Raw genomic sequence first — 113,792 nt, 5'->3', positions numbered from 1 at the left:
GCACGGAAAACTGCTCGCCGTACATTTCCTCGTTCTCCAGCTCGAAATGCTCGCCGAGGCCGGCGGCGATCGGGTGGCGCTGGTTGATCGTCCACAGCCGCTCGCGCTCGCCCGCCTCGCGCCATTTCAGCGCGCAGGGCGTGCCCATCAGCCGTTTGAAGATCTTGGAGAAATGGCCCGAATGCAGCACCAGCAGGCCCATGCCCTCCCAGACCCGTTTGGCGACGCGCTCGACCACGACGTCGGAAACCGCGCCGTGGTCCTTGTGGCCCCACCAGGTCAGGACGTCGGTCTCGGCAAGCCGGGCTTCGGAAAGACCGTGCTCCGGCTCCTGCAGCGTGGCCGTGGTCGCCGAAATCGCCGGGTCGCCGTTCAGCGCCTTGGCAATGGTCGTGTGCATGCCCTCGGGATAGATCTCGCGGACGATGGCATTGGTATTCTCATGGATGTTCTCACCCCAGACGACGGTGCGAATAGGCAAATTTCTGCTCCTTCATGCGATTAGCGGACCCGAACCGGTGGGAGACGGTCGGGTCCTGTTTGTTTGGTGGCTGGTCAGGCTGCGCCCTTGAAGGGAACCCTTTCGAGGGCGCGTCCGGATTGGTCGAAACGGTGAATGCGATCTCCGACCGGCGACACGCCCAGCCGCTGGCCGGGCTGGTGGCTCGATACGCCGGTCTCGCGAACGACGAGCGGCTCGTCCGAGCCGATGTCGAGATAGACAAAGCTATCCGAGCCAAGGATCTCCGAGTGGATAACGGTGCCGGTCCAGGCGGGTTCCCGATCTGCAAACTCGATATGTTCGGCCCGTACCCCGATCGTGTGGGCATTGTAGGGAGCCGCGAACGGCCCGGAGAGGAAATTCATCTTCGGCGAGCCGATGAAGCCGGCGACGAAGACGGAATTCGGGGTCTCGTAAAGTTCGATCGGCGTTCCGACCTGTTCGACGACGCCGTCGCGCAGCACGCAGATACGGTCGGCAAGCGTCATGGCCTCGACCTGATCATGGGTGACGTAGATCATCGTCGTGTCGTGCATGCTGCGGTGAAGCTTGGCGATCTCCAGGCGCGTGGCGACGCGCAGGGCCGCGTCCAGATTGGACAGGGGTTCGTCAAAGAGGAAGACCCTCGGGTCCCGAACGATGGCGCGGCCGATGGCGACGCGCTGGCGCTGGCCGCCCGAGAGCTGGCGCGGCAGGCGCTCCAGATAGGGCGAGAGCTGCAGCATGCCGGCCGCTTGCTCGACTCGCGCCTTGCATTCCTCCCTGGTGCGGCCGGAGAGCTTCATGCCGAAGGCCATGTTGTCGAAGACCGTCATATGCGGATAAAGCGCATAGGACTGGAAGACCATGGCGATGCCGCGCTTCGACGGGGAAAGACGATTGACGGGCTCGCCATCGAAGGAGAGCGTGCCTGAACTGATGTCCTCCAGCCCCGAGATCAGGCGCAGCAAGGTGGACTTGCCGCAACCGGACGGGCCGACGAAAACCATGAACTCGCCTCTGCGGATGTCCATTGTCACGCCCTTGATGACTTCGAACGCGCCGAAGCTCTTGCGGATATTGTCTAGTCTGATCTGTGCCATATCTCGCTTTCCTCAGCCTTTGACGCCGCCGGCGGTCAGCCCGGAAATGATCCGGCGTTGAAAAATAAGAACAAGGACGACGACGGGTACGGTGACGATGACCGATGCCGCCATGATGTTGCCCCAGGGGATCTCGAACTGGCTGCCGCCCGAAAGCAGGGCGATCGCCACCGGCACCGTCCGCTGAGCGTCCGACGAGGTGAACGTCAGGGCAAACAGGAATTCGTTCCAGGCCGTGATGAAGGCAAGCAGCCCGGTGGTGACAAGGGCCGGCCACATCAGCGGCATGAAGACTTTCGTGATGATGACCCAGGGTGACGCGCCGTCGACGATTGCAGCTTCCTCGATTTCGACCGGCAGATCCCGCATGAACGTGGTCAGTACCCAGACCGTGAAGGGCAGGGTGAAAATCATGTAGGAGAAGATCAGGGCGAACGGCGTGTTGAAGATGCCGATCCAGCGAATGAGTTCAAAGAGCCCTGCGAGCACCGCAATCTGCGGAAACATCGAAACCGAGAGGATGGTCAGCATCAGGAGCGCGCGACCCCGGAAATGCACGCGGGCAAGCGCGTAGGATGCGGTGACGGCAAGCAGCAGCGAAGCGGCAACCACGAGGCATGCGATGAACAGCGAATTGCCGAGGCTGCGGATGAAGCTGCCTGTCGTCAAAACGCCGCTATAATTTTCCAGCGAGATCGAGGTCGGCCAGTAGGTGACCTCGAAAAGGGCCGTGCCGGCTTTGAAGCTCGTGAGAATCGCGTAGTAGAAAGGGAAGACCGCGATGACGACGATGACCGCGACCAGAAGATAGAAGAGCGTATTCTTGGTGGCTGTAAGCAGCATCAGCGTTCGCCTCCGCCGAGATTGACGCGGCCGAGCCAGATGTAGAGCACGGTGACCGACGCGATGATGAGAAAGAGGACGGTAGAGGCGGTTGCGCCATAGGCGAACTTGTCGAAGTCGAAAAGGTTCTCGCGCGCCATGACCGACATGGTTTTGGTCTGGGCGTTGTTCGGCGTCAGCACGTAGATCAGGTCGAAGATGCGCATGGCATCGAGCATGCGGAAAATTACCGCGACCATGATGGCCGGGCGGATCAGCGGCAGGGTCAGACGCCAGAACACTTTGATGGGGTTGACGCCGTCGATCTTTGCGGCTTCGTAAATATCGGCCGGAACCATCTGCAGGGCGGCAAGGATCAGCAGTGCCATGAAGGGCGTCGTCTTCCAGACATCGACGATCAGAACGGCGATCATCGCGGTATTGGGATCTGCCGTCCACGCAATCTTCTGGCTGATGAGCCCGAGGCTCAGAAACATGTCGTTGAGGATGCCGAACTGGTCATTGAGCATCCAGGCCCACATTTTCGCCGAGACGATCGTCGGGATTGCCCAGGGAATAAGGATGGCGGCACGCACAATGCCGCGGCCGACGAATTGCGCGTTCAGCACAAGGGCAACGATAAGGCCGAGCGCGGTTTCGATCGTCACCGACAACAGCGTGAACTTCGCCGTGTTCCAGACCGCCCCCCACCATGCGGGATCGGCCAGCAATCCTCTGTAGATCGTGCGGCCGCTCTTCAGCGTGACCCAGGAGAGGTAATTGTCGAAACCGACGAACCGGGCATCGCCGAGGTTCGTCAGCGACGCATTGGTGAAGCTGAAATATATGGTGCGGAACAACGGCCAGCCGGCAACGATCGCCAGGATCAGCAGGGTCGGAGCCAGGAAGATCCAGGCGGAACGGACGCGTTCCGAGCGCAGATCCGAAGAGATCGCTTTGGTGCGCGCGCCTGTGCTCAGGTTTTGGGAAACTGCAACTTCACTCATGGAATATCCGCTTCATGAGACGATTGACGACGGCGTTATCGAAAGCGGCAGCCACGGTGGATTCCGTCGCTGCCGCTTCGATCTGTTACCAGCCGCTGCCTTGCAGCGTCGTCAGATCGGCTTCGAGAAGCTCAAGGTTTTCTTCGGCAGTACCGCTGCCGGAGAGAGTATTGTGGACGGCGGTCCAGAACTTGGCGGAAACTTCGTTATATTTGACCTTGGCAACGGCCGACGGGCGCGGCACGGCGTTTTCGAAGATCGGCTTCCAGTTCGGCATGAACGGCTGCGCGGCGGCAATGTCCTTGTCGTCGTAAAGCGCCGAGAGGGTCGGCAGGTTGGAAAGCTCGATGGCGCGCTGCTTCTGGCTGTCCTTCGACGTCAGGAACTTGACGAGTTCGATCGCCGCATCCGGGTTCTTCGAGTATTTCGAGACGGCGAGGTTCCAGCCGCCCAGCGTGGAGGAGGGCTTGTCGCCTTCTGCGGCAACGGGAAGCGTGGTCACGTCGAACTTGCCCTTGACCGGGCTGTCGGCGCCGTTGCCCAGCGCATAGGCATAGGGCCAGTTGCGCATGAAGACGGCGTTGCCGGTCTGCCAGACGCCGCGGGATTCTTCTTCCTGATAGGCAAGCACGCCGCTTGGCGAAATCGTGCCGACCCAGCCCTTGGCGCGATTGAGCGCTGCCGCGGCCTTCTCGTTGTTGATCGAAATCGTGCCGTCGGTCTCGATGATCTGGCCGCCGCCCGAGGACTTGACCCATTCAAGCGCATCGCAGGTCAGGCCCTCGTAGGCGTTGCCCTGGAAGACGTAGCCCCACAGGTCCTTCTGGCCGGCGGCGCGTTCCTTTTCCTGGATTTCCTTGGCGGTTGCCTCCATCTCGTCCCAGGTCTTCGGCGGCTGCTTGCCGTATTTCTCAAGCAGGTCCTTGCGGTAGAAGAGAGCCGGCGCGTCCGTATAGAGCGGCAACGCGACGAGGCGACCGTTGACGGTCTGGGAGGCGACGATTGCCGGGAAGAAGTCGCCAACGACATCCTTGGTGGCATCCTTCAGGTCGACGAACTGGTCGGCCAGCTGCGGCGCCCAGATGACGTCGGTCTGGTAGACATCGACATCCGTGTTGCCGGCTGCGAGCCACAGCCGGTACTGCGAAAACTGTTCCGTCGACGAGGACGGCATGGTCACGATCTTGACCTTGTTGCCGGTCGCCTTTTCGAAAACGTCGAGCTGCTTGCGGAATAGCTCAAGGTTCTTGCCGGTCGAACTTGCCGATATGCTGATCTCGGCGGCGTAGGACGGTACGGTCGCGCCAATGAGCGCGGCCGCGACGGCGGCCGCTGTGAAACAAAACTTCATTTTCTCCTCCCAAAGGACCAAATTGAAAACGATTTGGCTGATGAAAAACTGTCAGAAGCTCCATACCATGTCAAGGGAGAGCTTCGGATGGGATCTGCGCCTGTGCGTAAGCAAGGATTATTGTTTAAAATCAATGCGCACCGCGGATATAAGCAGCTCTATAACTGCGGATTTGCTTATCTTGGTCGGCGCCAAAATTGAAATCGATTTGAGAAAATATAGTCGACGGCTTAAAATGTGGAATTCGCGACGCCGATGGTATAGATGCCCGGCAGCGCAGGCGATGAAAGTTATTTCGGTCAATGAAACTCAAAGAATTCGCAAAACAACTTGGACTGTCCCCGACGACCGTCAGTCGTGCGCTCAGCGGCTATCCAGAGGTCAGCGAGGTGACGCGCGCCCGCGTCGTCCAGGAGGCGGTGCGGTTGGGCTACCGGCCGAACGTCAATGCGGTCAGGCTGAAAACGGGCCGCGTTGGCGCTATTGGCGTCGTCATGGGGCGCGCCGGCGAGTTTCATTTCGCGGAGTTCATGGCCGGAATGGCGGAACGTCTTATCACGGAAGACACCGATATTCTGGTCATACCGATGGCCAATCCCGAACATGATGCCGAGATGCAGCTCTACAGGCGGCTGGCGGAAAGTCAGCGGGTGGATGCGATCATCGTGCATTCGCCTCGTCCCAATGACCAGCGCATCGCCTTGCTGCACGAGCTGGGAATGCCGTTCCTCGTTCATGGCCGTTCGGACATCGACGTGCCGCATCCCTGGCTTGATATCGACAACGAGGGGGCGGTGCGCCGGGCGACGTCGCATCTGATCGATCTCGGTCATACAAGGATTGCGATGATCAACGGCCGCGAGGGCGCGACCTATGCGCTGCATCGCGATATCGGCTACCGCAGCGCCCTGCAGAGCCGCGGGATCGAAGTCGATCCGCAACTCATCGCCAACGGCAACTTCACCGATGAACTCGGCTTCCGCTTCGCGCGCTCATTTCTCGAACAACCGAAGCGGCCGACCGCGTTCGTCGCGGGATCGATGATGACGGCGCTCGGCATTTACCGGGCGGCGCGTTCCCTGGGGCTGCAGATCGGCAGGGATGTCTCGGTTATCGCTCACGATGACGTTTTTCCCTATCTGACGGCCGACAACATGGCCCCGTCGCTGTCGGCGACCCGGTCGTCGATGCGGGCCGCCGGCACGCGCTGCGCCGATCTCGTCCTGCAGCTCCTGGCCGGGCGCTCGCCGACGGAGATACATGAATTGTGGCCGGTAGAGCTTATCCTGCGCGAGTCCACCGGCCCGGTGCGCATGCCGCAGACGTGAGCGATGGCGGCGGAGCAGCCGTTCAGCCGCCCTGGAAGATCGCCATGAAGCGCGTTCGCGAGCGCAGTATGTGCTCGCGCATTGCGCTTTCGGCGCCTGCCGGGTCTCTTGCCCTGATAGCCCTGATGATCAATGCATGTTCGGCATTGGCTTCGCTTGTCGCGCGGGAATGAAAGTAGAGCCGGAAAAGATGCACATGCGTGTGCAGCCGGCCAAGTGTCTCGCGGATGAGCGCATTGCCGCTTCCAAGCGCAATCAGGTCATGAAACGCTCCGTCGCTCTGCGCAAACTGGCCGTAGGCCAGTCTGGCATCGTCATTGCGAACGGAGCGCATTTCGATATCGATTGCTTCGAGGGAAGCGATCGCCTCCTCGGACATGGCTTCAGCCGCCCTGGCGGCAGCGAAGGGCTCGACGAGCAGCCGCAGCTCGTAAAGCTGTTCCAGCCTCTTCTGGTTCAGTTGCGGCGCTGCGCTATAGCCGATCAGGTGCGTCTTGATGACGAGCCCCTGCGCCTCGAGGCGTGAAAGCGCTTCCCGGATCGGCGTCTGCGAAACCCCGAGTTCACGCACGAGACTGTCCACGGATACCCTTCCGCCCGGCGGAATTTTTAGAGACATCAACTGCGAATAGATCGCGTTGTAGACTTCGTCTCCGAGCCGGGGCGGCCGGCGAAGAAGACCCTGCTCACCCGTTCCCACACCTTTCAGTTCTCTTGTCATTCTAAAAATTGCTCCTTGACGCCCAAACTTCTTATCAGCATAGTCCGCCCATCGCAATCAGATATCCGATCGGATTTTATATTGTGGTTATTGTCCAGGCGAATGTGCTGAGACGTGTCGCGGAGGACGTGCTCCGGCGGGCGGGCGTCGGCGGCGAGCACCGGCGGCAGCAGATTGATCTGCTGATGGAGGCGGACCTGCGGGGCGTCTCTTCTCACGGTCTCTTGCGGCTTGAGCGCATCGTGCACAGGATCCGGAACGGCGTCAGCGATCCCGGCGCGACGGGGCGGCATGTCTGGCGGTCGCCGAGCTTCCTTGCCGTCGATGGAGAGCGTGGGCTGGGTCCTGTCGTCGCCAATCAGGCGCTTGAGGTTTTGAAGCCCCGTGCCCGCGAAAACGGCGTCGCACTCGCGGCGATCACCAATTCAAACCATGTCGGCATGCTCGGATGGTATGCAGAGCGCGTGGCGGAAGCAGGTTTTACGATCATTGCTCTTTCCACCAGCGAAGCGCTTGTCCACCCCTGGGGCGGCAGGATGGCCATGCTTGGGACAAATCCGATCGCCATCGGCATTCCGACCGGCGGCGCGCCTTTCATGATGGACACGGCGACCAGCGTCGTCTCCATGGGCGAGATCCACGATCATGCCAATCGCGGGCAACCAATCCCTCTCGGCTGGGCGATCGACAGCGCCGGCAACCCGACCACGGATGCGAATGCCGCAAAGCAGGGGGCAATCGGTCCCTTCGGGCAGGCCAAGGGTTACGCGCTGGGCCTGGCATTCGAGCTGATCGTCGGCAGTCTTTCCGGGGCAGCCCTCGGACGGGACGTTCGCGGAACCCTCGACGATACCAATGTCTGCAACAAGGGCGACGTCTTCATCGTCATCGACGGTCCAAGGCGCGATCTGCAGGATTATCTGGAGGCGATTCGCCATCTGCCTCCGGCGGAAGGCTTCGATGAGGTCCTCATCCCCGGCGAGCGTGGAAGAGCCTGTCGCGACAGGCGATTGAGCGAGGGAATCCCGATCGCCGACGAAGTCTGGAACCGCCTGCAGGCGCTCGCCTGCTGCGAAACGGCCTAGCAAAATCGGAGAGAAGGAATTTGTCGCTTTTTGGCACTTTGCGATCCACACGCAACCTGGTTTTCGGCGCAGGCCAACGGGCCGCGTTACCTGGTTATGCGGCAACGCTCGGCCGCAGGGCGCTTGTCGTGACCGACGAACGGTTCAGTGCGCAAGCTGATTTTCAGGCAATTGTCGATGGCTTGAGGAGGGCCGGCGTCGACGTCAAGGTCTTCGACCGGACGATCGCCGAGCTGCCGCTAGACTGCATAAACAGTGCGCTGGAAGCGGGAGCCGCTTTTGGCGCCGACATGGTGATCGGCATTGGCGGCGGCAGCTGCCTGGACGCGGCCAAGGTCGCAGCGCTGCTTCTGACGCATGGCGGGCGCGCTTCGGACTATTACGGCGAGTTCAAGGTTCCCGGTCCGGTCCTGCCGCTCCTGCTGCTGCCCACGACTGCCGGTACCGGCTCGGAGGTGACGCCCGTTGCCGTCATCACCGATCCTGACCGCGCCATCAAGGTCGGTATCGCAAGTCCGCATCTCATCTGCCACACGGCAATCTGCGATCCCGAGCTGACCTATTCCTGCCCGCCGGGCCTGACCGCGGTTTCAGGTGCGGATGCACTGACGCATGCAATCGAAGCCTTCACGACCGTCCGCCGCGAACCGACCGGCAGTATCGTCCACGAGCATGTGTTCCTCGGCAAGAATGCGCTCAGCGATCATTATGCCCTGCTGGCGATTTCACACATCTGCGCCAGCCTGAAGCGCGCCTATGACAACGGCCGGGATATCGAGGCGCGTCAACGCCTGATGTTCGGCGCAACCGCAGCCGGCCTTGCCTTCGGCGTCGCCGGAACCGCCGCTGCGCATGCCGTGCAGTATCCCGTCGGGGCGATGACGCATACCGCTCATGGTGCGGGCGTTGCCGTGATGATGCCCTATGTCATGGAGTTCAATCGAAACCACTGCGAAGCGGAGATCGGCGAGATCGGCCAGGCGATGGGGCTCGACATCGGCGGGCGCTCGGCCGAACAGCAGGCCGACGCCACCATCGATGCGGTGGCGGCACTTTTTGCCAGCATCGGCATTCCAGCGACGATCGCCGATCTCGGAATCGGCAAGGACCAGTTACCGCAGGTGGCCGAGCAGGCGATGGGAAGCGCCCGGCTCATCAAGAACAACCCCCGGCCCCTGGATCTTGCGTCCATGACAGTCCTCGTGGAAGCCGCCTTTGGCGGCAATCGCGATGCTCTGAGGGCTCATTCACGCTCAAGGAAGGCAAGCTGACCATGACCCTCATGGAGAAATTTCCCCCCCAGATCGGATTCGATCTGCGCCTGGTCCCGACGGACCTGTTCATCAACGGCAAATGGCGTAGCGGAGCGACAGGCAAGCGGCTCGATGTGATCGATCCCTCGACCGGTTCCGTCATCGCGGCCGTTGCCGACGCGTCGATCGACGATGCCGTGGATGCCGTATCGGCAGCACATGCGGCCGGGCCGTCCTGGGCGGCGACGGCGCCGCGCAGGCGTTCGGAAATTCTCAGGCGCTGTTTCGAGCTGATGATCGAGCGCAAGGAGATGCTTGCCGAACTGATCAGCCTGGAAAACGGCAAGACCCTGGCCGATGCCCATGGCGAGGTCGCCTATGCGGCCGAATTCTTTCGCTGGTTTTCGGAAGAGGCCGTGCGGCTCAACGGTGAAATCTCGACGGCGCCGTCAGGCGCCAACAAGATCATCGTCCAGCATCAGCCGATCGGTGTCGCTGTTCTCGTCACGCCCTGGAATTTTCCAGCCGCCATGGCGACGCGCAAGATTGCCCCGGCGCTTGCCGCCGGCTGCACCTGCGTCTTGAAGCCGGCGACCGAAACCCCGCTGACGGCCTATGCTCTGGCAGCCCTCTATGCCGAAGCCGGCGTGCCTGATGGCGTGGTCAACGTGATCACCACGCAACAATCGGGTCCGGTCGTCAGCAGGATGCTGCACGATCCGCGCGTGCGCAAACTCTCCTTCACCGGCTCCACGGAGGTCGGCCGCAAGCTGCTGCATGAGGCGGCCGATACCGTGATTTCCTGCTCGATGGAGCTTGGCGGCAACGCCCCCTTCATCGTCTTTGACGATGCCGACATCGATGCGGCGATCGAGGGGGCGATGGTTGCCAAGATGCGCAATGGCGGCGAGGCGTGCACGGCGGCAAACCGCTTCTACGTTCACGCCGATGTGGTCGATGAATTTTCCGCAAAACTTGCGGCGCGCATGGGCGCCATGACCGTGGGAGCCGGCTATGACAAGGCCACGCAGTGCGGTCCGGTCATCAATCGGAAAGCGCTCGAGCGCATCGGCGATCTCGTTGCCGAGGCTGCCGGACGCGGCGCCAAGCTGCTGACCGGCGGCAAGCTGCTGGAAAGGGATGGCTACTATTTCCCGCCAACCGTCATCCGCGATGTGACCGCCGACGCCAGGATCGTCCGCGAGGAGATCTTCGGGCCGATTGCCGCACTGACCACTTTCACGTCGGAGGAAGAGGTGATCGCCGCTGCGAACGATACCGAATATGGGCTGATTTCCTACGTCTACACCCGCGACCTCGCGCGCGGGCTCAGGGTTTCCGAAAGGCTCGAAGCCGGGATGGTCGGCCTGAATCGCGGCCTTGTATCCGATCCGGCCGCCCCTTTCGGCGGGGTCAAGCAGAGCGGCCTCGGGCGCGAAGGCGCCCACCACGGCATTCTGGAATTTTCGGAGACGAAATACATCGCCGTCACATGGTGACTGAAAGCATTGGGAGGAAATATTGAAGATCACAAAAATCGAACCGTTCCAGCTGGCGCTGGGCGATGGTCCAAATGCGTCGAAGAGTGCCTTCGTCCGTATTGAAACGGAGGACGGCGCATTCGGCATGGGCGAGGCCTCGCCCATGCAGGGCGGCTATGCTTCGCTCGTGGTCATCGCGCGCGACATGGCGCCGTTTCTGATCGGCAAGGATGTTCTTGATCACGTCGTCCTGCTCGACGACCTGTTTCATCGCTGTGTAAAGCTCGGACCGGAGGGGATCACGACCGCCGCCCTTGCCGCACTTGACATCGCGCTTTGGGACCTGAAGGGAAAGCTGTTCAACCAGCCCGTCTACAAATTGCTCGGCGGCGCCTGGAAAACCAGCCTTACCTGCTACTCCTCGATCGGCGGCAATGCGGCACGAACGGTCGACGAGGTGGTTCGCGTCGTTGAAAGGCGCGTGGCCAGGGAAAACCCCGCCGCCGTCAAGATCCGCTGGGATGGCGATCGCAGCCGCCAGGATGTCGATATTCCGGGCGATATCGCCAAGGCGAAAGCCGTGCGAAAGCTGCTCGGCGACGATTTCGTCCTCGGTTTCGATGCCAATAACGGCTACTCCGTCGGTGGCGCCATGCGCGTCGGCCGGGCCTTGGAGGATCTGGGCTACACCTGGTTCGAGGAGCCGGTGCAACATTACAATGTGCGCGCCATGGGCGAAGTGGCGCAACGGCTCGATATCACCGTGTCGGCCGGTGAGCAGACCTACACCTTGCAGGCGCTGCGCGATCTCATCGATGCCGGCGTGCGCATGGTCCAGCCCGACATCGTCAAGATGGGCGGCATAACCGGCATCATGAAATGCGCGGCTATCGCGCATGCCGCCGGCGTCGAGCTCGTCCCGCACCAGACGCAGCCGACAATCGGACATCTCGCCAACATTCACGTGCTCAGCACGATCATGCATTTGGCCAAGCCGGTGGAACTGGCGGACAACTGGGAGAGAGGAGCTTCCGTGTTCGTCAATCCATCGGAGCCAAAGAACGGCCGGTTCGAACTACCGCAGTCGCCCGGCCTCGGAATGGAATTCGATGCGGTCGAACTGGAGCGGCGCAAGATCGCAATCCAGCATTAGGCCGTCGCAACACTGTCCTTGGGAGGAAGGAAATGAGCGCATCACGCAGAGAGTTTCTGATTCAGTCCGGACTTGCCGTTACGACGGCTGCCGTGGCGTCCGCAATCGGCCTGGACCTGGCCGAGGCGGGCGATGGAGACACGATTTCCATCGCGCTGGCGTCCCGCGCGCCGGTTGGCCTCAATCCGCAGCAGACCGGCCTGAATGGCGGTGACAACTGGGCGATCAACCAGCTTTTCGATACGCTGGTCAAACCGCCGGAGGGGCGTTGGGCCGTCAAGCCGGACGAGTTCCTGCCGAGCATTGCCGAGAGCTGGGAATCGTCGGCGGATGCCAAGACCTGGACCTACAAGATCCGCAAGGGCGTCAAGTTTCACAAGAACTACGGCGAGGTCACGGCCGATGATGTCGTCTTCACCTTTCAGCGGCAGCTCGATCCGAAGCAGGTGACGGCCAACAAGGTGATCTATGCCAATATCGCCAGCTGCGAAGCCGTCGATCCCATGACCGTCCGCTTCACGTTGAAGAGCCCTGATCCGCTCTTCAACGGAAGCTGCGCCTCCACGCTCAGCGTCTCGATCATGTCGAAGAAAGCCTTCGAGGAAAAAGGCGAGGGGTTCAATACCGACGCGATCGGCACCGGTCCGTTTCAGCTTCAATCCTTTGACGCCAATGACGGCCTGCTTCTGACCGCCTTTGCGGAGCATTTCGACGGACCGCCGGCAACGCCGAACCTGCGTATCACCTTCATTGCCGATACGACGGCGCGGACGCTCGCCTTCGCTGCCGGGCAGGTGGACATGATCGAAGGCGTGCGCGCCCCGGGCTGGATCGAGACGATGAAGCAGCGTTCGTCGGATACGATCTTCGACGCGACGGCACCCGGTTCGCACAATACGTTGAACATCAACCTGACGCGCAAACCGCTCGACAATCTGAAAGTCCGCCAGGCGATCCGTTACGCTATCGACAATGCGGCGATTGCCGCTGCCTTCCAGGGCATCGCAAGCCCCATGGTGGGTGTCATCGCTTCGCAGTTTGCAGGTTCCGTAAAGGTCGAGGATCTGCCTCCTGAATTGCAATACAAGCCGGATCCGGCAAAAGCCAAGGCCCTGCTGGCCGAAGCGGGCTTTCCCGGCGGCGTCACAATTCCCTGTTATGTCAGCCAACGCGAAGACTATGCCTCGATCATGCTGATGATCCAGGAACAGCTGCGCACGGCGGGGATCACGCTCGATCTCAAGATCATCGATCACACGACGTTCCATTCCGACAATCGCCAGGACAAGAACGCACTTGCTCTCTACTCCTCAAGCTTCCCGCCGGTTCCGACGCTGACCCTTGCAACCCAGCTTGCCGCCTCCGCGGAGGTCAAGGCCGACGGCAAGGGTGGCGGCAACTACAGCCATTACGGCGTTGCCATCCCCGGCATCGATGCGCTTCTTGCCAAGGCACAGAACGAGCCCGATTTCGACAAGCGCATTGCCATCATTCAGGAGGCCGAGAAGAAGATACTGACGGACCTGCCGCTGCTCGGGATCATCGCATTGTCTTACGTGATCGCCAGGAACCCGCGTGTCGATATCGGGTACAAGGTCGAGTCGGGACCGGCCTATTGGTCGCTCGCAAAGGCCAAACGTATCGCTTGAGGCAAACTCGCCGCCGCGATCGCGATATCGTCAGCGGCTCATGAAGCCTTGGCTTCGAAACTGGGGGCGAAATCACCCAGCGATTTCGCCTTCAGGATCGCATCGCCGATATCCTGCTCCACGATCGCTTCAAGATCGGCGAAGCTGTCTATGACGTAGTAGATCGGTTGGAGGATATCGATCCGGTACGGCGTTCTGAGCACGGTCATGAGATCGAACGGCCGAAATTCGCAGGCAGTGCCTTCCATTGCCGCCTTTGCCTCGCTTGGCGATGAGACAATCCCTGCGCCGAAGCAGCGGCGGCCCTGCGGCGTATTGATAAGGCCGAATTCGACGGTAAACCAGAAGATGCGGAACAGATGCCATGAATAGCCTTTGCCGAGGCGCATTGCGGTTTTGCCGAAATGGCGGACGAAATTGGCGTAGCTCTGGTTGGTCAGCATCGGGCAATGGCCGAAGACCTCATGGAACAGGTCCGGTTCCTCGATATAGTCGATATGCTCGCGACGGCGCAGGAAGGTTGCGAGCGGGAACTTTCCTTGCGACAGAAGTTCGTAAAAGCGTGAGGGCGGGATGAGCGCGGGCACGCCTTCGACGCCGAAGCCGGTGGTTTCGTTCAGGCGTCTGTTCACATCTAGAAGCTGGGGCACCTTGTCGGGCCTGAGGCCCAGCATTTTGACGCCGTCCAGATATTCGCGGCAGGCCGTGTCGGCGAGCAGCTTCATCTGACGCTGGTAAAGCTCACCCCAGATCGCATCCTCTTCAGGAGTATAGTCGTATAGACCGTCCGGGCCGGGCAGTTTGGCGGTGTAGCTGCTTTCCTTGGTCATGGCCTGATCCTCCCGGAATGGCGTTTCTGCCATTATCCCCCGGATTTCGAGGATTTTCTTTTCTTTCGTGCTGGCTATTGCCATAGTGGTGGCAAATCTTCCCGAATTTGGCGCATGAAATGAAAGAACCCGGGAATTTTCGCCGCAAGCTTCTGCAGCTCATCCAGGCGGACGGCAGCCTTTCGCTGGCCGACCTGGCGGAAAAGGCCGGCATGTCGCAAAGCTCGGCCTGGCGGAAGCTCCAGGAACTGGAAGCCGACGGCGTTATCCGCAAGCGTGTGACGCTGCTCGATCCCGGAAAGCTCGATCTCAAGCTCTGCGTGATCGCCCATGTGACGCTGGAGGATCATCACGAAGAGGCGGTCGCGTCCTTCGCTTCTGTGGTGCTGGAGCGGCCGGAGATCATGGAGTGCTACGCCCTGTCGGGCGCTTTCGACTATATGCTGAAGATCCGGGCGAGGGACGTGGAAAGCTACGAAGCCTTCATGACCCGCTACCTCATGCGCAATCCCCATGTGCGTACGGTCGTATCGAGCTTTGTGCTGCGCGAGCTGAAATTCTCGACCGAACTGCCGATCTAGATGTTCGTTGCAAGCCCCGACGCTGGCATCACCGCGGGCCGTCGCCATGCCAATGCCCCGGCACGGGTACCGGAAAGCCTTCGAATGTCTTGAGCGTATCGAGGACGATCGACGTTTTCACATGCTGCACCGACTCGTGGGGCAGGAGAACGTCGTTGACGAATTTCGAGAGGTCGGCGAGCCCGCGGGTGGCCACTTTCAGGTGATAGTCCATTTCACCCGTCAGTGCATAGGCTTCGAGAACTTCCGGAAGGCCATTGATCAGCTGCGAAAACCGGCGGGCATTGTCCCTGTTGTGGGTCGCCAGCGTGACGGAAATGACCACGAGCATATCCAGCCCCAGCTTCCGTTGATCCAGATAGGCCCTGTAGCTGCGAATATATCCCTCTGCCTCCAGTCGCGTGCGCCGGCGCGAGCATTGCGAGGGGGAAAGCGCGATCCGCTCCCCCAGTTCGTTATTCGTCAACCGGCCGTCTTTTTGAAGTTCCTGGAGCAGGCGCAAATCCAGTTTGTCGAGCTGTTCATCCATTGCACAGAATCCCCAAAACACTCACGGATCGTGCATAGTCTCTTCCTGGAACATGAAGAATGCAAGAACTTTGCATGCGTTTTGGGCCACACTTTGCACTGGCGAAGTTCAATTCCCAGGAGGAGAAAATGGGTCCTTTTCCGCACGATGCGCCGCCTTCGGAAATTACGGCCGACAACCCGGCCGGTACCGACGGCTTCGAATTTGTTGAATTCGCCCATCCCGAGCCCGACAAGCTGCGCGAGCTCTTCACCCGCATGGGCTATGTCCCGGTCGCCAGGCACAAGACGAAAGACATCACCGTCTGGCGCCAGGGCGACATCAACTATGTCCTGAATGCGCAAGCCGGCAGCCATGCCGCGCGTTTCGTCGCGGCCCATGGTCCCTGTGCTCCATCGATGGCATGGCGTGTGGTCGATGCCGGACATGCCTTCGATCACGCCGTCTCGAAAGGCGCCGTTCCCTATGAGGGGGACGACAAGGCGCTCGACGTCCCGGCGATTGTCGGCATCGGCGGTTCGCTGCTTTACTTCGTCGATACCTATGGCGCAAAGGGATCGGCATACGATGCCGAGTTCGACTGGCTGGGCGAGCGCAACCCGCATCCTCAGGGCATCGGTTTCTACTATCTCGACCATCTCACCCACAACGTCTTCCGCGGCAACATGGACAAGTGGTGGGATTTCTACAGAAACCTGTTCAATTTCAAGCAGATCCACTTCTTCGATATCGATGGGCGCATCACCGGTCTGGTGAGCCGCGCCATCACCTCGCCCTGCGGCAAGATCCGCATTCCGCTGAATGAATCGAAGGACGACACGAGCCAGATCGAGGAATATCTGAAGAAATACGGAGGCGAGGGTATCCAGCATATCGCCGTTGGCACGGAAGATATTTACGAGGCCACCGACAGGCTCGCCGACAACGGTCTGCGCTTCATGCCGGGACCGCCGGAAACCTATTACGACATGTCCTATGAGCGCGTGAACGGTCATAGCGAACCTGTCGACCGCATGAAGAGGCACGGTATCCTGATCGATGGCGAAGGCGTGGTGAATGGCGGCATGACGAAAATCCTGCTCCAGATCTTCTCCAAGACCGTCATCGGCCCCATCTTCTTCGAATTCATCCAGCGCAAGGGCGACGAGGGCTTCGGGGAGGGCAATTTCCGCGCGCTCTTCGAGTCGATCGAAGCCGATCAAATCAAGCGTGGTGTCATCGGCACTGCGGCGGAGTAAACTCCGGGGGCCGCCCCGCGCCTTTGAAAGGCGCGCGGCGCCGTAGCATTTTCGGGGAGGAATTGCGCAATGGACCAGGCATCGATCCAGACGTCGGAGGCTGAAGCTGCGACGGCAAACAAGCTGAAATATATGCCGGGCTTCGGCAACGACTTCGAGACGGAGTCACTTCCCGGCGCTTTGCCCCAGGGCCAGAACAGCCCTCAGAAATGCAACTACGGTCTTTATGCCGAGCAGCTTTCCGGCTCGCCGTTCACTGCGCCGCGCGGGACGAACGAAAGATCCTGGCTCTATCGCATTCGCCCCAGCGTGCGCCACACCCGCCGCTTCACGAATATGTCCTATCCGCACTGGAAGACCGCGCCTTGCCTGGACGAGCATTCGCTTCCTCTGGGCCAGCTTCGCTGGAGCCCCATCCCCGCGCCGACCGAGACGCTGACGTTTCTGCAGGGGGTGCGGACAATGACGACGGCAGGCGATGTCACGACCCAGGTGGGGATGTCAGCACATGCTTACGCCTTCAACGAGGACATGGTCGACGATTATTTCTTCAACGCCGACGGCGAACTGCTGATCGTGCCGCAGCTTGGCGCCATCAGGGTGTTTACCGAAATGGGCATCATGGACGTGGAGCCCCTGGAAATCTGCCTCATACCCCGCGGCATGATGTTCAAGATTCTCAGAGGCGGCGAGCAGGCTGTCTGGCGCGGATATATATGCGAAAATTACGGTGCGAAATTCACGCTGCCGGACCGCGGTCCCATCGGCGCGAACTGCCTGGCAAACCCGCGCGACTTCAAGACACCTGTTGCCGCCTTCGAGGACAAGGAAAAGCCTTGCCGCGTCCATGTGAAGTGGTGCGGAAAATTCTACGTCACCGATATCGGCCACTCGCCGCTTGACGTCGTGGCCTGGCACGGCAACTACGCCCCGTTCAAATATGATCTGCGGACATTCTCTCCCGTCGGCGCGATCCGCTTCGATCATCCCGATCCGTCGATTTTTTCGGTCCTGACCGCCCCGACCGAGGATGCGGGTACGGCGAATGTCGATTTCGTGATCTTTCCGCCCCGCTGGCTGGTGGCCGAGCATACTTTCCGGCCGCCCTGGTACCACCGCAACATCATGAGCGAATTCATGGGGCTGATCCATGGCCGGTATGATGCCAAGGAAGAGGGCTTCGTCCCCGGCGGCATGAGCCTGCACAACATGATGCTTCCCCACGGGCCGGATGCGCTCGCCTTCGAAAAGGCATCCAATTCCGAACTCAAGCCTGTGAAGCTGGATGACACCATGGCCTTCATGTTCGAGACCCGCTACCCGCAGCAACTGACGAGATATGCCGCCGAGCTTGAAACGCTGCAGGATGATTACCTCGAGTGCTGGGACGGCCTGGAACGCAAGTTCGACGGAACCCCCGGCATCAAATGACGGAATGAACGGAAGGTCGTCCGACACCTCTGGCGCGGGAATGGGATATGAAACTTGCAACGTTAAAAGACTCCACGAGGGACGGCCGGCTCGTTGTCGTCTCCCGTGACCTTACCCGCTGTTGTGACGTCGCCCACATTGCCCGCACGTTGCAGGCGGCGCTGGACGACTGGGAGCGGGTGGCTCCAAGACTGGCGCAGGTTGCCGAAAGTATCGAAACCGGAGCCCAGCCGACGATCCGATTTCACGAGCACGACGCGGCATCGCCTTTGCCGCGGGCCTACCAATGGGCCGATGGCTCGGCTTATCTCAACCATGTTGAATTGGTGCGCAGGGCGCGGGGCGCCGAGATGCCGGCGAGCTTCTGGACCGATCCGCTGATGTATCAAGGCGGTTCGGACGGGTTCCTCGCGCCGCGAGACCCGATCCTGGCGGCTGACGAGACCTGTGGGATCGACATGGAGGGCGAGGTTGCCGTCATCACCGGCGACGTTGCCATGGGTTCCGGTGCGCAGGCAGGGCGCGATGCCATCCGTCTCGTGATGCTCGTCAACGACGTGTCGCTGCGAGGTCTCATACCGGACGAACTGGCAAAGGGATTTGGCTTCTTCCAGTCCAAGCCGGCATCGGCATTTTCTCCGGTCGCGGTGACGCTGGACGAGCTTGGAGCGTCGTGGCATGACGGCAAAGTGTCTCTGCCGCTGCTTGTGAGACTGAACGGCAGGGCATTCGGCAAGGCGAATGCCGGCATCGACATGACGTTCGATTTCGGCCAGCTCATCGCTCATGCCGCCAAAACCCGCAATCTGGCATCAGGGACGATCATCGGTTCGGGAACGGTTTCCAACAAGCTGGATGGCGGAGCGGGCAGGGCGATCGAAGACGGGGGAGACGGCTACTCGTGCATTGCCGAGATCCGCATGATCGAGACGATCGAAACCGGCTCGCCGAAGACGCCGTTCTTGAAGTTCGGGGATCAGGTGCGCATCGAGATGAAGGATCGCGCCGGCCGTTCGATCTTCGGAGCGATCGAGCAGACCGTCGAAAGATACCGGAAGGCAGAGAGCAGTGAATAATGTCGTTCTCTACGACTACTGGAGGTCATCGGCGAGTTATCGGGTCCGCATCGCGCTCAATCTCCTGGCGGTCGACTACAAGACGGTGTCCGTCAACCTGCTGGAGGGAGCGCACAGGACGCCGGAATATCTGGCGCTCAACCCGCAAGGGTTCGTGCCGACACTGGTGATCGACGGCAAAACTCTGACCCAGTCGCTGGCGATCGTCGAGCATCTGGCCGAGCTTCGGCCGGAATGCGGATTGCTGCCGGCCGATATAGACGATCGCCACAAAGTGCGCGCCCTCGCCTATGCGGTCGCAATGGACATTCATCCGATATGCAACATGCATGTCGTGGCGCATCTGACGAGCCTAACGGACAAGGCTGACGCCCGCGAGGCATGGATGAAGCATTTCATCACGGACGGGCTTCGCAGGCTGGAAGCGATGATCGGCGGCGTCGATGAAGCGTTCAGCTTCGGGGACCGGCCGACGATGGCCGACCTTTGTCTCGTTCCGCAGGTCTACAACGCCCGCCGCTGGGGCGTGGACATGACCGATTTCAGGCGCATCGTCGCAATCGACGGCAGATGCGCCGAACTGCCGGCCTTCCAGGCCGCCCATCCTGACCGCGTGAAACCTTAGCACAAGCCGGAAATCGCGACGTGAAAGGCAGGGCACTACTCGCGCCTGAGCCCGTTGCATGGGCAGAAGAGGAGCGCACGATATCGGCGGCGTGGTGATATACTGCACCCAGGAGGAGGTCTCGCGCCGGCCGTGGAGCGGTTTGCGCGACGGCTGAGGGCTTGGCCGCGGCATCCCGCCCCGGCCCAGGAAGGGAAGGAGACAACGCATGAACAATGTAGCGATCCACCCGATCGTGGATTCAGGATACCGGGCGACCGATGCGGCATTTGCCGGTGGTACGCTGGTGTGCGATTGCGCGAGCAATCCGGTGAAGGTCCGCGTCAAGGGCGACATTGCCCACAATCACGCCTGCGGCTGCACCAAATGCTGGAAGCCGAAGGGCGCAGTCTTTTCCGTGGTTGCCGTGGCGCCAACGGCCAATATCGAGGTTCTGGAGAACGGAAGCAAGCTGGCGGTCGTCGATGCGTCCGCACTGATCCAGCGCCATGCCTGCAAGGATTGCGGGGTCCATATGTACGGGCCTGTCGAGCGCGACCATGCCTTCCAGGGCCTGTCCTTCGTCCATCCCGAACGGTTCCAGGAGAAGGGCTGGGCAGCACCCGGCTTTGCCGCCTTCGTATCGTCGATCATCGAAAGTGGTTACGATCCGGGGAAGATGGGCGCCGTACGCTCGCGTCTCAAGGAAGTCGGGCTCGAACCTTACGATTGCCTTTCGCCCGGGCTGATGGATCTCATCGCCACCTGGACGGCGAAAAAGGCGGGGGTTCTTGCGGCCTGATCGGGCGCGATTTCGCCTGACGCCGCCGCGATCGGCGCGGCGGTGTTCCGGCGCGATAGAGCTTCCATGATCGTTCTGTCTCTGCCGCCAGCGGAAAATGCCTGGCATTCCCAGCCGAGCGCATCTTTCGCCGGACATGTTTCCCATGCCCCTAAGCGGCACATCCCTTGAGGAAAATATCCGCGCACATTCTCGCCCTTGCGGCGATCTCTTCGATATTGGGCGGCGGCAGCTGGCGCAGCATCGCGGCGCGTTGGGGCTCCATGACCATCATGCCGCGCAGCATGCCGCAGGCGGCGTGCGGGTCCTCGAGCGCGATCAGCCCGCGTTCCACCTGCCGGCGCAGCCAGTTTTCCATCGACGCGTTGGTGCGCATGATCGCCTTCTCGTAGAAGGAGGTGGCGAGTTCGGGAAAGCGATCGGATTCGCCGATGACCAGGCGGGTAATCGTGATCGTGTCCTGCGAAAGCGTCAGCATGCCATAGGCCATCAGCATGCGCTCCAGCCCCTGGCGGAGTTCGGCCGTCGCCAGGCTGCCGGGATCGAGCGCCAGCAGAAAACGTCCGGTGCGATCCGAGACCATTTCGGAAAACAGGTCCGCTTTCGTCGGAAACAGGCGATAGAGCGTCTTGGTCGAAACGCCGGCTTCCTGTGCGATCGCGGCGATGCTGACAGCGGCGTAGCCGTTCTCGTGAAACTGCTTGTTGGCCGCCTCGATCAGCACGCTGCGCGTATCCTCATCACAACGCACCTGCGGCCTGCCACGCGGCTTCTTCTCGATTTTGTGATTTTGGACCATTTTGATTTTCCAAATTCTTGTTGACTTCTCTTTTTTAGCTCATATTTTGGAAAACATCAAGTTTCCTAAATGAGCTTGAACCGGATTTCAAGGCCGCGGCCAAGACGACAGCGACCTTCCACCAGGAGAGAGACGATGTCCGTCAAGACACTGCATGCCCTGAACAGCAACGCTCCGGCCGATGGATCGACCGCCGCAACGCCGGCCGATGCCTCGCCCGCAACGCTCGACGCCGGCAAGACGCCGCGTGTCGCCGATCCCGCTGTCGCAGCTCCCGCCCCAGAGGCTTCTGTGCGCAGGCGCGGCGGCCGTTCCCTGCTGCTTGGGGCCGCCGCCATCGCCATCATCGCTGCAGCTGCCTACTACGGCCACAACTACTGGACGGTCGGCCGCTTCGAGGTTTCGACCGACGATGCCTATGTCAAGGCAGACAGCACGACGGTCGCACCGAAGGTATCGGGCTATCTTGCCGAAGTGCTTGTCAGCGACAACGAACCGGTCAAGGCCGGCCAGCCACTCGCCCGGATCGATGACCGCGATTTCCGCACGGCGCTCGATCAGGCAAAGGCCGATGTCGCCGCCGCGCAAGCGACCGTGAATGCCAAACAGGCTTCGCTCGATATTCAGCAGTCGACCATCGCGGCCGCTCGCGCCACGCTCGATGTCGACAAGGCCAACGAGACCTTCGCCGAGCAGAACAACAAGCGCTACACCAACCTCGCCACCAGCGGTTACGCGCCGGTCCAGACGGCCCAGCAGGCGGCTTCCGCGATTGCGGCCGCTCAGGCGACGATCGTTCGCGACACGGCGGCCCTCGACGCCGCCACCAAGCAGGTCGATCTTCTGAACGCCGAGCTTGCCCAGGCCAAGGCGACGCTTGCCCATGACGAGGCGGTCGCGCGGCAGGCCGAGCTCAATCTCTCCTATGCGACCATCGTTGCGCCGGTCGACGGCACCGTCGGCAACCGCACGCTGCGTGTCGGCCAGTATGTCCAGGCCGGCACCCAGCTGATGGCCGTGGTACCGACGACGGCCGCCTACATCGTCGCCAACTACAAGGAAACGCAGCTGACCGATGTGCATGCCGGCCAGCCTGTCGCCATCGAGGTCGATATGTTCCCGGGCCGCACCTATCACGGCCATGTCGACAGTCTGTCGCCGGCCAGTGGCCAGGAATTTGCGCTGCTGCCGCCCGACAATGCCACCGGCAACTTTACCAAGGTCGTCCAGCGCATTCCGGTGAAGATCGTTCTTGACGGCGATGCGGCCGAAAAGGGCGATCTGCGCCCCGGCATGTCCGTTCAGCCGAGCATCGACACCAAGGCCGATGCCGCCAGCAATTGAGCGAAAGGGCAGGAGATCGTGTCATGTCCGCTATCGCAGCAACATCAGGCGCCATACCGCAGCCGCGTGCCAGCGCCAGCACCAGGGATTGGATCGCCGTTCTCGCCGGCATGATCGGCGCCTTCATGGCGATCCTCAATATTCAGATCACCAATGCCTCGCTTCTGGATATCGAGGGCGGCATCGGCACGGGCGTCGATAACGGCGCCTGGATTTCCACGTCCTACCTGATCGGCGAGATCGTCGTCATTCCGCTGACGGCCTATTTCAGCAACGTCTTCTCCTTCCGCCGCTACATCCTCGTCAATTCCATCCTGTTCCCGCTTTTCTCGATGGCCTGCGCCTTCGCGCACGATCTCGGCACGATGATCCTGCTGCGCGGCCTGCAGGGCTTTGCCGGCGGCGTGCTCATCCCCATGGCCTTCACCATGGTGCTGACCAAGCTGCCGAAGAACCAGCAGCCGCTCGGCCTTGCCATCTTCGCTCTCTCGGTCACGTTCGCCCCGGCCATCGGCCCGACGATCGGCGGTTATCTGACGGAAAATTACGGCTGGCAGACGATCTTCTTCATCAACACAATCCCGAGCCTCGTCATGGCTGCGGCCCTTGCGCTGACGCTCGACAAGCAGCCGATGCAGCTCCGCCTTCTGAAGGAAGGCGACTGGGCCGGCATCATCACCATGGCGATCGGCCTGTCGGCGCTGCAGACCGTGCTTGAAGAGGGCAACAAGGACGACTGGTTCTCCTCGCCTTTCATCGTCAAGCTCAGCATCGTCGCCTTCGTCTTCCTCGCCGCCTTCATCTGGATCGAGCTGACGGTGAAGAAGCCGCTGGTCAAGCTGCGGCTGCTGACACAGCGCAACTTCGGCATCGGGGTGCTGGTCAACGTACTGGTTGGTGTCGCACTCTTCGGTACGGTCTACATCCTGCCGCAATATCTCGGACAGGTGCAGCGCTACAATGCCGAGCAAATCGGCAACGTATTGGCCTGGACGGGTCTGCCGCAACTCCTGCTCATTCCGCTTGTGCCAGTGCTGATGAAGCGTTTCGACGCCCGCTATATCGGCTTTCTCGGCATCTCGATCTTCGCGATCAGCTGCTTCATGAACATCGCCCTTTCGGCCAACAATGCCGGCGACCAGTTCTGGATCCCGAATATCGTGCGTGCCATCGGCCAGGCCCTGGTGCTGACGCCGATCACCGCGATCACCACGGCTGGCATCGCACCGGCAGACGCCGCGGCTGCCTCCGGCCTTACCAATATGCTGCGCAACCTCGGCGGCGCAGTCGGTACCGCTTCGCTCGGCACAATCCTCACGAAGCGCGAGCAGTTCCATTCGAACATCATCGGCCAGTCGATCACGCTGACCCGGGACGAGGTGCGCGACCGCCTGACCCAGCTCACCGGCTATTTCACCCAGCACGGCGTCACCGATCCTGCGGTTGCCTCGCAAAAGGCGGTCGTGGCTCTCGGCCAGATCGTGAAGAAGCAGGCCCTCATCATGGGCTTCAGCGATACGTTTGCCGTGATCGGCGTGGTGCTGGCGTTGGCAGCTCTTGCCCTGCTTTTCACCAGGAAGCCGCAGGCCGGCGGTGGTGCGGGCGCTCACTAACATTCCGGATCGAAGTGAAAACAGGAATACAGGCGCCTGGAGCCTGTATTCCTTTACGTTTTCAACGCGTCACGCAGTCTTCAGAAGCGGCAGCAGCTGCGTACCCTGCCGCTTGATTTCCGAGAGATAGGGCGTGTCCGACAGCACGAAATGTGTGATGCCAAGCGCCTGATATTTGCGCAGCGAGCGGGCGACATCTTCGGCGGAACCGACCAGCCAGGTCGTGCCCGCACCACCCCCACCGAATTTACCGGGCGTGGTATAGAGATTGTCATCGAGCACTTCGCCGCGCTGGTGCAGATCGAACAGGCGTTGCTGGCCGACGGCAACGGCGCGCTTATGATCATGCCAGCCTTCACCGCTGCTGGCCGCCATTTCGGCAACCTTGGCTTCGGCATCGGCCCAGGCCTGTTCTGTCGTGTCACGCACCAGCGTCGTAATTCTCAATCCGAATTGAAGCGGCGGCAGATCGCGGTCGAGGTCGCGGCTCAGCCGTTTGAGGCGATCGACGCGCTCGCGCACGCCATCCAGCGGCTCTCCCCAGAAGAGCTGCACGTCGGCTTCGGTAGCCGAGACGCGCTCGGCCGCTTCCGATGCGCCGCCGAAATAAAGCTTGGGGTGCAGGCGATCGCCACGAGCTGCGATGCGCGGCAGGACGGTGGATTCGACGACCCCGAAATGCTCGCCTGCAAAGGTGACGTTTTCCTCGGTCCACAGCCTGCGCACCAGCCGCATGAACTCCTTGGTGCGTGCATAGCGGTGCGCCTGATCGCCCTCGCTGTCGCCATAGGCAGCGAGATTGTCCTTGCCGGAGACGATGTTGACCCGCACGCGTCCGCCGGTGAGATGATCGAGGGAGGCCGCCGCCGAAGTAAAATTCGCGGGTCGCCAGTAGCCGGGCCGGATCGCGATCAGCGGCTCGAAGCGCGTCGTCCGCGCCGCAAGCGCGGTCGCCACAGTAAAGGTGTCCGGGCGGCCCCAGCCGGTGCCGATGAGCGCGCCTTTCCAGCCATGTTCTTCGAGCGCCCTGGCATGGCTCGTCAGCGTCTCCAGGCTGTTGTGGTTTTCGACGGCGGAATCGCCGCGATGGCCGGGTTTGACGGCATTGGGGATGTACCAGAGGAATTCCGGATTGCTGCTCATGCGATGCGCCTGCGGTTGTCTGTGATCGGATTGTCAGGGATGGGACGGCCGGGTCTTCCAGCGGACCCGGCCACTCCATATCTCTTTCGGCGGATTACCCGACCGCCCGGGTCGCTTCGTCCCGCCGGGCCTTGAGCGCCAGGCCATTCGGCGGGCGACGGAGGCCGAGATTTTCGCGCAGTGTCGTGCCCTCGTATTCCTCGCGGAAAAGGCCCCGCTTGCGCAGGATCGGCACGACCTGATCGACAAAGTCCGTCAGCCCTGTCGGCAGGATCGGCGGCATGATATTGAAGGCGTCGGCCGCACCATTGTCGAACCATTCCTGCATCGCATCCGCCACCTGTTCCGGCGTACCGACCACCGTGCGGTGGCCGCGGGCGGTGGCGACCGCCAGGTAGAATTCGCGCAACGTCATGTTGTTGCGCGAGACCAGATCGGTAACAAGCTTGAGGCGGCTCTTGTTGAGCTCGGTATTGTCCGGCAGCGGCGGCGCCGGGTCGTCCAGCGAATAGCCGGAGAGATCGACGCCCTTGTAGTGGCGTTGCAGGATATTCCAGGCGACGGAGGGGTGAACGAGCGACTGGATATAGTCGTAATTCGCCTTGGCTTCCGCCTCCGTGCCGCCAAGAACCGGGAAGATGCCGGGGCTGATCAGCAGGTCGTCCGGGCTGCGGCCGTAGCGGGCAAGACGTCCCTTGACGTCGGAGTAAAATTCCTGAGCGTCTTCCAGTGTCTGGTTGGCGGTAAAGATCATCTCGGCGGTGCGCGCTGCCAGTTCGCGCCCCGGCTCCGAGGCGCCGGCCTGCACGATGACGGGATAGCCCTGGACCGGACGCCCGACATTCAAGGGGCCGCTGACGGTGAAGAACTGTCCCTTGTGGTTGACCTGATGCACCTTGTCGGGGTCGAGGTAGACGCCGCTTTCCTTGTCGCGGATGAAGGCGTCGTCCTCGTAGGAATCCCAAAGGCCCTTCACCAGATCGACAAATTCCTCGGCGCGGGCATAACGGTCGGCATGGGCCGGATGACCGGGGATCGAGAAATTCCGGGAGACGTCGGCACCCGTGGTCACGACGTTCCAGGCCGCGCGCCCCTTGGAAATATAGTCGAGCGAGGCGAATTTGCGGGCAAGCAGATAGGGATCTTCATAGGTGGTCGACGCGGTCGCGACAAAGCCGATACGGCTTGTTACCTGCGAGAGCGCCGCCCATAGCGTGACCGGCTCGAAATGGGCGCCTTGCGCCGTGCGGCGCAGCGCTTCCGGATCTTTGGCCCGTTCCCAGCCGGCCGGACTGTCGGCAACGAAGACGAGATCGAACTTGCCGCGTTCGGCGGTCTGCGCAAGTTCGCGATAGTGATCGATGTTGAGGCCGGCATCGGCCTGGGCATCCGGGTGGCGCCAGGCGGCGACATGATGGCCCGTAGCCATGATGAACGCGCCAAGCCGTATCTGTCTTTTTCGACTAGCCATGATGACGATCTCCGTTGGTTTCAGGCGGCGTGGCGGCCGGGGGCATCGACCCCGAGCCGGCTCAGAAGACGGGTCCGGATCTGCGCGAAACGCGGATCGCCGTGATCGCGCGGTACCGGCAGGTCGACGCGCAGATCCTCCGCGAACCGTCCCTCGTCGAGCACCAGGATCCGGTCGGCGAGCGAGATGGCCTCATCGACGTCATGGGTGACGAGCAGAACGGCGGGACGGTGTTTCGCGCAAAGGTCCCGCAGGAGGTCATGCATCTTCAGCCGGGTCAGCGCGTCGAGCGCACCGAAGGGTTCGTCGGCCAGCAGCAGCGCCGGCTCCCGCACCAGCGAGCGGGCAAGCGCCACCCGCTGCTGTTCGCCGCCGGAAAGCTGGTTCGGCCAGGCGGCTTCCCGTCCCTCGAGACCGACTTCGGCGAGTGCTTTGCGTCCGGCTTCCTGTTCGGTTTTACCGGGCAGGCCGAGCGTGACGTTTTGAATGACCGTGCGCCAGGGCAGGAGGCGGGCGTCCTGAAAGACGACCGAAAGCCTCTCCGGTGTCTCGAGCGTACCGGTCCCCTCGACATCGTGGTCGAGGCCGGCAAGGGCTTTCAGGAAGGTGCTCTTGCCCGATCCGCTTTTTCCGAGCAGGGCCACGAATTCGCCTTCACCGATATCGAGTTCCACGCCGTCCAGGATCGTCTTCGTTGCAAAACGCCGCACGAGATTTTCGACGTGGACGGCAGGCTTCAGTTGGCCAGAGTGCGGCGCCATGACAGGACCCTCCGTTCGATGAGGCGGACGAGGCCGTCCGAGACGAGGCCGAGCAGCACGTAGACCACGAGGCCGACGAGGATGACGTCGGTCTGGCCGTAGGTGCGGGCCAGATCGATCATGTAACCGAGGCCGCTGGTGGAGTTGATCTGTTCGACCACGACCAGCGACACCCAGCAGAGCGTGACGGCAAAGCGCAGGCCGAGGAGGAAGCCGGGCAGGGCGCCGGGCAGCACGACCTGGAAGATGAAGTCCTTCTGGCTCATGCGCAGCGTCTCGGCGAGCTCGACATAACGGCTGTCGATGCTGCGCAAGGCATTATGCGTGTGGATGTAGATGGGGATGATGACGGCAAGCACGATCGTCGTGACCTTCATGCCTTCACCGATCCCGAACCACAGGATGAAAAGCGGGATCAGCGCCAGCGTCGGGATGGCGCGTTTGATCTGGATCGGCCCGTCGATCAGGGCCTCACCGATGCGGGACAGGCCGGCGACGACCGCCAGAGCCGTGCCGATGACGAGACCGATGCTGAGCCCAAGCAGCGCGCGTGTCGCGGACGTGACGAAATTGTCCTGCAGCCGGCCCTCGGCGATCAGCCGTCCGAAGGCCTCGACGACCGTCCAGGGCGCCGAAAGAATGCGCGGGTCGATCCATCCGAATGCCGATCCGGCAACCCAGGCCAATACCAGCAGGGCCGGGCCGATCTGCAGCCCGAAGGGTATCTCGCGTCCGGGGCCGAGCCTGCGACGGGCGCGGGAAGCTACTGGCCTTGCGGCGGTCGTCACGCCGGCGCCCGATCGCCGCGATATCGACGATGTCTTGACGTTATCTGCATCCCAGGTGGTTGCCATGTTGCGATCTCCTCTCTTCGCGATGGGACCCGTGCGCTCACTGGCTTCTTGTCAGGGCGCCGGCGGCGATTTTTTCAAAGCGATTGTCGAAGATCTGTTCGACGTCGAAGGGCTTGTAGCCAAGCTCGTCGGCCAACAGGTTGATCGTTTCCTGATGGCGCTTCTTCACATCCGCCCAGCTGTCGGGGATGACCTGGGTGCCTGCGAGCCTGGTGAGAAATTCGGCATCCTCGCGGCTCAGGCCCTGCTGACCGATGTAATATTCCTTGATCCAGATCTCGGGATTCCGATCGATCCATTCCGTTGCGCGTGCCCAGAGGCGGACATATTCGGCAAGGGCTGCTGCTTTGGCGGGATCGTCGAGCACCCATTGCGGCGCATAGAGATGGGAGGGATCGTCACGCAGGCCGTGCTCGACGAGGTTTGCGCCGTCGGAGCCGTACTGGCTGATATAGCGGCGGATATTGACGCCGCCGAGCGGCGCAATATCGACCTGCTTGCTGGCGAGCGCCTTTGGATAGACATCGCCGGTGCTCGGCAGTTCGACCAGCGTGGCGTCCTTCTTTGTTAGCCCCGCGGCGTGAAGCGCGCGAAGCACGAGCGTGCCCTGGGCCTGGCCGGGGCTGAAGGCGATGCGCTTGCCGCGGAAATCCGCGAGCGACTTGACCTCGACACCGGGTGCGATGCCGAAGCGGTAAATCGGATTGGCAATCGGGTCCCTGCGTTCGCGATAGGCGATATTGCGGACGGGAAGATTGTTCCAGGTGGCGAAGATCGACGGGATTTCGGCCACGGAGCCGACATCGAGTGCATGCGCGCGAAACGCTTCGGAGGTCTGCGGGCCGCCGCTGAGATTGGCCCATTTGACCTCGAAGGTGAGTTCCTTGATGAGGCCCGAGACCTCAAGAGCCTTCTGCGTTACCGGATCGCCGATCGTCAGTACTGTCCCCGATGGCACCTTGTCGAGCAGCGGTGCGCTCGTCCCGGCCGCTGCCACGGTGCTGAACATGCCGAGGGAGATGAGGCCGAGCACAGCCGTTCCCAATGTCTTTGCCAATGTCATCGTCGATGTTTCCCGTTTGAGGTTGCATTGTCAGGAAGCGATGACAGGAAGGGTGTCGAATTCTCTATAAAATCTATAGACTATTTATTTCTTTCGTTTGCCGGTTCATGAAAAATCCTACCAATTGTGCCGGCGCGACCGGCTCGCGTCTTGCCGGTTGAGGGCATGGTGACTTCCCGTATGGGTGAGAACACGCGCCCTGACATGTGATGTGATCGTGGCCGGAGCAGTGAAACCGATACGATGCCGAAGCCATTTCGTTGCAGGATATTACCGTCGGGTCGTCTCTTAACTTTCGGGAAACCCTGTTTTGCTTCTGGATGTGTGTGAAATTCTCACACTGCGAGACTGGGTTACATTCCTTTACGTTCCGCTGTTAAAGTCACATCCGAAAGATCTGCTGAAGCGACTTGACGGTTGGGCTGATGATGCTTGGTGCCGAGATCCTTGCATTCCTGGAGGCGTGCCCGATGGCGGTGCTCGTTCTCGACGCCGCCGGCCACGTTATTCTTGCCAATCCCGAAGCCAGGCGTTTCCTCCGCCTCGAAGACCGGTTTGACGGCGCCGATATTGCCGAACTCATTCCGGAATGGCCGTTGCTCCCAGGCTTCTCCACCACCGTCATCCACGATCGTTCCGGCCATCGCCGGCCATGCCGCCTGCGGGTGATGAACTGGCCGGCCGGCGCGCAGACGGTCACGGCTGCCTTCCTCGAGCCCGTCGATGACGAGCGTCCGGCAGGTTACGCGGCGAGAGAGGCCAATCTGCGCCTGCGTTATGTCATCGAGATGCTGCCGGAAGCGGTCTGCGTGTTCGATGCCAACGACCGCTATGTGCTCTGGAACCAGAAATATGCCGAGCTTTATGCCGACATAGCCGAGCATCTCAGGCCCGGCGTCGCCTTCGAGGACATTTTGAGGACCAGTCTCGCCGGAGACGGGATGCGCGAGCTCGTCGACGACAAGGAAGCGTGGCTTACCGCCCGCATGCAGAAATTCCGCCAGCCGGTTTCGCAAGAGGAACAGCAATTGCGGGACGGCCGGTGGTTGCGCCACGACGACAGGCGCACGCCCGACGGCGGCGCGATCGGCATGCGCATCGACATTACCGGCCTCAAGCAGCGGGAAGACTGGCTTCGCCAGCTCTTCGACGCCAATCCCATGCCCATGCTTTTGTGCGATGGCGACAGCCTCGCCATTCTTCAGGCCAACCGGGCGGCTGTCGATTTCTACGGTTTCGAAGCTGCAGCACTGCTGTCGAAGCGAGCATGCGACATGCATGCCGATGGCGAACTTCGGGCATTCGAGAGGGCACTGCTTCGCCTCGACGACGACCGTGATGCGCGCACGATCTGGCGGCAGACCACGCGGGACGGATCGGAGCGCCACGTGCTGATCTATGTGCGTGAGCTTCACGAGGGCGCCGAGCATCGGCTGCTGCTGACGGTAGCCGATGTCAGCGACAGAGTTCTTGCCGAGGCTGAAGCCAATCGTTTGGCACATCACGACATTCTCACCGGCCTGCCGAACAGGATGCAATTCTACAAGGCGCTCGAAAAGTCACTTGCATCGAAGGAGCGGGAAAAGGTCATCATCTGCTGCCTGGACCTGGACGGGTTCAAGCCCGTCAACGACACGTTCGGCCATGCCGCCGGTGATGAAGTGCTGAAAAATGTCGCTGCCCGGCTGCTGATGCATGCACGCGGCCATCTCGTCGCTCGCCTTGGGGGCGATGAATTCGCAATCCTCATGGCGGGAGAGGGGGCCGAGGCGACTGATCTTGCCGAGCGCTGCATCGGCGCCTTCGAGCAGCCTTTTGTCATCAACGGGCTTGCCATCCGCCTTGGCGTCAGCATCGGCATTGCCACGTCTGAAGGAGCCGACGGCGAAGCGCTCATGCAGGAGGCCGACCGGGCGCTCTATCGCGCCAAGGCCGATGGTCGCAACACCTGGCGCATGGCATCCCGGGATCTGCCTGTGCCGAAGCGGGCCAAGGCCTGACTGCCCGTCAGCGCTCTTCCTGCCTTGCGCCAAGCAGCCAGTCGCGAAGCGTCCTTGCCTCGCGTGAGAGCCCCTTTGCCTCGATGAGCCAGTAGGCCTTGTCTGTGTCGCAGGGCCGCTCGAAGAGGGAAATGAGCGAACCTGCCGCGATCTCCTCCGCAATCAGTGCGGTCGGGCAAAGGCCGACACCCTGGCCGCCGATCAATGAGCCGATCATCAGATTGAAGTCGGCAAAGACCGGCCCGGCCTTCGGCGCGGAACGGATGCCGGCGCCGTCGAACCAGCGCGCCCAGGCATCGGTCGTCTCGTCGTGCAGGATTTCGCAGGCAAGCAGGTCGGCAGGCTTGTGAAAGGGACCGTGCCGGGCGAGGAATTCCGCCGAACAGGTTGGCCTGGTCTCGGCGTCCAGGAGCTTGATGGCGCCGGAGCCCGGCCGCACGCCGTGGCAGATCAGGAGATCGGCACCTGCCGCTTCCGGCGTCTTGGCATCGAGCGCGTAGACGATGTTGATCCTGATATCCGGATAAGCGGTTCTCAGCCTCGGCAGCTGCGGGATGAGCCATCGCACGGCCATGGAGGGAATGCATGCAACGCTGACGGGGCGGCTGTTTGCCTCAAGCCGCAACTGCCCGGCGGCGACCTCGATATGCCCCAGCGCGTGCGTGACGGCCGCGCCGAATTCCCGGCCTGCGGCTGTCAGCGTCACGCCCCGGCTATGCCGCCGAAACAGGGGGATGCGGAGCCAATTCTCCATTGCCCTCACATGCTGGCTGATGCCGGCAGGCTTCAGGTTCAGCTCGGCAGCCGCTTTGACGAAGCTTTCGTGGCGCGCGGCCGCTTCGAATGCCCGCAAGGATGCGAGGGGAAGGTTTCTCATGCCGGGATGACTAAGCCAGACTTGCCCATAGAGCAAGAATCATCTCGGTTGCCCAAAGGCGCAGCCTCGCTAAGAGTGCCTGCCGATTTAGCGCGTGTCACAGGGCGAGCACCCGAAGATCGCCAGCGGAGCGGAATATCAGGATGTCGAAGCAGCCGGTCGTGCCCATTCCTTCAGACGCAGCCGAACGGCGGTCGGTACCGCCCGTGGTCGTCTATCCCGTCGAAACGCTGCCTTCCGCCGATCTCGGACTGCTGGAGGCTGCCCGCCAAACGCTGACGAAGGTCGGCGAGGTAATCGTGCCGCCGCGCGAGGCGGCCAGCTTCCACGTTCCGCAGGGGCATTTCTTCCGTATCGTCAGCATCGACGGACCGCAAGTCGGCGATCTCAATCTGTGGAATGCGGCCGATCTCACTGAGCGGTTTTTCAGCGGCAAGACACGGGCCTTGCACGCGACCCATGTCGGTGTCGGCGATCGTCTCTGGAGCACGCTGCCATATCTGCGCCCCATGGCGACCATCACCTATGACAGTCTCGGCTGGTATGGATGGGATGATGACGGCGCCGGCGTCCATGACGTCATCGGCACGCGGTGCGACCCCTATACGAACCGGCTGCTGAAGGGTACGGATTACCATCACTGCTGCCATTCAAACCTGACGCGGGCGCTCGCTGCCGAGAGCGGCCTGCCGCTGGAGCAGGCCGAAATGCATGTGCATGATGTGCTCAACGTCTTCATGTGCACCGGCTTCACCAGGGACACGCACCAGTATTTCATGAAGGCCAGCCCCGTCAGGCCTGGAGATTTCATCGAATTCTTTGCGGAGATCGATCTCCTCGGCGCCCTGTCGGCCTGCCCGGGCGGTGATTGCGGGGCAAGCCATTCCAGCGATGCGGCCGCCTGCTATCCATTGAAGGTCGAGATATGGAAGCCCGATCCCGCGACGCTCGCCAGCTGGACGCCGCCGGAACCAAATCCCTATCCGAAAACGCATCGCTGAAACGCCGGGCCGCGCCGGCCCTTCAAAGGCGCGCTCAGAGGATCAGGATTGCCCTGAAATCATTGACATTGGTACCGGTCGGGCCGGTTTCGAAGAGGTCTCCGATCGCCTTGAAGCCGGAATAGCTGTCATTGCCGTCGAGAAGGCGGCGTGGATCGAAGCCGGCGGCGCGCAGCCGTTTGACGGTGCCGCCATCGGCAAACGCTCCGGCATTGTTTTCCGAACCGTCGATGCCGTCGGTGTCGGCGGCGAGCGCATGGATGGCGCCGTCACCGTCGATCGCCTGTGCCAGCGCGAGCGCGAATTCCCCGTTGCGGCCGCCCCGGCCTCCCTTGGCGCGCAGCGTCACCGTCGTCTCGCCGCCGGAGAGGATGACGGCCGGTTTCTTGAACGGCCTGTCGCGACCGGCGACCTCGCGGGCGATGGCCGCATGCACCAGTGCCACGTCGCGCGATTCTCCCTCGATGGAATCGGACAGGATCGCCGGCGTGATGCCCTGCGACCGTGCGAGGTCGGCCGCGGCTTCGAGCGATACGCCGGCCGAGGCGATGATGTGGTGCGCATGGCGGGCAAAGACCGGATCGTCCGGCCGCGGCGCATCGGCTCTCGGAGAGTTCAGATGATCGATCGCCGCCTGCGGCAGCTTCAGGCTGTACTGCCGGATGATCTGAAGCGCATCGTGGCGGGTCGAGCCGTCGGGAACGGTCGGACCCGATGCGACATGGGCTGGATTGTCGCCGGGAATGTCGGAGACGATCAGGCTGACCACACGGGCCCTTGTCGCAGCCGCCAGCCGCCCGCCCTTGATGGTCGACAGGTGCTTGCGCACCACGTTCATGGCCGAGATCGGTGCGCCGGAGGCAAGCAGCAGCTCGTTGAGCAGGATCTCGTCCTGCAGCGTCAGCCCTTCCGGCGGCGAGGGCAGCAGCGCCGAACCGCCGCCGCAGATCAGCGCGATGACGAGGTCGTCCTCGCGCAAGCCCGAGACGGTTTCCATCAGCCGCCTGGAGGCGGCAAGGCCGGCTGCATCGGGAACCGGATGAGCGGCCTCGATGATCTCGATCCGATTGGTTTCGCAGCCATAGCCGTAGCGGGTGACGACCACGCCTTCGAGCGGCCCGTCCCACACGCTTTCGAGAGCACGCGCCATCTGCGCGGCTCCCTTGCCGGCGCCGATCACGATCGTTCTGCCCTTTGGTCTTTCCGGCAGATGCGCGGCAATACCGGTCAGCGGATCGGCGGCGCGAACGGCTGCGGAAAACAGACTGGCCAGGAAATCGCGGGGTGAGGACAGGGTCATGATGATCTCTCTGGAGATACGGGCGCAAGGATGGCTTCCGCGTCCCTAGGCATGACTGTCGACATATCGCTTGTCAATGCAGGAGCCGCTCCTATCCGTTCGGTGTGATTGATAATCGTCCGGAGGCAGCTATCTATTGGCATGAAAAGCAACAATCATTTGGAGAATTTGCAATGGTCAGCGAACAGCAGTTGATCTCGAAGATCACCTGGCGGCTCATGCCATTCCTCGGAATCCTTTACCTCATTGCCTATATCGATCGTCAGAATGTCAGTTTTGCCAAGCTGGAAATGGTCGGTGCGCTCGGCATGAGCGAATATGCCTATGGCCTTGGCGCCTCGCTCTTTTTCATCGGCTATTTCCTATTTGAAGTGCCGAGCAACCTCTTCCTCGACAGGTTTGGCGCGCGAGTCTGGTTTGCGCGCATTCTCGTCTCGTGGGGCATCGTCACCATCCTGCTTTCCTACACGCAGAACGCGACGATGTTTTATATCCTGCGCTTCCTTCTCGGCGTCTGCGAAGCGGGTTTCTTTCCAGGCGTCCTCTATCTTTTGACGCTCTGGTTCCCCTCGGATTATCGCGGCCGCATGGTCGGCCTCTTCATGATCTTCAGTGCGCTTGCCAATGCTGTCGGCGCGCCCGTCGGCGGCATGCTGCTCGATCTCGACGGTTTCCTCGGCCACGCCGGCTGGCAGTGGGTTTTCCTGGCGACAGGCATTCCAGCCGTCATCGCCGGTGTCATCACCTACCTCTATCTCTACGACCGGCCCGAAAATGCGAGCATCCTCAGCGGCGAGGAGAAGAGCTGGCTGGCAGAGCGGCTCGCGTCAGAGAATTCCGGCATGGACCACAATGCCGAAAACGGCTTCAAGGCGCTGATCGACCCCCGCGTCCTGCTGATGGCGCTCTGCTACATCGCCTTTCCGCTTGCCGCCTATGGCCTCAGCTACTGGCTGCCGACCATCGTAAAGGCTTTCGGCGTCAGCAACAGCGTCAACGGCTTCCTCAATATCATTCCGTGGATGCTGGTGGCGCTCGCCCTCTGGGCGGTGCCGGCTGCTGCCGACAAGGTGAAGGCGAAGACGCCCTATATCGTCATTCCCGCCTTCATCGGCGCGGCCTGCCTGCTGCTCTCGGCGCTCGTTCCGAACCATGTGCTGCAGTTCATCTTTCTCTGCATCGCCGCAGCCGGCATCTTTGCCCCGCAGCCGGTCTTCTGGAGCCTTCCGTCGCGCTTCCTGAAGGGAGCGGGCGCTGCGGCCGGCTTTGCCGCCATCAACTCCGTCGGCAATCTCGGCGGCTTCGTCGCCCAGAACGTCGTACCCTGGATCAAGGACGAAACCGGAAGCACGATCGCGCCGATGTTCTTCCTGGCGATCTGCCTTGCCGCCGGCGCGCTGCTGGTCTTCGCCGTGGCCTTGATGATGGCGCGCAGGGAGCATGACGCCGTGCCACGCAGCGCCTGAAGATCGTAAAATGCCAAACCCCGGCACATGGGTGCCGGGGAAATGCTGTGGGCGGGCGTGCTTAGGAGGAAATTTCCTCGAGCTTGCGTCCTCCGGTTTCGATCATCTGCGTTGCCGCAAGCGCGCCGATCACGGCGACGATCCCGAACATGATGAAGACCGACTTGATGCCCTGTGCGCCGACCATGTAGCCGACCGTCGCAGGACCGACCGCCGAGGCGATGCGCAGCCAGGACGTGGCAAGGCCCGTGCCGACTGCGCGCATGCGCGTCGGGTAGATTTCCGGCGTATAGAGGTAGAGCACGGCGTTGATCGAGCCCACGACGCCATAGGCGAGCGTCGCCAGCAGAATGAGCGACCAGAGGCTGCTTGCGCCACCTGCGGCGAGTGCTGCGAGCAGAACGGCGCCGACAAGGAACGAGACGACGGCCCAGGTGCGCCGCCCGATGCTGTCGATGCAGAAGGCGCAGGCAAGCAGAATGATGACCTGCGCGACATTGGTCATCGAGGCGGCCCTCAGCGCACTGCCGAGTTCCAGCGAATAGACCGTGTGATAGAGCGTCGGCATCCAGTTGTTCAGGCTGTTGGCCACGAAGAACGAGCTTGCCCAGAGGATCCACGCGATGATGGTGCGCATGCGGAAAGTGGGCGAGAGCAGTTCGCGCCAGCGGCTGCGCGGCCGCGGTGCAGCGGCCTGGCTTTGACTGCCGAGCGCCAGTGTCGCTTCGTTATAGGCGCGGTCGTCGAAGGAATAGCCGGGATCCTTGCGCCTTGCGCTGTCCTCGGCCTGGCGGATCACCTTTTCGGCTTCGTCGAACCGTCCCTGACCGATCAGCCAGCGCGGTGATTCCGGCAGGCGGTAAAGCAGGTAGGCGATCAGCAGCCCCGGGATGCCGCCGATCAGGAAGAGGGACTTCCAGCCGAAAACCGGCACGATCAACGTGCCGAGCTGGCCCGTCACCATCAGCCCGACGGGGAAGATCAATTCGTAGAGCATGAAGTTGCGTCCACGTCCCTTGGCGCGCAGGAGCTCGCTGACATAGGCGGCCGCAACGGGCATTTCCCCGCCGACCCCGATACCCTGGATCAGGCGGCAAATGAACAGCATCTGGAAATTGCCGGCCATGATGCAGGCAAGGCTCATCACCGACATCAGCGCGGTGGCGGATGCGGCCATGTGAACGCGACCGAGCGTTTCGGCAAGGCGGCTGAAGAGGAGGGCTCCGATGAGCTGGCCGATGTAGCTTGCCGCGATCATCCAGCCGATCTGAGCCGGCGTCAGCGCCCAGAGTTTGATCAGGATCGGCAGGACAAAGGCGAGCGAAAGCGCATCGAAGGCATCGAGAAACGTTGCGCTGCCCATGATGATCCGCGCCCGGCGATGCCAGGGTGTAAACGGGACCGCTTCGAAACGGGCCGTCAGAGCCGCGGCGCGGCCGGCCAGCCGCATCTGCTGCGAACCGTCTTGCGAAACCTCGCCCGCAGCAGGGCCGGCAACCAGTATGCTATTGTTATCGTGCATATCATCCTCCCAGATCAGCACGGTTAAACGGGCTGGCGGCTCCCCCTGCCGCCAGCTTCACCCTAATGGGCGGCAGCTTCAACCATCTTGCCGATCGCCGCGGCGATGACATCGCTGCATTCGATCGGCGTCAGGTGCCGGGCGCCCGGCAGGATCGTCAGGGACGCGCCGGGGATTGCCTCGGCGAGCTGGCGCGCGCTTTCGACCGGCGTGGCATAGTCCTCCTCGCCGACAATGACCGCGACCGGGAAATCGAAGCCGGGAAGGGCGCTGCGGAGATCGGCATCGCCGAGCATGATGCAGGTCGCTTCATAGGCATCGAGATCGTTGCGGACGAAGATTTCCATCATCTCCTGGATCTTGCGCGGGTTTTCCGCCCTGAACCGCTCGCCGAACCAGCGGGTCGCCTGGAAAGCGGCCATCGAGGCAAGGCCTTCGGCCCGCGCTTTGGCAGCACGCGCCCGCCATTCCTCGGGCGCCTTTTCCCCGTACCAGGCCGTCGTATCGATGAGGACCATGGCCGAGACCCGTTTTGCGTGGCGCGCGGCAAAAGCCTGTGTGATGCAGCCGCCCATCGAGCAGCCCGCAACGACCACCTCGTCCCAGCCGATCTTGTCCAGAACCTCGGCGGCATCGTCGGCAAAGCGCTCGATCGCCCGGGAAAGGGGGCCGCGGCTGCTCCAGCCGTGCCCGCGGCAATCGATGCAGATAATCTCGGCCTGCCCCTTCAGGGCGGAGACGACGTCCGTCCAGACGCTGCCGTCAAGAGCGAGCGAATGGATCAGCAACAGGCGCGGCTTTCCCGGCGTGCCGTATCGCCGGTAGGCGATGGTTGCCTCATCCGAGACGGTTACGAACTCGTAGCGACCGTCCATCTCAAGGGGTTCTTGCTGCAACATTGCGCTGTTCCGATCAGCCGGCCATGGCCAGTTCGTTTTCGCCGACCAGCGGCACGTTCCAGGCGTCGTAGCCGTAGAGCCATGTCGTGTCGTCGTTGCCGCCCGACATCCACGTATTGGCGCTGGAGATCGCCTGGATACGCGAGGTGCGGGGCTTGCGGTTTGCCTCGTAGCGGCGGAAGGCGCCTTCGATGTCGTCATTGTCGGCAGCCTCGAGGCAGCGCGCCAGAATGGCGGCGTCCTCGATGGAGGTTGCCGCACCCTGGGCCATGTACGGCGTCATCGGATGGCAGGCGTCGCCCAAGAGCACGACACGGCCGTCGCTCCAGCGCGGCAGCGGTTCGCGTTCGAGAATTGCCCATTTGTGGCAATCCGGGCAGGCGTTGAGCACCATCTGCACTTCCGGATGGAAGCCTTCGTAGGCGGCTCTCAATTCCTTGACGTCGCCCTTTGCCGACCAGGATTCGGCGGTCATCCAGTCGGCCGACTCGGGAACGCTGGTGACGAAATAGAGCGAGCTGCGGTCGGCTGCCGTGTAATAGATGACGATATGCCGGTCGAGGCCCCACCACTTGGTTCTGGAGGGGGCGATCGTGCCGCCGTTCATCAGGCTGGCGTCGAAGACCGCGCGATAGGCGATGCGGCCTTTGTGGAGCGGCGCATCGGGACCGACGATGAGGTCGCGCACCAGCGAGTGAACGCCGTCTGCGGCGACGACCGCGTCCGCTTCGACCTTGGTGCCATCGGCAAAAGAAAGGCTGACGCCGCCGTTTTTCTGATCGAGGCCGACGAGTTTCTTGCCGAGATGCACGATCTCAGGCGGCAGCACGGAATAAAGCGCCTCATGCAGATCGGCGCGATGCATGCACAGGAACGGCGCGCCATAAAGGCTTTCCGGCATCGGCAGTTCACGCTTGAGTTCGCCGGTGTCCCAGACGCGGTTGAGGTGGGAATAGGGTTCGAAGGCGATCTTCTTGAGGCGGTCGAGCACGCCGATGCCGCGCAGCACGTGCGACGAATTCGGAAGCATCTGGATTCCGGCGCCGACGCGGGCGAATTTCGGCGCCTGTTCGTAAACCTGGACGTCGATACCGACCTTGCGCAGCGTCGCCGCGGCGGCGAGCCCGCCCATGCCGGCGCCAATGATTGCGATCTTCGGTTTGCTCTTGGCCATGTCGTCTCCTCCTTGGGTCGGTCAAGTTGGGAGGAGCCTAGAGACGTGACATGACCATGTAAAATATTTATATTGTTCAACACTTAAACTCAAAAAGTTCTAGGACGCTGGATGGAACTCAGGCATCTCAGATATTTCGTGGCTGTAGCCGAGGAGGGGAGTTTCAATCGCGCCGCCGAGCGGCTGCATATCCAGCAGCCACCTCTGGGGCAGCAGATTCGCGATCTCGAATATGAGCTTGGCGTGCAACTGTTCGATCGATCGCCGCGCAGGGTCGCCCTGAACGGCTCGGGCGAGCTTTTTCTCGAGGAGGCACGCGATATTCTGAGGCGGGCACAATTGGCGGTCGACAACGTGCGGCGCTTCAGTCAGGGCGAAAGCGGCCGTCTGTCTGTCGGCTTTACGAGTTCGGCCTCTCTGCATGTGCTCGCGCCGCAATTCCTCCAGCAGTTTCGCCGGGCCTTTCCGCTTGCCGAGATCGTGGTCGAGGAAAGCGAAACCTACGAGCTGATTCTGGCCCTGCAGCAGCAGCGCATCGATGTCGCGCTGCTGCATATCGATGCGAAGCGGTTTCCCGAATTGACGGCGCGGGCTCTTTCCGAAGAGGACATGCTGGTCGCGGTGCCGCGCAACCACCCCTATGCGGATGCGGACGGCGAGCCCCTGACGCTCGGCATGCTCGACGGCGTCGATATGGTCGTCTATCGGCGCACGGATGGGCCTGGGATCTTCGAGCGCCTGACGGAAACTTTCCGCGCCGCCGGCGTCGCACCGAGGATCGTCGACGAAGTCTCTCGAATTATCGCCGCCATCAACCTTGTGGCCGGTGGGCGTGGCCTGACCGTCGTGCCCGCGTCGATGCGGGTCCTGCACCGGGAATCGGTCGTCTATCGGGCGCTGGTGCCTGGGGAACTGCCGCCCCTGCCGCTTTACGTCGCCCACCGCGCCGATGCGCGGCTTGCCCTCATCAGGAATTTTGTCGATCTGACGGAGAAGATCGCCTCAAGCTCATCCGGAAACGGCGGGTCCGGGCACGCAGGCTAACGGCGTTCTACGCCGGTTCATCCTGCAGCGATCGGTTGACGAGCGCCATGAGATCGTCCTTCGCGCCGGGAGCAGCGGCGATCACCGGGCCGCCGGTCAGAAGCGTGCCCTTGCCGGGGAAGGCTTCGGTCCAGCCGCCTGCCTCACGGATCATCAGGAGCCCGGCCATGCAGTCCCAGGCGTTGATATGCGGCTCGTAATAACCGGCGAGCCGGCCGCAGGCGACCTGCGCCAGCATAAGCGCGCCGGAGCCGTTGCGGATGAACATGCCGCCCGCTTCCAGCAGCAGGTGGACGAAGACCGATACCTGTTTCAGCGGAATGCGAAAATTGGCGCCGATACCGAGAAGCCCGGTGCCTATGCTGGTGGCCCCGTCAACGCTGATCGCCCTGCCGTTCAGAAAGGCGCCTTCACCTTTTTTCGCGACAAAAACATCGCCCGATGTCGGCTGGCAGATAAGGCCGAGTACGGTTTCGTCGCCTTTCATGACGGCGATCGAAATGCACCACTGGTCGATGCCGTGCACGAAGCAGCTCGTGCCATCGATGGGATCGACGACCCAGAGATAGCCGGACGGACCCTCGGCCAATCCCTCCTCCTCGCCGAGAACGCCGTCATCGGGAAAGGCGGCAGCGATGCGATCGCGGATCATCGCCTCCACGGCCTTGTCGGCCTGGCTCACCACATCCTGGCCGTTCAGCTTGTGGCCTGTTTCCAGCGAGGCGAGATCGGAGAAAAAGGAAAGCGCCTTTCCCGCCGCGTCGAGGATTACGTCCCTGGCAAGAACGAAGCGGGCATCATCAGGAAATTCGCAATGCATGGGAAACTTTCGAAAGGGAATCAGGGCCTGAAGCTCTGGCGGATGACGAGCTCCGGAATGACGCGTTCATAGCCCGGCGGCAAGTCCGGATTTGCGAGGCGCCGTTCCATCAGCTCGACGGCTCGCATTGCCATGACGAGCGGGTCCTGGCGGAAAGTGGTCAGCTGATAGCTGAGCCAGGACGCTTCGGGAACGTCGTCGAAACCGATGATGGCGACATCTTCGGGAATCCTGAGCTTCACCACCTGCCGCACATGATCCATGAGGCCGAAGGCGATCTGGTCGTTGGCGCAATAGACCGCGTCCGGGTGCACGGCGTTCGAGAACAGGGCGCGGCCTGCGGCAATTCCGCTCTCGTAATCCGAATCCGCTCCGCGGCCGATAAAGACTTCGGCACCGAGCCCTTCGGCCGTCGACAGAAAGGCGCTTTCGCGCTCGATGATGCTCGGTGTGCCGGTGTTGGAACCGGCAACCGCCAGCCGCCGCCGCCCGGCCTCGAAGAACACGGTCGCCGCCTTGCGCGAGGCTTCCGAGTTGCCGGCGCGCACATGATCTGCATCCGGTTCGGAACGGCCGATGACGATGAGCGGCTGACCGTTACGCTGGGCAAGCTCAAAGAAGCTCGCCGGGGGCGAGCCCGACAGAATGATGATCGCCTCGGCACGATGGCCGATCAGCATCTTCTGGGCAGCCAGCAGTTCATCCTCGGTCTGGCCGGTGTTGATGAGGATCGGAATGCTGCCGCGCTGGATCAGGAATTTGGCAAGCGCTGCGGCGAGATGGGCGCGAAATCCGATCTCCGGCTTGGTGGCGACGATGCCGACGAGGCGGCTCTGATTGGCAAGCACGCCGCGGGCAAGATCGTTGACATGGTAGCCGAGCTCCTGGGCTGCGCGCAGCACCTTCTCGCGCGTCGCGGGCGCAACGCTGGCCCCTGGCGTGAATGTTCGCGATACCGCCGAGCGGGAAACGCCGGCAAGCTGCGCCACCTGCTCGGCGCTCACGAAACGCATGCGCTCCTTCTTCGGCGCCTTCCCGCCGTTCGCAGGACCATCACTCATCGGCTTTCCCTCAATACCCTACATCCGCCTGCCAAAACGATGCGACGAACCGCGCCGGAGATCGGTACAGGACGGGTCGCGGAAGGATGGATGATGCGATCTGGCAATCCCCCGCAGCACATGTACAGGGAGGCAATGGCAGCAAGTTGACATTGGTCGGGCCGCGGCGCTGACCACTATTTGTCGTTTCAGGAACCGGTCCATTTCTCCGCCCGTTGCACAGGTGCAATCATGTCGCACAGCCGTGCAATTGCCCGAGCCGAGAAGTAGCGGCGGTTCTTTGCAGCCGCATGACAGATGGCGGATTTTTCCGGCTGGGCGGAGCGAGCCGTAACCGACGTCGCCGGTGGCTTCCGTCTATTCGGGTGGAGCGAGGCCGAGATTGCGGCTGCAATCCCGGCCGAAAGGGGCGAAAGGCAGCGGCGATGACCAAGGATCAGGCCAGCGCCGCCTCAATGCATTACGGATTCTCCAGATCCGCTAGTCGCAGACCCGTACGGTTTCCGTGTGATAGCCGCCGTCATAGCGGTTGCGGACGTCGCGGTCCTCATACCAGCATCTCGGGGGCGGCGGGCCGGCATCATAGTAGCGAGGGCCATCGACGTAGCGCGGACCGCTGTTGACGATTGTGCCGCCGATCAGGCCGCCGACCACACCCGCCGCAAGGCCGCCGGCAATGGCACGCCCAGTATTGTCGTGGTGATGATGGTCGCGTGCCGCAGCAGGCTGGACAGCCGAGCCCATTAGGGCCGTCGCGATCAACAGACCGCTAACAATTCTCTTCATGACATTCTCCTTAGTGGCAGATCGCCCCTATAGGAGATAAATGCCTCAGAACGGCGTTTGTTCGTCGAAATCTTGCGCCTTTTGAGGCAAGGCAGCTCAAAAGGCGGCGGCGAGGGTTCCATTTTGCGCGTTTTTACAGCGGAAAAGCGAAATTCGTCGTGGACTATGCGCAACGGCAACCGAGGGTGTCAGGTCGCCGATTCCGTCACCGTCTCTTCCCGCACGTCCTCGGGAATATCGTCGAAGGACGCGTAGTTGAGGTTATAGAGCTTCGAATAGAGCTTGCCGTTTTTCATCAGCTGCTGGTGATTGCCGCTTTCGACGATCTCGCCATTCTGCAGCACGATGATGCGATCGGCTTCGCGGATCGTCGCCAGCCGGTGGGCGATGACGAGGCCGGTGCGGTTTTCGAGCAGCTTCACCAGCGCCTTCTGGATCAGCATCTCGGTATAGCTGTCGATATTGGCGGTTGCTTCGTCGAGGACGAGGATCTTGGCGTCCGCCACCAGAGCCCGGGCGAAGGAGAGAAGCTGGCGCTGGCCGAGCGAAAGATTGCCGCCACGCTCACCAAGCATGCTGTCATAGGCTTGGGGCAGACGCATGATGAAATCATGCGCGCCGACCGCCTTGGCGGCTTCGATCACCTGTTCGCGCGTGGCCTCCGTCTTGTGGTAGCGGATGTTTTCGAAGACGGTGCCGGTGAAGAGGAAAGGTTCCTGCAGCACCATGGCGATCTGCTGGCCGAGAGAATCCTGCGTGAGTTCGCGCACGTCATGGCCGCCGACCATGACCTGTCCCTGCTGCACTTCGTAGAAGCGGTGGATCAGCGACATGCAGCTCGATTTGCCCGAGCCGGTCGGGCCGACAAGGGCGACCGTCTCGCCCGGATTGACCCGGAAGCTCACATGCTTGAGCACCGGATGCTTGGGATTGTAGCCGAACACGACATCGCGGAATTCGACGGAGCCGTCCATGTCGGGTGACAATATCTTGGCATCCGGAGCATCCTGGATTTCGACCGGCACGTCGAGCACGTCGGTCAGCCGCTGGCCGGACGCCATGGCGCGCTGCATGACCGAATATTGCAGCGTCAGCGAGCGGATAGGGTCGAAGAAGCGCTGGATGTAGAAGAGGAAGGCGACGAGAACGCCGACGTCCAGCGCCTGGTTCAGCACACGCGCGCCGCCGACAACGATGACGAGCGCCATGGCGATACCGGTCAGCGTATCGACGATCGGCACCATGATCTGCGCGTAGCGCGCTGCCGTCAGATGCGTCAGCAGGTTGGCATGCGCCTTGTCGTCGTAGAGCGTGAAGTTGACCTCCTGCCGGTCCATGCTCTGGACGGCGCGCACGCCGTGGATCGCTTCGGCAAGCGCGCCGTTTGCCACCGAATTCGTCTCATGGGCGGCCATGAAGGACTTGCGGGCAAGCGGCAGCCAGAACAGGCGCACCACGAAGAGCACCGGCAGCACGGAAAGCGTCAGCAAACCGAGCTTGAAGTCGAGATAAAGCATCACGAAGACGATGCCGAAGAGCAGGAAGATATCGCCCACCGACAGCACGCAGGTTTCCAGGAATTCCTGCATCGAGTTGACGTCGCCCTGCAGGCGCGACATCAGCCGGCCGACCTCGGTCTTGTCCATGAAGGAGAGCGAAACGCGCTGGAGATGTGAGAACATCGCCTTGCGGATATCGAAGAGCACGTTTTCCGCCACACCGCCGACCAGCGTTTCCTGCCAGTAGCTGGCGCCATAGTTGATGAGGATGGCGACGAGGAAGGCGAGGATCGCCCAGGTCAGTGCCGAGCCGCTCTCGTTCGCCTGCATGCCATGGTCGATGGCGTAGCGGATGATCAGCGGAATGAGAAGCTGCATGCCGGTAAAGACCAGAACCGAGATCACCGACAGGATGACGTCGCGCCGGTAGGGATGCACGAAGGCCCAGATGCGCTTGACGATGTTGGAATCGAAGACCTTGCCGAAGATCTCTTCTTCGACGCGCTGCGATCCGACGACTGCCCTCGGCGGGCGTCTGCCATCCTCGCGAACGTCCGGACGCTCGGTTTCCAGTTCCTCGGCCATCGTGTTTCCTCCTGCGCCGGTTTCTTACGCGCTCAAAGCGTCGTCGCCCGGTCGCACCTGCAAATCGTAAAGCGCCTTGTATCGCCCGCCGAGCGCCAGCAGCGCCTCATGCGTGCCCTGTTCGACGATGCGGCCGTCCTCGATGAAGAAGATCTTGTCGGCATGCATCAGCGAGCTCAGGCGGTGGGCGACGATGATCGTCACGCGATCGGCGGCATAGCGGCGCATGGCGCTGCGGATGCGCTGCTCGGTCGCCGCGTCGATCGCCGCCGTCGAATCGTCGAAGACCATGACGGCGGGCTTGAGCATCAGCGCGCGGGCGATCGAAAGCCTCTGGCGCTGGCCGCCCGAAAGCGAGACGCCGCGTTCGCCGACGACCGTGCCGTAGCCGGTCGGCAGGCCGAGAACGTAGTTATGGAGCTGCGCGCTTTCGCTGGCGCGTTCGATGCGGCTTTCCTTGGCCCAGGGATCGCCATAGGCGATGTTGTTTTCGATCGTCGTGGTGAACAGGAAGGAATCCTGCTGCACGACGGCAACGGAGCGGCGCAGCGACTGCAGCGTCGTCTTGCGGATATCCTGCCCGTCAATGGTGATCCTGCCCGCCGTTGCATCGTAGAATCTCGGGATCAGGTGCGCGAGCGTCGACTTGCCGCTGCCGGGGGGGCCGACGATGCCGATCGTCTCGCCGCGCTTTGCCTCGAAGCTGATGTCGTGCAGGACCTCGTGCATCGGGGAGGCCGGATAGGCGAAGCTGACATTCTCGAAGCGAAGCGTGCCGTCCGTGATCGTCAATTCCTTGGCATCGGGTGCGTCGCGCACGGCGATTTCAAGGTCCAGCAGTTCGAAGAGGCGTGTGCCGCAGGTCGAGGCGCGGGCAAAGGCGTTGACCATCAGACCGAGCTGGCGCACGGGCATCTGCAGAATGGTCATGAAGGTCAGGAACGAGGCGAGCGTACCGACGGTGATCTCGCCGGAATGCACTTTGCCGCCGCCGACCCATAGAACCAGACCCATCGCCGCGAAGAAGGAGAAGGTCATGGCGCTGGTGTTGACGACGCGGATGCCGACGCGCTGATGGGCAAGCTCCAGCGCATTCTTCGAGGCCGCTTCGAATTTCGAAAGCTCGTGTTCCTGCGCGGCGAAGGCGCGGACGACACGAATGCCGCCGAGGTTTTCCTCCATGATGCGCGTCAGCACCGACAGCCGCTGCTGCAGGTCGAGCCATGTGGCGCGCAGGCGAAGCTGCGTGACCGAAGAGCGCCAGCCGACGAAAGGTACGAAGGAGAGCGCCAGCAGGCCGAGCACGACATCCGTCGACAGCAGCATATAGGCGCCGATACCGATCAGCATGGAAAGCAGGAAGACGCGCACGAGTGCGGTCGAAAAATACATGCGCACCCCTTCCAGATCGAGCAGGCCGACGGTGATGAGGTCGCCCGAATGCACGCTGTCGTGGAAGGAAAAGGAAAGGCGCTGGATCTTTTCGTAGCACGCAAGGCGCAATTCGTAGCCCATATGGTGGCCGACCGCCTCGCTGTAATAGTTCTGGATCATCGTGAAGATGCCGCGCAGGATGCTGGCGCCCAAAAGCAGCAGCGCCGTCGTCAGGAGCGCATCCTGCGCCTGCTGGCCGATCGTGCCGCCATGCAGCGCCACCTGCGTATGGTCGACCGCCTGGCCGAGCAGGCGAGGGATCAGGAGCTGGAAGGTGGAGGCGATCAGCGTCGCGCTGATGGCGAGGCCTGCCTGCCAGGGATGGCGGAAGGCCATGACGGTGATGCGGAACAGCGTAAAGAGGCCCTTGCCCCACCCTGCCGCGGTTGCAAGCGCCATCGAAGCCGAAGGCTTCGTCGCGCGTATGGACGCATCGCTGCTCACGGTATTTTTTCCAATAGATGTGTGCTCGGACCAAGTGGCCCGGAAAGACGGCAAATCCATGAAGGGATTGATAGCGCACCCACATTTGCCGATTCCGGCAGGGGGTTCAAGTAAAGAATTCACCAGTCGGTTATTTTTACGTGAGCCTTCCTCGCTTTGGACGGTAGCGTTACCGTACGCGGCCGCCGCCCACACGCAGGAGGCGTATTTTTCTGCCTGAAAACGAAAGCCCCGCAGCGGCGCGTCGCCAGTGGAAATCCGCGTCCGGCGCATGTATGGTCCCCTCGCCAACCAGCAGAAGAGGGCGTTCGATGTCATCCACGGTCCGGATTGCAAATCAGTTTCTCACTGTCGACGTTTCCTCGCTCGGCGCCGAGATGCAGGCGCTGACGTCGAACGACGGGCGCTCCTGGGTCTGGAACGGCGATGCCGCCTTTTGGACCGGCCGTTCGCCGATCCTGTTTCCGATGGTCGGCAAGGCGCCGAACGACACGTTGAAGGTCGGCGGCCACAGCGCGCCGATGGCCCAGCACGGTTTTGCCCGCCGCAGCGAATTCGTCCTGGCGTCCTCTTCAGAAACAAGCTGCCGCTACGAGCTTGCCGCATCCGAAACGACGAAGGCGGTCTACCCCTTCGATTTTCTGCTGGCGGTTATCCATAGCGTCGAAGGCCGGGCTCTGACCGTTGCCGCCGAAGTCACCAACCGCGACATCAGGCCGATGCCTTTCGGCCTCGGCTTCCATTCCGCTTTCCTCTGGCCGCTGCCGGGCGCTGCAGACAAGCCGCACAGCGTCACGCTCGACAACGGCGCCGAGCCGGCGCTCGTGCGGCTGGAAGGCGGCCTGATCTCGCCGAAGAAGCTGGCATCGCCCTTCAAGGCGGGCAGCCTGGTGCTTGACCATTCGATGTTCGAGCAGGATGCGATGATCTTCCCGGAAGGTGCCGGCCCCGGCTTGCGTTATGGGGCCGAAGGCGGCCCAGCCATACATTTCAGCTTCGAGAACCTGCCCAATCTGGCGCTCTGGACCAGGCCCGGTGCGCCCTTCCTCTGTGTCGAACCCTGGCACGGAACGGCTGCCGAAAACGGCGGTCCGGACGATCTGGAGGGCCGCCCCTATACGAAGGTGCTTGCCCCGGGGGAAACGGCGCGCTTTTCCTTCACCGTCGAGATTCTCGCATAGGCCGGATTCGTTTTCCGTTTTGAATCAGCGCGTTGAGCGGGTGGCAAAATAAACTTCTTGCCACCTCCTGTTTTTCGCGCTTTCATACACGACTAGTTTAATAGACTATGGGCTGGAACGAGAGTGCCCCTTCCAGCCAACGGTTCCGGACGGAACCCGATTTAGTGGCGAACGTTTTGCGTGGCCGCGTGAACCTGCCCAACGCATGGCCTCAGACGTCCTGCGTTGAAACCTCGATCGAGACACATGCGGATGAGCCGCAAGGGAGTTGAGATGACGGTTCAGGGACTCTTTTCCGGGAAGGCGAATGCGGCCGCGCAGATTTCCGCCGTGCCGCGCATTGCAATCGTTGGTCGTGGCTTTTCCGGCATGATGATGGCGGTGGCGCTGATGCGCACGGTGCGTGCGCCGTTCCACCTCCAGCTTTTCGATCCGAACTCCACGGTCAATGGTGGCCAGGCATTGGCGTCGGCACGGTCCTCGACCATTCTCAATACGCGTGTGCGCGACCTTTCCGTTTCGCTCGGCGATCCCGACGATTTCAACGACTGGCTCTGTAGCAACGCCGAATTCCGCGCCGCCGTGCCGGCCGCAATCCCGGGCTTCCGGCAGATCTTCGTCCCCCGGGAAATCTTCAGCGACTACGTCTACCAGCGCTTTTCCGAAGCGCTTGCCGCCCGCCGGGACATCACCGTGCAGGTCTGTCATGATCCGGTCGTCGCAATCCGCAGGAGCCACGGCAGCCGGTTCCTGCTTGAGAGCGCCAATCCGTCCAATCCGCTTTTCGACACCGTGATCCTGGCGACCGGCTACGGCTTGCCTCGACCCGAGGCCGAGGAGCAGGAGATCCCGCCGGTCAGGGCGCAGCGCCTCGTCGCCCGGCCGCATACGGTGCTGCTCGGCAGCGGCATCCGCGTCGTGGACCAGCTGCTGCAGCTTCGCGACGCCGGTTATGCCGGACAGGTAACGATCGTTTCGCGGCACGGTTTCCTGCCGCAGAGTCACACGCCGAATTCCGCCGATCCGGTCTTCCCCGCCGAAGCGCTGCCGCAGAGCCTGCCCGAGATCGTCAGGTTCATCCGCCAGGCCTGCCGCGAGGCGGAAGAGGAGGGGCGAAGCTGGCAGTCGGTCATGAACGGTCTTCGCAGGCACGCCCGTTCGCTCTGGCGGTCGCTGCCCGCCCGCGAGAAGCGTCAATTCAACCGGCATCTGCGGGCGATCTATGACAGTCATCGCAACCGCCTGCCGGAAACCATGTATCTGCGCCTCAAGCGGGAACTTGCCGAGGGCCGTACGGTGCTCAGGCGCGGCCGCGCCGGGCGCAGGGGTTTGAGCGGCCTGTTCTTCACGCCCGCCGGTTCGTCGGGCGAGGAGGTCATCCACGCCGAACGCATCATCGATTGCCGCTGCCACGCGCCTGATCTATCGGCCCCTTTGATTCAGAGCTTGATTGCGGCACGTCTCGCCATGCCTGACGAGCTTGCGCTTGGGCTGGCGGTCAACGCCCGGGGCGAACCGTTCCTGGACGACGGTTCGGCAATCGACGGGCTTTTTGCGGTCGGGCCGCTCGGCCTCGGCAGCCTGCCCGACATCGATCTCGTGCCTGAGATCGTCACGCAGGCCTATGCGGCGGCGGAACGGATCGCGGAACGCTTCTATCCGCAGAGCAAGGCCGTCTGAGGAAATTCCCGGCCGTTCTGGAACCATCGGCGCGAGCCGGCGTTATATTGCGCTGGTAAATCGTTTGAGGGGCAGATGGAAGCCGTGGATCGATATGATACGTCTCTTCGGGACGAGGGGCGTTTCCGGGTGCTCGTCGATGCCGTTGCCGACCATGCGATCTATATGCTGAGCCCTGAAGGTCATGTGGCGAGCTGGAACCCCGGCGCCCAGCGTTTCAAAGGGTATCGCGCTTCCGAAATCCTCGGCAAGCATTTCTCCTGTTTCTATCTCGAGGCCGACAGGGAAGCCGGTCTGCCCGCGCGGGCGCTTGCAATTGCCGCGACGGAAGGACGCTTCGAGGGGCAGGGCTGGTGCCAGCGCAAGGACGGTACGCGCTTCTGGGCACATGTCATCATCGATCCGATCCGTCATACGTCCGGCGAGCTGATCGGCTTTGCCAAGATCACTCGCGACCTGACGGAACGCAGGGCGGCGGAGAATGCGCTGAAGCGCAGGGAAGAGCAGTTTCGTCTTCTCGTTCAGGGCGTCTCCGACTATGCGATCTACATGCTCGACCCGGAAGGCAATGTGGCGAGCTGGAATTCCGGTGCCGAACGCATCAAGGGTTACAGCTCGCAAGAGATTATCGGCCGGCATTTCTCCACGTTCTACACCGATGAGGACCGTCTTGGCGGATTGCCTGAGCGTGCGCTGGCCACTGCCAGCCGCGACGGACGGTTCGAAAAGGAAGGTTGGCGTGTGCGCAAGGACGGTTCACGCTTCTGGGCAAGCGTCGTGATTGACGCGATCAGGGACGATTTCGGCGAGATCATCGGCTTTGCCAAGATTACCCGCGACATTACCGAGAAGCTGGAAACGCAGCGTGCGCTGGAGCGAACCCGCGAAGAGCTTTTCCAGGCGCAGAAGATGGAGGCGATCGGCCAACTGACCGGCGGGATCGCGCACGATTTCAACAATCTGCTGATGGCGGTGCTGGGCAGTCTCGAAATCCTCAAGAAGCGCATGCCGCAGGATCCCGCTCTGTCGCCGCTTGTCGACAATGCCATGCTCGGGGCGCAGCGCGGCGCGGCGCTCACCCAGCGCATGCTCGCCTTTTCCCGCCGTCAGGAACTGCAGGTGGAAAGGATCGATGTTTCCGATCTTCTGCGCGGCATGATGGACATGGTCTCGCGGTCGCTTGGCCCGATCGCGACGCTTGAAACCGAGTTTCCCGAGAACCTGCCCATGATCGCGACCGACCCGAACCAGCTGGAAACGGCGGTTCTCAACCTTGTCGTCAATGCCCGCGACGCCATGCCTGGCGGCGGGCTTATCAGGATCAAAGCCTCCGAAGAGATGGTGCCTGACGGCAGCACCTTGCCGGCCGGCCATTACGTGCGCGTCGCCGTCGCCGACGAGGGCGAAGGCATGGACGAAGAGACGCTGAAGCAAGCGGCGACCCCATTCTTCACGACCAAGGGCGTCGGCAAGGGAACCGGCCTCGGCCTTTCCATGGTGCAGGGTCTCGCCGGCCAGTCCGGCGGCAGGCTCGTGCTCAAGAGCCGGCTTGGGCAAGGCACCACCGCCGAGCTGTGGTTTCCGGTCACGCAGGCCGAAAAACCGGCCGAACCGCCGGACCCGCCTATGCCCGAACCCGTCACCGGCCTGCGGCCGTTGCGCATCCTTGCCGTCGATGACGACGGACTGGTTCTGATGAACACGGCGCTGATGCTGGAAGATCTCGGCCATACCGTGTTCGAGGCGACAGCCGGCGCCGATGCGCTCGACATCCTCCGCCGGGAAAAGGTCGATCTCGTTATCTCCGACCACGCCATGCCCCGCATGACCGGCTCCCAGCTTGCAGCCGCGATCCGCAGCGAATGGCCGGACATACCGATCATCCTGGCGACCGGCTTTGCCGAGATTCCGGAAGGCGCCGATATCATCGACGTACCGCGGCTCGGCAAACCCTTTTCGCAAGTCCAGCTTGCCGAAGCGATTGGCCGGGTCGTGGTTTGACGCCTGTCCCGGCAACAGGGTGCGGTTTGAGATTGTGATCAATGGCGGGGCCGGGGGCGCCGCGACCGCTTACCGTCCCCGGCGCGCCTTGACCTCGTTTCTCACAATATAGGCGAGCAGCCCTGCCACCATGATTGCCAGCACATACCAGGTGATCGCATAGACGAGGTGGTTGTTCGGGAAGTCCAGGACCGTCAGCCCGCCCACAGGCAGGCCGCCGGCATTGGCGGTCGCGTCCGCGTCGATGAAGAAGGGCGCGGCCTCCGCAATTCCGCGCTTGCCGGCAATGGCTGCGACATCGCGCGAATACCAACGGTCGGCAGCCGGATCGTTGGAGCGCAGCAGCATGCCCTTCGGCTCGCTCATGCGCATCAGCCCGGTGACATTGGCCGCTCCGACGATTTCGCTGTCCGGTCGCGAGGCCGGGTCGCGGCGGTCTGGCGGCACGAAGCCACGGTTGACGAGGATCGCGCTGCCGTCCGCGAGCCGGAGCGGCGTCAGCACCCAATAACCGGCGCCAAGCGCCGTCGATGCCGTGACCAGCGTTTCCTTGTCGTTTTCGAACGTGCCGGATGCCGTCACCCGCCGGTATTCGTCATCGGCGGCGTTGACCTTGCTCCAGTCCGCCTGCGCGGGCGGAGCGACGGGTTCGGCGTGGACGCGCGCATCGACGCGGGCGATCAGATCGAGCTTCCAGGAAAGACGATGGACCTGCCACGTGCCGAGGGCAATCAGCAGGGCGACGAGCGCCAGCAGGCCAAGGCCGAGGATGGCAAGTGTGACGGCCGAACGCGGCTTGTCCTGTTGCTCGGAAGAGGTGTCGGTCATGGAACCGTAACGGGCGGCGTCGCCGCCGCCCGTCCTTTTGCCGTTACGGCATGTTCTTCATCATTTCGGGGCTCATCGGCATCATGTTCGTATTCAGATGATACATGACCCAGAGCGAGCCCGAGAGCGCGATCGCCACGATGATGATCGTGAAGATCAGCGCCATGATCGTCCAGCCGCCTTCCGACTTCGTGTTCATGTGCAGGAAGTAGATCATGTGGACGACGATCTGCACGGCGCCGAGCGCCATGACCACGATGGCGGTGGCGGTCGGGCTTGCGAACACGTCTGCCATGACCAGCCAGAAGGGAATGGCAGTCAGGATGACCGACAGGACAAAGCCCGTCATGTAGCTCTTGAACGTGCCGTGGCCGGCCTGATGCCCGTGGCTGTGGCCGTGGTGAGCCTCGTGGGCATCCTCATGTGCGGGTGCTTGCGAACTCATCCAAGAACTCCCATCAGGTATACGAAGGAAAAGACGCCGATCCAGACGACGTCGAGGAAGTGCCAGAACATCGAAAGGCACATCAGGCGGCGGCGGTTGGCCTCGATCAGGCCGTGCATGGACACCTGCACCATCAGCGTGACCAGCCAGATGATGCCGAAGGTCACGTGCAGACCGTGCGTGCCGACCAGCGTGAAGAAGGACGACAGGAAGGCGCTGCGCTGCGGGCCGGCACCCTCGCGGATAAGGTGGACGAACTCGTAGAGTTCGAGGCCGATGAAGGCCGCGCCGAAGAGGCCGGTGATCGCCAGCCAGAACAGCGTTTCCGCCTTTGCGTTCCGTTCCATCTGCAGCATCGCAAAACCATAGGTGATGGAAGAGAGCAGCAGCATCGAGGTGTTGATCGCCACCATCGGCAGATCGAAGAGATCGGCCGGCGACGGGCCTGCCGCATAGCTGCGACCGAGCACGGCATGGGTGGCAAAGAGCACCGAGAAGATCAGGCAGTCGCTCATCAGATAGAGCCAGAAGCCGAGATTGGTGCTGTTCTCGGGGTGATGATCTTCCGTGAGATAGAATTCAGGCTTTTCGGCCGTGTCGATAGAATGATCGCTCATGGTCTCTTACACCTGCTCGGCAAGAAGCTTGGTGCGCTTGCCTTCCGTTTCGGTGACTTCATCGGCGGGGATGTAGAAGTCGCGCTTGTAGTTGAACGTATGGCCGATCGCCACGACGAACATGGCGACGGCGGAGAGAACGACCAGCCACCACATGTACCAGATCAGGCCGAAGGCGAGTGCCACGCTGATGGCGGACAGGATCGCGCCTGTGCCCGTGTTCTTCGGCATATGGATCGGCTTGAAGCCGCCGAGCGGACGCTCGTAGCCGCGGTTCTTCATGTCGTACCAGCTGTCGTGATCGTGAACGACCGGCGTGAAGGCGAAGTTATAGTCCGGCGGCGGCGAAGACGTCGACCATTCCAGGGTGCGGCCGTCCCACGGATCGCCGCTGTCGTCGCGCAGTTCCTCGCGCTTGCGGAAGGAGACGACGATCTGGATCAGGAAGGAGGCAATGCCGATCGCGATCAGGCCGACGCCGAAAGCGGCGATGATGAACCAGATCTGCAGCGACGGATCGTCGAACTGGCTCATGCGGCGGGTGACACCCATCAGGCCGAGCACGTAGAGCGGCATGAAGGCGAACCAGAAGCCGATCTGCCAGAACCAGAAGCTCATCTTGCCCCAGAAGGGGTCGAGCTTGAAGCCGAAAGCCTTCGGGAACCAGTAGTTCACGCCGGCGAACATGCCGAAGAGAACGCCGCCGATGATCACGTTGTGGAAGTGGGCGATCAGGAACAGCGAGTTGTGCAGCACGAAGTCGGCCGGCGGGACGGCGAGCATGACGCCGGTCATGCCGCCGATGACGAAAGTCACCATGAAACCGACGGTCCACAGCATCGGCACTTCATAGCGGATACGGCCGCGATACATGGTGAAGAGCCAGTTGAACATCTTCGCCCCTGTCGGGATCGAGATGATCATCGTGGTGATGCCGAAGAAGGAGTTGACCGAAGCGCCCGAGCCCATCGTGAAGAAGTGGTGCAGCCACACGAGGTAGGACAGGATCATGATGACGCAGGTGGCGTAGACCATGGAGGCGTAGCCGAACAGGCGCTTGCCGGAGAAGGTCGCGACCACTTCCGAGAAGATGCCGAAGGCCGGCAGAACCAGGATGTAGACTTCCGGATGGCCCCAGATCCAGATGAGGTTGATATACATCATCGGATTGCCGCCGAGGTCGTTCGTGAAGAAGTTCGTGCCGGCGTAGCGGTCGAGCGACAGCAGGGCGAGGGTGGCCGTCAGGATCGGGAAGGACGCGACGATCAGGATGTTGGTGCAGAGCGCGGTCCAGGTGAAGACCGGCATCTTCATGAAGGTCATGCCCGGCGCGCGCATCTTCACGATGGTTGCGATCAGGTTGATGCCCGACAGCGTGGTGCCGACACCGGCGACCTGCAGGCCCCAGATATAATAGTCGACGCCGACATTCGGACTATACGCTATCCCCGACAGCGGCGGGTAGGCGAGCCAGCCGGTCTGGGCGAATTCGCCGATGAAGAGCGAAATCATGATGATGATCGCGCCTGCCGTCGTCATCCAGAACGAGAAATTGTTGAGGAACGGGAAGGAGACGTCGCGCGCGCCGATCTGCAGCGGCACCACGAAGTTCATGAGCCCGGTGACGAAGGGCATCGCCACGAAGAAGATCATGATGACGCCGTGGGCGGTGAAAATCTGGTCGTAATGGTGCGGCGGAAGGTAGCCTTCATTGCCGTTGAAGGCGATCGCCTGCTGCACGCGCATCAGGATGGCGTCGGAGAAGCCGCGCAACAGCATGATGACGGCAAGGATCACATACATGATGCCGATCTTCTTGTGATCGACGCTGCAGATCCAGTCACGCCAGAGCGGACCCCAGAAGTTGAAATAGGTGATGATGCCGAGCACCGCGATGGCGCCGATGACGACGCCGATGAAAGTCACGACCAGGATCGGCTCGTGATAGGGGATGGCGTCGAGGGTCAACCGGCCGAAGATGAACTTCAGGAGGTCAGGATTGGAAAACATGGAACAACCCGTTCATTATGTCTTGCGACGCAAAGCGCCAGGTTAATTGTTATTGCGGCTGCGCCGGCGCAGGATCGCCGCCATTGCTCATGCCGGGCATGGAATGGCCGTCATGCTGCATGTCCATTCCGGGCATGTTCTGCATGCTGTCGCCCTCGGTGCTTTGGGCAGGCTCGCTGCCTTCTTCCGCATGGCGGTTGTCGTAAGTCAGCTTTTCGCGGTTTTCTTCGCTTTCCTTGCCGCCGCCACCCATCATGTCGATGTGCATCATCTCGTTCATGCACATCTTGCCGGGCGTGGCACACATGTTGAGGATTGCGTCGTAAAGGTCGGCATCGGCGCTGGCATAATAGTGCACCGGCTCCTTCTCGCTCGGTTTTTCGAGCTTGAGATAGGCGTCGCGGCTCAGCATCGTGCCCCGCTGCTTGACCTGGGCTACCCAGGCATCGAAGCCCTGCTGGTTCAGGCCGTGGAACTTGAAGCGCATGTGCGAGAAGCCTTCGCCGCTGTAATTGGCGGAGAAGCCGTCATATTCGCCTTCCTTGTTGATGACGGCGTGCAGCTTCGTTTCCATGCCCGGCATGGCGTAGATCTGGCCGGCAAGCGCGGGGATGTAGAAGGAGTTCATCACCGAGGAGGCGGTGATCTTGAAATTGATCGGCACGTCGACCGGCGCTGCAAGCTCGTTGACGGTGGCAATGCCGAGGTCCGGATAGAAGAACAGCCATTTCCAGTCGAGCGCCACGACCTCCACGATCAGCGGCTTGGTATCCGCCGGAATGGCGCGGTCTGCGTCGATGCGGTCCAGCGGCCGGTAGGGATCAAGCTTATGCGTGGAAATCCACGTGACCGCGCCGAGCGCGATGATGATTGCAAGCGGCGCCGACCAGATCACGATTTCGAGACGGGTCGAATGGTGCCATTCCGGCGCGTAGGTCGCAGCCGTGTTGGAGCGCCGGTAGCGCCAGGCGAAAAATAACGTGAGGAAGATCACCGGAACGATGATCAGCAGCATCAGCACCGTCGAGACGATGATGAGGTCGCGCTGTTGGGCAGCAATATCACCCGAAGGCGACATGACCACCATGTTGCATCCTGCCAAAAAAAACAGCGGCAAGATTAATAGAAGGCGGGAAAACTTCGGCAGTTTTTGCACGTCTCTAAGCTCTTTTTGTTTCGTTCGATTGCCGACTAAAGCACTGGCACGAGCAGCGATATGAGGTCTTTGGTCGCAGTGCAACATGCATTTCGCACCGCGGGAGAAGTCAGCTTCCACGGCGCCCATAAAATCCTGATGAAAGAAAGAAGGAATTTTCCCGGCGCCGCCTCGTGTATAGCTGAAAAGCGAAGCTTTGCCCAATAAAACTCTGGAATAGGTTGGCATAGGTATCACGCGATTTTTCCGTCGCAGCGATTTTTGAGGATTCAGCGGCAACTATTTGCGCAATCAGGACTTGATAAGCTGCAAATATGGAACAAGATCAGCGTGAGGCGCTTTGCAAAAAGCACCTTAAACGAGGGAGGCGTTTCATATGGCTACTGTAGCCCATTTAGGACCATCATCATCATCGCTGGAACGGGATGCGCGGCGCATTCACGACGACAAGCCGGTTTCGCCCGGCAGCATCGCCGTCGGCGTGGTGATCGGTCGCATGTCGGAGTTTTTTGATTTCTTCGTTTACGGCCTCGCATCCGTACTTGTCTTTCCGCAGCTCGTCTTTCCCTTTGCGCCGGACCGGCTGACGGCCACGCTCTATTCTTTCGCCATTTTCTCGCTGGCCTTTCTCGCCCGTCCGGTCGGCTCCGTCGTCTTCATGACGATCGACCGTCTCTACGGGCGCGGCACCAAGCTCACCATTGCGCTTTTCCTGCTCGGCGGCTCGACGGCATCGATCGCCTTCCTGCCGGGCTATGACGAGATCGGCTACTGGTCGATTGCGCTATTGGCGCTGTTCCGGCTCGGCCAGGGCTTCGCGCTCGGCGGCGCCTGGGACGGACTTGCCTCGCTTCTGGCGCTCAACGCGCCGCCGAATCATCGCGGCTGGTATGCGATGATCCCGCAGCTTGGCGCGCCGATCGGTTTTGCGCTGGCGAGCATCCTGTTCGGCTATTTCGTGGCCAACCTGTCGTCGGAAGACTTCCTCTCCTGGGGCTGGCGCTATCCGTTCTTCGTCGCCTTCGCGATCAACGTCGTCGCGCTCTTTGCCCGTCTTCGGCTTGTGATGACCAAGGAATTCGGCACGCTGCTGGAACAGCACGAGCTTGAAGCAGCACCGATCCTCGACGTGCTGCGTGTTCATGGCCGCGATATCCTGATCGGCGCTTTCGTGCCGCTCGCAAGCTTTGCCATGTTCCACCTCGTCACCATCTTCCCGCTCGGCTGGATGAGCCTTTACGGCAACCAGCCGATCGGCGCCTTCATGGTGGTGCAGGTCATCGGCGCGATGGTCGGCTTTGTTGCCATCATTGCCTCGGGCGTGATCGCCGACCGCATCGGCCGGCGCAAGCAGCTTGCGATCTGCGCTGTGCTGATCGCGATCTTCAGCTTCATCGGCCCGTTCCTGATTGGCGCCGGCAATAGCGGTCATGACGCCTTCGTCATCATGGGCTTCGGTGTGCTCGGCCTTTCCTTCGGTCAGGCGACCGGCTCGATCTCGTCGCGCTTCGGCCGCGGCTATCGCTACACCGGTGCGGCTTTCACCTCAGACCTTGCCTGGTTGATCGGTGCCGGCTTCGCACCGCTGGTGGCCCTTAGCCTGTCAAGCCAGTTCGGCCTGACCTTCGTCGGCTACTACCTGCTCTCGGGCGCGATCTGCACGCTCGCGGCGCTTGCTTTCAACAGGGCGCTGGAACAGCGCGAATAGGGCACAGACAGGCACAACGAAAAGGCCCGCGCGGGGAGCCGGCGGGCCTTTTTGATATCAATTTTTGAATTTCACTGCGCCATCTGCGGCTGCTTGGCGGCGCGCGCAGCGGTCAGTTCGGCGGTCGTGTGGTTAAGACGGTCGGCGAGCACACGCATGATCTCCACGGCCATTTCAGGAAAGTCGCTCAGAAGCTTGAGGAAATGTTCCTTGCTGATACGCAGGACTTCGAGCGGCGAGGTGGCGCGCACAGTTGCGGTACGGGAAACGTCGCAGAGAATGGCGATTTCGCCGACGATGGAATTGACCTCGACATCGGCAACTTTGATCTCGCCAGCAGGCGAGGACACGATGATATCGGCCGTGCCAGACAGAACGACATAGGCCGCGTCGCCGACATCGCCCTGACGGAACAGGTTCTGGCCGGCATTGTAAGTCATTCGGTCGGAGGTGAAAGCCAAGAGCTTGAGTTTCGCTGGTGCGATCCTCGAGAAGATCGGCACCCGCCGCAGCATTTCGACTTCATCTCTCAACAGCATGAGTGTTACACCCCCTGCCGCATGGTCCTGGATCATGCGCTAAAAACCAACTCCAAGGCGCCTTGCGGGCGCCATCTCTGCCGCCCCAATAGAATATTACGATAACAGTTCCTTGAACATACCGTTTTTCTCGGAAAGTTCCGGATAGTTGCCCGCCTCGGCAAGATCGCCGCGATCGAAGAGCAGGATTCGATCGAAGATTTCCGCCAGCTTGGCGTTGGACAGAACCCAGATGATTGCCGGGCGCTTGCCTTCCTTGTGCAGGCCCTCGATGATGTTATGGGTGATCTGGTCCTGGATGCGCTGGTCGAGCGCCGGGATCGGCCTGTTGAAGATGAAATAGTCGGAGCGCTTGAGCAGCGCGCGGGCGAGATTGAGCTTCTGCCGCTGCACGCCCGTCAGGCGCTTGCCGCCGGAACCCACATCGAATTCCAGCCCGATCGACAGGACGTCGTCATAGAGATCGAGCGCATCGAACAGTTCCCCCATGATAAGGCGGATCCGGTCCGAGGCATCGGCCTGCTGATAGGCGATGCGGCCGAAGAGCACATTGTCCATCAGGCTTGCCGAGGCCGTGAAGCGGTTGACGTCGTAGCGCTCGATCAGTTCGGCGAGATCGTCGGGAATGTTCTCGTGGAACTGCTTGCGGGCAGCGACGATCTTGTCCATCAGCGTCTGGGTCAGGAGACCGAAACGGTGCCGCGGCTCGATATAGGCGAAGCTCAGCCGGATGATGCTTGCGCGGTCTTCCGGCGTGGCATCTTCGAAACGCTTGCCCTGCAGCTTCTGCAGCAGCGCCTGATAGGTCGGAATATCATCCGCCGTCATGAAGGTGAGCTGCTGGAAGAAAGGATGGTCCGGCGGCAGGTCGTGGAAGAGTTCCACTGCGTTCTCGGCGATTTCCAGGCCCATCGCATAGAGGTCTGTGCTCAGCCCCGTGTCGCGGAAGAGCTGCTGGAAATAGGGATGGCCGGCAAGCCGCCGGTTGTTCATCAGCGGCCGCTTCATCGTGCCGAACAGCAGGTTTTCGCCGACGGTCGCCTGCGTGTTGTACGAGTCGAAATCGAAGGGCACGACGATGGCATCGAGATTTTCGGCGGCAAGCCGTTCGCGCAGCGATGTCCTGAGTTCGACGATATGGCTGCCGAGCGCGGTATGAACCTCGGTATTGACGGTGGAGCGCAGCGCCAGATCCAGGATATCCTGCGACATCAGCACCGCATCGAGCACCGGCCGGATCGCTTTCAGCAGATCGTCGGGGCCGTTGGCGCCGGCAGCGTTATAGTCCACCCAGTCGCTGTTCAAATCGAGGATCGGATTGCCGGCCTTCTGCGATTCCGCGACATGCCACTTATATTCCTGCGCCGCCTTGCCGTCATATTCCGGCTCCTTCATCGGTGCATGTTTGAGACCGTAGAGCAGGTTGTCGCGCAGCGTCCCGTGGAAGAAATAGCTGTCGGCAGAGGCGTAGGAGATGCGCCGGCCGGTGATCGATTCCGGCAGGTCCAGCAGGTCCTGTCCATCGATCGTGATCCGGCCGGAATCCGGCCAGACGAGCCGGCCAAGCGCTTCGGCGAAGGCTTCCGCGCCGCTGCCGTTCGGCCCGACGATCGCGACCGTCTCGTTCGGTTTGATCTCGACCGAGACATGGTCGACGAGGCGCGCGCCGCTGTCGTCGCTGACGGAGAGGTTGGTGACGACGAAAGCGCTTGTCAGCGGGGCGACCGGTGCTGTCGCAAGTTCCTGAATGCGGCTGTCGATCAGCGGTTCGACGTTGAACTGCTCGTAGACCTGCGCATACTTGACCTGCACATCCTGGCGCATCTGGTCCCAGTCGATCAGCTCCTTCAGCGGGCCGGGCAGGTCCTTGTAGGCGGAAATGACGGCGACGAGCTGACCGATGTCGAGCCTGCCCTGCAGCGCCAGATAACCGCCGATCGCGTAAAACAGGAAGGGCGTCACCTGGGCAAGGAAGTTGTTGATGAACTTGACCAGGAACTTCCACTGATAAAGGTCGTAGCGGATCGAGAAGATACGGCCGAGGCGGGTCGCGATATCGGCGCGCTCGAAGTTGGACGTATCGTTGCCGTGGATCGTGCCGATGCCCTCGACGATCTCGCCGACACGTCCTGAAAGTTCGCGGGCGGTCAGCTGGCGCTGGCGGCCAAGTTCGAGCAGGCGTTTGCGCATGCGGGGGATGACCACCGCCTGTACGCCGACGATGGAGGCGGCGATCATGCCGAGCCAGAAATTCTGAACGATGATGAAGGCAAGCGCGGTAATCGCCTGGCCGCCGAGAAGGGCGGGCGAGACGAAGGCATCACCCGTGAAGCCGCCCATCGGCTCGACCTCGTCCTTGATCATGGTGGCGATCTCGGCGGACTTTACGCGCTTGAAATGGGCAGGCGGGAAGCGCAGCACGCGGTCGATGAGCTCGAAGCGAATGCGGCGCAGCATGCGTTCGCCGAGCCGGCCCTTATAGGTGTTGATGTAGAACTTGAAGAGGCCGTTCAGGACCACCAGCGCCAGGAAGACGAGGCTCAGCGCCATCAGCATCTGGAAGCGGTTGAGTTCCAGGCCCCTGAAGATTTCGACATGGCCGATGAGCGGGATGTCATAGGCAATGTGCATGAAGGTCTGTCTTGCGCCCGGTCCTTCGAAACCGTCGCCCTGAATAGGCCCGTTGACGATCTGCTTGGGCAGGTCGAAGGACAGGAAGTAGGGCACCATGGAGGCTGCGACGACCAGCAGGATCCAGAGCTGCTGCAGCCGCGTGTTCTTCCAGATGTAGCGGGCGAGGCTTTTTTCCATGGCTAACCGTCAGACTGTGGGAAAAGTCCGGACAGCGATCCTGGTGCCGGGCAAGGGGGAATCTCCAAGTACAGGACCATGCAGTCAGACCGCCGATATCGCAACGAAAACAAGGCGGAGCGGACTAATGTCGAAACGCCGATTCTCGCCGGAATTTTTCTTATATCACATGAATTTTAGAATAGGCGAGGGTTTCAGCCGATCATTGCGCGAATGATGGCTGCACTTTTTGCGGCACCGTCGAGATCCAGCGAAACGGCCGGACGCGGCGGCGCGGCAAGCGCCCGTTCGACCGCGGCCTTGACGGCGTCGAGCGTCAGCCCATCCTCCGGCAGGATTTCGGCAAGGCCGAGTGCCTGCAGCCGTTCGGCGCGCACGGTCTGTTCCGTCTCGCCGGCCGCCACGAAGGGGATAAGGATCGACCGGCATCGGGTGCGCAGGAGATCGCCCACCGTATTGTAGCCCGCCTGCGAGATCGACACTTTGGCGCCGCGCAAGAGCGAGGGAAAATCCTTGCGGAACCGCACCAGGGTGACATTGGCGGGCGCATTCTGCGACAATGCGGAAAAGTCGGCTCCGGGAAGGTTGGGGCCGGCAATCAGCAGCCAGCGAAGATCGGCAGGCAGCAGCGCGGCCGCATCGCGCGCGGCGCGCATCACGTCCAGACCGACGGCACCGCCGCCGGCCGAGGCGATGATGTCGAATGCTTCGGAAGGTTCCGGCGCCGGCGGCGGAGCAACGAGACCGGTATAGCGCAGCCGCTCGGCAATCTCGGCCGTCAGCGGAAAAGTATCCTCCAGGCGCACGAAGTCGGGATCGCCATGGATGAGCACCGCGTCGAAATGGTCCTTGACCAGCCTGACGGTTTCCTCGTCACGGCCAGGCTTGCGGTTTTCCTGCAGGATGTCGCGCACCGAACTCAGAAGCTTCGGCCGCGGATTGGCCTTTTCGATCGCATCGAGCAGGGGCAGCAGCTCGAAGCGCATCTGCCGGCGGCCGAAGGGGAAGGCCTCGATGATGACGACATCCGGTCTCGTTTCCTCGAAAGCCTTCAGAAGCAGGTCGCGGCGTCTGGAAAGAAACGCCTCGCCGGCCGCCTGACCTTGAGAGTCAGCAAGGCCGGAAAAGCCGACATTGCTGGCGACGACGGGGGGCAGTTCGATCGTTCTGACGCCTTCGCCCGGAAAGCCCGGCACAGGCAGGCCGCCGGTGACGACCGTCACGTCGAAACCGTCGCTCACCAAAGCGTTGGCGATGCGGCTGGCGCGCGCAATATGGCCGATGCCGAGCAGGTGCTGGACGTAGAAGAAGATGCGGGGAGCCGTCATGACGCCTTCTGCCATTCTGCCTCGAACAGGTCGCTCAACTGCCGGATGCTGGAGTGATAATCGAAATGGCCGCGCACGCGCTCTTCGGCTGCATCCCCCAGCCGCTTGCGCAGATCGGGATTGCGGATCGCCGTTTCGAGCGCTTCTGCCAGGGCTGCCGGATCTTCCGGCGGCACGACCAGGCCGTTCTCGCCATCGATCAACAGTTCCGGCACGCCGGAGACATTGGTGGAGAGGCAGACAAGCCGCTGGCTGGACGCTTCAACCAGCACATTCGGCAGTCCGTCGCGGTCGCCGTTGGCGGCGATGCGGCAGGCGAGCGCAAAGAGGTCGGCGCGGCGATAATGTTCAAGCACGTCTTCCTGCGCCAGCGCGCCCTTCCAGGCGATGCGCTCGCCAAGGCCGAGTTCAGCCGCGAGCTTCTTCAGCTTCGAAAGCTGCTCGCCGCCGCCAATATGGTCCATGCGCCAATTCAGTTCCTTCGGCAGCAGCGCAAGGGCGCGCAGCAATATGTCATAACCCTTCTTCTCCACCGCCCGGCCGACGCTGAGGATAAGGGCGGGATCGGCGGGGTCGCTGCCGTCGCGGTTCGAGCGTTTGCCCGCGAAATGGCCGAAGCGGGCAAGGTCGAGGCCATGATAGCTCAGATGCACCGCATCCTTGCGGCCGGTCAGCGATTTCATGTGCTCGTAGCCGTTTCGCGTGCAGGTCACGGCCCAGCGGGCGCTTGCGAGCTTCTGGCCGAGATCCCAGTCGGGCGAGGTCCAGATATCCTTGGCATGGGCCGAGCAGGTCCATGGCGTACCGGTCAGGATGCTCGCATATTCCGTCACCGAGGCCGGCGTATGGATGAAATGGGCATGCAGCCATTCGCCCTTGTCGGGCCATTCGCGCGCCAGCACCAGCGCCTGGCCGAGCCTGCGGAAACGGTTGCGGGAAATATCGCGCGGCAGATCGGCAAAGAAGCGCTTCATCAAGGCGCCGAAGCCCGGCTTCGAAAAACCGGCGAAAAGGCCCTTCAGCACGCGGATCGGCTCTTCGTGCAGATATTCCGGCAGGTAGACGACACGCGCCTTGATCTCGTCATGCACGGGATGACGCTTCTTGTCGGTCGGCCGGCGCATGGAAATCAACGTCAGGTCGAAGCCGGCCTTTTCAAGGCCGAGCAATTCCTGAGCGATGAAGGTTTCCGAAAGGCGGGGGTAGCCTTTCAGCACGACGAGGATCTTGCGGCGTGGCGGCAAAGGACGGCTCTTTATTCTGCGCCGACGAGAGACAGGTGGCGTCCGCGGCTATCCAGCCAGTCGCCGACGGTGCGGGAAATGTGATCAAGCCCTTCGAGATGCATGTTGCAGCCGCTCTTCGATGGCGGAAGCCGCGACGGGAGGCGCTTCAGCGATTCGGCCATCACGGCGGGATCGGCAGATTGTTCAGGCAGCAGCATATCGATGAGGCCAAGCTCGCTGGCGCGGCGGGCGCGCAGCAATTGCTCTTCGCGCGGCGCGACGCGCGGCACGATGAGCGCGGGTTTGTCGAAGGACAGGATCTCGCAATAGGTGTTGTAGCCGCCCATGGCGACGACGCCGGTCGCCCCGTCGATCAGTTCTTCCATATGATTGTCGAACTCGATCACTTCGATATAGGGGATCAACTCACCCTTCTTGACGAGTCTGGCGCGCTCTGCCGCCGGCATATAGGGGCCGAGCACAACCAGCGCCTTCTGCGTCAGCGTCGCGTCGGCTTCATAGGCGTTCATGACGTCGTGAACCAGATCCGAGCCGTCGCCGCCGCCGCCGGTCGTGACCAGGATATAGTCGTCCTTGCGCGCGTTGAGCGATTTCTTTCCCTTGGAAACGCTGCGCTGCAGGAAGCCGACGAAATCCATCTTGCGGCGAACGCCGGGCGGCACGTCGAGGCCGACAAGCGGATCGTAGAAATCCGGCGGTCCGTAGACCCAGATGCTGTCGTAATACTGGTCGATCTTCTGCATGACGCTGTTCTTCTTCCACTCGGCTTCGAGCAGATGCGGCGCGTCCATGATCTCTCGCAGGCCCAGAACCAGCGTGGTGCCCCGCGCCTTGAGATAGGCAAGCGTTTCTTCGACCTCGCCCTTCAGGCCCAATGGTTCCTTGTCGACGATGAAGATATCGGGCTCGAAGGTCTCGGCGGTGTGACGGATGCTCGACTCGCGCATCTTCAGCGTATCCTGAAGGTCGATGTGGCTGGCGAGCGACGTATATTCGCCGTTCCGAAGCTTGATGACGCTTGGGATCTTCACGAAATCGACTCGGGCACGGTAGTCGAAGGCGCCCGCAATCGTCGCGCCTGAAATGATCAGAATGTTCAGGCCGCGATAATCCTCGACGAGCGCATGGGCAATGGTCCGACAGCGGCGCAGATGGCCGAGGCCGAACGTATCGTGGCTATACATGAGGATGCGTGCATCTTCGAGACGTCTGGCCATGGGGGTGCCCTCTGAGGTGGACGACATAGTTCTACCACCCCCGCCGATCGGAGGCCATGAGGCGGCGGAGGCGACGCGCTCCACCGGGCTCGACGCTATTTGTAGGGATCTGCCGCATCGCGCAAGCCGTCTCCCAGAAAATTGAACGCCAAAATGACCAGCACAACCGGAACGATCGGAAACAGCAGCCATGGATAGAAAGCGATGACGCTGACGCTCTTGGCCTCCGTCAGCAGGATGCCCCAGCTGGTGATCGGTGGCCGCAGCCCGAGCCCGAGGAAGGAAAGTGCCGTCTCGCCGAGGATCATGCCCGGAATGGAAATGGTCGCGGAGGCGATGAGATGTGACATGAAGCCCGGCACCAGATGCCGGCCGATGATGCGCGGCGTACTGGCGCCCATCAGTTGCGCGGCCTGCACATAATCTTCCTCGCGCAAGGCCAGGAGCTTGGAGCGAACGGCACGGGCAAGCCCGGTCCAGTCGATGATGCCGAGGATGACGGTGATGCCGAAATAAATGACGATCGGGCTCCACGTCACCGGCATGATGGCGGCGAGCGCCATCCAGAGCGGCAGCGAGGGCAGCGATTGCAGCACTTCGATCAGACGCTGCACGACGAGGTCGAAGATACCGCCCCAGTAGCCGGCGAGACCGCCGATGACGATACCGAGCACGAAACTGATGGCGATGCCGATCAGGCCGATGGTGAGCGAAATGCGCGCGCCGTAAAGGATGCGTGACAGCACGTCGCGGCCAAGGCGGTCGGTGCCGAGCAGGAACATCTGTCCACCGATTGCCGGGCAGACGAGATGAAAGTCGGAAGCGACAAGTCCCCAGAACTTGTAGCTATCGCCACGACAAAAGAAGCGGATCGGCTGGATGTCGTTTTCGTTGTTGGTGTAGAGGCGGTGCAGCGTATCGATATCGAGCGTCATCTTCCGGCCGTAAACGAACGGACCGACGAAATTGCCCTGGCTGTCGAAAAGACGGACCCGCTGCGGCGGCGAATGGATGAAATCGACATTGCGGGTGTGCAGACCGTAGGGCGCCAGGAACTCGACGATCAGAATCATGAAGTAAACGGCTGCGAGGAAGATGCCGGATGCAAGCGCCAGCCTGTGGCGCTTGAATTTCCACCACATGAGTTGCTTTTGCGAAGCAAGGTGGATGCGCGACTGCGCCGAAGTCATCGTCTCCGTTGCGATCGGATCGAAGGGAGCAGTCGACACATAATGCGGCAGCGCCGCGCCAGGTGCGGGTAGGGGCGACATTATTTGGTGCTCCTGCCTTGCAGACGGATGCGGGGATCGAGGAAGCCGAGCGCTATATCGGAGATCAGCACGCCGATGACGTTCAGGAAGGCGAGGAACATCAGGAACGATCCGGCAAGATACATGTCCTGGCTCTGCAGAGCCTTGATCAGCATCGGCCCGGTCGTTTCCAGAGACAGCACGATCGCGACGATTTCGGCGCCGGAAATGATCGACGGCAGGATCGAGCCGATGTCGGCGACGAAGAAGTTGAGCGCCATGCGCAGCGGATATTTGACCAGCGCCCGCATCGGATGCAGGCCCTTGGCGCGGGCCGTCGTCACATATTGTTTCTGCATCTCGTCGAGAAGGTTGGCGCGCAGGCGGCGGATCATACCGGCGGTACCCGCCGTGCCGACGATGATGACCGGGATCCAGAGATGGGCGAGAATGGATTGCGCCTTAGCCCAGCTCATAGGCTCGTTCAGAAATTGCTGGTCCATCAGATGGCCGATGGACAGACCGAACCAGACATTGGCGAAATACATCAGGATCAGCGCCAGCATGAAGTTGGGGATGGCGATGCCGAGCAGGCCGAGGAAGGTCAGGCCGTAATCGCCCCAGCTATATTGATGGGTCGCCGAATAGATGCCGATCGGGAAGGCAATCAGCCAGGTGAGAAGGATGGTCGAGAAGGAGACGAGGATCGTCAGCCACAAACGGTCGCCCACCACGTCGGAAACCGGCAGCTGATATTCGAAGGAATAGCCGAAATCGCCACGCAGCATGCCGCCGACCCAGTAGAAGTAGCGCACGATCTCCGGTTGGTCGAAACCGTATTGATGGCGCAGCTCCTCGATTTCCTGCAGGTTTGCGGTCTCGCCCTGGGCGCGCAGTTCGGCGATCTGGCTTTCGAAGAAGTCACCCGGCGGCAGTTCGATGATGACGAAGACCAGTGCCGATATCACGAGCAGGGTGGGCACCATGGCAGCGATGCGCCAGAGGATGTAGCGGATCATCGCTCAGGCCTCCTTGAACCAGAAGGTATCGGGCATATAGACGCCGAGGTAGGAGGTCGGATCGAAGCCGAAAAGCGCATGCTCCGGCACGTTCTGCATCCTGGCAGATCTGAGGATCGGCTGCAGCGTGCTGTTGATGAGGCCGATCGAAAAGACCTGCTGGGTATAGAGGGACAGCATCTTGTGCCAGATAACCTCACGCTCTTGCGTCGTAGCACTTCTGCCCCATTGGTTCAGCAGGTCCACAAGCTCGGCCGCCTCCGGCAGGTCCGGCGCCTTGCCCTCCTGACCGGCGGAAAGATAGTACATGCCCCAAAGCGGCCATTGAAGCTGGTCATCCAGTGTAGGGGCTAGTCCATAAGGAGACATGTCGGCGGTCGGTACGCCGTTATCCAGCCCGTACCAGATCGACATCATGATCGAGCCGCTCATGGCGCGGTTACGGAAGACGTCGCGCTGCGAGGTGCGGGTGAAGAGTGCCAGGCCGATATTGGCCCAGTGATCGTGCACCAGTTCCAGAACGTCGGTGTCGAGGTTGCTCTCGCCGGCGGTCTCGACGGTAATCTCGCAGCGGCGGCCGTCTGGCAGCAAGCGGATACCGTCTCTGGCGCGCTTGTCGAGGCCGAGTTCGTCGAGCAGCTTGTTGGCGGTATCCGGGTCGAAATTCACGAAGGCGTCGGCATATTCCTGCCTGAAGAGCGGGCTTTCCGGCAGCACCGTATCGGCACTCGCCTTGCCGAGGCCGTAGAAGGCGACCATGTTGATCTCATGCCGGTTGATGGCCAGCGACAAGGCCCGCCGAAAACGCACGTCGCGGAAGAGAACCCGCCAGGCTTCGTCGGCGACATTGAGGTTCGGCAGGAGCGTGATGCGCGAGCCGCGCGCCACTTTCCAGAGATCGACCTTCACCGGGAAGCGCTTTTCCGCCTCTTTCAGGAAGGTATAGTCGTTGAAATCGATGCCGGTCGCCTGCAGGTCGGATTCACCCGCGCCCGCCTTGGCAGCGATGATCGAGGAGGATGAAACGTTGAGAATGAACTTGTCGAGATAGGGGAGCTGCCTGCCGTTCTCGTCGACGCGATGGAAGAAGGGATTGCGCTCGAAGATGAACTGGTCGGCCGGCGGGGCCGTGCGGTTCTGCCAGGGATCGAGCGTCGGCAGGTCAGGATTGTTCGGCCGCGAAGCGAGCGCCATCTTGATGTGCAGGTCGGCCCATTTCTTGGCCCGGTTCTTCTTCATCAGCTCGTCGAGCTTGGCCTTGTCCTGGTATTCTTTGTGGAACTGCTTCAGGTAGTGGCCGGGACCGTAGATGACGAGCGGCAGAGGTCCGGCGAGCGACGACAGGAAGACCGGATTGGGCTTGTCCCAGCTATAGCGCACCGTCAGTTCGTCGAGCATTTCAAAGCGCGGCAGGGAACCATGCGGGCGTAGTTCCAGCGCACCGCCGCCGGGCGTCAGTTCCTTGTTGAGGATGACGTCTTCCCACCAGTAGCGGAAGGCTTCCGCCGTGAAGGGATGGCCGTCCGACCATTTGTGCCCCTCGCGCAGGCGGAAGGTGAAAACCGTAGCATCCTCAGAGGTGAAGTCGCGCAGGATATCGGGCTGGAACTGCAGCTTGGCGTCATAGCCGATGAGCCGCGAATAGCCGTAGACGGTCATATAGCGGATATCGCGCGCGCTGCCGATGATGGTGCGCACGTTGCCGCCATAGGTGCCGGGCACGCGGCCCATCTCCTTGAGATCGACGATACGCGGTTCGACCGGGATGCGCTGCGCCATCGGCGGCAGGCTGCCATCGGCGAGCTTCGTCTTCAGGAATTCGGGTTCGACGATTTGCTGGGCGCGGAGCACCGAAGGCGCGATAGCCGAGCCGATCAGACCGCCGAGGAAGATGCGGCGCGTCACCATCAGACCAGTTCCTTTGCATCGGCGCCCTTGCGGGCGCGCACCAGATGGCCGCCGCCGAGATCGGCAAAGGCGAGTTCGGAGGCATCGTCATGCTCGGCTGTGAAGACCTGCCCCCAATTCTGCTTGTCGGCCGCACCGTTTTCCTGCAGCGCCTTGAAGTCGAGCGGCCTGTCGAGATCCGGGAAGGGAACGGCGGCAAGCAGCGATTTCGTATAGGGATGGACCGGATTGCGCAGGATGATTTCGCGCGGGGCGATCTCGACGATGCGACCCTTGCACATGACGGCGATGCGGTCTGCCATATAGTCGACGACGGCGAGATTGTGCGAGATGAAGAGATAGGTGAGCCCCAGTTCCTTCTGCAGATCCTTCAAGAGATTGAGGATCTGTGCCTGCACCGAGACGTCAAGGGCCGAGACCGGCTCGTCGAGGATGATGAGCTTGGGACCGAGCGCCAGTGCACGCGCAATCCCGATGCGCTGGCGCTGCCCCCCGGAGAAGCTGTGAGGATAGCGGTTGAGATAACGCCGGTCGAGGCCGATCGCGCCCATCAGCGCCTCGACCTTGGCCCTGCGCTCGGCGCTGTCGCCGCGATCATGGATTTCCAGCGGTTCGCTGAGAATATTGCGCACCGTCATGCGCGGCGAGAGCGACGAGACCGGGTCCTGGAAAACCATCTGGATCTTGGTACGCAGGTCCTGCAGCTCCGAACCCTTGACGGAGAGGACGTCGATAGTCTCCTTGCCGTCGTTGAAGACGACCGCGCCGCTATCCGGAGTGATCGCACGCATGAGAATCTTGCTGACCGTGGTCTTGCCGCAGCCGGATTCGCCGACGAGCCCCAGGCATTCGCCGCGGCGGATATCGAAGCTGACATCGTCCACGGCATGCACGATGGCCGCTTCCTGGCCGCCGAAAAAGCCGCGCTTGCGCGTCCTGTAGGTCTTGGAAAGATTGGAGACGGAAAGCAGCGTGCCAGGCGCTTCCTTTTCAACCGGCTTCTTCTTGCCGATCAGCGATTCCAGATTGACCGGAACCTCGCGCAGGGCTTTCAGCCGCTCGCCCGGCTTCATGTCGAAATGCGGAACCGCGGCCATCAGGGCCTTGAGATAGGGATGCTGCGGATTGCGGAAGATTGCCTCGACCGGGCCGGCTTCCATGATCTCGCCGTGATAGATCACCACCACTTCGTCGGCCATGTTGGCGACGACACCGAGGTCATGGGTGATGAGCAGCATGGCCATGCCAAGCTTGGCCTGCAGGTCGCGCAGAAGTTCGAGGATCTGCGCCTGGATCGTCACGTCGAGCGCGGTGGTCGGCTCGTCGGCGATCAGCAGCGCCGGTTTGCAGATCAGCGCCATGGCGATCATCGCGCGCTGGCGCATGCCGCCCGAAAGCTCGAACGGATACATGTCGTAAGTGCGTTTCGGATTGGAAAAGCCGACGAGGCCGAGCATTTCCTCGGTGCGCTCGCGCGCTTCCTTCTTGTCGGCATCCGTATGGATCAACAGCACTTCGCTGATCTGGTTGCCGACCGTGTGGAGCGGCGAGAGCGAGGTCATCGGCTCCTGGAAGATGGTCGCCATGCGGCGGCCGCGCAGGTCGCGCATCTCGGCGCTGTCGCGCGACAGGGAGAGAATATCGGTCGCCTTGCCGTCCAGCGGGTCGGTAAACAGGATGCGTCCGCTTGCCTGGGCGGGTGCCGGCAGGATGCCCATGATCGACTGGCTGATGACCGATTTTCCCGAGCCGCTTTCGCCGACAAGGGCAGTCACTTTGCCTGGCAGAATGCGGAGATTGGCTTCCTTTACGACACGCAGCCGGTCGCCGAAGACGGAGAAGGCGACATCCAGGTTCTCAATACGCAACAGATCGGCTGCAGACGCCATACCAATGAAATTCCCCAGTCCTTATGTGTTCCCGTTAAGGCACACTATCGTACCGTAAACGGGGTGTCCAGTTGATGACAGACATGGGAAAAACAACGCACGGCGCCCGTTTTGCAAGGCGCCTGATGCGAGGGTGGCCATATACGGTGCAGCGGCCAACGCCGCTACAATGTTCGCGCGTAATTACTGAATGAATTTTTCGATCGGCGTCCGTTTTACCTGTTTCTTGTCGCGGTGAAGCATGATGACCTGTTCGGCTTCCGAAAGGCCGTTCTGCACGGATTCGCGGAAACCTTCGTCGACGTGGATGCCGGATGTCGGCGCTCGCGGCTGAAGCACTGTGACCTTCTGGCGGATGCCGCGCAGTTTTTCCTCGCCGAGCGTGATCCATTCGCCGCCGCAATAGCCGGCAAAGGCCTGGCTTGCGACGACCTCCCGGCCGTATTTCTTCGTCAGCACCTGCAGGCGCTGCACCTCGTTTACGGCGGAGCCGAAGGCGGAGAAGGTGAGGCGGTCCTTCAGGCCGACATTGCCGAACATGACATTGCCGACATGCAGGCCGATGCCGTAGCCGATTTTCGGCAGGCCCTTCGCCTCGCGATCCTTGTTCAATTCGGCAACCCGCGCCTGCGCATGGTGCACGGCAGAAAGTGCTGCCTCGCAGGCGATCTTGGATGGGTCCTTGTGACGGCCGCAGGGATAGACGGCCAAGAAGCCGTCACCGAGGAAGCTCAGGATTTCGCCGCCGTTGCGGTTGAAGGGCGCGGCGATCGCGTCGAAGAACTGGTTCAGCGTATCGATATAGGCCTGCCGGCCTTCCTTCTCGGCATACATGGTGGATTCGCGCATGTCGGCCATGACGAGAGCGGCACGGATCGTTTCACCGTCGCCGCGGCGAACCTGGCCGTTCAGCACGCGCTTGCCGGCGTCGCCGCCAAGATAGGTGGTCAGCATATTGTTGGCGAGCTTGGCAAGCACCGCCATCTTGGCGGCCACGGCCAGATGGTTCTGCATGCGCAGCAGCGCATCGATCATGTCGTCGGAAAAACCGGCGGAGCTGTCGGTCGACCAGGAGCCCATCATGCCCTGCACCGATCCGTCGCCGAACGGCTGTACGAAGGCGAGGTAATCGGTGATCCTTTCCTGCCTGAGATCCTCGAAGATCGGAAACTCACTCGGGCCGTCGGGCATGATGCGGCGACGTATATGCTGCAGGTTGTTGTCGAGAAGATGGAAATAGGGGCTTTGCAGGAAACGGTCCGGCTTCTGGCCGGCCGGCATGCGGAAGCCTTCGATGGTCACGCCGCTGGCGCGCTTCCAGGTGAAGCTCAGCGCATCGTAGAGCGGATGCAGCATCGAGAAGGTCAGGTGCACGCGCGCGAGCGGCAGGCCGGCGGCCGCAAGCCGCTCGCAGAAACCGCGCACGATGTTTTCAAGGTCGTCACCGGCCAGCGAAGAATTCGTCAGCCATTCAGCAACACGGTCCAACAAAATGGAGGATACGCTGGATTCGATCGTGCTCATTCTTGGTATTATCCTCATGTCGCACGTCCATCCCGAAAGGCAAAAACGACCATGACCTGCCCGTTCACGGTGAGCAGATCACAAAAAAATCAGGATGTACGAGCGGTATTATCGTGTCAACGATTGCCGACAACCGGCTTTGACACCCGCCGGCTTCCGACCTCCTGGAAACGGGCGAGCAATCTTTGCAAAGTGGTTCATTATCATTTGCCAAAATAGGCACGCTGAAAGTGCGAAACAATGGGATTGCGATTTTTTTTGTGCGTCCCGGTTGCCGGGATGGCCGACCCCGGTTCAATCGGGCCACACCCGCTCAATGAAGCCGGCGCATGGCGCGGTTAGGTGTCGGTTGCAGGCCGGGTTTAATTTGGCGGGATCATGCATTAGATCAGCTTTCGGATTCACTTTTCGCAAGAGGCATGGCCTTGGACGCACGCTCTTCCACTTTCGAGACACTTTCCAAGAAGATTGAGACGCGCGCGGCGCGCGCCGGCATCATCGGTCTCGGCTATGTCGGGCTGCCGCTGGCGATGGCGGTCGCCCGCAGCGGCTTTGCAGTGACCGGCTTCGACATCGATCCGAAGAAGATCGTCGCGCTGGATGCCCGCCGCTCCTACATCGACGCGGTGACAAACGAGGCGCTGACGGCCGAGATCGATGCCGGGCGCTTTTCCTCGACGACCGATTTCGCCGGCCTCTCGGATTGCGACGTGATCGTCATCTGCGTCCCGACGCCGCTTACGAAACATCGCGATCCCGATCTTTCCTTCGTGGAGGCGACGTCGCGGTCGATTGCCGCCCATCTGCGCGCGGGCCAGCTGATCGTGCTGGAATCGACCACCTATCCCGGCACCACCGACGATATCGTGAAGGTCATTCTCGAAGAGACCGGGCTTAAGTCCGGTTCCGATTTCTTCGTCGGTTTTTCGCCGGAGCGCGAGGATCCCGGCAACCAGAATTACCACACGGCCACTATCCCGAAAGTCGTTGCGGGCGATGGTGCACAAGCCCTGTCGCTGATGAAATCCTTCTACGGTGCCGCCGTCTCGAGCGTCGTTCCGGTTTCCTCCAATGCGACGGCGGAAGCCGTCAAGCTCACCGAAAACATCTTCCGCTCGGTCAACATCGCTCTCGTCAACGAGCTGAAGACCGTCTACGCGGCAATGGGCATCGATGTCTGGGAAGTCATCGACGCGGCCAAAACCAAGCCGTTCGGCTATATGCCCTTCTATCCCGGTCCAGGTCTTGGCGGTCACTGCATTCCGATCGACCCCTTCTACCTCACCTGGAAGTCGCGCGAATTCGAGCTGCCGACCCGTTTCATCGAACTCGCCGGCGAGATCAATTCGGCGATGCCGCGCTATGTCGTCGGCAAGCTGGCCGAGGCGCTGGATATTCGCGCGGGCAAGGCGCTCAGCCGCTCCCGCGTCCTCGTGCTTGGCCTCGCCTACAAGAAGAACGTCGCCGATATCAGGGAAAGCCCGTCGCTGCGCCTGATCGAGATCATCGAGGAACGCGGCGGCAAGGCGGACTATCACGACCCCTTCGTCGCCGAGATTCCGCCGACCCGCGAATATCAGGCGCTGAAGGGCCGCAAATCCATCGATCTGACGCCGGAAGCCGTTGCGGGATACGACGTGGTCCTCATCGCGACCGATCACGACATAATCGACTATGCGGCTCTTTCGAAGAACGCCAGGCTGATTGTCGATACCCGAAACGTGTTCGGCCGGCTCGGCCTCTCGGCCGATCACCTCATCAAGGCGTAACCAAAATGCCGGAAAGCTGCTTGCCGGTGATCTGGCTGGCGGCAACGGCATAACCGCCGGCGGCACCGTCGATGAAGTGCATGTGGTCGCGCGACAGCGGCGTCGGCACGAAGCAGGTCATCAGTGCCGATGACTGGCGGTGCAGGCCAAAGCGGGCCACGCCCCTTTCCTGCGCCTCTTTCAACAGCGTCTCGATACGGGCAAGGTGGGTGGCGTCGACGTCGATGGTCATCTTCAGGCCGTCGTCGAACTTGCGGAAATCCGAATTGCCCGAAACGTCCTTCCTGTAACGGCGCGCGTTGAAATGGGCGAAGGTGATGCCGAATTTGTGCAGAAGAACGGTCAGGCCGATCTGCAGGAGAATGAAGAGCCTCTGGCGCAGGCGCTTGCCCTCGGGTGCGGTGGCGTTCACCTCGCGATTGATGCCCTTCATCGAGAAGGCGAGTTCCGGCCCCTCTTCCGGCACGGGATGCCCGCTGCGGTTCTGCTCGGCGGTGATGGAAACGATGCCGGTGACGAGGGCCTGAAATTCCGGCCCGGGACCGCCCTCGCCGGGCACGGCGATGATCGAAACGATCTCGCCGTTGCGGGCCTCGATCGGGCTCCAGCGACAGGAGAGGCCGGCAAGGTTCGGCCGGGTGCCCGGCGCGGCCCTTTCGACGCCGTAACGGCCCATCTTCATGTTCTTTTCGGCCCAGCTTGTGCCGCCGCCCGAGAACATCGCATAGGTGACATAGGGGCTGGCCGAATAGCGGGCGACACGCACATCGAGACCTTCCGCGCGGATATCGGCGATCGGTACGATGGCGATGCGCAGATCGAGATCCAGATCCTCCTTCACCCACACCTGTGTCGCCGCCAGCGCCTCGCGCGCTTCCTTCTCCAGCGAAGCGGGCAAGGCAATCAGCGCGCCGTCGCCGGCAAAGACAAAGGGGTAGTCACCCTTGCCGACGGCGTTCAGCACTGCGGAAATGACGCTGGCGCCGGCCATGTTGACGTCCTTGTAGCGGCCGCCGGATATCGCTTTCGTGGAGCCGACGATATCGGCCATTGCCAGCACCCACCCATCGGGCAGCGGCTGGTAATTGCTTTCGTCGGTCACGCCTTCGAAGTCACTGAAAACAGGCACGTTGGCAAAGAATGCGTCGTCGGACATCTCGTTCATGCGCCGAGTTTATCACAGACCCTTATTGTCGCTGCAACGGCAATTTGCGTTTCCGGCAATCGACTTGCACGGCATCAATATGGTAGCACCGCTGACATATTTTATGACGGACAGGACAAGATGAGCCGCCTCGACAGCTTCATTCGCCGATTGACGGCTCAACGCGATATTCTCAATGCCATCGTTGGTCTGGTGGAAGAGGTGGAAGGGCCGGTGCTCGAATTCGGCCTTGGCAACGGCCGCACCTACGACCATCTGCGCGAGCATTTTCCCAACCGCCGCATTGTCGCCTTCGATTGGGAAATCCGCTCCTATTCCACCTCCACGCCGCCGGCCGAAAATATGGTGACGGGCAATATCCGCGATACCGGCCAGGCCTTTCTCGGGATCGACGCCGCGCTTGCCCATGCCGATATCGGCACCGGTCATGACGAGATCGATGCCGTGACGCTGACCTGGCTGCCGCAACTGATGGCTGGCGTGCTGGTTCATGACGGTATCGCCGTCAGCGGCCTGCCGCTGGATCACCCCGACCTTCTGCCGCTGCCGCTGCCCGATGGCATCAAGGAAGGGCGGTATTTCCTCTATCGGCGGAAATAAGCCCTACGGCAGGAACAGTACGTCGTACTGGTCGAGGCCGCCGGGCAGGTCGCGCACCTTCATCTCCTGCTCGTGATCCTCGAAGAAGACGAGGCAGTCCTCGTAGAAGCCGGCGAGCCACGCGACGAAATCCCGCGTCCTCTCCGGGCCGTAAAAGAGCGGCGTGAATTCCATGTAGAGCGGCGCGCGGCGGGCAAGCAGTGGCAGCATCGAACGGCAGGCGACAGGCTCGTAACCCTCGATATCCATCCAGACGAGGCCGATCTCCGCTTCGTCGATGCCGAGACCGTCGAGAATGCCCGTCACCGACCGCACCGGTACGCTGATCTTCTCGTCGCTGGCGCTCTGGCGGATGGCGCTGCTCTTGCCGTGATTGGCGCGGTTGAGGAAGAAGTCGATCTCGCCTTCGGCATTGCCGGCGGCACAGTTGACGAGGCGCACCGTGTCGGTGAGGCCGTTCTGGCGGATATTCTGTTCCAGAAGGCGGAAATTGCGCGGGTCCGGTTCGATGCTGACGATCCCGGCAAAGGCGCGGGCCAGCGCAAAATAGACCGTCTGGGTGCCGATGTTGGCACCGATCTCCAGAAGCGTGCCCTCCTTCTTCAGCAGGCCGCGCTGGCGCAGGATCACGAGCAGCCGGTCGACGGCTCCGCGTTCGAAATGGCCCTTCCGGAAAACCTTGCGGCCGATATAGTCGGCGGGCGAAAAACTCATCAGGTGATCGCCGGCATCGACCGTCATGGAGGTCACGCGCGGCCCGATATTCTCGATCAGCAGCCGGCGGCCGAAGCGGGTATCGAAGAAGCGTGTGGCCAGCGCATTGCGCGCCTTGCGCAGACGGCGCTTCCAATATTTGGCAGTAAGCCATGCTTGGCCGGGCATCATTGTCTTTCCTTCAGCGGTTCGGCCGCTTTCTCTCTCGGGACCACGTAGACTTTCAAGGGGAGCGCGCGGCCGCGCACGTTGATTTCGCAGCTTTCGACCGTCTCCGCATTGATGCCCGCGTGCCTCGCGACCGGCTCGGAAATGACGATGGCGGCGTTGAGTTCCTTGGCTGCCGTTTCCAGACGGCTGGCCACATTGACCGTATCGCCGACTGCCGTCAGGCTGCGCACGCGCCCATAGCCCATCGTGCCGACGACGGCCGGGCCGGTGTGGATGCCGATAACGATCTCCAGCGGCAAGGGCAGTTCGCCGGCAAGTTCGGCGGCGAGCTTTTCAATTTCGGCAACAATTGTGGTTGCGGCCGCCACTGCCTGCCGGCAGGCTTCCTCGGGCGTGCTGTTGAGGCCGAAGAGTGCCATGGCGCCGTCGCCGATAAATTTGTCGAGCCGTCCTCCTGCCTGTTCCACCGCCTTGCCGACGATCCCGAAATAACGGTTGAGCAGGAAGACAACGTCGAAGGGCAGGCGGGTCTCGGTCAGCGTTGTGAAGTGGCGCATATCGCAGAAAAGCACCGCGATCTCGCGCTCGCGGCCGGGACTGGTTTCCTGGCTGTTGGCGGGAAGGGCAGCCTCTGTCTGCGGCACGAGCAGCGGCGCGACGGTCAGGTTCTTGTCCGGGCGGAGCTGACAGGCGAGGCGCACGTCGGGTGCCGCATTGATGCGCTTCAGTGTCGTCTGCTCCAGCTTGTCCGGCGGCGGCAGGGTCCAGTAGTCGCCGAGGATCTGCACACGGCAGGTGGAGCATTGGCCCTTGCCGCCACAGACCGAATAATGCGGCAGACCGCCAAGCCTGCTTGCCTCCAGTACGGTGAAGCCGCGTGGAACGCGCACGGTCTCGCCGCCGGGATAGTGAACCGCGACCTGGTTCGTCCGCTCTTTCAGCCTGCGGCGCGCCCGTGCGAGGATGACGAGGGCAAGCGCTGCGGAGAAGCTGCCGTAGAGCCCGGCGCGAATCGTCGCGATTTGTGCGCGCGCATCAGGATTATTGTAATAAAGCGTATTGATCGTTTCCTCGTAGTGCCCGGATTCTGCCTCGATATAGGAGGGATCGGACAGGGTGCGGCCCATTTCGACGAAACCGAGCAGCGCCAGCACCGGCAGCAGGATGGCGATCGCCAGAAGCAGCGATGCGGAATTGTCGTACCAGGGCCGATAGCGCAGCCAGAAATGGATGCCGATACAGCCGTGGATCCAGACGGCAAGCAGCGCGAACGTCTGGCGCACGCCGTTGTCGGGCGAATTGATCCAGAGCGTGCGAACGATCGTCTCGTAATTGTCGGTATAGCTGTAGAGTGCATGGACGATGCGCGTGCCGACGACATGGTCGATAAGCAGCAGCGGAATGAGAAGCCCAAGAACGATCTGTGCCATCTCGTTCCTGGGCATGACGAGGCTGCGACGCATATAGAGCCCGCGCAGTACCAGGGACATGTGGACCAGGACCGAGCCGTAGAAGACCACGGTGCCGAGCGGATTGCGCCAGATCGCCAGAAACAGCCGGCGCGCATCGTCGGCCGCCGTCAGTGAAACGAGCCCCAGCGCATGGTTCGACATGTGCAGGATGATGAAGACAAACATCACAAGGCCGGAGCCGAGCCTGGCCTTCCTGATTGCGCGCTCCGAAAAAATCCCTGTGGCCCAGACCGTCGTCATCAATTCCTGTTCTTGAAGCTCAAATCGCAAATGCACTAGAGAAGACCAAAAAGGGCGGAATTATCGTCTCGTCTAATCACGATCGCTTCGGTATGCCTGTCTGTATCGTTCAAGGATAGTGACAATAGCGGAAATTTTCGCTTGCGGCGCGAGCGCCGATTGTAAACACACTGTCACAGGCGGAGTGTCGCGATGCGGATCGCTTTCTACGCGCCGATGAAATCGCCGAACCATCCGGTGCCTTCGGGCGACCGGCTGATGGCGCAGCTATTGGTGCGGGCGCTGGAAATGGCGGGCCACTCGGTCGAAGTCGTATCCGAACTGCGCATCTATGCCGGTACGCCGGAAGCGGCAGCCGAACTGCGGGTGAAGGCCGAAGAGGAACGCGAAAGGCTGAGACGCAAGTGGCAGCAGGAGCCGAAACCGGAGCTCTGGTTCTGCTATCACCCCTATTACAAATCCCCTGATCTCCTCGGGCCGGGGATCGCAGCGGAATTCGCCATTCCCTATGTCACGGCGGAAGCCTCCTATTCGCGCAAGCGCGATGCGACCGGCTGGGCGGACTTTCAGACACCGGTAGGCGAGGCGATCCGTCGGGCGGCGGTCAATATCGCCTTCACGGACCGCGATCGCCGAGGGCTGGAGGACGCCTTTCCCGAAGCGCGTATCGCAGGATTGAAACCTTTTATCGACACGGCGCTCTTCGAGCCGGTAAAGCCTGATCCCGATCCGCAACGATTGATGACCGTGGCGATGATGCGGGCCGGCGACAAGATGGAGAGCTACAGGATGCTCTCTGCGGCGCTCCGCGTCATCGAGGATCGGCCGTGGACGCTCGGCATCGTCGGCGGCGGTCCGCTGAGGAGCGAGGTGGAGGCGCTGTTTGCAGGCTTTGCGTCCGGTCGTATCGACTGGCTCGGCCAGAGGGAGCCGGAGGACATAGCCAGCTTGCTATCAAGGGGCGGCATCTATGTCTGGCCGGGCTGCGGCGAAGCCTACGGACTGGCCTATCTCGAAGCGCAGGCGGCGGGGCTTCCTGTCGTGGCGCAGAGGACCGCCGGCGTGCCCGCTGTGGTTGAGGCCGACATGACCGGGCTGTTGACGGCTGATGGCGATGTGGGAGCTTACGCGCGCGCCATTGCCGGGCTGCTGGACGATGGGGCGCGTCGTGAGGCCATGTCATTCGCCGCCCGAAGCTTTGTCATCAACGAGCGCTCGCTTGCCGGCGCGGCGAGAGAACTGGATTTGATCCTACGCAATCATGCAGGGGCAACATATGATCGATAGCACCATTCGCGAGCCGTTGCATCGGGAGCTGGAGCGCTGGCAAGACGCTGGCCGCGTAGCGCGGCTCTGGTTGCGGGACGACGATGCAATCGAGCCGACGGCGGCGCTTGAGCGGCTGATTGCCGAGACGAAAAACTATCATATCCCCATCACGCTTGCCGTCATTCCGGCCTTTACAGGCACGCCGCTCGCGCAGCGGCTTGCGGAGGAAGCGCATGTCAGCGTGGCTGTCCACGGCTGGGCGCATCACAATCATGCCGGACCCGATGAGAAGAAGCAGGAACTGGGCGGACCTCGTCTGGAAGAAACCGTTCTCGGCGAGCTTTTTGAAGGCTTCCTGAAGCTGAAGGATCTCTACCCGACACGCTTTCTGACCATGCTGGTTCCACCCTGGAACCGGATCGACAAGGGGCTCGTTCCCAAGCTTCCGGCACTCGGCTTCCAATCGCTTTCCACCTACGGCCGGGTCAAGGGAAAAGGTCCGCTCGCTATCGTCAACACCCATGTCGACCTGATGGACTGGCACGGCACGCGCGGCGGGCGGCCGATGGCTGAGCTGATCGGTGAACTGGTCGCGGAGCTGCAGGACAGGTTCGAGGGCCGCAGCGAGCCGATCGGCGTGCTCGGGCACCATCTGGTGCATGACGCGGCCGCCTGGGATTTCCTTGCCGAACTCTTCGAGGCGACGGCAGGCCATCCCGCAGTGGAATGGGTCTCAGCAGCGTCGCTGGTGCAGGATCAGATGTCGATCACCTGATTGTCGCGGGCGGCAAAGGCGCCGGCAAAGGCGGCCTGCGCCTCGCTTTCCATCACGGCAAGCTGTCCGTCGGTGCGCGAGGGCGCATGATGGAACAGGGCAAAGCGCTTGGCGCCCGCCATTTTCGCCAGTTCCGTGCCGTGCTGCCACGTGGAATGGCCAAAGCCCTTGAATCGCTGCATCTCGTCTTCGTTATAGGTGCAATCGTAGACGACGAGATCGGCATCCTTCATCATCTCGAGCGCCACCGGGTCATGCGTGCCCGGAACGTGCTCGATGTCGTAGATCAGTGCCACGATGCGGCCCTTCCAGTGGATGCGATAGCCGATCGCGCCGCCCGGATGGTTCAGCATATAGGTCTGCATCTCGACGCCCTTGTGCGGGGTCAGCGTCTGGCCGGCGTGGAAATCGCGGAAGTTCATCGTCGCCTGGCAGATATCGGTCTTTACCGGGAACCACGGCGGGCTGATGAACTGCTCCACCATCTCGCGCGTGCTCATCTTGCCGTCAAGATGACCGGACCAGATGTTGACGTTGATCGAGGGATAGTAGATCGCCTTGAAGAAGGGCAGGCCGATGATGTGGTCGTAATGGCAGTGACTGAAGAAGAGGTCGACATCGCGGACCTCGTCCGCAAGAAGCGAAAGCCCGGCCTCGCGCAGTCCCGAGCCCGCGTCGAAGATCATCCGGTGCTCGCCGCAGCGAATTTCTATGCAGGAGGTGTTGCCTCCATATCGGTCGAATTCCGGGCCTGATACGGGGATGCTTCCCCGAACGCCCCAAAATTTTACCTGAAACAGATCGTTGCTCATTTTCCTTCAAACCAGCTTTCCCGCTTCATCATCGTAGTCACCATCGATCCCGATCCGAAGCTGCAGAATTCCACGGGTTTGCCTATATCCCCTCGCACTCTTCCAACGGCTAGCCGAAGAAGAAGTAGATTTTCCTAAGCAATCGGCTTTTGGCTCAGAATGCAAGCCGGTATGGTTCGTTTTCGGTAAACGTTCCGGCATATGCGAGGTTGCGACACGTCCGCGGGTTCGTTCATCTTAAATGGTTGTGCGCGACCGAAAATGCAAACCCCCTGATTTTACGGCCCTAACGGCTGGCACGTCGGCTGCCGGTTCGGCGAAAAGCCGCGGCTCGCTTCCGTCAAGAGTATTGTCACAAAACTGAAGCAAAACTGTCGCAAAGCTGTCATCCGGGATGCCTAAATGTCGCCATACTTTCTTTAAAGCGACATTCGGTCTGCCCATGAACACCCCCTCAGTTCGATCGTCTTCCGCCGTTGCAGCGGCAGGTCTGGAATTGAGTTACGGGTCGACGCAGATCCTTAAAGGCATTGATTTTTCTCTGGAAAAAGGCAAGACGCTGGCGCTGCTCGGCCCATCTGGATGCGGCAAGACCACGCTCTTGAGGCTGGTGGCGGGTCTGCTTGCGCCGACCAGAGGGTCCGTTTCGATTGCCGCTACCATGGTTGCCGATGGCGCGACCGGCGTTTTCGTTCCGCCGGAGCGGCGCGGGCTTGGCATGGTCTTTCAGGATTACGCGCTCTGGCCGCATCTGACTGTCGGCGGCAATGTTTCCTTTCCGCTGGAAATGCGCAACGTCGGCAAGGCCGAGCGCCAGACCCGGACGATGCGGGCGCTGGAGCGCGTCGGCCTGTCCGCCTATGCCGACCGGCGGCCGAGCGATCTTTCCGGAGGCCAGCAGCAGCGCGTGGCGATTGCGCGCGCCATCGTCGCCGAGCCGCAGCTTATCCTTTTCGACGAACCGCTTTCGAACCTTGACCGCGAGTTGCGCGAAAACATGGTGGGCGAGCTTGCCGAACTCATCTCCACGCTCGGCCTGACGGCGATCTATGTGACGCACGACCATAGCGAGGCGCTGACGCTGGCCGACGAGGTCGCTGTCATGCGCTCCGGCCGGATCGAACAGCTTGCCTCGCCCGACGATCTGATCGAGCGGCCGGCGAGCCCCGAGGTTGCCGATTTCCTGCGGCTTGGCTGCCTTGCCGATATCGAGCGGCGCGGGCACGTCTGGCACTTCAAGGGCAGCGATATCGTGCTCAGCGATGCCGAAGGTGTTGCAGGCAACAGCGCCCGCGTGCTGATCCCGGTCGCCTCTATTGCGGCCGGCGAGGTCTCTGCCGGCCGCCTTGCCGCGACTGTGCTGCGCTCGCAGTTTCGCGGCGACGGCCATCTGGCAAGCGTTTCGCTCGCGGGCTTGCCGGGCCTGGAGTTGCAGGTTCTGAGCCGCGCCAAGCTGCGCGCCGGCGAGACGATCGGCCTTGTGATCGACACAGCGCAGATCCGTTGGTTTCAGCAGGAAATACCCCAATCCATAGAGGAGAAAGTGGAACATGTTTAAGTCGTTGAAGAGTATCACTTTTGGCGTTGTCGCCGCTGCCCTGATGGCCGGTGTCGCCCATGCCGACGTCACTGTTTACACCGCTGGCCCGCAGAGCCTGATCGACAAGCTGTCGGCCGGCTTCACCAAGCAGACCGGTGTCAAGGTCAATGTTTTCCAGGCGACGACCGGCAAGGTCATGGCCCGTATCGAAGCCGAAGCCGCCAACCCGGTTGTCGACGTTGTCATCTCCGCTTCCTGGGATACGGCAAACGACTTCGCCAAGCGCGGCTGGCTCGTCAACTATGCAAGCCCGAACGCTGCCAAGGTTCCGGATTTCCTGAAGTCCGAAGGCGCCGTTGCGCAGGGCATCTCGGCTCTCGGCATCGTCTGGAACACCAAGAGCGGCACGCCGAAGCCGGCTGAATGGGCCGACCTGACGAAGCCGGAATACAAGGACCTCGTCAACATTCCGGACCCGGCACAGTCCGGCTCCTCCTTCGAACTGACCGCCGCTCTCGCCGGCCAGGACGACTGGAAGCTGTTCAAGGCTCTGCAGGCCAACGGCGCCATCATCGCCGGTGCGAATGCCGACGCGCTGAACCCGGTTCTGCAGGGTGCGAAGGCTGTCGTCTTCGGCGCTGTCGATTACATCGCTCTTGCTGCCCAGAAGAAGGGCGAGAATATCGAAGTCGTGTTCCCGAAGTCCGGCACGGTCATCGCGCCGCGCCCGGCCATGATCATGAACTGGTCCAAGAACCAGGACGACGCCAAGAAGTTCATCGACTACATGCTGTCTGATGAAGGTCAGGCACTCGTTGCCGGCGAAATGCTGATGCCGTCGCGCACCGACGTTGCCGCTTCCCGTCCGCTGATCAGCGACCTGACGCTCCTGAAGTACGACACGGCCGCTGTCTACGGCAAGCGCAAGGAAACGCTGAAGACCTTCGCCGATCTCTACGGCGCCAAGTAAGGTCCGGATTGATGAGAGGAAACGGCATCGGCGGCACGGCTCCGGCCGCCTGGCTGGCAACAGCGGGCCTCGTTCTCGTCGTTGCCGTTCCCTTCATCGCGGTGGTGCTGCAAGGCATTTTCCCCGAACTCGGACAGGGCTCGTTTGCGAGCCCTTTCTCCTCGCTCTATGCAACGCTTGCCGACAGTTCCCTGATCCGCATGGGCGGCAATACGATCCTGCTTGGCTGCTGCGTCGTGCTCGCCTCGGCGCTGGTCGCCGTACCGCTCGGCGTATTCCGCGCCCTCTACAGGATTCCGTTTGCGTCCCTCTGGGACGTGCTTCTGCTCGTGCCCTTCATGATCCCGCCCTATATCGCGACACTCGGCTGGATCATGACGCTGCAGCCGCGCGGCTATCTGCAGCAGCTTGCGGGCTTCAATCTCGCGCCCTTCCTGTTTTCGATCTTCGGCATGACGCTGGTCATGGCCTTCAACACGTTCCCGGTCGTCTATTTCGCCGTATCGCGCACGGTCGAGGCCGTCGGCGCACGTTACGCCGATGTCGGCCGCGTCTTCGGCGCCTCGCCGGCGCGCGCCTTCTGGCGCATCACGCTGCCGCTCTCGACACCCGGCCTGACGGCGAGCCTGATGCTGGTCTTTGCCGCTGCGATCGAAGAATACGGCACACCTGCGGCGCTCGGCCGACGCGCTGGTTTTCAGGTTCTGGTGACAGGCATCGACCTGCGCGTCACCGACTGGCCGATCGATCTGCCGGGGGCTGCCATCCTGTCGCTGGTGCTGGTCGCCATGTCGCTCGTCACCTTCCTCCTGCAACGCTGGATTCTCGCCCGCCGCTCCTACCAGACGGTGGGCGGCAAGCCGACGACCAAGGACAAACGGCCGCTCGGCGCGCTGAAAGTGCCTGTCATGATCGCTTTTGCCGTCGTCGCGTTTCTTGCGACGGGCGTGCCGTTGCTGGCGATCCTTGCAACGGCACTGGCCCGCACGATCTCCGGCGGTCTCGCCTTCGACAATGTCAGCCTGGACAATTTCACGGCGGTCTTCGGCAACGGTGCCGGTGCGGTGACCGCGCTGATGAACAGTTTCTCGCTCGGCATCGGCACGGCGCTGATAACGGGCCTGATCGGCGTGACCGCCGCCTATACGGTGGTGAAGACCAGGATGTCCGGCCGCACGGCAATCGATGTGATGACCATCCTGCCGAATGCCCTGCCGGGCATCGTCGTTGCCGTCGGCCTCATCCTTGCCTGGAACATGCCGGGCCTGCCGTTCACGCCCTACAACACCGCTTTCATCCTGCTGCTGGCCTATTGCTGCATCCTGCTGCCGCAGCCGGTGCGCTACACGACGGCAGCCTTCCAGCAGATCGGCGACAACCTGGAGGCGGCAGCCCGCGTTTGCGGGGCCAGTGGCGTGACGGCATTCCGCCGCATCCTGCTGCCACTCGTCTTTCCGAGCCTCGCCTCTTCCATGCTGCTGGTCTTCGCGCTCGCCTCGCGCGAACTGGTCGCGTCCGTCGTCGTGGCGCCTGTCGGCATGCAGACGATCGCCACGTTCATCTGGCGCCAGTTCGAGCAGGGTTCGATCGGCCTCGGCATGGCGATGGCCTTTATTGCCATCTGCATCACGACGCTGCTGCCGCTCATCCTGATGGGGCTTATGCGGCGGGGCAATATGGTCGCGGATTGAGGCATGCTCCAAATTGAATGGTTCTTGTTTCCCGCCGATATTGCTGGGATGATTTCCTCAGGCAACCTTCGGAGCAAACTTGGCTCCAGTCACGGAGATCCTCATAGGCCTCTCGGTTGTTTCTATCCTGATCGTCGTACTGCCGTATTCCTGCCTTGGAACCCCCGCTGGGGACACGCCTGCGATTTCCAGGGCGTTTCGTTCGTGGCCGAGCTGAAGCCGGCCTCAAGTTGAGTTTTGACTGCGATGATGGAGGCGATGGCGGTGGTGACGGAGGAGGCGATTAGCCTCAGAGCGACGCCGTGATCCCGCCGTCAACCATCAGCATATGGCCATTGACGAAGGACGAAGCATTCGACGCCAGGAAGACGGCCGCCCCCACCAGTTCTTCCACGTTGCCCCAGCGGCCGGCCGGTGTGCGCGTTTCGAGCCAGCTGGAAAATTTCGGATCATCGACCAGCGCCTGATTGAGCGGTGTCTTGAAATAGCCCGGTGCGATGGCGTTGACCTGCAAGCCATGCTTCGCCCAGTCGGTCGCCATGCCGCGGGTGAGGTTGCGCACGGCGCCTTTGGTTGCCGTATAGGGCGCAATGTTCGGCCGTGCGAGCTCGGCCTGCACCGAGGCGATGTTGATGATCTTGCCGCGGCCGCGGGCAATCATCGCCTGCGCCACCGGCTGGCTGACATAGAAGATGCTGGACACATTGGTGCGGAAAAGCTCGTCCCACTTCTCGACCGGGAATTCCTCCAGCGGCGTGCGGAACTGCATGCCGGCATTGTTGATCAGGATATCGATCGGGCCGATCTCCGCTTCGATATAGGTAATGGCGGCGCGGCTGGCCTGGGCGTCCGTCACATCGAAGGCGGCGCTGACCGCATGATGTTTCTGCTCGCGGATGGTCTCGGCCGCGGCCTCCGCCTTCTGGGCATTGCGGCCATTGATGATGACCGAGGCGCCATGCTCGGCAAGGCCGAGCGCCAGCGCATAGCCGATACCCTGGCTGGAGCCTGTCACCAGCGCGCGGCGGCCGGAAAGATCGAAGAGCGGAAAGGTCACGGGAGCACTCCTGAAATCAACGGTTCTGCATAGCCGGTTTTGCCGCTGGAGTGCAAAGGCGATCAGCCTGTTCCCAGCCGTCTGATATTGCCGGCAAGTTCCCTCGCCAACCGCAGCGAGGCAGCAGTCGCCATCACCATCTGCGGCAGGACAAGCCACTCGAGCGTCCAGGCCGCACCCGAGCGCTCCTGTTCATGGACGAGCGAATGGTGGATGGCTGAAAGCTGTGTGGGGTTGAAGCGGGCCAGCGCCACCAGCGTTTCGGCCGCGACCGGATTCTGCTTGTGAGCCATGGCGGAGGAAGCGCCGCCGCCCGCAAGCTCGATTTCGCCGCCGGCCTCCGCCAGCAGCGCTATATCCTGCCCGAATTTGCCGAGGCTGCCGGTGATCAGCGAGTAGAGGTTGGCAAGGTCGGCAATATGCATGCGCCGGCTCTGCCATTGCGGTTCCTCCGTCAGGCCGAGCTCCTGCGCCAGCGAGGCGCGCACCGACGCCGCCGCGGGGCCGAGTTTTTCGAGCGTGCCGGCAGCACCGCCCAATTGGATCGGGAATGTCTGTTCCGTCAGCCGGTCACGATAGGTTTCGAGCGGGATCCGCCAGGCGGCGATACGGTCGGCCGCGGAAATGGGGATGGCGGCCTGCATGCGGGTGTAGCCCATCAGTCGGTTGGCGCCGAATTGCCTCTCGAGGCCGGCAAGCCCGGTGACGATGGAATGCAGGCGCCCGCCGAAGAGGAAGGTGACAGACTTCAGCCGCAGCATCAGGCTGGTATCGATCGCGTCCTGGCTGGTCGCGCCGAAATGGACGTGTTCACCAGCCTCGCTGCCGACGGCTTGCCTGATCTGCCTGACCAGGCCGGGAATGACGACGCCGTCTTTTGCCGTCGCCGCCTTCAGGCTGTCCACGTCGGCGGCAAAGTTTGCGCAGATATCGCCGATCGTCCGTGCGGCCTCGGCTGGAATGACGCCGTGCATTGCCTCGGCACGGGCGAGGGCTGCCTCGAAGGAGAGCATTGCCCGGATATCGGCTTCGGCCGAGAAATAGGCGGCGATTTCAGCGTCGCCAAGCAGGCCGGAAAGGAAGGGATGGTCGAAAGGGGACGTCGTCATCTGGCATCTCGGTTCATCGCTGGCCATCCACCTGCCTAAATCATCTCCAGCCGGAAAGGCAGGGCGAGATCGACGCTACCTGCCCGGCAGATTGCGGGCAAGCGGCCGGTAGATATGGCTCAAATGTCCAGGAACACGGTCTCCTTCGGTCCCTGCAGATAAATGTCGAAATTCAGTTTCGCGCCGTCGCGGGCAGCAATCAGCGTTGCCACGCGCTCGCGGTGCTCGATGCGGGAGAGGATCGGATCCGCCGCATTGGCCTCCTGTTCCTCCGGAAAATACATGCGCGTGTGCAGGCCGATATTGATGCCGCGGGCGACGATCCAGAAGGTGATGTGCGGCGCCATCTTGCGGCCGTCCTTGAAGGGCACCTTGCCGGGTTTGATGGTCTCGAAACTATAGACGCCGTCCTCGGCGCGGGTGGGGCAGCGGCCCCAGCCGGTGAAATTCGGGTCGGCGGTGCCGCGCATTTCCGAGGGGCTGTTGTAGAGGCCGGCGCTGTCGGCCTGCCAGATCTCGATCACGGCATCGCGAACGAGGGCGCCGGCGCCATCGAAAATACGGCCGCTGACGGTGATACGCTCGCCAAGCGTCTTGTCGTTGAGCATCTGCGTGCCGAGGTCGCTGTCGTAGACGCCTGTAATGTCGCAGAAATTCGGCGTCAGGCCGATATGCACATAGGGGCCGGCGGTCTGGGACGGGGTTTCCTTGAGATAGCCGAGTTCCTGCATGTCAGTTCCCCTCCAGCTTGTTTTCGAACATGGTCGAGCGGCGGCCGCGCAACACGATATCGAACTTGTAGGCGCGGCTGTCCATCGGGATCGTGTTGCCCCAGTCGAGCGGCGCGATGAGCTGCTCGATCGCGGCCTTGTCGGGAATCGTGCCGACGATCGGACATTTCCAGATCATCGGATCGCCCTCGAAATACATCTGGGTGATCAGGCGCTGCGAGAAACCATGGCCGAAGATCGAGAAATGGATATGGGCCGGGCGCCAGTCGTTGACGCCGTTCGGCCAGGGATAGGCGCCCGGCCGCACGGTACGGAAAAAGTACCGGCCCTCCTCGTCGGTGACAAACCGGCCGCAACCGCCGAAATTCGGGTCGATGGCGGCGAGATAGGTTTCCTTCTTGTGGCGATAGCGCCCGCCGGCATTGGCCTGCCAGAATTCCACGAGAACGCCGGATTGCGGCCGGCCGCGCTCGTCGAGCACCCGGCCGTGCACGATGATGCGCTCGCCGATGGCGCTTTCGCCGGGGCGGGCGAAATTGTGGATCAGGTCGTTATCCATCTCGCCGATCATCGAATGGCCGAAGACGGGGCCGGTGATTTCGGAGATCGTGCCGTCGAGCGACAGGAGCGCGCGCTGCGGCGAACGCAGGAGCGAGGTCTTGTAGCCCGGCGCATAGGCCGGCGGATGCCAGGCGCGGTCACGGGCGAAGAAGGCCCCGGTTTCTGGCTTGCGGTTCGGTAAATCCGACATTCTCTCCCCCTCAGGCCGCCTTGCCGGCGTCCATCTGCTCGAAAACCTGCTTTGCGATCTTGATCGCGTGATTGGCGGCCGGCACACCGGCATAGATCGCCACATGCAGCAGCGCCTCGCGAATATCCTCCCGGGAGGCGCCGGTATTCACTGTGGCGCGCACATGCATCGCCACTTCGTCATCCTGGCCGAGTGCCGCAAGCAGGGCGATGGTAATCATCGAGCGCTCGCGTTTCGTCAGTTCCGGCCGCGACCAGACGTGGCCCCAGGCGGCTTCGGTGATCAGCTCCTGGAACGGCCTGTCGAATTCGGTCGAGGCCGCCTGCGCGCGGTCGACATGGGCATCGCCGAGCACCGAGCGGCGGGTCGCCATGCCCTGGTGATAGCGTTCGGACGCGGTGTCGCTCATGGGCTCTTTTCTCCGATGGATGAGAGGAAGGCGCGAATGATTGCGGTCAGCGCTTCCGGCTGCTCGACCGGCGGAATATGGGCGCAATCCTTGATCACTTCGTAGCGGGCGCCAGGGATCAGCTTTGCCGTCGAAAGCACCAGATCCGGCGGCGTAGAACCGTCCTGATCACCGACGACGCAGATGGTCGGTACCTTGATCCGGCCTGCGGCTTCGGTGAAATCGGCATCGCGGATCGCAGCACAGGTCGCGAGATAGCCTTCCACCGGCTGGCGGATCAGCATGTTGCAATAGCCGGCATAGGCGATGTTTTCCGGCCGGCGGAAGGCCGGCGTGAACCAGCGCTCCATCACCATGTCGACAATGCTGGCAATGCCGTCCTTTTCGACGGCGGTGATACGGTTATTCCAGCTTTCGGCCGTGCCGATCTTGTGCGCAGTGTCGCAGAGGATGAGTGCCTTCACCAGGTCCGGGCGGTGCCGATAGAGCGCTTGGGCAATCAGACCGCCGACGGAAAGACCGCAAATGACGGCGTCCTTGACGGATAGCAGATCGAGCAGCCCGGCCAGATCGGTCGCATGGTCCGCGATGGAATAGGGCACCTGGCCGACATCGGACAGGCCATGACCGCGCATATCGTAGAGAATGATGGCAAAGTCGCCGGCAAGACGTACGATCACATCGCGCCAGATCCGGAAGTCCGTGCCGAGCGAATTGGCAAAGACAATGACCGGCCTGTCAGCGGGCGCGCCGATCAGCTGATAGTGGATCGTTACGTCGTTGATACTGGCAAACTGCACTTTAAATCTCCTCCGTTCCCAATTTGGTGAGTTGATCCGGTTAAGTAAAATGATATTTTTCGGCTTTCTGATAACCTATGAGTTATGAAAGCGATGATCGACAGCCGCATCAAGTTTCGCCATCTGCAGACCTTTGTCGAGGTGGCGCGGCAGAAAAGCGTCATGAAGGCGGCCGAACTGCTGCATGTCAGCCAGCCGGCGGTGACGAAGACGATCCGCGAGCTGGAGCAGGCGCTCGGGGTCGGCGTTTTCGAGCGCGACGGGCGCGGCATACGGATTACGCGATATGGCGAGGTTTTCCTGCGTCACGCCGGCGCCGCGCTGACGGCACTGCGGCAGGGGCTCGATTCCGTCTCGCAGGAGCAGTTCGGTGATGCTCCGCCAATCCGCGTCGGCGCGCTGCCGACAGTCTCGACCCGCATCATGCCGCGCGCGATGGACCTGTTCTTGAAGGAAAACACATGGAGCCGGGTGAAGATCGTCACCGGCGACAACGCCGTGCTTCTTGAGCAGCTTCGCATCGGCGATCTCGATCTCGTCGTCGGGCGTCTGGCCGGTGCGGAGAGAATGGCCGGCTTTTCCTTCGAGCACCTTTATTCCGAGCAGGTCGTCTTCGCCGTGCGCGCCGGCCATCCGCTGTTGACTGCCGGCAAATCGCTCTTTGACGAGCTTGGCCGCTATACGCTGTTGATGCCGACCCGCGGTTCGATCATCCGGCCGGTGGTCGAGAATTTTCTGATCGCCAATGGCGTGGCCAGTCTGCCGAGCCAGATCGAAACCGTCTCAGATGCGTTCGGCCGCGCTTTCGTGCGCGACAGCGACGCGGTCTGGATCATTTCCAACGGCGTGGTCGCGCGCGATATCGCAGACGGCGTGCTTGCCGCCCTGCCGGTCGATACTACCGAGACGAAGGGTCCCGTCGGGCTGACGGTGCGCACGGATTCCATCCCCTCGCTGCCGCTGTCGATCCTCATTCAGACGATCCGCGAGGCGGCGCTGGAGATTTCCGGGCGGCCCGCACCTGCGCACTAACCTTCAAGACAGTTGCCGCTCTTGCTCGTAGATTTGCCGCCCCTGGCTATCCAAAGAGGCGGCAGCAATGAAAACAGGCTTCATCGGCCTCGGTGTGATGGGCACGCCGATGGCGCTCAATCTCGTGCGGGCAGGCACGGATCTCATCGTCTGGAACCGTTCACCGGAAAGTGCCGAAGCGTTGCGGGCGGCCGGCGCCGAGGTGGCCGCCGATGTCGATGCGGTGTTCCGCAAAGCCGGAACCGTGATCCTGATGCTTGCGACAGAGGCTGTCATCGATACGGTTCTCGGGCGTGGCGCGCCTGACTTTGGCGCGCGTATCGCCGGGCATGTCATCATCCACATGGGAACGACCGCGCCGCAATATTCGAAAGGTCTCGAAGAAGAGATCCGCTCGGCCGGCGGCCGCTATGTCGAGGCGCCGGTTTCCGGGTCGCGTCGGCCGGCGGAGGAGGGCCGGCTTGTGGCCATGCTTGCCGGGGAAGCCGGTATTGTCGAGGAGGTCCGCCCGCTGCTGAGACCCATGTGCCGCGAGGCGGTCGTCTGCGGCGCGGTGCCGAACGCGCTGTTGATGAAACTTGCCGTCAACATCTTTCTCATCGCCTCGGTGACAGGCTTGGCGGAAGCGGCCCATTTTGCCGGCAGGCAGGGGCTGGACATGGCGCTTTTCAAGGCCGTCGTCGATGCCGGCCAGATGGCGAGCGGCATATCGCGGGTCAAGAGCGGCAAGCTGCTGGAGCGGGATTTCTCCGTGCAGGCGGCAATCTCCGACGTACTGAAGAACAACCGGCTGGTCGCCGAAGCGGCGCGGCGGGCGGGCATTGCCTCGCCGCTGCTCGATGTCTGCCATGGGCTCTATGCCGAAACCGAAGGTCTGGGTTTCGGGCATGAGGACATGGCGGCCGTTATCCGTGCGCTTGAAGCGCGGACCGAGGCAATCGGCCTGCATTGCGGCGATTGACGCTGCAAGCCTCTGGCCTTTCGCGTCATGCTGACGCAATCTTGCCTGTGCAGAGAGCGGTTTTTGAAGTTGGACGATCGAATGCGCGTCTTGCTGGCGGAAGATGAACCGGAAATGGCCGCTGTCCTGACGGCGGCGCTCCGCAACAACAATATCATCACGGACCACGTTTCGACGATCGAGGCCGCCGAGGAAGCCGTGCGGCTGAACAGCTACGACGCCCTGCTGCTCGACCGCAGCCTTCCCGATGGCGACGGGCTCGAACTCATCGCCGAAGCGCGCCGCATTCAGGCTGCCGTTCCGGTCATCATGCTGACGGCGCGCGGCGATCTGAAGGACAGGATCGAAGGTCTCGATCTCGGCGCCGACGACTATCTCGCAAAGCCCTTTGCCGTCGAGGAGCTGATGGCGCGGCTCAGGGCCATCCTGCGCCGACCGGGCAATATGGAGATCGAAAGCCTGTGCCTCGGCCGGCTGCATTTCGACCTGCGCAACCGCGAGGCCCGGGTCGGCGACGCGGCGCTCGAACTGCCGCGCCGCGAACTGCTGGTGCTGGAGGCGCTGATGCGTCGCGCCGGCCGCACGGTGGAGCGCTCGAGCCTCGAAGAGGCGGTCTACGGCATGGATGACGAGATCCAGTCCAATGCGCTCGATGCGCATGTTTCGCGCGTGCGCCGCAAGCTCGACGCGGCGGCTGCCGGGGTCGAGATCCATACGATCCGTGGCGTGGGCTATCTGATCCGGCAGGCCCGGCCATGAAGAAGATGAAATTCTACTCGCTGAAATGGCGTCTGATCCGCCGGCTGGTGGCGCTGCAGGCCGCGACCCTGGTGCTGATTGCGATCGCCTTTGCCTTCGTCTTCTGGATCTCGGGCATGAGCGGGATTTTTGCGCCTGACGAACATGCGATCGACGCGGTAACGGAATCGCTCGCCTGGAACCCGGACGGCTCCATGCGCATCACCAGCAACGATCATCTGGACCACCAGCGCGACAAGGCGGCGGATTTCTGGTTCCTGGTGCGTGACGAGCAGGGGCACGTGCTGACCGAGGGCAATGTGCCGGCGCAATATCTCGCCATTGCGGCCTCGGGCACGGATATCGCCGAGGCGCGCTTCAACGGGGATGAGGACAACCCGGCGACGATCGCTGCACGCCTGCAGAAAGTGAAGACCGATCACGGCGACCTTCTCGTCATCGTCGGGCGCCAGGGCAGCCTTTCCGCCGGAAAGCTTCTCGTCGTCTTCATGGCGATCGCTTCCGGTATCGTGCTGCCGGTCATTCTGCTCACGGGCCTGATCACGCTTGCCGTCACGCCCTTCGTGGCGCGCGGCATCCATCGCGGATTGAACGAGGTGGCGCAGGCGGCGCAAGGAATCGACGGGACGACGCGCGGCTACCGCCTGCCGCTCGAAAACGTGCCGGAAGAAGTGGCGCCGCTGGTGATCGCCATGAACGAGACGCTGCAGCGTCTCGACGACGATCACAACAAACAGCGGCGCTTCATGCTGGCCGCCGCCCATGAGCTGCGCACGCCGATTGCCATCCTGCAAAACCGGTTGGAAACCATGCCGCCGACGGAGGCGACCAACCGGCTGCTGGAAGATGTCGCCCGCCTTTCGACGCTGGCCCAGCAGCTGCTCGACCTGCAGCGGCTCAATCAGGAGCCGGTGCCGGATTGCTCCATCGACCTTGCGACGGTTGCGCGCCGGCAGGCGGCGGAACTTGCGCCGCTTATCATTGCGGCCGGATATCAGGCGAATTTCGAACTCCGCTCGATGCCGGAGCGCATTCTCGGCGATGAGACGGCGCTGGAGCGGGCAATTGCCAACCTGGTTCAGAATGCCATCCAGCATGGCGGCCGGAGCGGCACGATTACCATTGCTGTAGAGCGTCCGGCGCAAATCTCCGTCAGCGATGAAGGTCCGGGTATCGCGCCTGAGGATCGCGAGCGGATTTTCGAACCGTTCCAGCGCGCGAACGGCCGCAGCCAGGGCATAGGGCTCGGCCTTCATCTCGTGCGCGAGATCGTCAAGCTGCACCACGGGCGCGTGTGGGTGTCGAATGCGGAGGGCGGCGGCGCGAGCTTCAACATGAGCTTCGAGCCGACCATCCAGGCCGCCTGAATCTTTCGTGCGGTGCGAGCGCACGTCATGCTCGCATCATTTGAAGGGGGAATACCGGAATCGGATGATCGATGCTGGAGACCCGCATGCAACAGCCGCCGCTGGCCGCCTTCTTTAGTGCGCTTCTCGCCGAGCCCAGGAAAATCGGCGCGATCGTGCCCTCGGGAGGGCGGCTGGCGCGGCTGATGACCAGCGAGATAGAGCCTTCGGCAGGCAAGGTGCTGGAGCTTGGCCCCGGCACGGGGGTCTTCACTGCGGCGCTTCTCAAGCGCGGCCTGCCGGCGCGAGACCTGACATTGGTGGAGCTCGAAAGCCGCTTCATCGCCCCGCTGCAGCAGCGTTTTCCCGACGTGACGATCCTCCGGCGCGATGCGTGCGAACTCGCCGCCTGCAAGGAGGAGCTTGGACCGCAAGCGGCGATCGTCAGCGGACTGCCTTTCCGAAATATGCCCGCGGAAATCGTTCGCGCCATCGTCGGCGGCGGATTCAGTCTGCTTGAACGCGGCGGCGCCTTCTACCAGTTCACCTACGGCCATGCCTGCTCGGTACCGTCGGACGTGCTCGATGAGTTCGGACTGCAGGCCGAAAGGCTCGGCCGGGTGCGCCTGAATATCCCGCCGGCCAGCGTCTTTCGCATTTCGCGCCGGCCGGCATGACGGATGTGGTCTTGCCGGACTTCGCTGATTTCAGCCGGCGAATGGTCCAGCATTTCTAGAGCGTTTGCGACATGCGCTAGCGCAGCACGGTGCGCAGCGTCGCCTGGGTTTCCCTCAGCAGCGGCAGATAGCGCGCGACCATCTCGGCCGCGGGCACATGGGCGGCCGGCGCCCCGATATTGATGGCGGCAACCGTCTGGCCGCGATCGTTCTCGACCGGCACAGCGATGGAGCAGAGGCCGAGCTCCAGCTCCTGATCGATCAGGGCATAACCCTCTGCGCGGACCTTCCGGAACTCGGCCATCAATTCTCCAGGATCCGTCTTCGTGTTCGGGGTGTTTGCCTTCAGCTCGCTCCTGGAAAGCACGGCCCCGGCTTCGGCTTCCGGCAGCGCTGCGAGCAAAACACGGCCCATCGAAGCACAATAAGCAGGAAGGCGGCTGCCGGGCGTGAGGTTGATCGACATGACGCGGCGCTGCGAGGCGCGGGCGACATAGACGATGTCAGTGCCGTCGAGCACCGAAGCGGATGCGCTTTGGCCGGCTTTCTCGGAGAGCGCATCGAGATGTGGCTGGATGAGCACCGGCAGCGGTGTCGCCTCCAGATAGGCATGTCCGAGCCGCAGGATTTTCGGTGTCAGCGTGAAGAACTTGCCGTCGTAATCGGCATAACCGAGCTCGGCAAGCGTGAGCAACGATCGACGCACCGTGGCGCGGTCGAGGCCGGTTAGCTTCGCTGCATCCGTGATCGAAAGCCGGCGATGCATTTCGCCGAAGGCTTCGATTACCTTGAGGCCGCGGGCGAAGCCGCTGACGAAATCACTTTCCCGCATGGGCTTGTGTGGCTCCTTCCCGGCGGCTTGGAAGTGTGCTTCGCGGGATCTATGATCGGATGGATGATGGATCAGCGTGCCGGAAGCCATTTCTTCGCTATCCGGCACGCAACTGTATAGGCGGGGTCGAAGACGTTGCCTATATCGTAGCGGACCACTTGGCCGAGCAGATGGCTGGCTGCCACTTTCGACAGGCCGTAATCCGCCACGAGCAGATTCAGCATTTCGGTCGTCGCATGCTGCAGAGCCTGATCCAGCGGCCTCGCATTGCCGATGGTGATGACGTCATCAAGCGTCTCCGCCCTCGGCCAGGATATCGACCTTACCTTTTCGACGGTGAGACGGACTGTCACCTCAAACGTCGTCTCGACGCCGGTACCGACGATTTCGCCGTCACCCTGAACGGCATGACAGTCGCCAAGGAAGAACAATGCGCCTGATACCGAGACCGGAAACCAGATCGTCGCGCCTGGACCGAGCAAGCGATAATCCATGTTCCCGCCATAGGCGCCGCTCGTCGCCGTCGAAATTGCCTGGCCATAGCTCGGTGCCACGCCGAAGCAGCCGATCATCGGGGAGAGCGGCAGAACCAGCTTTTCGATACCGGCAACCGGTTCCTTCAGTTGGACGGTCATCGCGTGCCGATCGATATGCCACAGTGTCTTCTCCGATCTCGGAAGATCACGAACCGTGTCGGGATCGATGACATTTGCCGCCAGGACACTGCGCGTGAAGCCCATGTCCCTCGTCGGTTTCATGTCCAGAATTTCGACCCTGAGAGTATCTCCGGGCTCGGCGTCTTCGACGAAAACTGGCCCGTTCATGGGATTTGGACCGTGCGCCCGCTGGACCTCGTTCTCGTCGTAGCCCCAGGCATCGAGCGTGCGGGTGACGACCGTGTCACCGCTTGCGATCGTCAAAGCCGGAGGCAAGGTTCCAAGAACGTTGTAAAAGGCAGTTGCGACGAAATCGTGGGTCGTCATGGTAGAGTTCCGCTCGGATGTCTGGGGTGTTCTCTGAAGGTGGTTCGATGAACTTACGCGTCAGCCGGGCGACCGTCGACGGCAAATTATGCTGGCGCGGGTGGATTGTTAAATATGGCGGCAGAAGATGGTGGCCTGATGGGGAGTATGTGAATTGAGTTCTACGCCAGGTCCATCGCGCAGCCCGCTGCAGCGGGCCGTCTACCTTTGCTTTGGTCTTATGATGGTCGGTCTTGGAATTATCGGCGCCATCCTTCCGCTTATACCGACAACGATTTTCCTTATCCTGGCAGCGTGGTGCTTCAGTCGGTCATCTCCGCGTCTGGAGGCCTATCTGATGAATAGTCGATTTGGCGGCCCGTTGCGCGACTGGCGCGAGAACGGCGCGATTTCCCGTAAATCCAAGATGTTAGCGTTGATGGGGATGTCGGTTGGATACGCGGTATTCCTGATCGGGTCGAAGCCATCGGTTTTCCTCGCGATTGTCGTCGGGGCATCGATCCTGGCTTGCGCTGCTTACGTCGTTTCGCGACCGGGTTCCGCCGAGCCCAACCAGCTGGAGGAAAGCGACGGCTGATCTGTTTTGCTGACGAGAGGCACTTTACAACGAGCGTAAACTCAAATTATACGGCCCGCTCACTATTGCTCCCACACCCCAGCATTCCCATCTGAGCGCCATGCCAAAAACCCACAAGCACAAGTTCCTGCGGGAACAATATCGACGCATGCTCGCGTCCGACCACCACATCGATCCGCGCTGGCGCGACAGTTTTGACGCCTTTCTGACGGATATCGACCATTTGGCGCCCAACACCGGAAGCCGTCGAATTATTGGTCGCAGGAACCCCAAGCTCGGCTTTGTGCCCGGAAATGTCGAGTGGCATTGGGAAAGCACCACACTGCCCACATCGCGGGAAGCCAGAGGACGTTAAGTCCGAAGGCGTGACGGGCTCGATCTAAATTGAGCTCGGCGCTTGCGGAGTAGCTTACTTGATGCTTATCGGTGCCTCTCCCTGCTGATATGGTGTGGGGGTTCTCAATGAGGGGATGGATCGAATAACGCGCTTTGCGATCGAGGCGTCGAGCCACAGGCTGAGCATCAATTTGATGAAACCGGCCAGGTGCAGGACATAAATGAGAGCATTGGTGAAATGGGCGAAGAACCCCACCAGGGGCCTTTCTTCTTGCCCTGCCGCAGCCGATTCTGTCTATAGGTGCCAAGCCGCCCTTCCGCTTCCGCGGCAGCGAGGCTCTACTCGGGATCGACATTGAGCCGCTGTTCGATATCCGCAACCGGCATCGCGTGCCACGCTGTTGCGCCCGCACCTGTCGCTATCGTCAACTGAACCATCGTCTTCCCCTCTCATTGCGGTGTGTCCGGTCGGCCCACTGGTCTCGATTGTCACGCGCGCGGGTCGATCGCCGCTCCCGTGTGTTCATGTCGGCCCAGGAGATGCGTCGCCGAGCGCCAGGCATGATGCGCGATCCGGTCGAGCCGCCGGACGGCGTCGACGCGGGCAAACGCTTCGGTGGCAGTCAATTTTCCGGGTGCGACGGCGGCGAGGGTCTCGGCGCGGTGATCGCGCTGCATGGCGTCGAGGTCCTTCGCCGCGCGTTCAATGTTTGCGAACGAGGCATCGACCTCAGCTGAAACGGTCCAGCCAATCGGCTCCGCCCGCGCCGTAAGCGCAGATTCTCCGGTAATCGATTCACCAACCATCTGCGTCGCTCGCATCGCCTGAATGCAAAGCTCAGCGGCGCGAAAGTCATCGGGTACTCCGGCCATCCGTTCGGGAATGTCGCCTTCCCCAAGGATCTCCACGAGCCTTGAGGCATGTTCAAGCGCGTGCAACGTGCTCGTCATGCGCAGCCGCTCCTCTTCCGTCTCGGACGGCTCTTTCAGTTCGGAGAGAAAATTCTGTGCCTGCGCGAGTGCTGCAACTGCTGCCGCGCTGTCCTGCATCGTACGACCACCCTCGGCCGAGAGGGCAGCGGCGACTGAAGCCGCCGACGTCTTGAGAATCTCCGCCACGACGCGCCGGGTTGTTTCGACCGCGATCACCGGATTGACGAGCGCGCTTGGATCAAGCGCACGTTCGAGCGGTGTCTCGCTGGAGGGCAGAATGCGCTCTACGATGTGGGTGAACCATTGTGTCGCCGGAAGGAGCACCGCGACTCCGACGACATTATAAGCTGTGTGGTAAGCGGCCAGGAGCGTCGTCCCGTCGACTGACGCGGCAAACGCTCTCATCGTCGCTGCGGTAAACGGAAAAGCGACGATTGCAATGAGTGCGGCTATGACCTTGAACAGCACATAGGCAAGAGCGAGGCGCTTGGCCGTCGAACTGGCGCCGATGGCCGCCAACGCGGAACTCGTCGCTGTTCCGATATTCTGGCCGATGATCAGGGCCGCACCCTGCTCAAGGCTGATCGCCCCGGCATAGAAAGCCGCAATCGTGACGGCGATGGCAGCCGTCGATGACTGCATGACCGCGGTCATCGCCAGGCCGACGGCGATCAGGGTCAGGAGGCCGACCAAGCCTGAGATCCAGCCAACTCCCGGCACGCCGAGCACTGCGGGCAAATCGGATGGATGCAGGCTTTCAGCGAGGCCTCCCATGCCCTGCTGAAGGGTCGTGAGCCCGTAGAGCACCAACGCGAAGCCTGCAAGTGCGCTGCCCGCTGCCGCGCTTCGCCCACCGCCAAGCAGCTTGGCCAGCGCGCCGGCAAAGATCAGGGGTAGGGCGTAGGCGGACAGCGAGACGCGCACGCCGAGCAACGCCACCAGCCAGCCCGTGCCCGTCGTGCCGACATTGGCGCCGAACACGAGGCCAAGCCCCTGCGGGAAGGTCAGCAGCCCGGCATTGACGAGGCCGATCGTCGTCATCGTCACTGCGCTCGATGACTGCACGAGCAGCGTAATTAGGGCACCCCAGAAGGCGCCTGTGAGAGGCGTGGCCGCCGCTTTGCCGAGGACCGAGCGCAGCGCCGAGCCGGCCAGAGCCTTCAATCCGTCGGTCATGACGGTCATGCCGAGCAGGAACAACCCGACGCCGCCGAGAATGGCAATTACCGTCGACATCTGCGCCCCGCACCCATCGGTTTTCCTTTAGTGTTCGCTAAATGGGATCATACGCGAATGCCACCCTGTGTTGCGATTCCTTTTTTATACCGCGCAAGGCGGCTGAGCAGCCGGATTTCGTCTTCGACCTTTGCCAGACGCGGCACGGGTCGCGCGACACCATTGTTGTTGTGCGTTATATGAACAAATATCGTATATCGCACAAAACTCTTGCCGTTCGACTGGCTCTCGCCTTATTCCTTACACATCGGAAGGCGCGAGGAAGCCTCATCCGGCAAGGAGAGATCCAGCATGGACAAGACGATCGGGAGCGCGGCAGATGCCGTCTCCGAAATCGGCGACGGCGCTACCGTTATGATCGGTGGCTTCGGTGGCTCGGGTGCGCCGATCGAGCTCATTCACGCGCTCATCGACAAAGGCTCGAAAAACCTGACTGTCATCAACAACAATGCGGGCAATGGCCGTATCGGCATTGCAGCGATGATCGATGCCGGCATGGTGAGAAAGATGATCTGCTCCTTCCCGCGCTCATCCGATCCGCGTGCTTTTACCGATAGATATCTCGCCGGCGAGATCGAACTGGAACTCGTGCCGCAGGGTACGCTTGCCGAACGCATCCGCGCCGGGGGCGCCGGTATCCCGGCCTTCTATACGCCGACGGGTTATGGAACCGAGCTTGCCGAGGGCAAGGTCATCGCCGAGTTCGATGGTCGCCACTATGTGCAGGAACGCTGGCTGAAAGCCGATTTTGCGATCGTCAAGGCACATGCCGGCGATACCTACGGCAACCTTACTTACAACAAGGCCGGTCGCAACTTTAACCCGCTGATGTGCATGGCGGCGGCAAAGACAATCGCGCAGGTCTCGACCATCGTGCCGGCCGGCGGCATCGATCCTGAGCATGTCGTCACACCCGGCATCTTTGTCGACCGCGTCGTCGAGATCGCCAATCCGCAACAGGAAGAAGAGCTCATTCGAGCCGGGGTGGCTTACGCATGACCGTCGATACCAGAGAGGATATCAAGCTTTCCAACGCCCAGATTGCCTGGCGCGCCGCGCAGGACATAGCCGATGGCGCCTATGTCAATCTCGGCATCGGCTTTCCGGAAATGGTCGCCCGTTATCAGCCGCCCGGCCGACAGGCGATTTTCCACACCGAAAACGGCATCCTCAATTTCGGCGAAGCGCCGGCGGCGGGCGAGGAGGACTGGGACCTCATCAATGCCGGCAAGAAGGCGGTGACGCTGAAGCCGGGTGCGGCCTTCTTTCACCATGCCGACAGCTTCGCCATGGTGCGCGGCGGCCATCTCGACGTTGCGATCCTCGGCGCCTATCAGGTTGCGCAGAACGGCGATCTCGCCAATTGGCGCGTCGGCGCAAAGGGCGTGCCGGCCGTGGGCGGCGCGATGGACCTGGTTCACGGCGCAAAGCAGGTCTGCGTCATCACCGAACATGTCACCAAGAACGGCGAGCCGAAGCTGGTCGACCGATGCAGCTTTCCGCTGACGGGTGTCGGCTGCATCACCCGCATCTATACCAGCCATGCGGTCATCGACATCAAGGACGGGCATTTCGTGCTGCGCGAGAAGCTTGCCGCAATGTCCGTCGAGGAACTGCAGGCGATGACCGGCGCACCGCTCCATATCGAGGGGCCGGTTGGCGATCTCGTCGTTCCCGAACTTTGAGGACAAGCCCATGACCGAAGCCTTTATCTGCGATTATATCCGCACGCCGATCGGCCGCTACGGCGGCGCGCTTTCCTCCGTGCGTGCCGACGATCTCGGCGCCGTGCCGCTGAAGGCGCTGATGGCGAAAAACGCCTCCGTCGACTGGGACGCGGTCGATGACGTCATCTTCGGCTGCGCCAATCAGGCGGGCGAGGACAACAGAAACGTCGCGCGCATGTCGCTGCTTCTTGCCGGACTGCCGCTCTCCGTGCCGGGCACGACGATCAACCGGCTCTGTGGATCGGGCATGGATGCCGTCATCACCGCGGCGCGCGCCATTCGCGCCGGCGAAGCCGAACTGATGATTGCGGGCGGCGTCGAAAGCATGTCGCGCGCGCCCTTCGTCATGCCGAAGGCCGATGCGGCTTTTTCGCGGGCTGCCGAGATCCATGATACGACGATCGGCTGGCGTTTCGTCAATCCTCTGATGAAGAAGCAATACGGCGTCGACTCCATGCCGGAAACCGGCGAAAACGTTGCCGAGGACTACAAGGTGAGCCGGGAGGATCAGGACGCCTTTGCCGTGCGCTCGCAGGCAAAGGCCGCGGCCTCCCAGGCAAGCGGCAGGCTGGCGAAAGAGATCACTCCGGTGACTATCCCCCAGCGCAAGGGCGATGCCGTTGTCGTCGAGAAGGATGAACACCCGCGCGCAACCAGCATGGAAGCGCTCGCCAGGCTGCCGACGCCGTTCCGTCAGGGCGGCACGGTGACGGCCGGCAATGCTTCGGGCGTTAACGATGGTGCTGCCGCCCTCATCATCGCCTCGGAAGCGGCGGCGAAGAAATATGGGCTGACGCCGATTGCCCGTATTCTCGGGGGTGCGGCGGCCGCCGTCCCGCCGCGCGTCATGGGCATCGGTCCCATACCGGCTTCGCGCAAGCTGATGGCGCGCCTTGGCCTGAAGCAAGAACAGTTCGACGTGATCGAACTCAACGAAGCCTTTGCCAGCCAGGGTCTTGCAGTGCTGCGCGAGCTTGGCATTGCCGATGACGATCAGCGGGTGAACCGCAATGGCGGTGCGATCGCGCTCGGCCATCCGCTCGGCATGTCGGGTGCCCGTATCGCGGGCACGGCGGCACTGGAACTTGGCGAAACCGGCGGCCGCTATTCGCTCTCGACCATGTGCATCGGCGTCGGCCAGGGCATCGCGGTGGCGCTCGAACGGGTTTGAGCACGGCTCATTCGAGAACCGACTGCACAGGATTTCTCTGCGCAGACCGAAATATGTCTTGAGCAGCTTTGGGAAATCGTCCGAGGCATAGAAAGCCGTCAACGTGCGGTCGACGAGAAGCCGGAAGACGGAATCGTCGCGCCGCATTGCGATGCCGTAGGGCTCGCGGGTGAAAAGCCGGCTGCCGAGTTCCCGTCCGGAAGGGTTGCCCGCCCGGTCGGCAAGATAGACGTCGTCCTGCGATCCTCCAGCGCCCTCAAACCGTGCTCATGCGTCGGGAAATCGTCGATACGGGAGCGGCAGGCCGCTGCCGAAGGTGTGCCCATCTCGCTCTTTCGTGCATTGCCCTTCTGCGATCTTGCCTGCTAAGACTGGCACATATCGTTTCATCACCTATGTCCTTGGTTTTTCGGGAGGCTATCGTCGCCATGGCAGATCTTGCTCAATCGCTTGCATCCATCAAAATTCCAGACCTCGCCGGCAAGGCCGTCTTGATTACCGGCGCCTCGACAGGCATCGGTGCGGCCGTCGCCCGCGCCTTCGCCGCCCAAGGCGCCAAGGTCGGCGTGCACTACAATGCCAGCCGCGAGCCGGCCGAAAAGCTTGCCGAAGAGATCAAGGCCGCTGGCGGTGCGGTCCATCTCGTGCAGGGAGACGTGTCGCGGGAAGGGGAGACGGAACGCGTCGTCGAAGAGACGGCCAAGACCTTCGGTCATCTCGACGGCCTGATCAACAATGCCGGCGGCATGCTCGGCCGCAAGCCGACGTCGGAATATACCGACGAGCATTATGAGAAGGTCATGAACCTCAATGCCCGTTCGGTGCTTGCGGCAACACGTGCCGCCCATCCCTGGTTGAAGAAGCAGGGCGGCTTCATCATCAACACGACCTCGATCGCCGCGCGCAACGGCGGCGGCAACGGCGCAATTCTCTATGCGGCCTCGAAGGGTTTCGTCTCGACGATCACGCACGGCCACGCCAAGGAATTCGTCGCCGACAAGATCCGCGTCAATGCGGTTGCGCCGGGTGTCATCGCGACGCCGTTCCATGAGCGCTATACGAATGACGAGCAGATGGAAATGCAGCGCAAGTCCATCCCGATGGGTTTCGTCGGCACGTCGGAAGACTGTGTCGGCGCCTATCTGTTCCTCGCCTCTCCGACGCTCTCCGGCTACATCACCGGCCAGATCATCGAGGTCAACGGCGGCCAGTTGATGCCGTGACCGGACTGCAAAGCTCGTAATCTGCGGAACTTTCGCACCGCGATGACGTTTCCCGCTTGGCCATTCATCAAGCGGGGGCGTCATGAGCTTTTCCTTTTCCGAACTCGACTTCCTGAAACCGGAGCTGGGGGCGGAATATACCGGCACAGGCACGCATTTTGCGGTTTTCTCCGCCCATGCCGAGCAGATCGAACTCTGCCTCTTTTCTTCCGACGGCAAGAAGGAAGTCGCCCGGCTGCCGCTGCCGAAGCGCGAAGGTGACATCTGGTCCGGCTATATCGCCGGCCTCGGTCCGGGCACGGTCTATGGCTATCGCGCCCACGGCCCTTACGATCCGAAGAACGGTCATCGCTTCAATGCCAACAAGCTGCTGCTCGATCCCTATGCCAAGCAGGTCCTCGGCGATCTCAGATGGGACGATGCGCTCTACGGTTACACGATCGGCGAGGACGACCTTTCCTTCGACGTGCGCGACAGCGCACCTTACATGGTCAAGGGGGTCGTGCAGGACCCGGATTTTGACTGGGCCGGTGAAGAGGCGATACGGCGGCCGTGGCCGGATACGATCATCTACGAGGCGCACGTCCGCGGGCTGACGATGCTGCATCCCAAAGTGCCCGATCGGCTGCGCGGCACCTTCCTCGGCATGTGCAGCGATCCGATCATCGACCATCTCGTCAAGCTTGGCATTTCCGCGATCGAACTGCTGCCCATCCAGTTCTTCCCCAATGACCGCTATCTCGAAGAGAAGAAGCTGACGAATTACTGGGGCTACCAGACGCTCGGCTTCTTCGCCCCGCAGTCGCGCTACCTGTCGGGTGACAGGATCACCGAGATCAAGACCATGGTGAAGAAGTTCCATGCCGCCGGCATCGAAGTCATCATGGACGTCGTGTATAACCACACGGCCGAAGGCAGCGAGAAAGGGCCGACAATGTCCTTTCGCGGGCTCGACAATGCGAGCTACTACATTCTCTCGCCCGACGATCCGCGCCATACGTTCGATACGACCGGCACCGGCAATACGCTGAACGTGGCGCATCCGATGGTCATGCGCATGGTGCTGGATAGCCTGCGCTACTGGGTGGGCGTCATGCATATCGACGGCTTCCGCTTCGATCTCGCCAGCACGCTCGGCCGCCAGGACCTGGAATTCGACCGTCAGGGCCTGTTCTTCGGCGCAATCCGCCAGGATCCGATCCTTGCCGGCGTCAAGCTGATCGCCGAGCCATGGGACGTCGGGGCCGGCGGCTATCAGGTCGGCGGTTTTCCGCATCCTTTCCGCGAGTGGAACGACAAGTTCCGTGACGACGTGCGCCGCTTCTGGAAGGGGGACGGCGGCATGGTGTCGGAAATCGCGCAGCGCATCACCGGCTCGGCGGTGCAGTTCAACCACTCCGATCGCGGCGCGACGTCATCGGTCAATCTGCTGTCGGCTCATGACGGCTTCACGCTGATGGACACGGTTTCCTTCAACGACAAACACAATGAGGCAAACGGCGAGGACAACAGGGACGGTCATTCCGACAATCATTCGGACAATATGGGCGCCGAAGGCGCGACCGATAGTGACGATATCAACAGGCTGCGGGCGCGCCGGCGCCGCAACATGATGGCGACCCTGATGCTTTCCCAGGGCGTTCCGATGATCCTTGCCGGCGACGAGGTCGGCAACAGCCAGGGCGGCAATAACAACGCCTACTGTCAGGACAATGAGATCGGCTGGACGAAATGGGATGGCCTCGATGATCCCTTCCTTGAATTCTGCCGCAAGGTCGTCGCCTTCCGCAGGGCGCATCCGGTGCTGAGACAGGAGCGATTTCTGACAGGCGACAGTACCGAGGACGGCCGCATCGAAATTGCCTGGTACAAGCCGGACGCCAATTTCATGGATGACGGCGCCTGGAATGATGACGGTCTGCAGGTGCTCGGCGTCTATCTCTCGAAGAGCGCCCATTCCCCCGATGCCGAGGAGATGGACGATCTCTATCTGGTCTTCAACGCCGGCGGCGATTGCGAAGTGCATTTGCCCGAGGTCAATGGCCTGAGCCAATGGGCGCGCGTGCTCGATACCGGCGCCGAGGAGGACGGTTTCATGGTCCATAAGCAGGAGAGCCCTGTAATGGTCTATGCCCAGAGCATTGCTGCCTTCGCGCCGGAAGGCCAGACGCGGCCGCCAAAAGATGCAGACAACGCCGAACGCCGCCGATGGTTTCATTTCGGCCGGCGCAGCAAGTGACGGGTCCGTAGCCAGCAATGAATGCCGAAATCATCAGCGAGCTCGGCCTGGTCTATGTCAGCGATACCGAACCGGGTATCCGCAGGCGCAGGAAGGGCAAAGGTTTCAGCTATCAGCTGCCGGATGGCGCAACGCTGACCGACGAACTCCAGCGGGCGCGCATTCACGCGCTGGGCCTGCCGCCGGCCTACGAGAACGTCTGGATCTGCATCTATGAGAACGGGCATCTGCAGGCGACGGGTTTCGATGCTCGTGGCCGTAAACAGTACCGCTACCACAAAGACTGGCAATCTTTCCGCAGCGCCGGCAAATTTCATCAGCTGATCGAATTCGGCCGGGCGCTGCCAAAGATCCGGCGAACGGTCCTGCGCCATCTCGATACCGGTGCTGAGGATATCGATGGCGTGCTCGCCGCGCTCACGACCCTGCTCGATGAAGCGCATCTGCGTGTCGGCAACCAGGCTTATGTCAGGGAGAACGGCACCTATGGCGCCACGACCCTGCTCAAACGCCATCTGAAGATCGTCGACGGCCGCATCGAACTGAAGTTCCGCGCCAAGGGCGGCAAGCGTGTGCAGCGCAGCCTCAAACATCCGCGCCTGCAGAAGATATTGGAGGAGATCGCCGACCTGCCGGGCAGGCAGCTCTTCGTCTGGAAAGACGAGACAGGTGCGCTGAAACCGATCGATTCCGGCCGGCTGAACGCCTATCTCGCCGATATCTCGGGCATTGCGATTTCGGCCAAGACCTTCCGGACCTGGGCCGGTTCGCTGGCTGCTTTCGGCGCTGCGCGCGCAGCCATATTCGAGGGGCGGCGACCGACCGTGAAGGAAATGTCAGAGGCTGCGGCAGAGGCGCTGCACAATACCCCGGCAATTTCCCGCTCGAGCTATATCCACCCGTCGATTGTCGCACTGGCGGGCTCTGACGAGACGCTGGAGGAGAACGATGCCGAGCCTTTGCGCGGGCTCCGGGCAGATGAAAACCGTATGCTGGATTTCCTGACGCATTACGCCGCCCCCGAGTGAGAAGAGGGCAGTCGGCGGCGGCGAAATCGAGACGAAAACGGCGTTCAGGACGCTTCCATGTCGAGTTCCGGATAGTGGCGGAAAATGCCTTCGGTGCTGAAAGGCAGGCGGCGCTCCGATTTCAGGTAGCGGGCTATGTTCGGACGTTGCGCGACGCTGTCATGCAAGGCGGCGAGCAGCGGGTACCTGCTGGAGTAGTTGCTCATCGCCTTCGGGAAGGCATAGAGGAGGCCCTCGACGACCTGGAAAAGCGAAAGATCCGCATATGTGACGGCATCACCGGCGATATGTTTGGGGCCATTGGGATTTTGTTGCAGTACACGTTCGAAGTAACCCAGAAATTTCGGGATACGGTCGTTGATGAAATAGGCCGAACGCGCCTTCGCCTCTTCCTTCTGGTCCTCGTAATAGAGTGAAGTGGCGATAGGGTGATGCGTGTCGTGCACCTCAGCGACAAAGTCGGTGATCGTGAGCTGCAATCCGTTCACGACATGGCGCAGCCCCTCGTCGTCAGGCGCAAGGCCGAGTTTGGGGCCAAGGTAGAAAAGAATGTTGGCGACATGCGAAACGATGAGATCGCCGTCCTTGAGGAAGGGCGGGGCGAAGGGAATATGCGCCTCGCTGTGGCTCTGCATGATGGCCATCATCGCGCCGATGCCACGTCCGGGGCCGGATTGGCGGGTGATGTCGATATAGGCGGCGCCCGCTTCTTCGAGCGCCAGCCGCACAAATTCGCCACGGCCCTGGATGCCGTCCCAATAATAAAGCTCGTAACTCATTTGCCCTCGTTGTTCTTTTCCATCGCTGCTCTCGCGCCCGAAATCCTTGTGCAACAAGTGTATGCCGCGGCCGTTTCGTCAACCGCGCTCCGGCGCGATTGACGAAGAATTCAGGCTAGCGCCTCCTCCTTATGGGCATGTGATGCTGCCCTCAGTGATGGGCGTGGTGTTCGTTGCGCTTGCGGGTGGCCGCAGCCTTCTTGGCAGAGGCGGAGCGTTTCCTTTCGAGCAGGATGCGGAGGCCCGGCTACCGATCCGCCCGCCCTTTCCGGAGGATGCGTGCATGTCCTTCTTGCCGCGTCCCGAGCCAATCGGGACCTAATCAACCGGGCGCTGGCGGGCGGCGGCCTTGACCGCGCGGTCGAGTGCCGCAGTGGTAAACGGCTTCGGCAGCAGCACGGAGCCGGAAAAGCGGTTTGCATCCGGCAGGTTGCTGTTGCCGGTTGCAAAGATGATGCCGACCGAAGGAAACGCTTCGCGCGCCAGCGCAACGAAGGCCGGACCGGACATGCCCGGCAGGCCGACATCGGCAACGATGATATCTATAGCCATATCGCTGCCGCGCAGGAGTTCGATACCCTGTTCGCCACTCTCGGCTTCGATCACGTCGTAACCGAGGTCCTGCAGGATTTCGGCCATATCCATGCGGATGAAGGCGTCGTCCTCGACCAGCAGAAGCTTCAGCCTGGCCTGTATAATGTCGCGCGGCTGCCCGCCGCCCGGACGTGGCGCCGGGTTGGTCTGGCGGCGTTGGATCTGGTTGGCGAGGACATGGCGCACCTTTCGCGCCAGGGCCTCCCGCGTGTAAGGCTTGGAGAGCAGTTCCAGGCCGGGATCGAGCCGGCCGCCGTGGACGATCGAGTTTTCCGTGTAGCCTGACGTGTAAAGCACGGCGATATTGGGCAGGCGCGCGCGGGCCATGCGCGCAAGTTCCGGGCTCTTCAGCGGGCCAGGCATGACGACGTCGGTAAAAAGCAGGTCGATCTGGGCACCGCTCTCGATCACCGTCAACGCGCTCTGTGCGTCCTTGGCCTTCAGCACATGGTAGCCGAGATCGGTCAGCATCTCGACGACGGTTGCGCGCACACCCTCATCGTCCTCGGCGACCAGGATCGTCTCGGTGCCGCCGGTTGCCGGCACATTGTCGCCGGCGGCGATGCGGTCCTCGCTCTGGAAGGAGCGGGGAAGATAAAGCTTCACCGTCGTGCCTTCGCCGGGCTCGCTGTAGATCTTGACATGTCCGCCGGACTGCTTGACGAAACCGTAGACCATGGAAAGGCCAAGGCCAGTGCCCTTGCCCTCCGGCTTGGTGGAGAAGAACGGTTCGAAAGCCTGTTCGATGATTTCCGGAGACATGCCGGAACCTGTATCGGTGACGGCGAGCACGACATATTGGCCGGCTGCGACTTCCGGATGCGTGCGGCTGTAGGAATCGTCCAGAAAGGCGTTGCCCACTTCGATCGTCAGTTTGCCTGAACCGTCCATTGCATCGCGAGAGTTGATCGCGAGATTGAGCAGCGCGTTCTCAATCTGGATCGGGTCGGCAAAACTGTTCCACAGGCCGCCGGAAACCATGGTTTCCACCTCGATTTCCTCCCCGAGCGCGCGGCGCAGCATGTCGTCCATGGCAGAGACGAGGCGGCCGATATTGACCACCTTCGGCTCGAGAGGCTGGCGGCGGCCGAAGGCGAGGAGCTGGCTGGCGAGCCGCGATCCGCGCTCGACGGCGGAGAGCGCGTTGGAGATACGCTCCTTGGCTCTGCCATTATGCGCCACATCCTTGCCGAGAAGCTGGAGATTGCCCGAAATGACCTGCAGCAGGTTGTTGAAATCGTGCGCGACGCCGCCGGTCAGCTTGCCGATTGATTCCATCTTCTGCGCCTGCTGTAGTGCCGCTTCCGCCTGCTGGCGTTCGAGGATCTCGGCGGCGACACGGATCTCGAGCGTTTCGTTCAGCTTGCGGAGCTGGTCCTCGGCCTCGCGGCGCTGGGCAATTTCAACCTCGGCGGCGCGAATGAGCCGGGCGTTGTCGATTGCCACGGCGGACTGGCCGGCCAGGCTGACGAGACTTGCCTCTGCCGCTTCGGAAAAGCGGGCGGGCTGGCTGTGACCGAAAAACAACCCGCCGATGACGCTGCCGTCGCGCGACTTGACGGGCACGGCGAGATAGCTGCGCACAGGAAGGTGGCCGTTCGGCATGCCGGAATAGGGCGCATTCTGTCCGTAGCGCGGATCAAGCAGGATATCGTCGGAGCGCACGACGCCCTCGCCACTGAAGGTCGGCGCAAAAACCTTGGTGTTGCGCGGCATTGGAAACTTGTCGAAATGTTTCCGGTCGACGCCCGACAGCGCGTAAAGCATATAGCTGCCGCCTTCGCCGTCATCGACATTGTAGAAGAAGGCGCCGAATTCGGCGCCAGTCAACGCGACGCCGGCATCGACGGCAATCTGCGTCAGGCGGTCGACGTTGAGTTCGGCGGTAATCGCCGAACCGGCTCTGTTGACGACGGCGAGCGTTGCGGATTTTTCCCGTGCCTCATCCAGCGCCATACGCTCCCGGCGTTTGGCAAGCACCTGATCCGTCACCTCCATCGTTGCGCAGAGAATGCCGGCGACCTTGCCGTCGTCGTCCCGCAGCGGGGTGTAGGAAAAGGTGAACCACGTGTCTTCCGTCTGTCCCTCGCGCCGCATGGGAACGCGCAGTTCCCTGTAGAGCTGCGACCGGCCGTCGAGCGTGGCCTTCACGATCGGCTCGAACTGCGGCCAGATATCCGACCAGACCTGTTGAAACGGTCTTCCAAGGGCGGCGGGATGCCGTTCCGGAAAAATCGCGACATAGGCGTCGTTGTAGATGAAGGCGAGTTCGGGACCCCAGGCCACGAATTTCGGCTGGCGTGAATTGACGACCATTTCCGTGATGTGCCGGAGTGAACTTGGCCATGTCTCGACCGGTCCGATGCCGGCTGCATGGAGGCCGTTCCGGCGCAGCAAGTTTCCGATTTCGCTATCGCCCTCCGGCCAGCGGCCCCCAACCCTTCCCATTAAATATCGCTTTCATTCCTCTGCGGCATCACTCGCGTCAGGTCTGCCGGTCCATGCTCACAAGATAGAGGCATGAGGCACAAGGGAAAGGGCGAGCCGCAAATATCGTTAACCGGGCGAAACACCCGATTACTCGTGTGGAGGCTTTTTATATTTGTTAATCCTGGTCCAGCTTCTGCGAGGCGACAAAAGTGCGGCTCAAAGCAAAGGAACGAAGCTGGATTGGTTTGCGCGGATCTCGGAAAAATACGCCGACTATATTATCGACGAGAAGGATGAGGCCCAGCGCGAAGCCGATGTAGAGCAAGGCGGCGATGAGAAGAAGCGACATCTCCATCCCTCACACCGGCGTCGGGAAAGCCCGGCCGGAGGGCGCGGGAACTGGGATGCTGATGACATGGGCAAACCGGCTGTTCATGACGACGTCCTCCGCTTGCCCATAAACAGCCGGAGCATGTTCTTGTTCCCCGTTTCGAGGGGTGGACGCAGCTCTTTTGCAAAGCTGTCCCGACGGACGTTTCATTCGGCTTGTGTTCACCCCCGCACAGAAGCTGCCGCTTCATGAACTTCATAGCGCGCAACTAATTCAAACTTGTGACACAAAGAGTTAAGGGGCGCCGTTCAAGCGCCCTTTTCCATTAAATTTTTAACATTTCTCGTCAGGAAGCAGACTTGCGAGCCGCCGCGCGTTTCGGCGCCGGTTTGACGATGCCGCTGGCTTTGGTGCCTGTGGCTGTCCGCTTTGCCTTTGCCTTGGCTTCACCGCCATTGGCGGACTCTGCCGGCTTCGGCGCATCGGCCTTGGCGGCTGCCGTCCGTTTCGCCCGCGGCTTCGCTTCTTTGCCGTTTGCAGACTTCGAGGCCCCCTTGAGCGCATCATGCTCGGCCCTTGCCTTTTCCCAATGGATGGAGTCTCGCCCAGTCGGATGCCCCTCTTCTTCCCAAAGGGCATATGCACGTTTTTTTATCCACTCTTCCCGAGTTTCTGCCATCGCTGATCTCCAGTCACAACATGCCGTCGTC

99 protein-coding genes and 1 pseudogene (2 of these 100 cut by a window edge) are annotated in these 113,792 nt (G+C 61.9%); 42 read left to right on the top strand and 58 right to left on the bottom strand.

Annotation, left to right across the window (positions count from 1 at the left end):
• The 5 genes from ACFPWW_RS17630 to ACFPWW_RS17610 all read right to left on the bottom strand — a co-directional run.
• A protein-coding gene (locus tag ACFPWW_RS17630) for a ThuA domain-containing protein (protein WP_377312697.1) crosses the window boundary here: on the bottom strand, positions 1–481 show its 5' portion. Its footprint begins 305 nt before the window's first position; the window shows 481 of its 786 coding nt (coding positions 1–481); the start codon lies at positions 479–481; the stop codon falls past the left edge of the window.
• Between the two features lie 74 nt (positions 482–555).
• Entirely contained in the window at positions 556–1,584 is a 1,029-nt protein-coding gene (locus tag ACFPWW_RS17625) for an ABC transporter ATP-binding protein (protein ID WP_112570607.1), read from the bottom strand.
• A 12-nt stretch (positions 1,585–1,596) separates the two neighbouring features.
• Entirely contained in the window at positions 1,597–2,427 is an 831-nt protein-coding gene (locus tag ACFPWW_RS17620) for a carbohydrate ABC transporter permease (RefSeq protein WP_112758301.1), read from the bottom strand.
• Positions 2,427–3,413 (bottom strand): carbohydrate ABC transporter permease, encoded by a 987-nt coding sequence (locus ACFPWW_RS17615; RefSeq protein ID WP_112570603.1) that lies wholly within the window; start codon positions 3,411–3,413, stop codon positions 2,427–2,429. Before ACFPWW_RS17615 ends, ACFPWW_RS17620 begins: the two co-directional genes overlap by 1 nt.
• An 85-nt stretch (positions 3,414–3,498) precedes the next feature.
• A complete protein-coding gene (locus ACFPWW_RS17610) occupies positions 3,499–4,764 on the bottom strand; it encodes an ABC transporter substrate-binding protein (RefSeq protein ID WP_377312696.1) in 1,266 nt (421 codons plus the stop codon).
• 302 nt (positions 4,765–5,066) lie between these two features.
• On the opposite strand from ACFPWW_RS17610, the gene ACFPWW_RS17605 reads away from it, so the two are divergent.
• Positions 5,067–6,092: a substrate-binding domain-containing protein gene (locus tag ACFPWW_RS17605; protein ID WP_112703345.1), complete on the top strand. Its 1,026-nt coding sequence runs from the start codon at positions 5,067–5,069 to the stop codon at positions 6,090–6,092.
• A 22-nt stretch (positions 6,093–6,114) separates the two neighbouring features.
• On the opposite strand, the gene ACFPWW_RS17600 is transcribed toward ACFPWW_RS17605, so the two are convergent.
• The gene (locus tag ACFPWW_RS17600) at positions 6,115–6,813 is read right to left on the bottom strand and encodes a GntR family transcriptional regulator (protein WP_377312695.1); all 699 of its coding nucleotides are present in this window, start codon (positions 6,811–6,813) and stop codon (positions 6,115–6,117) included.
• A gap of 83 nt (positions 6,814–6,896) precedes the next feature.
• Here ACFPWW_RS17600 and ACFPWW_RS17595 point away from each other — a divergent pair, with 83 nt between their 5' ends.
• The 5 genes from ACFPWW_RS17595 to ACFPWW_RS17575 are packed head-to-tail and all read left to right on the top strand — an operon-like array spanning position 6,897 to position 13,434.
• Positions 6,897–7,898: an Ldh family oxidoreductase gene (locus ACFPWW_RS17595; protein ID WP_377312694.1), complete on the top strand. Its 1,002-nt coding sequence runs from the start codon at positions 6,897–6,899 to the stop codon at positions 7,896–7,898.
• Positions 7,899–7,918: 20 nt separating this feature from the next.
• Complete coding sequence (locus tag ACFPWW_RS17590) at positions 7,919–9,169, top strand: iron-containing alcohol dehydrogenase (RefSeq protein ID WP_377312693.1); 1,251 nt, start codon at positions 7,919–7,921, stop codon at positions 9,167–9,169.
• A 2-nt stretch (positions 9,170–9,171) separates the two neighbouring features.
• Complete coding sequence (locus tag ACFPWW_RS17585; RefSeq protein ID WP_377312692.1) at positions 9,172–10,650, top strand: NAD-dependent succinate-semialdehyde dehydrogenase; 1,479 nt, start codon at positions 9,172–9,174, stop codon at positions 10,648–10,650.
• 22 nt (positions 10,651–10,672) lie between these two features.
• A complete protein-coding gene (locus ACFPWW_RS17580; RefSeq protein WP_112703348.1) occupies positions 10,673–11,785 on the top strand; it encodes a mandelate racemase/muconate lactonizing enzyme family protein in 1,113 nt (370 codons plus the stop codon).
• A 32-nt stretch (positions 11,786–11,817) separates the two neighbouring features.
• On the top strand, positions 11,818–13,434 hold the full coding sequence (locus tag ACFPWW_RS17575; protein ID WP_112755133.1) for an ABC transporter substrate-binding protein: 1,617 nt from the start codon (positions 11,818–11,820) through the stop codon (positions 13,432–13,434).
• Between the two features lie 38 nt (positions 13,435–13,472).
• Here the strand turns inward: ACFPWW_RS17575 and ACFPWW_RS17570 are convergent, their stop codons facing one another.
• Complete coding sequence (locus ACFPWW_RS17570) at positions 13,473–14,264, bottom strand: phenylalanine 4-monooxygenase (protein ID WP_377312691.1); 792 nt, start codon at positions 14,262–14,264, stop codon at positions 13,473–13,475.
• Positions 14,265–14,383: 119 nt separating this feature from the next.
• Between ACFPWW_RS17570 and ACFPWW_RS17565 the strand changes: the two genes are divergently transcribed.
• The gene (locus ACFPWW_RS17565; RefSeq protein WP_112703350.1) at positions 14,384–14,845 is read left to right on the top strand and encodes an Lrp/AsnC family transcriptional regulator; all 462 of its coding nucleotides are present in this window, start codon (positions 14,384–14,386) and stop codon (positions 14,843–14,845) included.
• 28 nt (positions 14,846–14,873) lie between these two features.
• Here ACFPWW_RS17565 and ACFPWW_RS17560 read toward each other — a convergent pair whose 3' ends face one another.
• A complete protein-coding gene (locus tag ACFPWW_RS17560) occupies positions 14,874–15,374 on the bottom strand; it encodes an Lrp/AsnC family transcriptional regulator (protein ID WP_112570584.1) in 501 nt (166 codons plus the stop codon).
• A gap of 128 nt (positions 15,375–15,502) precedes the next feature.
• Between ACFPWW_RS17560 and hppD the strand changes: the two genes are divergently transcribed.
• From hppD to gfa, 5 genes are all read left to right on the top strand, one after another.
• A complete protein-coding gene (gene hppD, locus ACFPWW_RS17555) occupies positions 15,503–16,612 on the top strand; it encodes a 4-hydroxyphenylpyruvate dioxygenase (protein ID WP_377312690.1) in 1,110 nt (369 codons plus the stop codon).
• Between the two features lie 69 nt (positions 16,613–16,681).
• Positions 16,682–18,043 carry a homogentisate 1,2-dioxygenase gene (gene hmgA / locus ACFPWW_RS17550; RefSeq protein WP_112758285.1) on the top strand — a complete coding sequence of 454 codons (1,362 nt, stop codon included), beginning with the start codon at positions 16,682–16,684 and terminating at the stop codon, positions 18,041–18,043.
• Between the two features lie 47 nt (positions 18,044–18,090).
• Positions 18,091–19,119 (top strand): fumarylacetoacetate hydrolase family protein, encoded by a 1,029-nt coding sequence (locus ACFPWW_RS17545; protein WP_377312688.1) that lies wholly within the window; start codon positions 18,091–18,093, stop codon positions 19,117–19,119.
• Entirely contained in the window at positions 19,112–19,744 is a 633-nt protein-coding gene (maiA, locus tag ACFPWW_RS17540) for a maleylacetoacetate isomerase (RefSeq protein WP_113497338.1), read from the top strand. The genes ACFPWW_RS17545 and maiA overlap by 8 nt, the downstream gene beginning before the upstream one ends.
• Before the next feature lie 208 nt (positions 19,745–19,952).
• Entirely contained in the window at positions 19,953–20,525 is a 573-nt protein-coding gene (gene gfa / locus ACFPWW_RS17535; protein ID WP_377312686.1) for an S-(hydroxymethyl)glutathione synthase, read from the top strand.
• Between the two features lie 151 nt (positions 20,526–20,676).
• On the opposite strand, the gene ACFPWW_RS17530 is transcribed toward gfa, so the two are convergent.
• A complete protein-coding gene (locus tag ACFPWW_RS17530) occupies positions 20,677–21,324 on the bottom strand; it encodes a TetR/AcrR family transcriptional regulator (protein ID WP_112570577.1) in 648 nt (215 codons plus the stop codon).
• A gap of 135 nt (positions 21,325–21,459) precedes the next feature.
• Between ACFPWW_RS17530 and ACFPWW_RS17525 the strand changes: the two genes are divergently transcribed.
• On the top strand, positions 21,460–22,668 hold the full coding sequence (locus ACFPWW_RS17525) for an HlyD family secretion protein (protein ID WP_377312685.1): 1,209 nt from the start codon (positions 21,460–21,462) through the stop codon (positions 22,666–22,668).
• Positions 22,669–22,691: 23 nt separating this feature from the next.
• Positions 22,692–24,281 carry a DHA2 family efflux MFS transporter permease subunit gene (locus ACFPWW_RS17520; RefSeq protein ID WP_377312684.1) on the top strand — a complete coding sequence of 530 codons (1,590 nt, stop codon included), beginning with the start codon at positions 22,692–22,694 and terminating at the stop codon, positions 24,279–24,281.
• Positions 24,282–24,350: 69 nt separating this feature from the next.
• Here ACFPWW_RS17520 and ACFPWW_RS17515 read toward each other — a convergent pair whose 3' ends face one another.
• From ACFPWW_RS17515 to ACFPWW_RS17495, 5 genes are all read right to left on the bottom strand, one after another.
• A complete protein-coding gene (locus ACFPWW_RS17515) occupies positions 24,351–25,424 on the bottom strand; it encodes an LLM class flavin-dependent oxidoreductase (RefSeq protein WP_377312683.1) in 1,074 nt (357 codons plus the stop codon).
• A 94-nt stretch (positions 25,425–25,518) separates the two neighbouring features.
• Entirely contained in the window at positions 25,519–26,895 is a 1,377-nt protein-coding gene (locus ACFPWW_RS17510) for an LLM class flavin-dependent oxidoreductase (RefSeq protein ID WP_377312682.1), read from the bottom strand.
• Positions 26,896–26,915: 20 nt separating this feature from the next.
• Positions 26,916–27,656, bottom strand: coding sequence for an ABC transporter ATP-binding protein (locus ACFPWW_RS17505; protein ID WP_377312681.1), 741 nt, complete (start codon positions 27,654–27,656; stop codon positions 26,916–26,918).
• Positions 27,632–28,510: an ABC transporter permease gene (locus ACFPWW_RS17500; RefSeq protein WP_112570565.1), complete on the bottom strand. Its 879-nt coding sequence runs from the start codon at positions 28,508–28,510 to the stop codon at positions 27,632–27,634. Before ACFPWW_RS17500 ends, ACFPWW_RS17505 begins: the two co-directional genes overlap by 25 nt.
• Positions 28,511–28,547: 37 nt before the next feature.
• The gene (locus tag ACFPWW_RS17495) at positions 28,548–29,573 is read right to left on the bottom strand and encodes an ABC transporter substrate-binding protein (RefSeq protein WP_377312680.1); all 1,026 of its coding nucleotides are present in this window, start codon (positions 29,571–29,573) and stop codon (positions 28,548–28,550) included.
• Positions 29,574–29,998: 425 nt separating this feature from the next.
• Between ACFPWW_RS17495 and ACFPWW_RS17490 the strand changes: the two genes are divergently transcribed.
• Positions 29,999–31,573 (top strand): diguanylate cyclase domain-containing protein, encoded by a 1,575-nt coding sequence (locus ACFPWW_RS17490; RefSeq protein ID WP_377312679.1) that lies wholly within the window; start codon positions 29,999–30,001, stop codon positions 31,571–31,573.
• A 7-nt stretch (positions 31,574–31,580) separates the two neighbouring features.
• Here ACFPWW_RS17490 and ACFPWW_RS17485 read toward each other — a convergent pair whose 3' ends face one another.
• Positions 31,581–32,450: a LysR substrate-binding domain-containing protein gene (locus ACFPWW_RS17485; protein WP_377312678.1), complete on the bottom strand. Its 870-nt coding sequence runs from the start codon at positions 32,448–32,450 to the stop codon at positions 31,581–31,583.
• A gap of 143 nt (positions 32,451–32,593) precedes the next feature.
• Here ACFPWW_RS17485 and ACFPWW_RS17480 point away from each other — a divergent pair, with 143 nt between their 5' ends.
• Complete coding sequence (locus ACFPWW_RS17480; protein ID WP_377312676.1) at positions 32,594–33,451, top strand: urea carboxylase-associated family protein; 858 nt, start codon at positions 32,594–32,596, stop codon at positions 33,449–33,451.
• 34 nt (positions 33,452–33,485) lie between these two features.
• Here ACFPWW_RS17480 and ACFPWW_RS17475 read toward each other — a convergent pair whose 3' ends face one another.
• A complete protein-coding gene (locus ACFPWW_RS17475) occupies positions 33,486–34,751 on the bottom strand; it encodes a glycerate kinase type-2 family protein (protein ID WP_377312675.1) in 1,266 nt (421 codons plus the stop codon).
• 173 nt (positions 34,752–34,924) lie between these two features.
• Here ACFPWW_RS17475 and ACFPWW_RS17470 point away from each other — a divergent pair, with 173 nt between their 5' ends.
• Positions 34,925–36,217: an MFS transporter gene (locus tag ACFPWW_RS17470; protein ID WP_377312674.1), complete on the top strand. Its 1,293-nt coding sequence runs from the start codon at positions 34,925–34,927 to the stop codon at positions 36,215–36,217.
• A gap of 61 nt (positions 36,218–36,278) precedes the next feature.
• On the opposite strand, the gene ACFPWW_RS17465 is transcribed toward ACFPWW_RS17470, so the two are convergent.
• The 3 genes from ACFPWW_RS17465 to ACFPWW_RS17455 all read right to left on the bottom strand — a co-directional run bounded on the left by ACFPWW_RS17465 (position 36,279) and on the right by ACFPWW_RS17455 (position 39,812).
• Positions 36,279–37,739 carry an MFS transporter gene (locus ACFPWW_RS17465; RefSeq protein ID WP_377312673.1) on the bottom strand — a complete coding sequence of 487 codons (1,461 nt, stop codon included), beginning with the start codon at positions 37,737–37,739 and terminating at the stop codon, positions 36,279–36,281.
• Between the two features lie 62 nt (positions 37,740–37,801).
• Positions 37,802–38,638, bottom strand: a complete 837-nt coding sequence (locus tag ACFPWW_RS17460) for an alpha/beta fold hydrolase (protein WP_112754087.1) — start codon at positions 38,636–38,638, stop codon at positions 37,802–37,804.
• Positions 38,639–38,651: 13 nt separating this feature from the next.
• Entirely contained in the window at positions 38,652–39,812 is a 1,161-nt protein-coding gene (locus tag ACFPWW_RS17455) for an FAD-dependent monooxygenase (RefSeq protein ID WP_112570549.1), read from the bottom strand.
• Between the two features lie 111 nt (positions 39,813–39,923).
• On the opposite strand from ACFPWW_RS17455, the gene ACFPWW_RS17450 reads away from it, so the two are divergent.
• Entirely contained in the window at positions 39,924–40,856 is a 933-nt protein-coding gene (locus ACFPWW_RS17450; RefSeq protein WP_377312671.1) for a LysR substrate-binding domain-containing protein, read from the top strand.
• A 7-nt stretch (positions 40,857–40,863) separates the two neighbouring features.
• On the opposite strand, the gene ACFPWW_RS17445 is transcribed toward ACFPWW_RS17450, so the two are convergent.
• The 5 genes from ACFPWW_RS17445 to ACFPWW_RS17425 all read right to left on the bottom strand — a co-directional run bounded on the left by ACFPWW_RS17445 (position 40,864) and on the right by ACFPWW_RS17425 (position 47,440).
• Positions 40,864–41,676: an inositol monophosphatase family protein gene (locus ACFPWW_RS17445; RefSeq protein WP_112755168.1), complete on the bottom strand. Its 813-nt coding sequence runs from the start codon at positions 41,674–41,676 to the stop codon at positions 40,864–40,866.
• Between the two features lie 20 nt (positions 41,677–41,696).
• The gene (locus ACFPWW_RS17440; protein WP_377312669.1) at positions 41,697–42,737 is read right to left on the bottom strand and encodes a LacI family DNA-binding transcriptional regulator; all 1,041 of its coding nucleotides are present in this window, start codon (positions 42,735–42,737) and stop codon (positions 41,697–41,699) included.
• Positions 42,738–43,217: 480 nt separating this feature from the next.
• Complete coding sequence (locus tag ACFPWW_RS17435; RefSeq protein ID WP_377312667.1) at positions 43,218–43,523, bottom strand: hypothetical protein; 306 nt, start codon at positions 43,521–43,523, stop codon at positions 43,218–43,220.
• Between the two features lie 188 nt (positions 43,524–43,711).
• Complete coding sequence (locus ACFPWW_RS17430) at positions 43,712–45,607, bottom strand: ABC transporter ATP-binding protein (RefSeq protein ID WP_377312666.1); 1,896 nt, start codon at positions 45,605–45,607, stop codon at positions 43,712–43,714.
• 24 nt (positions 45,608–45,631) lie between these two features.
• A complete protein-coding gene (locus tag ACFPWW_RS17425; RefSeq protein WP_377312718.1) occupies positions 45,632–47,440 on the bottom strand; it encodes an ABC transporter ATP-binding protein in 1,809 nt (602 codons plus the stop codon).
• Positions 47,441–47,796: 356 nt separating this feature from the next.
• Between ACFPWW_RS17425 and ACFPWW_RS17420 the strand changes: the two genes are divergently transcribed.
• The 3 genes from ACFPWW_RS17420 to ACFPWW_RS17410 all read left to right on the top strand — a co-directional run bounded on the left by ACFPWW_RS17420 (position 47,797) and on the right by ACFPWW_RS17410 (position 52,347).
• A complete protein-coding gene (locus ACFPWW_RS17420; RefSeq protein ID WP_377312665.1) occupies positions 47,797–48,666 on the top strand; it encodes an aldose 1-epimerase family protein in 870 nt (289 codons plus the stop codon).
• 273 nt (positions 48,667–48,939) lie between these two features.
• Positions 48,940–50,346: an FAD/NAD(P)-binding protein gene (locus tag ACFPWW_RS17415; protein WP_377312664.1), complete on the top strand. Its 1,407-nt coding sequence runs from the start codon at positions 48,940–48,942 to the stop codon at positions 50,344–50,346.
• A 75-nt stretch (positions 50,347–50,421) separates the two neighbouring features.
• Positions 50,422–52,347 (top strand): hybrid sensor histidine kinase/response regulator, encoded by a 1,926-nt coding sequence (locus ACFPWW_RS17410; protein ID WP_377312663.1) that lies wholly within the window; start codon positions 50,422–50,424, stop codon positions 52,345–52,347.
• Positions 52,348–52,416: 69 nt separating this feature from the next.
• On the opposite strand, the gene ACFPWW_RS17405 is transcribed toward ACFPWW_RS17410, so the two are convergent.
• From ACFPWW_RS17405 to cyoA, 5 genes are read right to left on the bottom strand one after another with little or no spacing between them, the layout of a single operon-like run.
• Positions 52,417–53,175: an SURF1 family protein gene (locus ACFPWW_RS17405; protein WP_377312662.1), complete on the bottom strand. Its 759-nt coding sequence runs from the start codon at positions 53,173–53,175 to the stop codon at positions 52,417–52,419.
• A gap of 43 nt (positions 53,176–53,218) precedes the next feature.
• Entirely contained in the window at positions 53,219–53,620 is a 402-nt protein-coding gene (cyoD, locus tag ACFPWW_RS17400; protein ID WP_112754075.1) for a cytochrome o ubiquinol oxidase subunit IV, read from the bottom strand.
• Entirely contained in the window at positions 53,617–54,237 is a 621-nt protein-coding gene (gene cyoC / locus ACFPWW_RS17395) for a cytochrome o ubiquinol oxidase subunit III (protein WP_112570530.1), read from the bottom strand. Before cyoC ends, cyoD begins: the two co-directional genes overlap by 4 nt.
• Positions 54,238–54,243: 6 nt before the next feature.
• Positions 54,244–56,247 carry a cytochrome o ubiquinol oxidase subunit I gene (gene cyoB / locus ACFPWW_RS17390; protein ID WP_377312661.1) on the bottom strand — a complete coding sequence of 668 codons (2,004 nt, stop codon included), beginning with the start codon at positions 56,245–56,247 and terminating at the stop codon, positions 54,244–54,246.
• 49 nt (positions 56,248–56,296) lie between these two features.
• Positions 56,297–57,403, bottom strand: a complete 1,107-nt coding sequence (gene cyoA, locus ACFPWW_RS17385; RefSeq protein WP_112570526.1) for a ubiquinol oxidase subunit II — start codon at positions 57,401–57,403, stop codon at positions 56,297–56,299.
• Positions 57,404–57,779: 376 nt separating this feature from the next.
• Here cyoA and ACFPWW_RS17380 point away from each other — a divergent pair, with 376 nt between their 5' ends.
• Positions 57,780–59,111: an MFS transporter gene (locus ACFPWW_RS17380; protein ID WP_112570524.1), complete on the top strand. Its 1,332-nt coding sequence runs from the start codon at positions 57,780–57,782 to the stop codon at positions 59,109–59,111.
• Positions 59,112–59,182: 71 nt separating this feature from the next.
• Here the strand turns inward: ACFPWW_RS17380 and ACFPWW_RS17375 are convergent, their stop codons facing one another.
• The 10 genes from ACFPWW_RS17375 to ACFPWW_RS17330 form a co-directional block, all read right to left on the bottom strand.
• Positions 59,183–59,650, bottom strand: coding sequence for a cyclic nucleotide-binding domain-containing protein (locus ACFPWW_RS17375; RefSeq protein WP_025669918.1), 468 nt, complete (start codon positions 59,648–59,650; stop codon positions 59,183–59,185).
• 96 nt (positions 59,651–59,746) lie between these two features.
• On the bottom strand, positions 59,747–62,461 hold the full coding sequence (locus tag ACFPWW_RS17370) for an ABC transporter transmembrane domain-containing protein (RefSeq protein ID WP_112703381.1): 2,715 nt from the start codon (positions 62,459–62,461) through the stop codon (positions 59,747–59,749).
• 194 nt (positions 62,462–62,655) lie between these two features.
• On the bottom strand, positions 62,656–63,789 hold the full coding sequence (locus ACFPWW_RS17365; RefSeq protein WP_377312659.1) for a glycosyltransferase family protein: 1,134 nt from the start codon (positions 63,787–63,789) through the stop codon (positions 62,656–62,658).
• Positions 63,786–65,033: a glycosyltransferase family 4 protein gene (locus ACFPWW_RS17360; RefSeq protein ID WP_377312657.1), complete on the bottom strand. Its 1,248-nt coding sequence runs from the start codon at positions 65,031–65,033 to the stop codon at positions 63,786–63,788. Before ACFPWW_RS17360 ends, ACFPWW_RS17365 begins: the two co-directional genes overlap by 4 nt.
• An 11-nt stretch (positions 65,034–65,044) precedes the next feature.
• Positions 65,045–66,253 carry a glycosyltransferase family protein gene (locus tag ACFPWW_RS17355; protein ID WP_112570518.1) on the bottom strand — a complete coding sequence of 403 codons (1,209 nt, stop codon included), beginning with the start codon at positions 66,251–66,253 and terminating at the stop codon, positions 65,045–65,047.
• Positions 66,254–66,348: 95 nt separating this feature from the next.
• A complete protein-coding gene (locus tag ACFPWW_RS17350; protein WP_377312655.1) occupies positions 66,349–67,524 on the bottom strand; it encodes an ABC transporter permease in 1,176 nt (391 codons plus the stop codon).
• Positions 67,524–68,522, bottom strand: a complete 999-nt coding sequence (locus tag ACFPWW_RS17345) for an ABC transporter permease (RefSeq protein ID WP_112570514.1) — start codon at positions 68,520–68,522, stop codon at positions 67,524–67,526. The genes ACFPWW_RS17350 and ACFPWW_RS17345 overlap by 1 nt, the downstream gene beginning before the upstream one ends.
• Positions 68,523–68,525: 3 nt before the next feature.
• A complete protein-coding gene (locus ACFPWW_RS17340) occupies positions 68,526–70,430 on the bottom strand; it encodes an ABC transporter substrate-binding protein (RefSeq protein ID WP_377312654.1) in 1,905 nt (634 codons plus the stop codon).
• Entirely contained in the window at positions 70,430–72,319 is a 1,890-nt protein-coding gene (locus ACFPWW_RS17335; protein WP_113497300.1) for an ABC transporter ATP-binding protein, read from the bottom strand. Before ACFPWW_RS17335 ends, ACFPWW_RS17340 begins: the two co-directional genes overlap by 1 nt.
• Positions 72,320–72,502: 183 nt before the next feature.
• Complete coding sequence (locus ACFPWW_RS17330; RefSeq protein ID WP_112570508.1) at positions 72,503–73,843, bottom strand: adenylate/guanylate cyclase domain-containing protein; 1,341 nt, start codon at positions 73,841–73,843, stop codon at positions 72,503–72,505.
• A gap of 425 nt (positions 73,844–74,268) precedes the next feature.
• Between ACFPWW_RS17330 and ACFPWW_RS17325 the strand changes: the two genes are divergently transcribed.
• A complete protein-coding gene (locus tag ACFPWW_RS17325) occupies positions 74,269–75,612 on the top strand; it encodes a nucleotide sugar dehydrogenase (RefSeq protein WP_377312653.1) in 1,344 nt (447 codons plus the stop codon).
• On the opposite strand, the gene ACFPWW_RS17320 is transcribed toward ACFPWW_RS17325, so the two are convergent.
• On the bottom strand, positions 75,602–76,777 hold the full coding sequence (locus tag ACFPWW_RS17320) for a DUF3095 domain-containing protein (RefSeq protein ID WP_112703389.1): 1,176 nt from the start codon (positions 76,775–76,777) through the stop codon (positions 75,602–75,604). The genes ACFPWW_RS17325 and ACFPWW_RS17320 overlap by 11 nt on opposite strands.
• Positions 76,778–76,897: 120 nt before the next feature.
• Here ACFPWW_RS17320 and ACFPWW_RS17315 point away from each other — a divergent pair, with 120 nt between their 5' ends.
• Positions 76,898–77,377 (top strand): class I SAM-dependent methyltransferase, encoded by a 480-nt coding sequence (locus ACFPWW_RS17315; RefSeq protein WP_377312652.1) that lies wholly within the window; start codon positions 76,898–76,900, stop codon positions 77,375–77,377.
• A gap of 3 nt (positions 77,378–77,380) precedes the next feature.
• Here ACFPWW_RS17315 and ACFPWW_RS17310 read toward each other — a convergent pair whose 3' ends face one another.
• The gene (locus ACFPWW_RS17310; RefSeq protein ID WP_377312717.1) at positions 77,381–78,259 is read right to left on the bottom strand and encodes an FkbM family methyltransferase; all 879 of its coding nucleotides are present in this window, start codon (positions 78,257–78,259) and stop codon (positions 77,381–77,383) included.
• The gene (locus ACFPWW_RS17305) at positions 78,259–79,974 is read right to left on the bottom strand and encodes an adenylate/guanylate cyclase domain-containing protein (RefSeq protein WP_112570500.1); all 1,716 of its coding nucleotides are present in this window, start codon (positions 79,972–79,974) and stop codon (positions 78,259–78,261) included. The genes ACFPWW_RS17310 and ACFPWW_RS17305 overlap by 1 nt, the downstream gene beginning before the upstream one ends.
• A 192-nt stretch (positions 79,975–80,166) precedes the next feature.
• Here ACFPWW_RS17305 and ACFPWW_RS17300 point away from each other — a divergent pair, with 192 nt between their 5' ends.
• Positions 80,167–81,261 carry a glycosyltransferase family 4 protein gene (locus ACFPWW_RS17300; RefSeq protein ID WP_377312651.1) on the top strand — a complete coding sequence of 365 codons (1,095 nt, stop codon included), beginning with the start codon at positions 80,167–80,169 and terminating at the stop codon, positions 81,259–81,261.
• On the top strand, positions 81,251–82,018 hold the full coding sequence (locus ACFPWW_RS17295; RefSeq protein WP_377312650.1) for a polysaccharide deacetylase family protein: 768 nt from the start codon (positions 81,251–81,253) through the stop codon (positions 82,016–82,018). The genes ACFPWW_RS17300 and ACFPWW_RS17295 overlap by 11 nt, the downstream gene beginning before the upstream one ends.
• On the opposite strand, the gene ACFPWW_RS17290 is transcribed toward ACFPWW_RS17295, so the two are convergent.
• The gene (locus tag ACFPWW_RS17290) at positions 82,000–82,830 is read right to left on the bottom strand and encodes an MBL fold metallo-hydrolase (protein WP_377312649.1); all 831 of its coding nucleotides are present in this window, start codon (positions 82,828–82,830) and stop codon (positions 82,000–82,002) included. The genes ACFPWW_RS17295 and ACFPWW_RS17290 overlap by 19 nt on opposite strands.
• A 442-nt stretch (positions 82,831–83,272) precedes the next feature.
• On the opposite strand from ACFPWW_RS17290, the gene ACFPWW_RS17285 reads away from it, so the two are divergent.
• The 3 genes from ACFPWW_RS17285 to ACFPWW_RS17275 are packed head-to-tail and all read left to right on the top strand — an operon-like array spanning position 83,273 to position 87,031.
• The gene (locus ACFPWW_RS17285) at positions 83,273–84,388 is read left to right on the top strand and encodes an ABC transporter ATP-binding protein (RefSeq protein ID WP_377312648.1); all 1,116 of its coding nucleotides are present in this window, start codon (positions 83,273–83,275) and stop codon (positions 84,386–84,388) included.
• Positions 84,381–85,340: an ABC transporter substrate-binding protein gene (locus ACFPWW_RS17280; protein WP_112754047.1), complete on the top strand. Its 960-nt coding sequence runs from the start codon at positions 84,381–84,383 to the stop codon at positions 85,338–85,340. The genes ACFPWW_RS17285 and ACFPWW_RS17280 overlap by 8 nt, the downstream gene beginning before the upstream one ends.
• A gap of 11 nt (positions 85,341–85,351) precedes the next feature.
• On the top strand, positions 85,352–87,031 hold the full coding sequence (locus tag ACFPWW_RS17275) for an ABC transporter permease (RefSeq protein WP_377312647.1): 1,680 nt from the start codon (positions 85,352–85,354) through the stop codon (positions 87,029–87,031).
• A 289-nt stretch (positions 87,032–87,320) separates the two neighbouring features.
• On the opposite strand, the gene ACFPWW_RS17270 is transcribed toward ACFPWW_RS17275, so the two are convergent.
• From ACFPWW_RS17270 to pcaD, 6 genes are all read right to left on the bottom strand, one after another.
• On the bottom strand, positions 87,321–88,088 hold the full coding sequence (locus ACFPWW_RS17270; RefSeq protein WP_112754041.1) for an SDR family oxidoreductase: 768 nt from the start codon (positions 88,086–88,088) through the stop codon (positions 87,321–87,323).
• 62 nt (positions 88,089–88,150) lie between these two features.
• On the bottom strand, positions 88,151–89,197 hold the full coding sequence (locus tag ACFPWW_RS17265; RefSeq protein WP_377312646.1) for a 3-carboxy-cis,cis-muconate cycloisomerase: 1,047 nt from the start codon (positions 89,195–89,197) through the stop codon (positions 88,151–88,153).
• Positions 89,198–89,316: 119 nt separating this feature from the next.
• Positions 89,317–89,928 (bottom strand): protocatechuate 3,4-dioxygenase subunit alpha, encoded by a 612-nt coding sequence (gene pcaG, locus ACFPWW_RS17260; RefSeq protein WP_112570483.1) that lies wholly within the window; start codon positions 89,926–89,928, stop codon positions 89,317–89,319.
• Position 89,929: 1 nt separating this feature from the next.
• Positions 89,930–90,679, bottom strand: a complete 750-nt coding sequence (gene pcaH / locus ACFPWW_RS17255) for a protocatechuate 3,4-dioxygenase subunit beta (protein ID WP_112570481.1) — start codon at positions 90,677–90,679, stop codon at positions 89,930–89,932.
• A 10-nt stretch (positions 90,680–90,689) separates the two neighbouring features.
• Entirely contained in the window at positions 90,690–91,088 is a 399-nt protein-coding gene (pcaC, locus tag ACFPWW_RS17250; RefSeq protein ID WP_112570479.1) for a 4-carboxymuconolactone decarboxylase, read from the bottom strand.
• Positions 91,085–91,888, bottom strand: a complete 804-nt coding sequence (gene pcaD, locus ACFPWW_RS17245) for a 3-oxoadipate enol-lactonase (protein ID WP_377312645.1) — start codon at positions 91,886–91,888, stop codon at positions 91,085–91,087. Before pcaD ends, pcaC begins: the two co-directional genes overlap by 4 nt.
• A 93-nt stretch (positions 91,889–91,981) precedes the next feature.
• Between pcaD and pcaQ the strand changes: the two genes are divergently transcribed.
• The 5 genes from pcaQ to ACFPWW_RS17220 all read left to right on the top strand — a co-directional run bounded on the left by pcaQ (position 91,982) and on the right by ACFPWW_RS17220 (position 96,663).
• Positions 91,982–92,920, top strand: coding sequence for a pca operon transcription factor PcaQ (pcaQ, locus tag ACFPWW_RS17240; protein WP_112754133.1), 939 nt, complete (start codon positions 91,982–91,984; stop codon positions 92,918–92,920).
• Positions 92,921–92,987: 67 nt separating this feature from the next.
• Complete coding sequence (locus tag ACFPWW_RS17235) at positions 92,988–93,881, top strand: NAD(P)-dependent oxidoreductase (protein ID WP_377312644.1); 894 nt, start codon at positions 92,988–92,990, stop codon at positions 93,879–93,881.
• 81 nt (positions 93,882–93,962) lie between these two features.
• A complete protein-coding gene (locus ACFPWW_RS17230) occupies positions 93,963–94,640 on the top strand; it encodes a response regulator transcription factor (protein ID WP_112703398.1) in 678 nt (225 codons plus the stop codon).
• Positions 94,637–96,007 carry a sensor histidine kinase gene (locus tag ACFPWW_RS17225; RefSeq protein ID WP_112754033.1) on the top strand — a complete coding sequence of 457 codons (1,371 nt, stop codon included), beginning with the start codon at positions 94,637–94,639 and terminating at the stop codon, positions 96,005–96,007. The genes ACFPWW_RS17230 and ACFPWW_RS17225 overlap by 4 nt, the downstream gene beginning before the upstream one ends.
• 86 nt (positions 96,008–96,093) lie before the next feature.
• Complete coding sequence (locus tag ACFPWW_RS17220; protein WP_112570651.1) at positions 96,094–96,663, top strand: class I SAM-dependent methyltransferase; 570 nt, start codon at positions 96,094–96,096, stop codon at positions 96,661–96,663.
• Between the two features lie 76 nt (positions 96,664–96,739).
• Here ACFPWW_RS17220 and ACFPWW_RS17215 read toward each other — a convergent pair whose 3' ends face one another.
• Positions 96,740–97,495 carry an IclR family transcriptional regulator gene (locus ACFPWW_RS17215; RefSeq protein WP_377312643.1) on the bottom strand — a complete coding sequence of 252 codons (756 nt, stop codon included), beginning with the start codon at positions 97,493–97,495 and terminating at the stop codon, positions 96,740–96,742.
• 71 nt (positions 97,496–97,566) lie between these two features.
• Entirely contained in the window at positions 97,567–98,478 is a 912-nt protein-coding gene (locus tag ACFPWW_RS17210) for an acetamidase/formamidase family protein (RefSeq protein ID WP_377312642.1), read from the bottom strand.
• Positions 98,479–98,632: 154 nt separating this feature from the next.
• Between ACFPWW_RS17210 and ACFPWW_RS17205 the strand changes: the two genes are divergently transcribed.
• Both ACFPWW_RS17205 and ACFPWW_RS17200 read left to right on the top strand, forming a co-directional pair.
• Positions 98,633–99,055: a YbaN family protein gene (locus tag ACFPWW_RS17205; protein WP_377312641.1), complete on the top strand. Its 423-nt coding sequence runs from the start codon at positions 98,633–98,635 to the stop codon at positions 99,053–99,055.
• 100 nt (positions 99,056–99,155) lie between these two features.
• On the top strand, positions 99,156–99,410 hold the full coding sequence (locus ACFPWW_RS17200; protein WP_377312639.1) for a hypothetical protein: 255 nt from the start codon (positions 99,156–99,158) through the stop codon (positions 99,408–99,410).
• A 470-nt stretch (positions 99,411–99,880) separates the two neighbouring features.
• On the opposite strand, the gene ACFPWW_RS17195 is transcribed toward ACFPWW_RS17200, so the two are convergent.
• Positions 99,881–101,560, bottom strand: a complete 1,680-nt coding sequence (locus ACFPWW_RS17195) for a Na/Pi cotransporter family protein (protein WP_113413281.1) — start codon at positions 101,558–101,560, stop codon at positions 99,881–99,883.
• 291 nt (positions 101,561–101,851) lie between these two features.
• Between ACFPWW_RS17195 and ACFPWW_RS17190 the strand changes: the two genes are divergently transcribed.
• The 6 genes from ACFPWW_RS17190 (at position 101,852) to ACFPWW_RS17165 (ending at position 108,948) form a co-directional block, all read left to right on the top strand.
• Positions 101,852–102,559 (top strand): 3-oxoacid CoA-transferase subunit A, encoded by a 708-nt coding sequence (locus ACFPWW_RS17190; protein ID WP_377312638.1) that lies wholly within the window; start codon positions 101,852–101,854, stop codon positions 102,557–102,559.
• Positions 102,556–103,245 (top strand): CoA transferase subunit B, encoded by a 690-nt coding sequence (locus ACFPWW_RS17185; RefSeq protein WP_112703406.1) that lies wholly within the window; start codon positions 102,556–102,558, stop codon positions 103,243–103,245. Before ACFPWW_RS17190 ends, ACFPWW_RS17185 begins: the two co-directional genes overlap by 4 nt.
• 10 nt (positions 103,246–103,255) lie before the next feature.
• Positions 103,256–104,458: a 3-oxoadipyl-CoA thiolase gene (pcaF, locus tag ACFPWW_RS17180; RefSeq protein WP_377312636.1), complete on the top strand. Its 1,203-nt coding sequence runs from the start codon at positions 103,256–103,258 to the stop codon at positions 104,456–104,458.
• Between the two features lie 428 nt (positions 104,459–104,886).
• The gene (locus tag ACFPWW_RS17175) at positions 104,887–105,681 is read left to right on the top strand and encodes an SDR family NAD(P)-dependent oxidoreductase (protein WP_377312635.1); all 795 of its coding nucleotides are present in this window, start codon (positions 104,887–104,889) and stop codon (positions 105,679–105,681) included.
• 82 nt (positions 105,682–105,763) lie between these two features.
• Positions 105,764–107,920, top strand: coding sequence for a glycogen debranching protein GlgX (glgX, locus tag ACFPWW_RS17170; RefSeq protein WP_377312634.1), 2,157 nt, complete (start codon positions 105,764–105,766; stop codon positions 107,918–107,920).
• A 17-nt stretch (positions 107,921–107,937) separates the two neighbouring features.
• On the top strand, positions 107,938–108,948 hold the full coding sequence (locus ACFPWW_RS17165) for a DNA topoisomerase IB (RefSeq protein WP_377312633.1): 1,011 nt from the start codon (positions 107,938–107,940) through the stop codon (positions 108,946–108,948).
• 44 nt (positions 108,949–108,992) lie between these two features.
• On the opposite strand, the gene ACFPWW_RS17160 is transcribed toward ACFPWW_RS17165, so the two are convergent.
• From ACFPWW_RS17160 to ACFPWW_RS17135, 6 genes and pseudogenes are all read right to left on the bottom strand, one after another.
• Positions 108,993–109,727, bottom strand: a complete 735-nt coding sequence (locus tag ACFPWW_RS17160) for a glutathione S-transferase (protein ID WP_377312632.1) — start codon at positions 109,725–109,727, stop codon at positions 108,993–108,995.
• 151 nt (positions 109,728–109,878) lie between these two features.
• Positions 109,879–110,036: pseudogene (locus tag ACFPWW_RS17155) on the bottom strand (plasmid stabilization protein); the annotation flags it as partial.
• 9 nt (positions 110,037–110,045) lie between these two features.
• Positions 110,046–112,769 (bottom strand): response regulator, encoded by a 2,724-nt coding sequence (locus ACFPWW_RS17150; protein ID WP_377312631.1) that lies wholly within the window; start codon positions 112,767–112,769, stop codon positions 110,046–110,048.
• Positions 112,770–112,926: 157 nt separating this feature from the next.
• A complete protein-coding gene (locus tag ACFPWW_RS17145) occupies positions 112,927–113,106 on the bottom strand; it encodes a hypothetical protein (protein ID WP_377312629.1) in 180 nt (59 codons plus the stop codon).
• A gap of 322 nt (positions 113,107–113,428) precedes the next feature.
• Positions 113,429–113,761 carry a DUF2934 domain-containing protein gene (locus ACFPWW_RS17140; protein WP_112703412.1) on the bottom strand — a complete coding sequence of 111 codons (333 nt, stop codon included), beginning with the start codon at positions 113,759–113,761 and terminating at the stop codon, positions 113,429–113,431.
• 13 nt (positions 113,762–113,774) lie between these two features.
• On the bottom strand, positions 113,775–113,792 hold the end of the coding sequence (locus ACFPWW_RS17135) for a hypothetical protein (protein ID WP_377312628.1). Its footprint extends 213 nt past the window's final position; 18 of the gene's 231 nt are visible here — the last part of the coding sequence; the start codon falls outside the window, past its right edge — the gene reads right to left on this strand; its stop codon occupies positions 113,775–113,777.

Origin of the sequence: Rhizobium sp. GCM10022189, from assembly GCF_042656325.1 — a bacterium.
Lineage (GTDB): Bacteria > Pseudomonadota > Alphaproteobacteria > Rhizobiales > Rhizobiaceae > Rhizobium.
Note: the sequence above shows the minus strand (reverse complement) of the source record. Positions and strands in the feature narration are given on the sequence as shown.

What these genes read in the sequence shown, in the direction of transcription:
- ACFPWW_RS17625 (WP_112570607.1), bottom strand. Translation starts at nt 1,584, where the DNA reads ATGGCACAGATCAGACTAGACAATATCCGCAAGAGCTTCGGCGCGTTC.
- ACFPWW_RS17620 (WP_112758301.1), bottom strand. Translation starts at nt 2,427, where the DNA reads ATGCTGCTTACAGCCACCAAGAATACGCTCTTCTATCTTCTGGTCGCG.
- ACFPWW_RS17615 (WP_112570603.1), bottom strand. Translation starts at nt 3,413, where the DNA reads ATGAGTGAAGTTGCAGTTTCCCAAAACCTGAGCACAGGCGCGCGCACC.
- ACFPWW_RS17610 (WP_377312696.1), bottom strand. Translation starts at nt 4,764, where the DNA reads ATGAAGTTTTGTTTCACAGCGGCCGCCGTCGCGGCCGCGCTCATTGGC.
- ACFPWW_RS17605 (WP_112703345.1), top strand. Translation starts at nt 5,067, where the DNA reads ATGAAACTCAAAGAATTCGCAAAACAACTTGGACTGTCCCCGACGACC.
- ACFPWW_RS17600 (WP_377312695.1), bottom strand. Translation starts at nt 6,813, where the DNA reads ATGACAAGAGAACTGAAAGGTGTGGGAACGGGTGAGCAGGGTCTTCTT.
- ACFPWW_RS17585 (WP_377312692.1), top strand. Translation starts at nt 9,172, where the DNA reads ATGACCCTCATGGAGAAATTTCCCCCCCAGATCGGATTCGATCTGCGC.
- ACFPWW_RS17575 (WP_112755133.1), top strand. Translation starts at nt 11,818, where the DNA reads ATGAGCGCATCACGCAGAGAGTTTCTGATTCAGTCCGGACTTGCCGTT.
- ACFPWW_RS17570 (WP_377312691.1), bottom strand. Translation starts at nt 14,264, where the DNA reads ATGACCAAGGAAAGCAGCTACACCGCCAAACTGCCCGGCCCGGACGGT.
- ACFPWW_RS17565 (WP_112703350.1), top strand. Translation starts at nt 14,384, where the DNA reads ATGAAAGAACCCGGGAATTTTCGCCGCAAGCTTCTGCAGCTCATCCAG.
- ACFPWW_RS17560 (WP_112570584.1), bottom strand. Translation starts at nt 15,374, where the DNA reads ATGGATGAACAGCTCGACAAACTGGATTTGCGCCTGCTCCAGGAACTT.
- hppD (WP_377312690.1), top strand. Translation starts at nt 15,503, where the DNA reads ATGGGTCCTTTTCCGCACGATGCGCCGCCTTCGGAAATTACGGCCGAC.
- hmgA (WP_112758285.1), top strand. Translation starts at nt 16,682, where the DNA reads ATGGACCAGGCATCGATCCAGACGTCGGAGGCTGAAGCTGCGACGGCA.
- ACFPWW_RS17545 (WP_377312688.1), top strand. Translation starts at nt 18,091, where the DNA reads ATGAAACTTGCAACGTTAAAAGACTCCACGAGGGACGGCCGGCTCGTT.
- gfa (WP_377312686.1), top strand. Translation starts at nt 19,953, where the DNA reads ATGAACAATGTAGCGATCCACCCGATCGTGGATTCAGGATACCGGGCG.
- ACFPWW_RS17530 (WP_112570577.1), bottom strand. Translation starts at nt 21,324, where the DNA reads ATGGTCCAAAATCACAAAATCGAGAAGAAGCCGCGTGGCAGGCCGCAG.
- ACFPWW_RS17525 (WP_377312685.1), top strand. Translation starts at nt 21,460, where the DNA reads ATGTCCGTCAAGACACTGCATGCCCTGAACAGCAACGCTCCGGCCGAT.
- ACFPWW_RS17520 (WP_377312684.1), top strand. Translation starts at nt 22,692, where the DNA reads ATGTCCGCTATCGCAGCAACATCAGGCGCCATACCGCAGCCGCGTGCC.
- ACFPWW_RS17515 (WP_377312683.1), bottom strand. Translation starts at nt 25,424, where the DNA reads ATGAGCAGCAATCCGGAATTCCTCTGGTACATCCCCAATGCCGTCAAA.
- ACFPWW_RS17510 (WP_377312682.1), bottom strand. Translation starts at nt 26,895, where the DNA reads ATGGCTAGTCGAAAAAGACAGATACGGCTTGGCGCGTTCATCATGGCT.
- ACFPWW_RS17505 (WP_377312681.1), bottom strand. Translation starts at nt 27,656, where the DNA reads ATGGCGCCGCACTCTGGCCAACTGAAGCCTGCCGTCCACGTCGAAAAT.
- ACFPWW_RS17500 (WP_112570565.1), bottom strand. Translation starts at nt 28,510, where the DNA reads ATGGCAACCACCTGGGATGCAGATAACGTCAAGACATCGTCGATATCG.
- ACFPWW_RS17495 (WP_377312680.1), bottom strand. Translation starts at nt 29,573, where the DNA reads ATGACATTGGCAAAGACATTGGGAACGGCTGTGCTCGGCCTCATCTCC.
- ACFPWW_RS17490 (WP_377312679.1), top strand. Translation starts at nt 29,999, where the DNA reads ATGATGCTTGGTGCCGAGATCCTTGCATTCCTGGAGGCGTGCCCGATG.
- ACFPWW_RS17485 (WP_377312678.1), bottom strand. Translation starts at nt 32,450, where the DNA reads ATGAGAAACCTTCCCCTCGCATCCTTGCGGGCATTCGAAGCGGCCGCG.
- ACFPWW_RS17480 (WP_377312676.1), top strand. Translation starts at nt 32,594, where the DNA reads ATGTCGAAGCAGCCGGTCGTGCCCATTCCTTCAGACGCAGCCGAACGG.
- ACFPWW_RS17475 (WP_377312675.1), bottom strand. Translation starts at nt 34,751, where the DNA reads ATGACCCTGTCCTCACCCCGCGATTTCCTGGCCAGTCTGTTTTCCGCA.
- ACFPWW_RS17470 (WP_377312674.1), top strand. Translation starts at nt 34,925, where the DNA reads ATGGTCAGCGAACAGCAGTTGATCTCGAAGATCACCTGGCGGCTCATG.
- ACFPWW_RS17465 (WP_377312673.1), bottom strand. Translation starts at nt 37,739, where the DNA reads ATGCACGATAACAATAGCATACTGGTTGCCGGCCCTGCTGCGGGCGAG.
- ACFPWW_RS17460 (WP_112754087.1), bottom strand. Translation starts at nt 38,638, where the DNA reads ATGTTGCAGCAAGAACCCCTTGAGATGGACGGTCGCTACGAGTTCGTA.
- ACFPWW_RS17455 (WP_112570549.1), bottom strand. Translation starts at nt 39,812, where the DNA reads ATGGCCAAGAGCAAACCGAAGATCGCAATCATTGGCGCCGGCATGGGC.
- ACFPWW_RS17450 (WP_377312671.1), top strand. Translation starts at nt 39,924, where the DNA reads ATGGAACTCAGGCATCTCAGATATTTCGTGGCTGTAGCCGAGGAGGGG.
- ACFPWW_RS17445 (WP_112755168.1), bottom strand. Translation starts at nt 41,676, where the DNA reads ATGCATTGCGAATTTCCTGATGATGCCCGCTTCGTTCTTGCCAGGGAC.
- ACFPWW_RS17440 (WP_377312669.1), bottom strand. Translation starts at nt 42,737, where the DNA reads ATGAGTGATGGTCCTGCGAACGGCGGGAAGGCGCCGAAGAAGGAGCGC.
- ACFPWW_RS17435 (WP_377312667.1), bottom strand. Translation starts at nt 43,523, where the DNA reads ATGAAGAGAATTGTTAGCGGTCTGTTGATCGCGACGGCCCTAATGGGC.
- ACFPWW_RS17430 (WP_377312666.1), bottom strand. Translation starts at nt 45,607, where the DNA reads ATGGCCGAGGAACTGGAAACCGAGCGTCCGGACGTTCGCGAGGATGGC.
- ACFPWW_RS17425 (WP_377312718.1), bottom strand. Translation starts at nt 47,440, where the DNA reads ATGGCGCTTGCAACCGCGGCAGGGTGGGGCAAGGGCCTCTTTACGCTG.
- ACFPWW_RS17420 (WP_377312665.1), top strand. Translation starts at nt 47,797, where the DNA reads ATGTCATCCACGGTCCGGATTGCAAATCAGTTTCTCACTGTCGACGTT.
- ACFPWW_RS17415 (WP_377312664.1), top strand. Translation starts at nt 48,940, where the DNA reads ATGACGGTTCAGGGACTCTTTTCCGGGAAGGCGAATGCGGCCGCGCAG.
- ACFPWW_RS17410 (WP_377312663.1), top strand. Translation starts at nt 50,422, where the DNA reads ATGGAAGCCGTGGATCGATATGATACGTCTCTTCGGGACGAGGGGCGT.
- ACFPWW_RS17405 (WP_377312662.1), bottom strand. Translation starts at nt 53,175, where the DNA reads ATGACCGACACCTCTTCCGAGCAACAGGACAAGCCGCGTTCGGCCGTC.
- cyoD (WP_112754075.1), bottom strand. Translation starts at nt 53,620, where the DNA reads ATGAGTTCGCAAGCACCCGCACATGAGGATGCCCACGAGGCTCACCAC.
- cyoC (WP_112570530.1), bottom strand. Translation starts at nt 54,237, where the DNA reads ATGAGCGATCATTCTATCGACACGGCCGAAAAGCCTGAATTCTATCTC.
- cyoB (WP_377312661.1), bottom strand. Translation starts at nt 56,247, where the DNA reads ATGTTTTCCAATCCTGACCTCCTGAAGTTCATCTTCGGCCGGTTGACC.
- ACFPWW_RS17380 (WP_112570524.1), top strand. Translation starts at nt 57,780, where the DNA reads ATGGCTACTGTAGCCCATTTAGGACCATCATCATCATCGCTGGAACGG.
- ACFPWW_RS17375 (WP_025669918.1), bottom strand. Translation starts at nt 59,650, where the DNA reads ATGCTGTTGAGAGATGAAGTCGAAATGCTGCGGCGGGTGCCGATCTTC.
- ACFPWW_RS17370 (WP_112703381.1), bottom strand. Translation starts at nt 62,461, where the DNA reads ATGGAAAAAAGCCTCGCCCGCTACATCTGGAAGAACACGCGGCTGCAG.
- ACFPWW_RS17365 (WP_377312659.1), bottom strand. Translation starts at nt 63,789, where the DNA reads ATGACGGCTCCCCGCATCTTCTTCTACGTCCAGCACCTGCTCGGCATC.
- ACFPWW_RS17355 (WP_112570518.1), bottom strand. Translation starts at nt 66,253, where the DNA reads ATGGCCAGACGTCTCGAAGATGCACGCATCCTCATGTATAGCCACGAT.
- ACFPWW_RS17350 (WP_377312655.1), bottom strand. Translation starts at nt 67,524, where the DNA reads ATGTCGCCCCTACCCGCACCTGGCGCGGCGCTGCCGCATTATGTGTCG.
- ACFPWW_RS17345 (WP_112570514.1), bottom strand. Translation starts at nt 68,522, where the DNA reads ATGATCCGCTACATCCTCTGGCGCATCGCTGCCATGGTGCCCACCCTG.
- ACFPWW_RS17340 (WP_377312654.1), bottom strand. Translation starts at nt 70,430, where the DNA reads ATGGTGACGCGCCGCATCTTCCTCGGCGGTCTGATCGGCTCGGCTATC.
- ACFPWW_RS17335 (WP_113497300.1), bottom strand. Translation starts at nt 72,319, where the DNA reads ATGGCGTCTGCAGCCGATCTGTTGCGTATTGAGAACCTGGATGTCGCC.
- ACFPWW_RS17330 (WP_112570508.1), bottom strand. Translation starts at nt 73,843, where the DNA reads ATGAGCACGATCGAATCCAGCGTATCCTCCATTTTGTTGGACCGTGTT.
- ACFPWW_RS17320 (WP_112703389.1), bottom strand. Translation starts at nt 76,777, where the DNA reads ATGAACGAGATGTCCGACGACGCATTCTTTGCCAACGTGCCTGTTTTC.
- ACFPWW_RS17315 (WP_377312652.1), top strand. Translation starts at nt 76,898, where the DNA reads ATGAGCCGCCTCGACAGCTTCATTCGCCGATTGACGGCTCAACGCGAT.
- ACFPWW_RS17310 (WP_377312717.1), bottom strand. Translation starts at nt 78,259, where the DNA reads ATGCCCGGCCAAGCATGGCTTACTGCCAAATATTGGAAGCGCCGTCTG.
- ACFPWW_RS17305 (WP_112570500.1), bottom strand. Translation starts at nt 79,974, where the DNA reads ATGACGACGGTCTGGGCCACAGGGATTTTTTCGGAGCGCGCAATCAGG.
- ACFPWW_RS17300 (WP_377312651.1), top strand. Translation starts at nt 80,167, where the DNA reads ATGCGGATCGCTTTCTACGCGCCGATGAAATCGCCGAACCATCCGGTG.
- ACFPWW_RS17295 (WP_377312650.1), top strand. Translation starts at nt 81,251, where the DNA reads ATGATCGATAGCACCATTCGCGAGCCGTTGCATCGGGAGCTGGAGCGC.
- ACFPWW_RS17290 (WP_377312649.1), bottom strand. Translation starts at nt 82,830, where the DNA reads ATGAGCAACGATCTGTTTCAGGTAAAATTTTGGGGCGTTCGGGGAAGC.
- ACFPWW_RS17285 (WP_377312648.1), top strand. Translation starts at nt 83,273, where the DNA reads ATGAACACCCCCTCAGTTCGATCGTCTTCCGCCGTTGCAGCGGCAGGT.
- ACFPWW_RS17280 (WP_112754047.1), top strand. Translation starts at nt 84,381, where the DNA reads ATGTTTAAGTCGTTGAAGAGTATCACTTTTGGCGTTGTCGCCGCTGCC.
- ACFPWW_RS17275 (WP_377312647.1), top strand. Translation starts at nt 85,352, where the DNA reads ATGAGAGGAAACGGCATCGGCGGCACGGCTCCGGCCGCCTGGCTGGCA.
- ACFPWW_RS17265 (WP_377312646.1), bottom strand. Translation starts at nt 89,197, where the DNA reads ATGACGACGTCCCCTTTCGACCATCCCTTCCTTTCCGGCCTGCTTGGC.
- pcaG (WP_112570483.1), bottom strand. Translation starts at nt 89,928, where the DNA reads ATGCAGGAACTCGGCTATCTCAAGGAAACCCCGTCCCAGACCGCCGGC.
- pcaH (WP_112570481.1), bottom strand. Translation starts at nt 90,679, where the DNA reads ATGTCGGATTTACCGAACCGCAAGCCAGAAACCGGGGCCTTCTTCGCC.
- pcaC (WP_112570479.1), bottom strand. Translation starts at nt 91,088, where the DNA reads ATGAGCGACACCGCGTCCGAACGCTATCACCAGGGCATGGCGACCCGC.
- pcaQ (WP_112754133.1), top strand. Translation starts at nt 91,982, where the DNA reads ATGATCGACAGCCGCATCAAGTTTCGCCATCTGCAGACCTTTGTCGAG.
- ACFPWW_RS17235 (WP_377312644.1), top strand. Translation starts at nt 92,988, where the DNA reads ATGAAAACAGGCTTCATCGGCCTCGGTGTGATGGGCACGCCGATGGCG.
- ACFPWW_RS17230 (WP_112703398.1), top strand. Translation starts at nt 93,963, where the DNA reads ATGCGCGTCTTGCTGGCGGAAGATGAACCGGAAATGGCCGCTGTCCTG.
- ACFPWW_RS17225 (WP_112754033.1), top strand. Translation starts at nt 94,637, where the DNA reads ATGAAGAAGATGAAATTCTACTCGCTGAAATGGCGTCTGATCCGCCGG.
- ACFPWW_RS17220 (WP_112570651.1), top strand. Translation starts at nt 96,094, where the DNA reads ATGCAACAGCCGCCGCTGGCCGCCTTCTTTAGTGCGCTTCTCGCCGAG.
- ACFPWW_RS17215 (WP_377312643.1), bottom strand. Translation starts at nt 97,495, where the DNA reads ATGCGGGAAAGTGATTTCGTCAGCGGCTTCGCCCGCGGCCTCAAGGTA.
- ACFPWW_RS17210 (WP_377312642.1), bottom strand. Translation starts at nt 98,478, where the DNA reads ATGACGACCCACGATTTCGTCGCAACTGCCTTTTACAACGTTCTTGGA.
- ACFPWW_RS17200 (WP_377312639.1), top strand. Translation starts at nt 99,156, where the DNA reads ATGCCAAAAACCCACAAGCACAAGTTCCTGCGGGAACAATATCGACGC.
- ACFPWW_RS17195 (WP_113413281.1), bottom strand. Translation starts at nt 101,560, where the DNA reads ATGTCGACGGTAATTGCCATTCTCGGCGGCGTCGGGTTGTTCCTGCTC.
- ACFPWW_RS17190 (WP_377312638.1), top strand. Translation starts at nt 101,852, where the DNA reads ATGGACAAGACGATCGGGAGCGCGGCAGATGCCGTCTCCGAAATCGGC.
- ACFPWW_RS17185 (WP_112703406.1), top strand. Translation starts at nt 102,556, where the DNA reads ATGACCGTCGATACCAGAGAGGATATCAAGCTTTCCAACGCCCAGATT.
- pcaF (WP_377312636.1), top strand. Translation starts at nt 103,256, where the DNA reads ATGACCGAAGCCTTTATCTGCGATTATATCCGCACGCCGATCGGCCGC.
- ACFPWW_RS17175 (WP_377312635.1), top strand. Translation starts at nt 104,887, where the DNA reads ATGGCAGATCTTGCTCAATCGCTTGCATCCATCAAAATTCCAGACCTC.
- glgX (WP_377312634.1), top strand. Translation starts at nt 105,764, where the DNA reads ATGAGCTTTTCCTTTTCCGAACTCGACTTCCTGAAACCGGAGCTGGGG.
- ACFPWW_RS17165 (WP_377312633.1), top strand. Translation starts at nt 107,938, where the DNA reads ATGAATGCCGAAATCATCAGCGAGCTCGGCCTGGTCTATGTCAGCGAT.
- ACFPWW_RS17160 (WP_377312632.1), bottom strand. Translation starts at nt 109,727, where the DNA reads ATGAGTTACGAGCTTTATTATTGGGACGGCATCCAGGGCCGTGGCGAA.
- ACFPWW_RS17150 (WP_377312631.1), bottom strand. Translation starts at nt 112,769, where the DNA reads ATGGGAAGGGTTGGGGGCCGCTGGCCGGAGGGCGATAGCGAAATCGGA.
- ACFPWW_RS17145 (WP_377312629.1), bottom strand. Translation starts at nt 113,106, where the DNA reads ATGGAGATGTCGCTTCTTCTCATCGCCGCCTTGCTCTACATCGGCTTC.
- ACFPWW_RS17140 (WP_112703412.1), bottom strand. Translation starts at nt 113,761, where the DNA reads ATGGCAGAAACTCGGGAAGAGTGGATAAAAAAACGTGCATATGCCCTT.